Annotated in this window: 92 protein-coding genes, 7 tRNA genes, 3 rRNA genes, 1 riboswitch and 1 other annotated feature (2 of these 104 running past the window's edge); of the genes, 88 read left to right on the plus strand and 14 right to left on the minus strand. The window is 44.8% G+C overall.

The window, feature by feature from the left end; all coding sequences use genetic code 11:
• The 12 genes from rsmA to LP667_RS01965 form a co-directional block, all read left to right on the plus strand.
• Nucleotides 1-297, plus strand: partial view of a 16S rRNA (adenine(1518)-N(6)/adenine(1519)-N(6))-dimethyltransferase RsmA gene (rsmA, locus tag LP667_RS01910; protein ID WP_033609513.1) — the 3' end only. It extends 594 nt beyond the left edge of the window; 297 of the gene's 891 nt are visible here — the last part of the coding sequence; its start codon lies off the left edge, out of view; the stop codon is at nt 295-297.
• A gap of 104 nt (nt 298-401) precedes the next feature.
• Nucleotides 402-653, plus strand: coding sequence for a Veg family protein (locus tag LP667_RS01915; RefSeq protein WP_003642020.1), 252 nt, complete (start codon nt 402-404; stop codon nt 651-653).
• A 130-nt stretch (nt 654-783) separates the two neighbouring features.
• Complete coding sequence (gene ispE, locus LP667_RS01920; RefSeq protein ID WP_021731889.1) at nt 784-1,650, plus strand: 4-(cytidine 5'-diphospho)-2-C-methyl-D-erythritol kinase; 867 nt, start codon at nt 784-786, stop codon at nt 1,648-1,650.
• A gap of 299 nt (nt 1,651-1,949) precedes the next feature.
• Complete coding sequence (locus LP667_RS01925) at nt 1,950-2,894, plus strand: alpha/beta hydrolase (protein ID WP_021731888.1); 945 nt, start codon at nt 1,950-1,952, stop codon at nt 2,892-2,894.
• A gap of 292 nt (nt 2,895-3,186) precedes the next feature.
• Nucleotides 3,187-3,885 (plus strand): metal ABC transporter ATP-binding protein, encoded by a 699-nt coding sequence (locus tag LP667_RS01930; RefSeq protein ID WP_021731887.1) that lies wholly within the window; start codon nt 3,187-3,189, stop codon nt 3,883-3,885.
• On the plus strand, nt 3,878-4,675 hold the full coding sequence (locus LP667_RS01935) for a metal ABC transporter permease (RefSeq protein WP_033609531.1): 798 nt from the start codon (nt 3,878-3,880) through the stop codon (nt 4,673-4,675). Before LP667_RS01930 ends, LP667_RS01935 begins: the two co-directional genes overlap by 8 nt.
• A gap of 476 nt (nt 4,676-5,151) precedes the next feature.
• On the plus strand, nt 5,152-5,988 hold the full coding sequence (purR, locus tag LP667_RS01940) for a pur operon repressor (protein WP_021731884.1): 837 nt from the start codon (nt 5,152-5,154) through the stop codon (nt 5,986-5,988).
• 68 nt (nt 5,989-6,056) lie between these two features.
• Nucleotides 6,057-7,439, plus strand: coding sequence for a bifunctional UDP-N-acetylglucosamine diphosphorylase/glucosamine-1-phosphate N-acetyltransferase GlmU (gene glmU / locus LP667_RS01945; protein WP_021731883.1), 1,383 nt, complete (start codon nt 6,057-6,059; stop codon nt 7,437-7,439).
• A 169-nt stretch (nt 7,440-7,608) separates the two neighbouring features.
• Nucleotides 7,609-8,433: a serine hydrolase gene (locus LP667_RS01950; protein ID WP_021731882.1), complete on the plus strand. Its 825-nt coding sequence runs from the start codon at nt 7,609-7,611 to the stop codon at nt 8,431-8,433.
• Nucleotides 8,434-8,822: 389 nt separating this feature from the next.
• On the plus strand, nt 8,823-9,803 hold the full coding sequence (locus tag LP667_RS01955; protein ID WP_003643830.1) for a ribose-phosphate diphosphokinase: 981 nt from the start codon (nt 8,823-8,825) through the stop codon (nt 9,801-9,803).
• A 289-nt stretch (nt 9,804-10,092) separates the two neighbouring features.
• Nucleotides 10,093-11,115 carry a YdcF family protein gene (locus tag LP667_RS01960; RefSeq protein WP_021731881.1) on the plus strand — a complete coding sequence of 341 codons (1,023 nt, stop codon included), beginning with the start codon at nt 10,093-10,095 and terminating at the stop codon, nt 11,113-11,115.
• A 52-nt stretch (nt 11,116-11,167) separates the two neighbouring features.
• Nucleotides 11,168-12,184: a hypothetical protein gene (locus LP667_RS01965; RefSeq protein WP_244282797.1), complete on the plus strand. Its 1,017-nt coding sequence runs from the start codon at nt 11,168-11,170 to the stop codon at nt 12,182-12,184.
• 382 nt (nt 12,185-12,566) lie between these two features.
• Here LP667_RS01965 and yidA read toward each other — a convergent pair whose 3' ends face one another.
• Genes yidA through LP667_RS01980 form a run of 3 tightly spaced genes read right to left on the minus strand, consistent with a single transcriptional unit; the run spans nt 12,567 to nt 15,573 of the window.
• The gene (gene yidA / locus LP667_RS01970; protein WP_021731878.1) at nt 12,567-13,376 is read right to left on the minus strand and encodes a sugar-phosphatase; all 810 of its coding nucleotides are present in this window, start codon (nt 13,374-13,376) and stop codon (nt 12,567-12,569) included.
• A 20-nt stretch (nt 13,377-13,396) separates the two neighbouring features.
• Nucleotides 13,397-14,749 carry an HD domain-containing protein gene (locus tag LP667_RS01975; protein WP_021731877.1) on the minus strand — a complete coding sequence of 451 codons (1,353 nt, stop codon included), beginning with the start codon at nt 14,747-14,749 and terminating at the stop codon, nt 13,397-13,399.
• 14 nt (nt 14,750-14,763) lie between these two features.
• Entirely contained in the window at nt 14,764-15,573 is an 810-nt protein-coding gene (locus LP667_RS01980) for a lipoate--protein ligase family protein (RefSeq protein ID WP_021731876.1), read from the minus strand.
• Nucleotides 15,574-16,046: 473 nt separating this feature from the next.
• On the opposite strand from LP667_RS01980, the gene LP667_RS01985 reads away from it, so the two are divergent.
• The 12 genes from LP667_RS01985 (at nt 16,047) to LP667_RS02055 (ending at nt 30,571) form a co-directional block, all read left to right on the plus strand.
• The gene (locus LP667_RS01985; RefSeq protein ID WP_021731874.1) at nt 16,047-16,487 is read left to right on the plus strand and encodes a YwiB family protein; all 441 of its coding nucleotides are present in this window, start codon (nt 16,047-16,049) and stop codon (nt 16,485-16,487) included.
• A 44-nt stretch (nt 16,488-16,531) separates the two neighbouring features.
• On the plus strand, nt 16,532-17,140 hold the full coding sequence (gene rpoE, locus LP667_RS01990) for a DNA-directed RNA polymerase subunit delta (RefSeq protein WP_021731873.1): 609 nt from the start codon (nt 16,532-16,534) through the stop codon (nt 17,138-17,140).
• 173 nt (nt 17,141-17,313) lie between these two features.
• A complete protein-coding gene (locus tag LP667_RS01995; protein WP_021731872.1) occupies nt 17,314-18,927 on the plus strand; it encodes a CTP synthase in 1,614 nt (537 codons plus the stop codon).
• A gap of 479 nt (nt 18,928-19,406) precedes the next feature.
• Complete coding sequence (serS, locus tag LP667_RS02000; RefSeq protein WP_021731871.1) at nt 19,407-20,678, plus strand: serine--tRNA ligase; 1,272 nt, start codon at nt 19,407-19,409, stop codon at nt 20,676-20,678.
• 351 nt (nt 20,679-21,029) lie between these two features.
• Entirely contained in the window at nt 21,030-22,310 is a 1,281-nt protein-coding gene (locus LP667_RS02005; protein WP_021731870.1) for an aromatic amino acid transport family protein, read from the plus strand.
• 351 nt (nt 22,311-22,661) lie between these two features.
• Nucleotides 22,662-23,315: an L-serine ammonia-lyase, iron-sulfur-dependent subunit beta gene (sdaAB, locus tag LP667_RS02015; RefSeq protein ID WP_021731869.1), complete on the plus strand. Its 654-nt coding sequence runs from the start codon at nt 22,662-22,664 to the stop codon at nt 23,313-23,315.
• Between the two features lie 19 nt (nt 23,316-23,334).
• A complete protein-coding gene (gene sdaAA / locus LP667_RS02020; protein ID WP_021731868.1) occupies nt 23,335-24,234 on the plus strand; it encodes an L-serine ammonia-lyase, iron-sulfur-dependent, subunit alpha in 900 nt (299 codons plus the stop codon).
• 150 nt (nt 24,235-24,384) lie between these two features.
• Nucleotides 24,385-25,113: a helix-turn-helix transcriptional regulator gene (locus tag LP667_RS02025; RefSeq protein ID WP_021731867.1), complete on the plus strand. Its 729-nt coding sequence runs from the start codon at nt 24,385-24,387 to the stop codon at nt 25,111-25,113.
• A gap of 831 nt (nt 25,114-25,944) precedes the next feature.
• Complete coding sequence (locus tag LP667_RS02030; protein ID WP_021731865.1) at nt 25,945-26,139, plus strand: hypothetical protein; 195 nt, start codon at nt 25,945-25,947, stop codon at nt 26,137-26,139.
• A gap of 1,457 nt (nt 26,140-27,596) precedes the next feature.
• Nucleotides 27,597-28,877 carry a UDP-N-acetylglucosamine 1-carboxyvinyltransferase gene (locus tag LP667_RS02045; protein ID WP_003642050.1) on the plus strand — a complete coding sequence of 427 codons (1,281 nt, stop codon included), beginning with the start codon at nt 27,597-27,599 and terminating at the stop codon, nt 28,875-28,877.
• A 29-nt stretch (nt 28,878-28,906) separates the two neighbouring features.
• Nucleotides 28,907-30,199 carry a transcription termination factor Rho gene (gene rho, locus LP667_RS02050; protein ID WP_021731863.1) on the plus strand — a complete coding sequence of 431 codons (1,293 nt, stop codon included), beginning with the start codon at nt 28,907-28,909 and terminating at the stop codon, nt 30,197-30,199.
• 126 nt (nt 30,200-30,325) lie between these two features.
• Complete coding sequence (locus LP667_RS02055) at nt 30,326-30,571, plus strand: type B 50S ribosomal protein L31 (protein ID WP_003637671.1); 246 nt, start codon at nt 30,326-30,328, stop codon at nt 30,569-30,571.
• A 133-nt stretch (nt 30,572-30,704) separates the two neighbouring features.
• Here the strand turns inward: LP667_RS02055 and LP667_RS02060 are convergent, their stop codons facing one another.
• Nucleotides 30,705-32,003: an ISL3 family transposase gene (locus LP667_RS02060; protein WP_056988586.1), complete on the minus strand. Its 1,299-nt coding sequence runs from the start codon at nt 32,001-32,003 to the stop codon at nt 30,705-30,707.
• A 275-nt stretch (nt 32,004-32,278) separates the two neighbouring features.
• On the opposite strand from LP667_RS02060, the gene LP667_RS02065 reads away from it, so the two are divergent.
• The 6 genes from LP667_RS02065 to LP667_RS02090 all read left to right on the plus strand — a co-directional run bounded on the left by LP667_RS02065 (nt 32,279) and on the right by LP667_RS02090 (nt 36,406).
• On the plus strand, nt 32,279-32,704 hold the full coding sequence (locus LP667_RS02065; protein ID WP_033609512.1) for a DUF2712 domain-containing protein: 426 nt from the start codon (nt 32,279-32,281) through the stop codon (nt 32,702-32,704).
• A 299-nt stretch (nt 32,705-33,003) separates the two neighbouring features.
• Nucleotides 33,004-33,762, plus strand: coding sequence for a hypothetical protein (locus LP667_RS02070; protein ID WP_021731860.1), 759 nt, complete (start codon nt 33,004-33,006; stop codon nt 33,760-33,762).
• Nucleotides 33,752-34,456, plus strand: a complete 705-nt coding sequence (locus LP667_RS02075) for a hypothetical protein (RefSeq protein ID WP_021731859.1) — start codon at nt 33,752-33,754, stop codon at nt 34,454-34,456. Before LP667_RS02070 ends, LP667_RS02075 begins: the two co-directional genes overlap by 11 nt.
• Nucleotides 34,453-35,127, plus strand: a complete 675-nt coding sequence (locus tag LP667_RS02080) for a DUF2705 family protein (protein WP_021731858.1) — start codon at nt 34,453-34,455, stop codon at nt 35,125-35,127. Before LP667_RS02075 ends, LP667_RS02080 begins: the two co-directional genes overlap by 4 nt.
• Nucleotides 35,128-35,136: 9 nt before the next feature.
• The gene (locus tag LP667_RS02085; RefSeq protein WP_021731857.1) at nt 35,137-35,781 is read left to right on the plus strand and encodes an ATP-binding cassette domain-containing protein; all 645 of its coding nucleotides are present in this window, start codon (nt 35,137-35,139) and stop codon (nt 35,779-35,781) included.
• Nucleotides 35,756-36,406 (plus strand): hypothetical protein, encoded by a 651-nt coding sequence (locus LP667_RS02090; protein WP_021731856.1) that lies wholly within the window; start codon nt 35,756-35,758, stop codon nt 36,404-36,406. Before LP667_RS02085 ends, LP667_RS02090 begins: the two co-directional genes overlap by 26 nt.
• Before the next feature lie 175 nt (nt 36,407-36,581).
• Here the strand turns inward: LP667_RS02090 and LP667_RS02095 are convergent, their stop codons facing one another.
• Complete coding sequence (locus tag LP667_RS02095; protein WP_021731855.1) at nt 36,582-37,715, minus strand: baeRF6 domain-containing protein; 1,134 nt, start codon at nt 37,713-37,715, stop codon at nt 36,582-36,584.
• A gap of 198 nt (nt 37,716-37,913) precedes the next feature.
• On the opposite strand from LP667_RS02095, the gene LP667_RS02100 reads away from it, so the two are divergent.
• The 6 genes from LP667_RS02100 (at nt 37,914) to cshA (ending at nt 44,501) form a co-directional block, all read left to right on the plus strand.
• On the plus strand, nt 37,914-38,618 hold the full coding sequence (locus tag LP667_RS02100) for a class A sortase (RefSeq protein ID WP_056988587.1): 705 nt from the start codon (nt 37,914-37,916) through the stop codon (nt 38,616-38,618).
• A 100-nt stretch (nt 38,619-38,718) separates the two neighbouring features.
• Nucleotides 38,719-39,279, plus strand: coding sequence for a LemA family protein (locus LP667_RS02105; protein ID WP_021731853.1), 561 nt, complete (start codon nt 38,719-38,721; stop codon nt 39,277-39,279).
• An 11-nt stretch (nt 39,280-39,290) separates the two neighbouring features.
• On the plus strand, nt 39,291-40,190 hold the full coding sequence (gene htpX / locus LP667_RS02110) for a zinc metalloprotease HtpX (RefSeq protein ID WP_021731852.1): 900 nt from the start codon (nt 39,291-39,293) through the stop codon (nt 40,188-40,190).
• A gap of 60 nt (nt 40,191-40,250) precedes the next feature.
• Nucleotides 40,251-41,039, plus strand: a complete 789-nt coding sequence (locus tag LP667_RS02115) for a hypothetical protein (RefSeq protein WP_050584276.1) — start codon at nt 40,251-40,253, stop codon at nt 41,037-41,039.
• 222 nt (nt 41,040-41,261) lie between these two features.
• Nucleotides 41,262-42,650, plus strand: coding sequence for a UDP-N-acetylmuramoyl-tripeptide--D-alanyl-D-alanine ligase (locus LP667_RS02120; RefSeq protein ID WP_021731850.1), 1,389 nt, complete (start codon nt 41,262-41,264; stop codon nt 42,648-42,650).
• Nucleotides 42,651-42,905: 255 nt separating this feature from the next.
• Complete coding sequence (cshA, locus tag LP667_RS02125) at nt 42,906-44,501, plus strand: degradosome RNA helicase CshA (protein WP_021731849.1); 1,596 nt, start codon at nt 42,906-42,908, stop codon at nt 44,499-44,501.
• Between the two features lie 144 nt (nt 44,502-44,645).
• Here the strand turns inward: cshA and LP667_RS02130 are convergent, their stop codons facing one another.
• Nucleotides 44,646-45,611 (minus strand): IS30 family transposase, encoded by a 966-nt coding sequence (locus LP667_RS02130; protein WP_121018923.1) that lies wholly within the window; start codon nt 45,609-45,611, stop codon nt 44,646-44,648.
• Between the two features lie 1,084 nt (nt 45,612-46,695).
• On the opposite strand from LP667_RS02130, the gene acpS reads away from it, so the two are divergent.
• The 7 genes from acpS to LP667_RS02165 all read left to right on the plus strand — a co-directional run bounded on the left by acpS (nt 46,696) and on the right by LP667_RS02165 (nt 54,691).
• The gene (acpS, locus tag LP667_RS02135; RefSeq protein WP_021732334.1) at nt 46,696-47,058 is read left to right on the plus strand and encodes a holo-ACP synthase; all 363 of its coding nucleotides are present in this window, start codon (nt 46,696-46,698) and stop codon (nt 47,056-47,058) included.
• The gene (gene alr, locus LP667_RS02140; RefSeq protein WP_021732333.1) at nt 47,058-48,185 is read left to right on the plus strand and encodes an alanine racemase; all 1,128 of its coding nucleotides are present in this window, start codon (nt 47,058-47,060) and stop codon (nt 48,183-48,185) included. Before acpS ends, alr begins: the two co-directional genes overlap by 1 nt.
• A 418-nt stretch (nt 48,186-48,603) precedes the next feature.
• The gene (locus tag LP667_RS02145) at nt 48,604-48,996 is read left to right on the plus strand and encodes a type II toxin-antitoxin system PemK/MazF family toxin (RefSeq protein WP_021732332.1); all 393 of its coding nucleotides are present in this window, start codon (nt 48,604-48,606) and stop codon (nt 48,994-48,996) included.
• Nucleotides 48,997-49,280: 284 nt separating this feature from the next.
• Nucleotides 49,281-51,275 (plus strand): KUP/HAK/KT family potassium transporter, encoded by a 1,995-nt coding sequence (locus LP667_RS02150; protein WP_021732331.1) that lies wholly within the window; start codon nt 49,281-49,283, stop codon nt 51,273-51,275.
• 241 nt (nt 51,276-51,516) lie between these two features.
• Nucleotides 51,517-51,763 (plus strand) — a binding site (T-box leader).
• Nucleotides 51,764-51,819: 56 nt separating this feature from the next.
• Nucleotides 51,820-52,872, plus strand: a complete 1,053-nt coding sequence (locus LP667_RS02155) for an ABC transporter substrate-binding protein (protein WP_021732330.1) — start codon at nt 51,820-51,822, stop codon at nt 52,870-52,872.
• A gap of 20 nt (nt 52,873-52,892) precedes the next feature.
• A complete protein-coding gene (locus LP667_RS02160; protein WP_021732329.1) occupies nt 52,893-53,906 on the plus strand; it encodes an ABC transporter permease in 1,014 nt (337 codons plus the stop codon).
• Between the two features lie 14 nt (nt 53,907-53,920).
• The gene (locus tag LP667_RS02165) at nt 53,921-54,691 is read left to right on the plus strand and encodes an ABC transporter ATP-binding protein (protein ID WP_021732328.1); all 771 of its coding nucleotides are present in this window, start codon (nt 53,921-53,923) and stop codon (nt 54,689-54,691) included.
• 151 nt (nt 54,692-54,842) lie between these two features.
• Here the strand turns inward: LP667_RS02165 and carB are convergent, their stop codons facing one another.
• Together carB and LP667_RS02175 are read right to left on the minus strand one after the other, a co-directional pair.
• Nucleotides 54,843-57,905 (minus strand): carbamoyl-phosphate synthase large subunit, encoded by a 3,063-nt coding sequence (gene carB, locus LP667_RS02170; protein WP_021732327.1) that lies wholly within the window; start codon nt 57,903-57,905, stop codon nt 54,843-54,845.
• The gene (locus LP667_RS02175) at nt 57,898-58,965 is read right to left on the minus strand and encodes a carbamoyl phosphate synthase small subunit (protein WP_021732326.1); all 1,068 of its coding nucleotides are present in this window, start codon (nt 58,963-58,965) and stop codon (nt 57,898-57,900) included. The genes carB and LP667_RS02175 overlap by 8 nt, the downstream gene beginning before the upstream one ends.
• Nucleotides 58,966-59,232: 267 nt before the next feature.
• Between LP667_RS02175 and argC the strand changes: the two genes are divergently transcribed.
• From argC to LP667_RS02205, 6 genes are all read left to right on the plus strand, one after another.
• A complete protein-coding gene (argC, locus tag LP667_RS02180; protein ID WP_021732325.1) occupies nt 59,233-60,258 on the plus strand; it encodes an N-acetyl-gamma-glutamyl-phosphate reductase in 1,026 nt (341 codons plus the stop codon).
• A 38-nt stretch (nt 60,259-60,296) separates the two neighbouring features.
• Nucleotides 60,297-61,505, plus strand: coding sequence for a bifunctional glutamate N-acetyltransferase/amino-acid acetyltransferase ArgJ (gene argJ, locus LP667_RS02185; protein ID WP_021732324.1), 1,209 nt, complete (start codon nt 60,297-60,299; stop codon nt 61,503-61,505).
• Nucleotides 61,506-61,520: 15 nt separating this feature from the next.
• Nucleotides 61,521-62,267: an acetylglutamate kinase gene (argB, locus tag LP667_RS02190; RefSeq protein ID WP_021732323.1), complete on the plus strand. Its 747-nt coding sequence runs from the start codon at nt 61,521-61,523 to the stop codon at nt 62,265-62,267.
• Nucleotides 62,264-63,433, plus strand: coding sequence for an acetylornithine transaminase (locus LP667_RS02195; RefSeq protein WP_056988547.1), 1,170 nt, complete (start codon nt 62,264-62,266; stop codon nt 63,431-63,433). The genes argB and LP667_RS02195 overlap by 4 nt, the downstream gene beginning before the upstream one ends.
• A complete protein-coding gene (gene argF / locus LP667_RS02200) occupies nt 63,426-64,448 on the plus strand; it encodes an ornithine carbamoyltransferase (RefSeq protein WP_021732321.1) in 1,023 nt (340 codons plus the stop codon). Before LP667_RS02195 ends, argF begins: the two co-directional genes overlap by 8 nt.
• Before the next feature lie 55 nt (nt 64,449-64,503).
• A riboswitch (PreQ1 riboswitch) is annotated at nt 64,504-64,548 on the plus strand.
• Nucleotides 64,549-64,556: 8 nt separating this feature from the next.
• Nucleotides 64,557-65,063, plus strand: a complete 507-nt coding sequence (locus LP667_RS02205) for a QueT transporter family protein (protein WP_021732320.1) — start codon at nt 64,557-64,559, stop codon at nt 65,061-65,063.
• A gap of 488 nt (nt 65,064-65,551) precedes the next feature.
• On the opposite strand, the gene cbpA is transcribed toward LP667_RS02205, so the two are convergent.
• From cbpA to LP667_RS02220, 3 genes are all read right to left on the minus strand, one after another.
• A complete protein-coding gene (gene cbpA / locus LP667_RS02210) occupies nt 65,552-66,190 on the minus strand; it encodes a cyclic di-AMP binding protein CbpA (protein WP_003643849.1) in 639 nt (212 codons plus the stop codon).
• A gap of 154 nt (nt 66,191-66,344) precedes the next feature.
• Entirely contained in the window at nt 66,345-67,739 is a 1,395-nt protein-coding gene (locus tag LP667_RS02215) for a L,D-transpeptidase family protein (RefSeq protein WP_021732319.1), read from the minus strand.
• A gap of 222 nt (nt 67,740-67,961) precedes the next feature.
• On the minus strand, nt 67,962-68,924 hold the full coding sequence (locus LP667_RS02220) for an L-lactate dehydrogenase (RefSeq protein ID WP_003642078.1): 963 nt from the start codon (nt 68,922-68,924) through the stop codon (nt 67,962-67,964).
• Between the two features lie 322 nt (nt 68,925-69,246).
• On the opposite strand from LP667_RS02220, the gene pth reads away from it, so the two are divergent.
• The 26 genes from pth to LP667_RS02360 all read left to right on the plus strand — a co-directional run bounded on the left by pth (nt 69,247) and on the right by LP667_RS02360 (nt 96,786).
• The gene (gene pth / locus LP667_RS02225) at nt 69,247-69,804 is read left to right on the plus strand and encodes an aminoacyl-tRNA hydrolase (protein WP_021732318.1); all 558 of its coding nucleotides are present in this window, start codon (nt 69,247-69,249) and stop codon (nt 69,802-69,804) included.
• Nucleotides 69,805-69,823: 19 nt separating this feature from the next.
• Entirely contained in the window at nt 69,824-73,351 is a 3,528-nt protein-coding gene (gene mfd, locus LP667_RS02230; RefSeq protein WP_021732317.1) for a transcription-repair coupling factor, read from the plus strand.
• A 159-nt stretch (nt 73,352-73,510) separates the two neighbouring features.
• The gene (locus LP667_RS02235; RefSeq protein WP_021732316.1) at nt 73,511-75,115 is read left to right on the plus strand and encodes a putative polysaccharide biosynthesis protein; all 1,605 of its coding nucleotides are present in this window, start codon (nt 73,511-73,513) and stop codon (nt 75,113-75,115) included.
• Between the two features lie 2 nt (nt 75,116-75,117).
• Nucleotides 75,118-75,399: an RNA-binding S4 domain-containing protein gene (locus LP667_RS02240; protein ID WP_033609598.1), complete on the plus strand. Its 282-nt coding sequence runs from the start codon at nt 75,118-75,120 to the stop codon at nt 75,397-75,399.
• Nucleotides 75,400-75,519: 120 nt separating this feature from the next.
• Complete coding sequence (locus LP667_RS02245) at nt 75,520-75,918, plus strand: FtsB family cell division protein (protein ID WP_021732314.1); 399 nt, start codon at nt 75,520-75,522, stop codon at nt 75,916-75,918.
• 124 nt (nt 75,919-76,042) lie between these two features.
• The gene (locus LP667_RS02250) at nt 76,043-76,585 is read left to right on the plus strand and encodes a S1 domain-containing RNA-binding protein (protein ID WP_021732313.1); all 543 of its coding nucleotides are present in this window, start codon (nt 76,043-76,045) and stop codon (nt 76,583-76,585) included.
• A gap of 1,002 nt (nt 76,586-77,587) precedes the next feature.
• On the plus strand, nt 77,588-78,934 hold the full coding sequence (gene tilS, locus LP667_RS02265) for a tRNA lysidine(34) synthetase TilS (RefSeq protein ID WP_021732312.1): 1,347 nt from the start codon (nt 77,588-77,590) through the stop codon (nt 78,932-78,934).
• Between the two features lie 19 nt (nt 78,935-78,953).
• On the plus strand, nt 78,954-79,496 hold the full coding sequence (hpt, locus tag LP667_RS02270; RefSeq protein WP_003637712.1) for a hypoxanthine phosphoribosyltransferase: 543 nt from the start codon (nt 78,954-78,956) through the stop codon (nt 79,494-79,496).
• An 80-nt stretch (nt 79,497-79,576) separates the two neighbouring features.
• On the plus strand, nt 79,577-81,814 hold the full coding sequence (gene ftsH / locus LP667_RS02275; protein WP_021732311.1) for an ATP-dependent zinc metalloprotease FtsH: 2,238 nt from the start codon (nt 79,577-79,579) through the stop codon (nt 81,812-81,814).
• 147 nt (nt 81,815-81,961) lie between these two features.
• Entirely contained in the window at nt 81,962-82,849 is an 888-nt protein-coding gene (gene hslO, locus LP667_RS02280; protein ID WP_021732310.1) for an Hsp33 family molecular chaperone HslO, read from the plus strand.
• Nucleotides 82,849-83,856 (plus strand): tRNA dihydrouridine synthase DusB, encoded by a 1,008-nt coding sequence (dusB, locus tag LP667_RS02285; protein WP_021732309.1) that lies wholly within the window; start codon nt 82,849-82,851, stop codon nt 83,854-83,856. The genes hslO and dusB overlap by 1 nt, the downstream gene beginning before the upstream one ends.
• A gap of 103 nt (nt 83,857-83,959) precedes the next feature.
• Nucleotides 83,960-85,459: a lysine--tRNA ligase gene (lysS, locus tag LP667_RS02290; RefSeq protein ID WP_021732308.1), complete on the plus strand. Its 1,500-nt coding sequence runs from the start codon at nt 83,960-83,962 to the stop codon at nt 85,457-85,459.
• Between the two features lie 584 nt (nt 85,460-86,043).
• Nucleotides 86,044-87,610: ribosomal RNA gene (locus tag LP667_RS02295) — 16S ribosomal RNA — on the plus strand.
• A gap of 86 nt (nt 87,611-87,696) precedes the next feature.
• Nucleotides 87,697-87,771: transfer RNA gene (locus LP667_RS02300), tRNA-Ile, on the plus strand.
• A 42-nt stretch (nt 87,772-87,813) separates the two neighbouring features.
• Nucleotides 87,814-87,886: transfer RNA gene (locus tag LP667_RS02305), tRNA-Ala, on the plus strand.
• Nucleotides 87,887-88,045: 159 nt separating this feature from the next.
• Nucleotides 88,046-90,966, plus strand: a 23S ribosomal RNA gene (locus LP667_RS02310).
• Nucleotides 90,967-91,037: 71 nt separating this feature from the next.
• Nucleotides 91,038-91,154, plus strand: a 5S ribosomal RNA gene (gene rrf, locus LP667_RS02315).
• The 16S, 23S and 5S rRNA genes sit together here with 4 tRNA genes alongside, the layout of an rRNA operon.
• A gap of 6 nt (nt 91,155-91,160) precedes the next feature.
• Nucleotides 91,161-91,233, plus strand: a tRNA-Asn gene (locus LP667_RS02320).
• A gap of 45 nt (nt 91,234-91,278) precedes the next feature.
• Nucleotides 91,279-91,351 (plus strand) — tRNA-Thr (locus tag LP667_RS02325).
• 917 nt (nt 91,352-92,268) lie between these two features.
• Complete coding sequence (locus LP667_RS02330; RefSeq protein ID WP_021730901.1) at nt 92,269-93,741, plus strand: peptide MFS transporter; 1,473 nt, start codon at nt 92,269-92,271, stop codon at nt 93,739-93,741.
• A gap of 54 nt (nt 93,742-93,795) precedes the next feature.
• On the plus strand, nt 93,796-94,638 hold the full coding sequence (locus tag LP667_RS02335) for a metallophosphoesterase (RefSeq protein WP_050584253.1): 843 nt from the start codon (nt 93,796-93,798) through the stop codon (nt 94,636-94,638).
• 75 nt (nt 94,639-94,713) lie between these two features.
• A tRNA-Tyr gene (locus LP667_RS02340) sits at nt 94,714-94,796 on the plus strand.
• 9 nt (nt 94,797-94,805) lie between these two features.
• Nucleotides 94,806-94,877 (plus strand) — tRNA-Gln (locus tag LP667_RS02345).
• A 348-nt stretch (nt 94,878-95,225) separates the two neighbouring features.
• Nucleotides 95,226-95,543, plus strand: a complete 318-nt coding sequence (locus tag LP667_RS02350; protein WP_021730903.1) for a cupin domain-containing protein — start codon at nt 95,226-95,228, stop codon at nt 95,541-95,543.
• Between the two features lie 30 nt (nt 95,544-95,573).
• Nucleotides 95,574-95,909, plus strand: coding sequence for a cupin domain-containing protein (locus tag LP667_RS02355; protein ID WP_021730904.1), 336 nt, complete (start codon nt 95,574-95,576; stop codon nt 95,907-95,909).
• A 34-nt stretch (nt 95,910-95,943) separates the two neighbouring features.
• Entirely contained in the window at nt 95,944-96,786 is an 843-nt protein-coding gene (locus tag LP667_RS02360) for a metallophosphoesterase (protein ID WP_021730905.1), read from the plus strand.
• Between the two features lie 149 nt (nt 96,787-96,935).
• Here the strand turns inward: LP667_RS02360 and LP667_RS02365 are convergent, their stop codons facing one another.
• Both LP667_RS02365 and pnuC read right to left on the minus strand, forming a co-directional pair.
• A complete protein-coding gene (locus tag LP667_RS02365) occupies nt 96,936-98,042 on the minus strand; it encodes an SLC13 family permease (RefSeq protein ID WP_056988359.1) in 1,107 nt (368 codons plus the stop codon).
• A 206-nt stretch (nt 98,043-98,248) separates the two neighbouring features.
• Nucleotides 98,249-99,058 carry a nicotinamide riboside transporter PnuC gene (gene pnuC / locus LP667_RS02370; protein ID WP_021730993.1) on the minus strand — a complete coding sequence of 270 codons (810 nt, stop codon included), beginning with the start codon at nt 99,056-99,058 and terminating at the stop codon, nt 98,249-98,251.
• A 359-nt stretch (nt 99,059-99,417) separates the two neighbouring features.
• On the opposite strand from pnuC, the gene proC reads away from it, so the two are divergent.
• From proC to LP667_RS02385, 3 genes are all read left to right on the plus strand, one after another.
• The gene (gene proC, locus LP667_RS02375) at nt 99,418-100,209 is read left to right on the plus strand and encodes a pyrroline-5-carboxylate reductase (protein ID WP_021730992.1); all 792 of its coding nucleotides are present in this window, start codon (nt 99,418-99,420) and stop codon (nt 100,207-100,209) included.
• Nucleotides 100,210-100,287: 78 nt separating this feature from the next.
• Nucleotides 100,288-101,424, plus strand: coding sequence for an N-acetylglucosamine-6-phosphate deacetylase (gene nagA / locus LP667_RS02380; protein WP_021730991.1), 1,137 nt, complete (start codon nt 100,288-100,290; stop codon nt 101,422-101,424).
• A 23-nt stretch (nt 101,425-101,447) separates the two neighbouring features.
• On the plus strand, nt 101,448-102,149 hold the full coding sequence (locus tag LP667_RS02385; RefSeq protein ID WP_021730990.1) for a GntR family transcriptional regulator: 702 nt from the start codon (nt 101,448-101,450) through the stop codon (nt 102,147-102,149).
• Nucleotides 102,150-102,321: 172 nt separating this feature from the next.
• On the opposite strand, the gene LP667_RS02390 is transcribed toward LP667_RS02385, so the two are convergent.
• Nucleotides 102,322-103,059 (minus strand): WecB/TagA/CpsF family glycosyltransferase, encoded by a 738-nt coding sequence (locus tag LP667_RS02390; RefSeq protein ID WP_021730989.1) that lies wholly within the window; start codon nt 103,057-103,059, stop codon nt 102,322-102,324.
• Between the two features lie 156 nt (nt 103,060-103,215).
• Between LP667_RS02390 and LP667_RS02395 the strand changes: the two genes are divergently transcribed.
• The 10 genes from LP667_RS02395 to LP667_RS02440 form a co-directional block, all read left to right on the plus strand.
• Nucleotides 103,216-104,694, plus strand: a complete 1,479-nt coding sequence (locus LP667_RS02395; RefSeq protein ID WP_003640899.1) for a nicotinate phosphoribosyltransferase — start codon at nt 103,216-103,218, stop codon at nt 104,692-104,694.
• Nucleotides 104,694-105,521 (plus strand): ammonia-dependent NAD(+) synthetase, encoded by an 828-nt coding sequence (gene nadE / locus LP667_RS02400; protein WP_003640900.1) that lies wholly within the window; start codon nt 104,694-104,696, stop codon nt 105,519-105,521. The genes LP667_RS02395 and nadE overlap by 1 nt, the downstream gene beginning before the upstream one ends.
• 455 nt (nt 105,522-105,976) lie before the next feature.
• Nucleotides 105,977-108,631 (plus strand): cation-translocating P-type ATPase, encoded by a 2,655-nt coding sequence (locus LP667_RS02405; RefSeq protein ID WP_033609356.1) that lies wholly within the window; start codon nt 105,977-105,979, stop codon nt 108,629-108,631.
• 54 nt (nt 108,632-108,685) lie between these two features.
• Nucleotides 108,686-109,120, plus strand: coding sequence for a hypothetical protein (locus tag LP667_RS02410; RefSeq protein ID WP_021730987.1), 435 nt, complete (start codon nt 108,686-108,688; stop codon nt 109,118-109,120).
• Nucleotides 109,121-109,399: 279 nt separating this feature from the next.
• Entirely contained in the window at nt 109,400-111,571 is a 2,172-nt protein-coding gene (locus LP667_RS02415) for a Tex family protein (RefSeq protein WP_021730986.1), read from the plus strand.
• On the plus strand, nt 111,571-112,017 hold the full coding sequence (locus LP667_RS02420; protein WP_021730985.1) for a SprT family protein: 447 nt from the start codon (nt 111,571-111,573) through the stop codon (nt 112,015-112,017). Before LP667_RS02415 ends, LP667_RS02420 begins: the two co-directional genes overlap by 1 nt.
• Before the next feature lie 65 nt (nt 112,018-112,082).
• Nucleotides 112,083-113,369: a homoserine dehydrogenase gene (locus LP667_RS02425; RefSeq protein WP_021730984.1), complete on the plus strand. Its 1,287-nt coding sequence runs from the start codon at nt 112,083-112,085 to the stop codon at nt 113,367-113,369.
• A gap of 12 nt (nt 113,370-113,381) precedes the next feature.
• Nucleotides 113,382-114,257 (plus strand): homoserine kinase, encoded by an 876-nt coding sequence (thrB, locus tag LP667_RS02430; protein WP_056988358.1) that lies wholly within the window; start codon nt 113,382-113,384, stop codon nt 114,255-114,257.
• 55 nt (nt 114,258-114,312) lie between these two features.
• Nucleotides 114,313-114,397 (plus strand) — tRNA-Leu (locus tag LP667_RS02435).
• Between the two features lie 230 nt (nt 114,398-114,627).
• Nucleotides 114,628-115,343 carry the 5' portion of a C39 family peptidase gene (locus tag LP667_RS02440; protein WP_033609412.1) on the plus strand. It continues 136 nt past the right edge of the window, so only the first 716 of its 852 coding nucleotides appear in the window; it begins with the start codon at nt 114,628-114,630; its stop codon lies off the right edge, out of view.

Raw genomic sequence — 115,343 nt, forward strand, 5'->3', positions numbered from 1 at the left:
GTGCCGTCGCCGAATGTCGATTCTGCCATCGTGAAGTTGACCGCCTTGCCACCACGGACCCACGTGCCGTTTGACGAAGCAGCTTTTTTCAAGGTCGTTAAAGCGGGCTTTGCGCACCGCCGGAAAAATCTGTGGAATAATTTACAAAGCTTATTTGGCAAGCAACCTGAAACTAAGACTGCAATTCAACAAGCTTTAGATGATGCTGAAATTGATCCTAAAATTCGGGCTGAACGTTTGACAGTTGATGAGTTTATTACACTGACGGATGCGTTACATCAAGCCAACTTACTTTAGGTCAACCTTGTCTATAAAATGGTTGCACATTAGAAAACCTTGTGATATAATATTGACTTTTTTGTGAAAAGCTAGTATAGTGTCTTTCATGAGGAGGATTCTCAATGCCAATTTCACTAGCTGCAATTAAAGATAAACTTGACTCACGGATCGGCCAGCGTATGAAGGTCGTTGCCCAGGCTGGCCGTAAGAAAACGACTGAACGCCATGGTATCTTGAAAGAAACTTACCGTTCGGTGTTCGTTGTGGATTTAGATCAACAAGAAAACGCATTTGAACGGGTCTCCTACAGTTATACTGATGTTCTGACAAAGAACGTTCAAATCGCTTTTGATGATGAAACAACTGAAGCTTAATTCGCGTCTCGTGAATTCTCAATATTAAGACCCCAGCAAGGTCTTTTTATTTTGCCTTGATATTAGTATAATTGTATCAAAGTAAGTCAGCGACCCCGGGTAATCGCGGTCATGGAAGAGGGTGAGACGCGTGCAGATCGTTGAAAAAGCACCGGCCAAGATCAATTTAGGACTGGATACCTTGTTTGAACATCCAAATGGTGATAAAGAGTGGGATATGGTCATGACGTCGGTTGATTTAGCCGATTACGTGATGCTGGAATCACTGCATACGAACCGAATCGAAGTAGTCACTGATAGTGGCTTTTTACCGAATGATCGCCGTAACTTAGCTTTTCAAGCGGTGAGCGTGTTAAAACGGTATTGCCATATTGATCGGGGCGTCCGCATTAAAATCAGAAAGGCGATTCCGGTAGCAGCTGGTCTCGGTGGCGGCTCATCCGATGCTGCCGCTGTTTTACGGGGCTTGAATCGGATGTGGGACCTTCACTTGGACTTAGCCACGTTAGCGCGGCTGGGGTTGCAAGTCGATTCGGATGTACCGTACTGTGTCTATAGTCAGACGGCCCATGTAACGGGAAAAGGCGATGTGGTGACACCGCTACCCAAGCTGCCGCCGATGTGGATTATTCTAGCCAAGCCCAAAGTGAGTGTCTCGACACCGAATATTTTGCGGCAGGTCAACTACGAGCGCATCGACCAGCATCCCCAGATTGACGCGTTGTTGGCGGGAATTCAGCAACAAGATTTTGCAGAAATTTTTGCGAATATGGGCAATGTTTTAGAGCCGATTACAGCTAAACGCTATCCCGAAATTCTACAAATCAAGCGGCAACTGCTAACGTTTGGAGCAGATGCGGCGCAGATGAGTGGTACTGGCCCAACCGTTTTTGGGGTGTGTCGAAAGCAGTCACGGGCGCAACGGGTATATAATTCTCTGAAGGGTTTTTGTCGAGAGGTGTACCTTGTACGGCCAGTTAATTTGAATGAACATTAGACTGTAGTGGTCCGCCGTGGTGGTGGACTTTTTTAATAATCTGAGTGAGTTCGAGTGGATGGGGTTACAGTAATGGCGCTGTTAAACGGGTAGAGTAGTTCAGTTGATGGTCGACAAGGTCAACATGTTTGTCAACGTCGCGTTAACGAGTGGGTTTTCGTTGGTGGAAATCCTGGCAATAGGGGATGCCAACGTAATAGTGGTGCGCGTAAAGTAAGCAAGCGGGAGCGCGCCGTTCTCTTTTTATAAGCATTTTGTGCTCGTTTATGCTTAAATAGGGGTAACGGAGGTGTGTTCGGATGAAGCAGTCGACAAAATTGGGATTGAAATTAGCGGGCGTCGTTGGCGCTGCAACCTATGTGGGAACGCTACTTGGCGGATTAGCAGCGTATCAAATTGCCATGCACGTGAGTGACGCACAAAAGCAGCGTGGTCAGGAACGTTCGCGAGCAGAAAACACTGAAATTGAAAATTTTTGGTATTTAAAACAGCCTAAGCAACAGTGGATGATTCAGTCCTTTGATGGGCTAAACTTGGTAGCGACGTATATTCCTAATCCGAAGACGGTGGGCCGATTAGCGATTTTAGCCCATGGATTGGGGCATTCGCGTGAACAGATGATTCCGTACGCGCGCATCTTCATGAGTTTGGGATATGATGTCTTAATGCCAGATGCCCGGGCATTTGGTGACAGTCAAGGTCATACGATTGGCTATGGTTGGTTAGATCGGTTAGATTATGAACGTTGGATTACGATGGCACTCGATCAACTCGGACTAGACATTGATATTGTGTTGATGGGTATCTCGATGGGGGCTGCTACGGTCATGGCGACTAGTGGTGAGCCGTTACCAGATAATGTCAAAGCGATTGTGGAAGACAGTGGTTACGCGGATCTGTATGATGAAGCTAAGTTTCGGCTGACCCATAAATTTCATCTGCCGGCTTATCCAATTATGCCAGTGGCTAACCGGTTAGCGCATGTTCGAGCTGGTTATGGCTTTAAGGATGGCCGGATTCTGCAACGGGTGATGGCTGGCGGACTGCCAATCTTGATGATTCATGGTTCCAAGGATCAGACAGTTCCCGTACGTAACGCCCACACCTTGTATGACCAACTGCCGCAACAAAAGGGCCTGTATATCGATCCTGATGCTCGTCACGTAGAAGCAATTCGGACACATCCAGACCGTTATCAAGAAGTGCTGGACGAATTTTTGCACGAACAGGTTGGTTTGGATTAATGCCTCGGTGAGGCCTATCAAAATTAATGGACTAGATTTTGTCGTCTTGATGGCAAAACTGGTCTTTTTTTCTTGGATATTTAATGTAGTGGTGGGTTGAAACATTGGTGTAATGCGATGACAACCTGATCATCATACAAAGTGGGCAACGGTGAACGAGGCTGATTAATATTGTGCGGACTAATTGGTGGCGCGGGCTTTTTAAAGCGGCTATTGACAAATCAGCGCATTCAGGTAAACTAAAATAGTAATCATTACGATTTACTTTAATTTAGAAAGTTGGGGTAGTGCTATGACGGAACCGTTAATTGCCGTCCAACACCTTGGAATTGGTTTTCCAAACAATCAGGTGTTTGAAGATTTGAATTTTACGATTGAGCAGGGTGACTTTCTGACCGTAATTGGTGAGAACGGAGTGGGGAAGACTACTTTGATTCGAGCCTTGCTTGGCATGCTGAAGCCAACGGCCGGACAAATTAAGTATTATCCGAATAAGAAAGCCATTAAAATTGGCTACGTACCACAATTTCGCAACTTAGACCAGGAGTATCCTTTAACGATTGAAGATTTTGTGGGGCTTAATTTGAAGGGGTGGCAGCCTTGGTTATCTAAGGCTGAACATCGTCAAGTTGCGACGGCACTAGCCGTAACGAATTTAAAAAAAATACGTCAACGCCCACTCGGTATGGCTTCTGGTGGTGAAAAGCAGCGGGCTTACCTGGCACAAGCCATTGTTCAAGCACCCCAGTTATTGATCCTCGATGAATCGACGGCTAGTCTGGACAATGAGATGAAGTATGAGTTATTGGATCTTGTTCAGAACTTGAACCAAACTAGTAACATTACCGTCTTCTTTGTGACACACGATTTACCATTAGCTAAGCAATATGCTAAGCATTATCTGGCCTTAAAGCCCGGACAACAACAATTTGGTAATATTGACGAGATGTCGGTCGAGCAGTTAAAGGAGGTCACTAATGTCAATGTTTAGTTTAGTATTTATGCAGAATGCTTACTTGGCGGGAACCTTCATTGCGATTATTTGTGGGACCATTGGTGTCTTTGTCATTGCCCGTAATTTGTCATTCTTGACACATACGTTATCTGAAATCGGCTTTGCCGGTGCAGCTTTTGGGATTTTTATGGGGTGGACGGCATTAAGTGGTATGTTGATCTTTACCGTTATTAGTTCGGTGATTGTTGGGCAGATGAGTGTCAAGCAATCCCGACGCGAAGCTTCAATCTCGGCGATTTCCGCGTTATTTATTGGATTAGGGATTTTGTTCCTGTCGCTCTCCAACCAGACTTCTAGTTATGCAACGAGTATTCTGTTTGGGAGTGTAATTGGAATCGCCAGTGCGGATGTGATCCGAGTGGCGGTCTTATCCGCAATCGTATTGCTAGTGATGCTCATGTTATATCGACCATTAAAGTTTGATTCGTTTGATGCGATTGGTGCCCGAGTCAGTGGTCTGTGGACGACGGGGATTTCTGTTGTATTCTTAGTGTTAGTTGCGATGAGTGTTAGTGTGGCTGCTCAAATCGTGGGATCGTTATTGATTTTTATTTTACTTACATTACCAGCGGCCGCGGCTCGGTATTTTGTACACACGGTTAGCAAGATGATTTTTCTTGCGATTGGCTTTGCGCTGATTGGCGTTTGGCTGGGGCTGTACTTGAGTTATGTGACTAATCTACCAGTCAGCTTTTTCATTGCGGCCATTGAGTGCATTTTTTATTTTGTAGCTTTAGGTTATCAACGGCTACATGTTGGTAGTTAAACTGATTGCACTAATTTAGTGTGTCATCGAGTATTTAGCTCAGTGTTTTTGAAAAGAGAGTGGAACAAGCAACCTTTTGGCGCACGTTTCGAAATATTGGCAGAAAAATTGTGTTCGGTTTCTTGAGAAGAAGTTTTTTCTTAAGAGACTGAACACTTTTAGTTTTGTCTCAACCTTTTGGCATCAATAGCATTGGTGTCAAAAGTGTTGAATCACCGCGTGGTCAATGACTTAGATTTGATAGCAGCTGGATGTTTTCGGCAATTGGAAGTCATGGCTACGGTTTGGTTGGTCGTGCTAGTTTATTGTTCTTGAATTCCTCATTAATTCTGCAACCTACTCGAAATATTGGCAACTTCATTAAGAAATTCCGATAGTTTCGTAAAAAGATGTGAAAAAGTTGGCTTATTTCCGAACGTTTGTGTTATCATTTTGCATAGACTTTAAAAATGATGATTTAGGTTGAGGTGGAAGTTATGAAAGTACGTAGAAGCGAACGTTTAATAGATATGACGCGCTATTTGTTAGAACGTCCCCATACATTAGTTTCATTGACATACTTTGCGGAACGGTACGCATCCGCAAAGTCGTCAATTAGTGAGGATTTAACGATCTTGAAGAAAGTTTTTCAAGCCCGGGGAACAGGAATCTTGGAAACCATTCCCGGTGCGGCTGGCGGGGCCCGGTTCATTCCTTATATCTTGAAGGAAGAAGCCCAAGAATTTATTGACGAGATGACGACCAAGGTGGCTGATAAGAGTCGGGTCTTACCTGGTGGCTACGTTTACTTATCCGATATTCTAGGGCAACCTGATATTTTACGCCAAGTTGGTCGGGTGATTGCGACTCAGTACTTAAATCAAAAAATTGACGCTGTCATGACGGTTGCCACTAAGGGGATTCCGATTGCTCAAAGTGTTGCGACTTATTTAAACGTGCCGTTTGTCATCGTTCGGAATGATTCCAAAATTACGGAAGGTTCAACGGTTAGTGTGAACTACGTCTCGGGATCATCAGAACGAATCAAAAAAATGGAACTCTCTAAACGTAGCTTAACAGAAGGTGCTAATGTCCTTATCGTGGATGACTTCATGAAGGGCGGCGGGACGATTAACGGAATGAAAACGTTGATTGAAGAATTTGATGCTAATTTAATTGGCATCACTGTTTTTGCGGAAGCCAGTTTTGTTGGCAATCGTTTAATTGACGACTATACCTCGTTGCTACGAGTAACTAACATCAGTGATAGTGATAAGGCGATTAAAGTCGTTGCTGGTAACTACTTAGAGAAGGTTTTCGGTGCAGAAGCTTAGGTGAGTATGTTAACCAGACCAATTTTTTGATATGATGGACTTATCTGAGGACTAAGGAGTAATTTGTAATGACAACCAAAAATGCAATCATCATGGCCGCTGGTAAAGGGACCCGGATGAAATCCAAGCTAGTCAAAGTATTACATCAGGTCTGTGGCAAGTCGATGGTCGACCACGTCTTGACACAGGTGGAAGCTACACACATGGCGAATATCGTGACCATTGTTGGTCATGGTGCCAAAGATGTGGAAGCAGCGCTGGGCGATCGGACTAAGTATGCTGTTCAAACAGAGCAACTTGGTACTGGTCATGCGGTTTTGCAAGCTGAGCCACTCTTAACGGATGCGGACGGGATGACGCTGATCGTTAGTGGTGATACGCCACTATTTAAAGCTGAAACTTTTGAAGAGTTATTTGAATATCATCAGGCTAAGGGTGCGGCTGGAACGATTTTAACGTCCAAAGCACCTAATCCTCAAGGCTATGGCCGAGTTGTTCGCAATCATTTAGGCATTGTTGAAAAGATTGTTGAACAAAAGGATGCTACTAAAGAGGAACAAGAAATTCACGAAATCAACACTGGCGTTTACTGCTTTGATAATCAGAAATTATTCGCTGCCTTACATGAAGTCACTAATGACAATGCACAGGGTGAATACTATCTGACTGATGTTATTCAGATTATGAAAAATCAGGGTGACGTGGTGGCTGCATATCAAATGGATGATTTTGATGAATCGATGGGGGTCAATACCCGTGCAGCACTTGCCCAAGCAACTAAGGTCATGCAACAGCGTATTAACGCTCAACATATGGAGAATGGGGTTTCAATCATTAACCCTGAAGATACTTACATTGATGCGGGTGTTAAGATTGGTGCGGACACGATTGTTGAACCAGGGGTGCTTATTAAAGGCCAGACCACGATTGGTGAAGATTGCTTTATTGGGGCTCATTCTGAAATCCACAATATGGTGATTGAAGACCGGGTTCGCGTGACGGCGTCCTTCTTGGAGGATTCTATTATGCATGCTGATAGTAATATTGGTCCGTATAGCCATTTACGGCCACAAGCAGAAATCGGTGAACACGTGCATTTAGGAAACTTCGTGGAAGTCAAGAAAGCTAAGATTGGTAATCGGACCAAGGTCGGCCACTTAACTTATGTGGGTGATGCAACGTTAGGTCAAGATATTAACGTTGGCTGTGGCGTCGTCTTCGTCAATTATGACGGGGTTAACAAACACCATACGAACGTTGGCGATTCGGCCTTTATTGGAAGTAACTCTAACATTGTTGCGCCTGTCGAAGTAGCTGATCATTCGTTTATCGCGGCTGGTTCCACGATTACTGACGATGTTAACTTCCATGACATGGCAATTGCTCGGGCTCGTCAGACTAATAAGCCAGATTTTTGGGGTCGCTTGCCCCATGAACCAGAAAATATGTAAGCAGTACAATTAATTGTTGAATTCAGAGACTATCCAAGTGAGTAATTGCTTGGATAGTCTTTTTGATTATAAGTTAACGATAGTGTTCAATGGATGATTTAATTCAAACTGTGAAATTGGTATAATTGGCGAGGAGTTCACGGATGGGGAGAAACTTGGAGGTGTTTGAATGCAAACGAAGCGGTGGGTGCGTGGCGTTATTTGTGGTCTGGCATTGTTTAGCAGTTTTCGTTGGGCAGCACCAGTGCATGCCACTAGTATTAAAAATGAACAGACGGCGGTCAAAAAAATAGTACGCCGTGATTTGAAATCGCTAGGTGGTCGTTGGTCGGTCAAGGTGACTCGGTTAGGTAAGCGCAAGTTAACAGTTCAAACGGGGAATCAGCATGTTACCCGACAGCGCTCAGCTAGTACGATCAAAGTTTATGTTATGCTAACAATTTATCGGCGCGTACAGCAGCGAAAGCTACGGCTGACGAACCAGGATCAAAGTGATTTAAAGTTAATGATTCACAATTCTGATAATAGTGCAACTAATCGGTTAATCAAGCGTGCCGGGGGCTTCAAGACGATTAACGCAACTATCAAGCATTATCGATTCAAACAAACAGTTTTACAACGCTATATGCTTGATACGAACGCTTTGCGTCATGGCCGCGATAATTACACTTCAGTGGCTGATCTGACAAGCTTCTTGACGTTGACCTATCGACATAAATTGTTAGGTAGGTCATATGATAATAAGATGTTGACCTTACTCAAAGGATGTCGCAATCATAGTAAGTTACCGTACCTCGTCAAGCACGCTACGGTTTATAATAAGACTGGCGAATACCCAGATAAAGGCGTACAAAATGATGCGGCAATTTTTAAAACTAAGCAAGGATCATATAGTATTGTTGTCATGGCTCAAAGTGGGCACCAGTATCAACAATATCAAGGGATGAATCGCTTGGGCCGTGACGTGGTGAATTATCTGAATCAGCATCATTGAAATATAGTGGTCAGGCATGAATGGATTATTCACAGCGGTGAAGACAAGGTATAGCTATCGACAGGTATTTGTGCGGTGCCAGCAAATTGGAAGTTAGCTAGGTAATGTAAGCAGTATTCAGATAACTGAATAACCGTATCGTTATTATTCTAAGCTAGTTATCAATATTAATTACAACTGATAGCGGTATCATTAGTTGAGTTTGTTATACGGTAGCCAGGTTAACTGACCTCACGAAACTTTAATCTTTATTCGTGAAGGGGCTTAGATTGCCGAAAGTCGTGCTTCCAGCCCAGTCTTACGCAATTTTGCCTTGTTGTTGGGGCTTGATTTTCACTAGCAAAATGCCTATTATTTAGTAAGTAATAAATTTTCGAATGGAGGAAATTATGTCAGAACAGTATTTTGATCCAAAGTTAAAAATCTTTGCTTTGAATTCAAATAAACCATTGGCAGAAAAAATCGCGGACGCCGTTGGAGTTAAGTTAGGTAAGACTTCGGTCGATCGCTTTAGCGATGGCGAAATTCGCATTAACATTGAGGAAAGTATTCGTGGTGACCAAGTTTATATCATTCAATCAACTTCCGCTCCCGTTAATGATAATTTGATGGAGCTATTGATTATGATTGACGCCTTACGTCGCGCCAGTGCCAAGACCATTAATGTGGTTATTCCTTATTATGGGTATGCACGACAAGATCGTAAAGCACGTTCTCGCGAACCAATTACCGCTAAGTTAGTTGCAAACATGTTGGAAACAGCTGGTGCAACGCGGATTTTGGCACTTGATCTTCATGCTGCCCAAATTCAAGGCTTCTTCGATATCCCATTGGATCACTTAATGGGTGCGCCACTGTTAGCTGACTACTTCCTGAACCACCACTTGGATGAAAATGCTGTGGTTGTTTCACCTGACCACGGTGGTGTGACTCGGGCACGTAAATTAGCTGAATTCTTGAAGGCCCCCATTGCAATCATTGATAAGCGCCGGCCACGTGCTAACGTTGCTGAAGTGATGAATATTATTGGTGATGTTAAGGGCAAACGGGCCATCATGATTGATGATATGATTGATACGGCCGGAACGATTACTTTAGGAGCCCAGGCATTGGTTGATGCGGGGGCAACGGAAGTTTATGCCAGTTGTACGCATCCAGTTCTGTCAGGTCCTGCCATCGAACGGATTGAAAAGTCGCCAATTAAGAAATTAGTTGTGACGGATTCAATCGAATTACCAGCTGCTAAGCGAATCGATAAGATCGAACAAGTTTCAGTTGGCCAATTAATGGGTCAAGCCATCAAGTTTATTCACGAGAATAAACCAGTTAGTCCATTATTTAAAAACCGTTTTCATAACGAAGAAAATTAATTAACGAAGTGTCAAATTAGCAATTGCTGATTTGGCGCTTTTTAGGTTGCAGTAATAGGCAAAAGTGGTAAAGTAAAAGTGTTATCTAGTGCGGATTGGCACCTAATTAAGAGTGGACTGGACGCCGTATATCAACGAATTTTTCGTTTTGGTGCGTTTCACTAGGCATTAGGTGATAGTACGGAACGGATAATGCAAGCCGACGTCGGGTTACCGACGCTTTTTTTATTCATGAATGACTAGCATGAATCTTGAAAATGATTAAAATATAAGTTAAGGGGGTGTTGCCATGACACCATTTTATTGGGGGAGCTTGGCCATGGTTAGTGGGTTGACCTTACAATTGACGGATCGACGCCACTGGCTAACTGGACATCTGTTTTTAATTGCAATCATTGGCTTTTTGTTAAGCGCTTACTATCGTTTCAGTTCCCAAGCAAGCCCCACGTGGCAGTTTATGTTGGTCGGTGCGAAAATCGCAGCATACACGTTATTACCTATTGTAATCTTAGTTGTGGGTATTAGTTTTGTCCGGTATAGTTATCGGTTAATTCGCAAAGAAGGCTGGGCGTTTCATTACAGTTTATTAGCAATCGTGGGTGGCTTGCTAGTTGTGATGCTGACTTTATCAGGCATTAACTTGCTGCTGTGGAATTCGCGTCGACTGTGGCAATTGTTGGGCTTAGCATTGTTATTAACGGCTTATTTTACGTTTAGCTTTATAGCGTACTTATTGGCGTGTGTCACGACTAGGCTAGGGCGTCGTCGACAGATTGATCATATTATCGTGTTGGGGGCGGGGTTAATGCCTAACGGGCAGCCAACCCGCACACTGGCATATCGGCTTCAAGCGGCGGCCAAGTACTACTATCATCAGCGCGCCCGCTATCATCAGCCCGTCACGATCATTGTTTCTGGTGGGCAGGGAGCCGATGAGGTTATGGCGGAAAGTACCGCCATGCGTCAGTACCTGATCGATCATGGAGTACCACGGGATACGATTCAAGAAGAAAATCAATCAACCTCAACGATTGAGAATTTGCAATTTTCACATACCTTGATTGTGCGGCAACAACCCTTTTATCGGGCGGTAATTGTCACTAGCGGGTACCACGTGCTCCGTGCTAATATTTTTGCACGCCAACTGCACCTTGATTTGATAGGAATTGGGGCACGAACGCCCCTCTACTACTTGCCGTTTGCCATGTTTCGGGAATACTTGGCTTTAATTGTGATGTATCGGTGGGCCAACTTAGCGGTTGTTATTAGCTTAGCAGTTTGTTATGTGGCGGCGTTGGTTCGGTTAATTTAGTAAGGTCATCACTCAGAGCTTTGAAAAAAACGCAATCACGATTAATGGTATAATGGGGGATGATAAAAAGGAGGGGTTTGCCGTGGATCATGCCTATCGAGCATCTTGGCCGCTGATTGTGATTGTCCTGCTAGGATTACTCACACTCTCAGGTTGCGCCAAAAATACCGGAGGCGTAACCGCAAGTTCGGCCACGACCGCTACTAATAACAGTACAACGGCCGTCATAACCAAAGCTGATCAGCAAATTTCGCAACAAAAAATTGCCGCTGCTCGGAAGACACTAGCGCGGGCTTCCGAATCGAATGCAGCAGTCAAAACATTAGCGACTGGGTTGAAATACTATCAAGAAGCCGAAGAAGCGCTTGAAAATAATCAACTGAGTCTCGCTAAGGGTTATTTTGATACGTTAAGTAGCTATGACGGTACGACCGACGCCAGCTTTATTGCTGCCCGGAAAAACTTGATTAAACAGTATCAGGCGGTTAAGTTAGCCAATGGTTACTATAACGCTGCCCGTGATGAATTAAGCATTCATGATTTGGCCGCTGCGAAGGCCAATATTGATAAGTTAGATAGTGTGCAAGCAACACATCCAGTTATCAAGGAATTACAAAAGAAAGCTTTGGCCATGAAACAAGCCATTATGAATTATGAGGCGTCACAATCAACGAGTTCTGGTAGTGATAGCTCAACGGTGGTTAGCTCTAGTACGGTAACTAGTTCTAGTGATAATAGTGCGACTTCCAGTAGTACTGATAGCACTAGCGCTGACACTTCAACAATGACGAGTTCGTCGAATAGTAGCAAGTCTGCCAGCAGCAGTTCTTCGGAACTGACGACTTCAGCGATTATTAAACAGTTCCAAGATGCGTCTGGCGTTACATTTGCTACAGACACTGAATTTAATATTACTAAGGAGACGAGCACTTACTATCAAATTACCGCAATTTATGCGGCGGATGCGGCTAGTTCTTCGGCTTCTAAGACGGTAACGGATACCTATCGTTACTATCCTGATAGTGGTAATGTCACTAAGGAAAATAGTGCGACTGGTAGCTTTGAATAACAGGAATGATAAAGTGCGTCGGACAAAAAGTGGTTGGCTTGCACGCATTAACATAAATTCGGCGATTATTCCTGAGCTTGGAAGTTTGGAATAGTTGCTGGATTAGGGTAAGTGGAGTAAACAACCCTGTGGCGCATGTTGCGACAATATTGATAGAAAAATTATGCCCAGTTTCTTGAGAAGAAGTCTTTTCTTAAGAAACTGAGCATAATTTGTTTTGTCTCAGGTACTTTTGATGGGTTACTGAATTATTTATAATTAGCCAGTGGTTAGCGTAATTGATGGTTCTAAAAGTATGTGGTTAACAATGTAAAAAGCAGCGCCAATTGCTTGTTTTTTAACGAGCAATTGGCGCTGCTTCAAAATTTTGAATCGTGCTAAATTATGATAATGCCCACGTTTCAATGGCATGTGCGACGCCATCGTCAATATTAGTCTTAGTCTCGTAACGGGCAATTTGCTTAGCTTCATCAATTGCGTTACCCATTGCAACACTATTAGTAGCGTAGCGCAGCATGCTCAAATCATTGCCCTGATCACCAATGGCCATGACTTCATCAGCAGTTAAATGTAGATGATTGGCTAAGGTTTTTAAGGCATTACCTTTGCTTGCGGCCGGATTCATGAATTCTAGGAAGTATGCTTCAGAGCGAACAATGGTGAAGCGTTCTGAAAAGGCTGTTGGTAATTGTTCAATGGCAGCAGTTAGCAACGGACCATGATCGATGAACATGCACTTGACGATTGGCAAATCGGGGCGCATTTCTTCCGGGGTTCGAAAACGAATCGGCATGTTTACTAAAGCACTTTCACCAACCGTGTAAGGACTGATATTGCGATTAGCGGTATAAATATGATCCTCACTTTCAACGTGGCAATGGACATTGAGCTTGCGACTGAGTGTTTCGATGTCGATGTAATCGTTATGTGACAAGGTGAGGCCAGTAATAATATTACCGGTAATCGTTTGCACCATTGAGCCGTTAAACGTGATGACGTAATTATCTTCACCAGTGAGGCCTAATTGTTTCAGGAAGGGAGTAACACCACTTAATGGTCGTCCGGTACAAATCACCACTTTGATTCCTTGAGCGTTGGCATCGTGGACTGCCTGAATAGTTGCGGGATTTAGTTCACTGTGTTCATTGAGTAAGGTACCATCCATATCGATGGCGATAAGCTTGACTGACATGATTGTAATTCCTCCAAAAATTAGTGTGGGACGACTAGACGATCGTTCAAAATATACTGTTGAAATTCTTGATAGATTGGCTTAAATAGGTCGCTTTCAGCGTTCTCGCTGAGCATCTCTTTCGGGAAAAAGAAACGCTGATCACCGGAGACCTTCCCGGTAATGGCACGTACTAGGTCACTGACAGTTGATAGTTCTAATAATGAGCCGTCTTTTTGCTGGAGTTCGATTTGGGTACGGGGTTTCTTCATCTTGGGATCATAGGCATCATAAGGTAAATCGTAACTATCATTGGTGTCGGTGTAGTAGTGCGCATCAAAACCAGCTTGTTCAATTAATTTTTGCAATGCTGGAATTAATGGCTGAGTCGTCTCATCAACTCGAGCCGACTTTAGTGGACGGCGATCTAAGAAACGGGTGGCCAGGTCGGCGAGAATTTGATCACGGCTGTCGCGCCAATGGCTGAAATAAGTATTTAAGACGCCGTCGTCTAACCGCAAATAATCGTGCAACGTAAAGTCGTTGTTGAAAAATGGTAATAGCATTACCGGGGTAGCTTCAGCATCGACCGCGTGACTTTGATAAAGGTCATTGGCACGTTCAAGTAGGCGGTCCAGAATAACTTCCATGGAGCGTGATACTGGATGGAAATAGACTTGCATGTACATCTGAAACCGGCTGACGATGTAGTCTTCCACGGCATGCATACCTTCCATGGCAAATGTAATCCCACCCTGATATGGTTTCATGACGCGTAAAATGCGTGTCAGGTCAAAATTACCGTAGTTAGTGCCAGTAAAGTAGGAATCCCGCAAGAGGTAATCCATACGGTCAGCGTCAATTTGGCTCGAAATCATCTGGACGACTTGGGGATTTGGATATGTTTTCTGAATAACAGCTGCAACCTGGGCAGGGAAGTCTGGCGAGACCTGTTGTAAAACTTGATTAACTTCAGTTTCAGGTGACGTCAAGATTTGAACAGTTAGGGCCTCATGGTCGGTGTGAAAAATATGCTCGAACGTGTGTGAGTAAGGTCCATGACCGATATCGTGTAATAGTGCGGCACATAACGCTACTAGCCGTTCATGATCGTCCCAACCACCGTCGCCAGGAGCCTGGGTCGGATAGTTACGTTCGAAATTATCACAGATTCGGCGAGTGATTTCGTAAACGCCAAGACAATGACCAAAACGGGAGTGTTCCGCTCCGTGAAAGGTCAACGAGGTTGTTCCAAGTTGTTTAATGCGGCGTAACCGTTGAAATTCAGAAGTATTGATCAAATCAAGAATGACTTGGTGTTGAATATAAATATAATCATGAACCGGGTCGCGAAAGACCTTTTCCATGGGCAATAATTGCTGGCGATAAGCCAAATTAATTCCTTCTTTCAGTGATGCAGGCGTTGTTGACGCCGCTGCATTTGTTGATAGGCTTGATTTAAGTGTGCTTGAAATTCAGGTTCTTCGGTGACTAACGGCAAACTCGTTGTGTCAACCAGACCATACTGCGCCAAAACGGTCATGAAACGATGCTGTGCTTCGGCGACACCATAAGACGTTGCTAGCTGATCAGCAACCGTCGTCATGACTCGTGGATCAACGTCTGGAAAACGTTTGTCATGCTGACCTGCTAAGCTAACTTGATAAAAGTGTTGGATAAGTTGACTCCGGAATGTTTGGTCACCGTCAACGCTTACGTAAAGCATGATAACTAGTGCGTTGGCAGTCCGGCGTTGCGACATCCCAGCAATTTTTCGGCCAGCGATACTTAAATCATAATCACCAGGGCAGTATGAGCGCGTAATTTCACCAGTAACGATGCTTAATTGCGGCCAGACTGCTTGAACGTAGTTGACCATTAACTGATAAGCTGCTGTAATAGAATAGCGCTCACGCGTTGCTGGTAAGAATAACGAGACGTTGAGCACGCCAGGATCAGCAACGACAGCTAATCCACCAGAATTACGAAGCATGATCTGATGGTTAGCAGCCCGTAATTGTGCTAATCCGGTGGCAAGCTGTGGTAGTCGTTGATCTAGTAAGCCAAGGATAACGGTCGGTTGTAATTGCCAAAAATGCACGATGGGTTGCTGACGCACTGCTGTGAGCCAGAGCAAGGCATTGGTGTAGGCAAAACTGTCCAGCATAGCTGCTGGTTCATATTTCTGGCTTAAAGTTGCGATGGTTGGTTCCGTCAAAATGTCACCCCGTTATCCGATATTACCGAACATGGGGCCAGTAAGAATGATGAAACCGCCACCGTTGTCCGTATCATCACTAATTATACTAGAAAAGTGCGACCGTTGCATTGAGGTGGTTAAATTGACTGAATAAGCGTTATGCGAGTGGTTTTGCCATTATTAATCATTGTTACATTGAAGGTAATCCCGACCGGAAGATGTTTGGAACGTGAACTTTGGCTTAAGTCGGTGTCATCATGTTGCTGACAATGGGCTGCAGCGGTCAGTTGATTTCCAGGATGCTTTTAGTCCTATTTTTAGTTATTTCAGCATGAATGGCTTATAATTAAACAGAAAGTTTGACGATGGGTGTGCGATGGTACGCGAAATCGTGAACGTTGAAAAGATAATAGTAAAATAGCTAGTGTGGTACACGATGATTGCAGACGGGCAATTCAGCGTGTGATTTTGAATGATTAGGAGGTCCAAATATGGATGATTTAACAACTGGTGTTCCGGTGGCGATTCACTTAGAAACGCGGGCACGGCAAGATGGTGATACGGCGAACTATGCATTGGATGTCGATGGCCAATTAGTTCAGATGGGTGACGCATTTTACTTGCGGTATAAAGAGGTTAATGACGATGCGCCAGAACCTATCCCAGTGACGATCAAGTTGGCAGCCAATGGGGATGTTGTATTAACTCGAAGTGCGGAAAATCGGCTGCGCTTGCACTTTTCAAATGGTAAACGGGTGCGCGCACACTATCAGACGCCAATGGGGATGTTGCCAGTCGAAACGGTGACACCGATGTTGCGGGTACGGTTACGAGAACGGCCGTTTTCGGGTGAAGTGAATGTCGATTATGATTTATATGCGGGTGAACAGTTACTTGGTAACTACAAGTTGCGATTGCAATTCACGGCTTAATTTGGTATTATGTACTATAAACTGTGGAAAGGACGTGCACCAGTTTGGAACTAAAACAATTTGATGGACAAAAAAAGTCCGAATTATCTTTAATCGAGGTTGCTCACGCGATCTTATCACAACATGGTGATGTGATGGCTTTTGCCGACTTGACCAACGCTGTGCAATCATATTTAGGTAAAAGCGACGAAGAAATTCGGGAGCGTTTATCACAATTTTATACCGATCTTAATATCGACGGTAGTTTCATTTCGCTCGGTGACAATATGTGGGGCCTGCGTGCATGGTACCCATTTGAATCCATTGACGAAGCCGTAATCCATACGGACGATGACGAAGATGAGGATCGGCCAAAGCGCAAGAAGCGTAAGAAGGTTAACGCCTTCTTGGCTGATGCTGGGGATGATGATGACGTTATCGATTACGATGACGATGATCCCGAAGATGATGATAACTTTGATGACGATGACGACACGGATGACGACGATACTGATGATTCAGCAAGCAGCAAGTATGATGAACTTGCCGGTGTTGATGATACGGACGACGTTGCCGATGAAACATTGCCGGACGGTATCGAAGGTCAATTATCAGAGTTAAATGATGACGATGATGATGATGACTACGATGACGAGGAAGACGAATCGAAATAAGTTTTTCAAGATTTTTCCTTGACGAAAAGGGAATCTCCTTGTATTATCTTATTTGGGCTCTCTGGTAGTAATACCCGAGACAAACGATCGTAATTAGCTCCCTATTTCTGCTGAAATAGGGAGCTTTCTTTATTTATACCACCCCACGAAATAAATCTTTAAGGAGTTATCACATGACCAAATATATTTTTGTAACTGGTGGCGTTGTGTCATCCATTGGTAAAGGTATCGTCGCTGCTTCGCTAGGGCGTTTATTAAAGAACCGGGGCTTAAAAGTCACGATTCAAAAGTTTGATCCCTATATCAACGTTGATCCTGGTACGATGAGTCCTTATCAACACGGTGAAGTCTTTGTTACTGATGATGGGACCGAAACTGACTTGGACCTTGGGCATTATGAACGTTTCATTGATATTAACCTTAATAAATATTCAAATGTTACCACCGGTAAGATTTATTCAGAAGTTCTGCAAAAGGAACGGCGGGGTGATTATTTAGGTGCTACGGTGCAAGTAATTCCACATATCACGAATGCGATTAAGGAAAAAATCATGCGCGCCGGTACCACGACAGATTCAGATATTGTCATCACTGAAATTGGTGGGACGGTTGGTGATATCGAATCCTTACCATTTATTGAAGCTTTACGCCAAATGAAGAGTGACTTGGGTTCCGATAACGTCTTTTATATTCATACGACGCTGATTCCATATTTACGAGCAGCCGGTGAAATGAAGACGAAGCCAACGCAACATTCTGTTAAGGAATTGCGGAGTTATGGGATTCAGCCGAACATGTTAGTTGTCCGGACTGAACAACCGATTACGCGGGAAATGCGGAATAAGATTGCATCTTTCTGTGACGTTGAACCGGAAGCAGTCATTGAATCCTTAGACGTTAAGACGATCTATTCAATTCCGTTGAATGTTCAGAAACAAAATATGGACCAAATCGTATTGGATCATTTTGGTGTACAGGCACCTAAGGCCGACATGAGTGAATGGGTCGATCTGGAACACCACGTTCAAAACTTATCACGGACAATTAAGATTGCGCTAGTTGGTAAGTACGTGGCGTTACAAGACGCCTACATCTCAGTGACTGAAGCGCTGAAGCATGCTGGTTACACGGACGATGCTGAGATTGAGTTGAAGAAGATCTCAGCAGAAGATGTCACACCAGAAAATGTTGAAGATCTACTGGGTGATGCTGACGGCATCTTAGTTCCTGGTGGTTTTGGTGATCGTGGGATTGAAGGCAAGATTACCGCTATTAAGTATGCTCGTGAAAACGACGTCCCATTCTTAGGGATCTGCCTTGGTATGCAGATGGCTAGCGTTGAATTTGCACGCAATGTGCTTGGTTTGAAAGATGCTAATTCAGCTGAAATCGATCCAAATACGCCAGATAATATCATTGATTTGATGGCAGACCAAGAAGATGTTGAAGACATGGGTGGCACGCAACGTTTAGGTGCTTACCCTTGCAAGCTGAAGCCAGGAACGGTTGCGGCTAAGGCTTACCATAACGAAGAAGTTGTCATGGAACGGCACCGTCATCGTTATGAATTCAATAATAAGTATCGTGAAGCGATGACTGCTAAAGGCATGGTCTTCTCAGGAACTTCACCTGACAACCGATTAGTTGAAGTGATTGAATTACCTAAGAAGCGTTTCTTCGTAGCCTCACAATACCATCCAGAATTCTTATCACGGCCTAACCGTCCGGAAGGGTTATTCAAGGCATTCATCGATGCCGCTAACCAAACTGGTAAGGCTAAGGCATAAAAGTTTACGACCAAAATGTGAGCACGCTGGCTAACGTTAGCGTGCTTTTTTAGTCGCTGATAATTAGTGATGGTCAAGCGCTTGATTTGATCAGCAATATCCACGGCTATTCGTGGTGCTAATTATGGATAATAATGAGTTGGCAACAATAAATGATTATTTTAATAATAGAAAAACAAAATGATAATAAAAAACTATTGACAACTATCGGTAGGAGGTCTAAATTATAGGTGTAAATTGAAAACGCAAACATAATGGGCTAGTAGTTAATCTGGTTATTTAGAAAGCCAACGGTTGCTGAAAGTTGGTTGATTGGACTGATGAATCCGCCATTTAGCGTCTGACCTCGTTTTTAAGAGGTCACGGTGAGACGATATACTCGTAGAGCAGTAAATTGGGTGGTACCACGTTGATAGAAACGTCCCATAGTCTTTCAGACAAAGACTATGGGACGTTTTAATTTTAAGGAGGTTTTTCGTATGTTAAATCCAAAGTTTGTTCGTAATAACCCAGAACTGGTTAAGGCTAAGCTTCAGTCACGGAAAGTTGATCCGGCTGAGGTCGATGAATATCTACAGTTAGACCAACAAAACCGCGATGCAATTACTAAGGTTGAAGGCTTGAAGAAGAAGAAGAATAAGTTGACGGAACAAATTGGCCAAAGTGATCCGCAATCAGAGACGGGGCAAGCATTGATTCAACAAGTCAAACAGCTGAACGGTGATATTAAGAGTACGGAAGCCGCCCAGACGGAAGTTAACGATCGGCTTCATTACTTAGCCATTCGTTTCCCGAACCTCCCAGCCGATGATGTACCAGTCGGTCCTGACGAAGATAGTAACGTTGAGATGCGTAAGCATGGCAACATTCCAACCTTTGATTTTAAGCCTAAGGCGCACTGGGAATTAGGTGAAAGCTTAGGAATCTTGGATTTTGACCGGGCAGCGAAAGTCTCAGGCGCACGCTTCGTCTACTATAAGGACGCTGGCGCACTGTTAGAACGGGCAGTTTACAGTTTTATGCTGGATCTGCACACGCAAAAGCAAGGGTATCACGAAATCATTCCACCATACTTGGTGAACGCCCAGACGATGTATGGGACTGGCCAATTTCCTAAGTTCAAAGAAGACGTCTACACGGTTGAATCTTCAGGAATGACGTTGATTCCAACGGCTGAAGTACCGCTGACCAATTACTACGCGAATGAAATCTTATCTGAAGATCAATTACCAACGTACTTCACGGCGATGACGCCCTGTTATCGGTCCGAAGCGGGGAGTGCTGGTCGTGATACTCGGGGCTTGATTCGCATGCACCAATTTCACAAAGTCGAGATGGTTAAGTACTGTAAACCAGAGAATTCATACGATGAGCTCGAAAAATTAACGGATAATGCCGAAGAAGTGTTACGCGAATTAGGGCTTGCATACCATGTTATCAAGCTTTCAACGGGTGATACTGGTTTCTCATCGGCAAAGACCTACGATGTTGAAGTGTGGATGCCAGAACAAGGCGTTTATCGGGAAATCAGTTCATGCTCTAATTGCTTAGATTTCCAAGCGCGTCGGGCGATGATTCGTTACCGGAAAGCTGATGGGACGGTCGATTACGTTCATACACTAAATGGTTCCGGGCTAGCTGTTGGTCGGACGGTGGCGGCAATTTTGGAAAATTGCCAACAAGCCGATGGGACCGTTAAGATTCCCACAGTATTACAACCATACATGCATGGGATGACTGAAATAAAATAAAATTATCATGAGAATAAATTATTATTCAAATAATTTAATTGAGTGTTAAACTTAATATCACTAGGATTGAGATGGGTGCAGGCTAGAACTGTTATGATAATCTCAGTCCTTTTTAATTTAACATCGGAAATATTTAATCTTGCTAATTGGGCTCACATGAACGATAATTGTCACCGTGATAATATTTTATCGTAAAGAAAGGGTTTTCACGACTCTAAAGTGATATTTATCACAAAGCGACGCTTTACAGCGAGTCGAGACGTTAAATCTAATAGGAGGGTTATTCATGCAGGTTATGTTAGCACATTCTCTGGTGTGACCAGAACAACGTTATAAAAAGGAGACTTAAAAATGACAAATATATTTAAGGGTTGGAGAAAAAATGATACCTTTTGGATGCTGAGTTTGTTCGGAACCGCGATTGGGGCTGGCGTGTTATTCTTGCCTATTGGGGTTGGTACGGCTGGTATTCTTGGTATCATCATGATACTTATTTTAGCTCTGCCAACCACGTTTTTTGCTCACAGGGGCCTGAGTAGGTTTGTCCTGTCGGCTAAAAATGATGGTGATGACATTACTGATGTTGTTGAACAACATTTTGGCTTTAAGATTGGATTGCTTTTTACCATTATTTATTTCTTCTCCATTTATCCAATTTTATTAGTTTATTCTGTTTCTATTACGAATACGGTATCGAAATTTATTACCGACCAAATGCACATGCAAACACCACCTCGTTGGCTGTTGTCGTTAGTACTTGTTGGGATCCTCATTGGAATTGCACGCTTTGGTACCTCTTTGATTACCAAAGTTATGAGCGGTCTGGCCTTTCCATTTATTATTGTAATCGTTCTATTTTCCTTTTATCTTATTCCACATTGGAATGGCGCAATTCTCTCAACATTTTCCAGTTCCGTATCTGGGGGACACTTGGTTGGAACTTTAGGAAACTTGTGGTTACTTATTCCTGTTATGATCTTTTCATTTAACCATTCGCCGATCATCTCTTCGTTTTCCGTTGCCGAACGTAAAGAATATAGTGGGGATGGTAAGGACAAAGTCGATAAGAAGATTTCGACAATTCTATTTTCAGCTGAAACATTGATGTTCGTTGTTGCGATGTTTTTTGTTATTAGTTGTACCTTGGCGTTGACCCCGGACCAAATTCTTGAAGCTAAGAATGAAAATGTCTCAATCCTTGATTACGTTGCGACTGCTTTTAATAGTCCAATTATTAAATATGTCTCTCCCGTGATTGCCTTTATTGCAATCGCCAAGTCCTTTTTAGGGCATTACCTAGGAACGAGTGAAGGCTTACGTGGGATTATTCGTAAGATGGAAGAAAAATCCGACAAGACGCTTCCAAGTCGAACTGTTTCTACAATTGTTGACCTTGTTCTGCTACTAAGTGCCTGGATAGTTGCCTGGATCAATCCTTCCATTATGGGAATGATTGAAACCATCATTGGACCAATCATTGCGTTTATCTTGTTCTTGATGCCAATGTATGCCATTCATAAAAGTCCTAAGTTACAGCAATATGCCGGCAAACACAGTAATGTCTTTGTTGTGGTAATTGGCTTAATCGCAGTTAGTGGTATCCTGTTCAATATCATCAAATTGTTTGTTTAGTAATCTGACTAAAATACGGGATGAATTCACATTGGTTAATATTATTGAAGCCAATTTTGTCATAAATCTCGTTACTAGTGTTATTGACGAGATTCTCATGACGGTGTTGGGGTTCGTGAGGGTCGCGAATCGAATGGCCATACTGGAGGCTAGATTAATTCAGAAATGAAAGTTTTGATTACAACGGCTTTGTGCTTTCTCATCAGTATAATTTTGGTGCTTGCTTGTGCCGTAATTTCAAGATTCATAAAGTTTAGAAATGGTGTACTGACGATGAATGCGCAAAGAAGTGCTAGTTGCCCGTGCCAAAGCTTAATTTAACGTGATGATTCAAATAGGAGGATGACTAAAATGACGGTGAACTATAAGAGTGTTTTTGATATTATTGGCCCGATTATGATTGGGCCTTCCAGTTCCCATACTGCGGGGGCGTGTGCGATTGGTCGAGCAGCGAATAGCATTTTTCGGGAGAAACCGACAGATATTGTCATTCATTACTATGAATCATTTGCTCAAACCCATAAGGGCCACGGAACGGACTACGCGATTATTAGTGGTATTCTTGGCTTTGATCCTGATGATAGCCGGGTCCCATATGCCATTGGTTTGGCCCGGGATCAGGGGATGAATATTACCTTTATCGAAGAGCCTGACGATAGCCCAATCAACCACCCGAACACCGCCATCATTGACTTAAAGAATGATGATAAGCAAGTGACGGTCGCTGGATGCTCAATCGGTGGTGGGACCATCGAAATTCGTGAAATTAAGATGGATGGTTTTGACGTTAAACCGAAAGGGCCACTTCCTATCTTGTTAGTTCAGGGTGGCGAGAATGACCATCAGCACGTGACCAAACAGTTGGCTGACCTAACTAAAGTAAACGACCAACAGCATTATAAGACGGACCGGGGTAATTTATATGAATATGACTTGGATCGCCGTCTCAAACAGGATGAAATCAAAAAATTAGCGCAGGGACACGCAAATTTAGTTTACTTATAATCAGGGGAGGTCAGTTATTATGTATATGAGCGTAGCAGAACTAGTAACAGCAGCCAAGGAAACTAAGAAGCCAATCTACGAATTAATGATTGAACAAGAGATGGAAACATCGCAAACAAGCCGCGAAGAAATCTGGCACACGATGGGGCGGAATCTAGACGTCATGGAAGCTGCTGTTAATAAGGGGGCTGCTGGCGACGGGGTCTATTCAACGACTGGTTTGACTGGTGGTGAAGCTGTTCTCTTGAAAAAGTATCGTCAAAAAGGGCACAGCTTATCAGGAGATACGATGATGCAAGCTGTTCAGAACGCGATTTCAACTAATGAAGTTAACGCTTCGATGGGAGTCGTCTGTGCGACACCAACGGCTGGATCAACGGGGACGCTACCTGGTGTGATCTTCACGTTGAAAGACCGAATGAACCTCAACCGTGATCAGATGATCCAGTTCCTATTTACAGCTGGCGCCTTTGGGATGGTCATTGCTAATAATGCTGGAATTGCTGGTGCGACTGGCGGTTGCCAAGCTGAAGTTGGTAGTGCGTCGGCGATGGGCGCGGCAGCCGCAGTTGAAGTGGCTGGTGGGACGCCCGAACAAAGCGCCGAAGCTTTGGCCATGGCTATTAGTAACTTGCTAGGATTGGTCTGTGATCCCGTTGCTGGGTTAGTTGAATTACCGTGTGTTAAGCGGAATGCGATTGGGGTCGGTAATGCGCTGATTGCGGCTGACATGGCTTTGGCTGGTTGCACGAACAAGATTCCAGCGGATGAAGTCATTGCTGCGATGGATAAAGTCGGTAAGGGCTTGCCAAAGGCGCTTCGAGAAACTGGTTTGGGTGGTCTAGCAGCGACACCAACCGGTATTCGGATGAAAGAAAAGATTTTTGGGCGATCGACTAATTCACAAGTTCATGCATAAAAGTGTCGCGAAAAGATGATGAGCTTACTAAAAGCGAGATCATCTTTTTTAATTAGATGTTTATACAGTTACATGTATTAACATTTTATCAGTGTGATAAAATAATATTAAGTCATAACGTTGTAAAAAAATAGTGAGGTGAGTGCCGTTATGCAAAAACCATTAACAGCTGAGCAAGAATATGTACGCGAGTTTATTCCGTTTGTTGATTTTTTAGCAGATATCCTAGGCCCAAGTAGTGAAGTTGTCTTGAACGACTTGTTGGATTTGAATCACTCCGTTGTGGCGATTCGCAATTCCCACATATCGCATCGGCAAGTGGGTGATCCTGCAACTGACTTAGCACTGCGGACGATGAAGGCTGGTAAAGCTGAAAAGCGGGATTATTTAGCTAACTATAAGGGTGTTTCGCAAGGTAAGCACTCACTACGGTCATCGACTTACTTTTTGCGATTGGATGGTGAGATCGTTGGGATGATTTGTATCAACACGGATGATAGCGCCTTAGATGATTTGCAGGAACAAGTGTTGAAGGTCATGGCAAGCTACAAGCATTTGAACTCACCGACGATTCATCAACTTAAAGGTACCCCGGCTAGGGAAACGATCCATGACACGCCCGTCGCACCGGAGCATCTGACAACTTCCATCACTGATTTGGCGCGGGAAGTGACCCAAGTAGTTTGTGCCAAGTATGGGGTCTCTGTGGAATATTTAAAGCAAAATGAAAAGTTAGAAATTGTGCGTAGCTTATATCATCAAGGTTACTTCCTATTGAAGGATTCAGTTAGCGAGGCCGCTAAAGTACTGAAAGTTTCTGATCCGAGTGTTTACCGTTATTTGCAGACCGTCAAAGATGAAGATCTACAGCAGAATTGAACGACGTAATTGTAAGCGATTAATTAAATCGTAGGCTCACCATTATTGAATTTACGTGATGGTGACAAGGCTTTACAGAGGCAAAGTAGAAATTGCTACAGCCACAAATCGTCATAATTATTGGAAAATGCGTCAGCCAACACGGGATATTAGTGTGTTGGCTGACGCATTTTAAATCAGTTTTGTTTTTTCGAACTGGGCGGCCCCAATTAACGCAGTCTTCAGTCGTGGCCGGTCAATTCTCCATTCGTAGAGCCAGTAATGCTAATAAGCCATAGCGAGCTAGTGGCTGAGAAATGGCATATCAGCGAACGCCGCTAAAATTGCGATTAAGCGCTTGATAACGACTCGGTAGCTAATTGTGAAGGGGCATGTCGTGAGGACTGAAATCTACTTGAATCCTAAGGTGCATACTACAGATAAACAATCGTGGCAATCAGGCAGAGGCCAACAGTTTATTCATTAGTGTTTTCCTACCATAGCATTTAAAATTAGTCATATATTTTCATGGGATTCAGGTTTGGAAAGCAGCCGGTTTTTATGAAAGTTTGTTTAGAATGATATTTCTGAGGATTACGGTGGAAATTTTCTGTGTGTTATTAAGAATTATCAGAACAGGGCTGTTAATGGCTTTATCGATTTGGTAATCAACTGATTATTATCATGATAAATCTCATGCAATTTTCATTAGCTAAAATCAAGTTGAAAGGCTGGTGTAGTGGGGATCAATTACTATTTTTGTCAGTTATCAAAGATTATCAAATCGTATCATATACCGTTGAGCGGCATATTATATGGTATTATGATGAATAATAAATGGAGGTGATGCCAATGTTGACACCGAACGAAATTCGACGCCGGTTACGACGCGATTTGTTTACAATTGCCGAAGCTTATCAGATTGGTTTTGAGAGTCGCTTGTATACGGAAACCGAATATGAAAACTTAAAGCAGACGTTATTGCAGTTGCGCGAACTTAATATGAAGCCCCAACATATTAAACAGCTGCTTGCGATTAACGGGTAACAGGTCGTTATTAATTAAATAAGGAAGTGATTAGTGATGAATGCTGATAGTCCATCAGGTTCAATTCAGTCCAGAGAGTGCTAATGCCAGTGATATTCATCACACGCATTAGCACTCTTCTATTTTTTATAATACATATGCGTTGTGCTAGTTAGTCTGTCATGAATCATGGTTAAAACGTGCCAAACAGTTAAGATCAAAAACAGCCAGCTTAGGCCCGCTGGAAAAAGTGCGAGTTAGCGTAAACATGCTTTGCTAGTTCGTTCTAAGCCGACTTCCAGGCATTTCTGCCAATTGCTGGAACGCGGTGGACACAGATTTAAGCCGAAAACCACGTCTTAAATACTGGTCTTCCACGCCCCAATGCAATATTGTCGAAATGTGTTCGGGTCAGACTGAGACTTCCGGTTAGCTACGCTATGCCGCCAAGCGGAAATTCACCGCTTAACGTCATAGCTAGGCTAATCCTCAGTCTCACCCCGTCTGAACCTCACACTCTGGAACCGCTGAGCATTGGCCGAAACGCCTTCCAGTCGGGATAGTATTCGAATGGCAGACATCGACGTACCCAATTTTTTAATGAACTAGTCGTTGCTTTTCACGATCAGTAATTTTGTCATTCAACTGTCAAACTGATAATGCTATTGTGATAGTTTATCTGATTCTAAATCACGATACTAGTATTAAAAAATAGTCAATGATAGCTTAGTGTTTAATTGAAGTTCCAATATCAGAATATACAACGAGCAATTGTACCAAGTTAAGTGGCCGTTTATCTGCCATTCGAGCGGCTTACCGGCCGTAGGGGCTGGGTGACAATGCTCAGTAGCCAAATTATTCTTAGTCGGAAGTGAACTGCTTCCGGCTTAGAATAAGACTCGTATTTGAGATGACGCGGGTTGGGCGTTAGCTCAAATCGACGTCGGCTGCGTTCCAGCAATTGGCACCCAGCCCCGGAGGTCGGCATAGGACGCACACGTGCTGATGAACAACAAACCACCTAACCAGCATGTTTTAATCATGATTTATCCCAAACAGTAACTAGTGCAACGCGTATTACAGTGTTCTAGTTAGCATTTGTCATTTGAACACGATTAAGATGTGCCGCTTAGTTGGATCTTTGTTAGTCAGTACAACACATACGGAGGGATACATAGTATTATAATAGTGAAATAGGTGGCCGATAATGGCGTTATTCATGTAATAGTTCTAACTGTTGTCATCAGGACAAGCTGCACTGCGTCGTAACTTTGGACGGCACCTTAAATTGTGTGAATTTACCTTAATTATCTTACCAAATCATTTACGAAAGCGCTTAAATTAGTCGAGTTGATGATTTTATTGCGTAAAAAGATTACAGTTTCCTGATATTGGTTGTATTTTTGACAGAGATTCTTTATTATGGTTAATGATTGTATGATACAGTGTGACACTTATTTAGCGAGGAAAGTTATGTTATGAAAAAAATGATAATCCATGGCGGAAAACGACTTTCTGGGGAATTAACGATCGGTGGCGCAAAAAATAGTACCGTCGCACTGATTCCTGCTGCGATTCTTGCAGACACTCCGGTCCAATTCGATACGGTTCCGCACATCTTAGACGTTCACAACTTGCGACTCATCTTAGAGTCGATGAACGTCCATTCCACTTTTGAAAACGATGTTCTAACAATTGATCCAACAAATATTGAAGAATCTGAATTACCGAGTCACGCGATTAAAAGTTTGCGGGCTTCTTACTACTTTATGGGCGCTTTACTTGGGCGCTTTAACCGGGCCACGGTGACGTTTCCTGGTGGTGATAATATTGGTCCACGGCCAATTGATCAACATATTAAGGGGTTTAAGGCCCTTGGTGCTAATGTTGTGGAAGAAAATGATTCTGTATTCATTTCAACTGGTACGGAAGGTCTTCACGGCGCGCGCATCTTTTTGGACGTGGTTTCCGTTGGTGCCACGATTAATATTATTTTGGCTGCTGTTAAGGCCCATGGGACGACGACGATTGAAAATGCGGCTAAGGAACCCGAAATCATTGATTTGGCAACCTTTTTGAACAATATGGGTGCTAAGATTCGGGGTGCTGGGACGGACGTTATTCGCATCGAAGGCGTACCGGCTTTACATTCACGGGCAACGCACACGATTATTCCTGATCGAATCGAAACGGGGACGTATTTGTCATTAGCCGCGTCGATTGGTGATGGCATTTTGCTGAAAAATGTGATTCCAGAACATATGGAGTCCTTTACCGCCAAATTAGTTGAGATGGGCGTTGATCTTCAAATCAATGAAGACAGTATTTACGTTCCACGGTCCAATGATTTGGACCCAATTCGGGTTAAGACGATGACTTACCCTGGCTTTGCAACTGACTTACAACAACCGATTACGCCATTATTATTACGAGCTAATGGTAGTAGTGTGGTCATTGACACCATCTACCCGCAGCGAACGCAACATGTTGAACAATTACGTAAGATGGGCGCAGACATTCGGGTTCAAGATAATCTTATCGTAGTTGGTCATTCGTCACACTTGCAAGGCGCACACGTTGAGGCTGGTGAGATTCGGTCTGGAGCAGCACTGATGATCGCAGGCTTAGCAGCTAGCGGTGTTACGGAGATTAGTCGTGCTGATAATATTTTGCGAGGTTATGACCGGGTCATTGATAAGTTGCATACACTAGGTGCGGATGTTGAAATTGCAGCCGATGAGGAAGTGCCAGAAAACTAACGATTGACAGCTAAGAAAGAACAGTGGTTATGGAAAAAATTTTAACAATGCACGATCTCGAGCAAAAGACGTTAAAAGAAATTTATAACTATGCTCGTGAGTATAAGATTTCTTATTATTCACAGATGAATAAGAAGGAGCTCTCGTTAGCCGTTCTCCGTGAACAGGATAAAAAACGTGGTTTTGTGCAAATGGAAGGCGTCTTGGAAATTATTACCCAAGAGGGCTATGGTTTTTTGCGGCCGATTAACTACGGGCCTTCACAGGAAGATATTTATATTTCTCAGTCGCAAATTCATCGCTTTGGGCTTCGTAATGGTGATTACGTGGCGGGACAAGCTCGGCCACCACGACCTAATGAACGGTATTATGGCTTGATGCGAGTTGGAACGGTCAATGGCAAGGATCCTAATGAGGCCAAGCAACGCCCTCATTTTCCAGCATTAACACCGCTCTATCCACAAAAACAGATCAAATTATCCACGACGGCATCAATCTTAGCGACTCGTCTGATTGATACCTTTGTCCCGATTGGCTTTGGCCAACGGGGCTTAATTGTCGCCCCTCCAAAGGCTGGAAAGACGACTTTATTAAAGAATATTGCGAATGGAATTGTGGCTAACTATCCGGAAGCGAAGTTGATTATGTTACTGATTGATGAGCGACCAGAAGAAGTGACTGACTTAGAACGGTCGATCAAGGGAGAAGTGGTTAGTTCCACCTTTGATCAGCAACCGCAAAATCACGTTCGCGTTGCAGAATTGGTACTTGAACGCGCGCGGCGGTTAGTCGAAGACAAACAGGATGTGATTATCTTGTTAGATTCGATTACCCGCCTAACGCGAGCTTATAATTTGGTGATTCCGTCTAGTGGGCGGACATTATCTGGTGGGGTTGACCCAACGGCGTTTTATAAGCCCAAACGGTTCTTCGGTTCAGCCCGGAATATCGAGGAAGGTGGTAGTCTAACGATTTTAGGCACCGCGTTAGTTGATACGGGTAGCCGGATGGACGACATGATTTACGAAGAATTCAAAGGAACCGGAAATTCAGAATTACAACTATCCCGTGAATTAGCTGAACGGCGGGTCTTCCCAGCGCTAGATTTGAAACAATCCAGCACACGTAAAGAAGAATTATTGGTTAGTCGTAAGAATTTGGAACCGGTCTGGCAGATTCGGCGGTCAATGACTGGCAATGCGTTAGAGTACACCGAACAGCTCTTACAATTCTTGAAACACACGAAGACCAACACTGAGTTTGTTCGTGATTTGGCTAGCTTAAAGTTTACTGGTCAATCAACCCGGCGACCGCGTCGTTAATACTGACAGTTAGGCTACTTTGTAGGTTGACGAGAAGCTGTGATTCGTGATAACATGTTTATCGTTGGTTAAAACTATGATAATCTCTGTTTCAGCAAATGATTCAGGGCAAAGGAGCGAAATACAATGCAAAAAGGAATTCATCCAGATTACCACTTAGTTGTGTTCCAGGACTCAACTACTGGCTTTAAGTTCATCTCTGGTTCAACAGCAACTTCAGCAGAAACTGTTGAATGGGAAGATGGTAACACTTACCCATTGATCCGTGTTGAAATTACGTCAGATTCACATCCATTCTACACTGGTAAGCAAAAGTTTACCAAGGCCGATGGTGCGGTCGATCGTTTCAACAAGAAATACGGTCTCAAATAAGCATATCAATAAACGGCGTTCCGGCTTTGGCTGGGACGTCTTTTTTTGTGGCAATGGTGCTGCTAAGAATTAGGGTGAAATTGGCGGCTCTTCGTCAAGTGAAGTTGATGGAATTATTATGAAGTACCTGGACTTAAATTGGTCTAGGTACTTTTATATTTCTCACAGTTTGTCGTACTGGATGGAGCCATTGAAGTTGAATCTTGATGCGGTTGATATAATTAAGCCAATTACGAAAACCAAAGGCGGCGTTCTTAATCTTCTTAATGCGGCCAATAGTGCCCCCTAAATAACCGTTTGAATATGGTGATTCAACGGCATTTAGAACTTGTTGACGATACTTTTTAAAACTTTTAATTGTTGTATCCATTGGGTTATCAAGCTGGTGGTAAGCGCGTAAGGTCTGATCAAATAGTGCCATATTATGGGTACGCAGAGCCGTCATAATATCTTGATAGGTTTCATAAGCCGTTTCAAAATTATGATTCAATGCGAGTCCCTCGGTGACGAGGTTAAGGTCTGTCTCATAATAATCAACACTCTTGTGATACTGTGGCAAGACTTTCTCTAATTTTCCCATGGGTCGTAGGAATTGTTTCCATTCGTGTTTCATGAATTTATATTTTTTATCAGTCTTATCTAGGGTCTTCATCACCTGAATCCGAATTTGATTTAAGGAGCGATTTGCCATTTGTACAATGTGGAAACGGTCCACCACAACTTTAGCATTGGAAAAGAGTTCGGTAACCAAATTAATATAACCGGCATTCAAGTCTAAGGTGATGGTTTCGACATTCATACGTGCTTTTAGTGAGAAGCCGCAAAAGTACGCTTTGATATACCGACTAGTTCGATAAGCTAGAATCTCGCCGATGGTGTGGCGGTCAGAATCACACCAAATAAAGCTCATTTTTTTATCTACTGAGGCAAACTCGTCAAATGCCAGGTGCTTGGGTAGTTGATCTTTGGCGTATTGTTGGTGTTGGCTAGCTTCCTCGTCAATAATTCTTTGAACTGTTTTGTCGGAGACATGATAGCGTTGGGCGATGTCTTTATTTGACTGATTTCGAGCGGTTTCACTAAGAATTAGTTGGCGAACTGGTTGCGAAATCTGATAGTTTTGCCAAATATAATTGGTTTGCGCGTCAAAAGTTGTGTGGCATTCTCGACAAAGAAACCGCTGGCGCTTTAAAGCCAGATAGGTTGGTCGATGGACCAATGATGGCACAATGATCATATTAGTGTTAAAGCCGTTTTTTACGAGGTTGTCGAAGCCACAATTGATACAACGTGGCGGTAAATAAGTCAAAACGGCCGGGATAATCAAAGCTTCGCATCCATCAACAGTTTTCAGGTAAGAATCTTCGTGAAATTTAATGTTTAAGTCTTTTATTTCGAGCACATTTCGGATAGACTGACTAGTAAGGGGCATTATCGATACATCCTTTCTAAACTTTTACTGTGGTAGGTTGAGGTAGCGAACTGGACAATGATAATGTCCTGTTTTTGCGTTCTCAAGAACTAAACAAATCAAATGGTATAGAAAAAAGAGCCTCAAGGCAAATTGCCTATCAACTCCAAATAGTGTAGCGCCAAATTGGCTCGGTCGAATGATAACTATAATATAAAATTATTATTGACTTAGTATAAAAATAATTATAAAATTACAATGAATGGAAGCGACAATACTTTTTGGAGGACGACAAAATGAAAGCGCTTAAACTTAAAATGGTTGCCGTTTGTTTGTTAAGTATCGTAACTTTTGGAGCAGTCGGCGCGAACACTGCGCTTGCTTCGAATGACAATTGGGGATTCAACTTTACTATTCAACCCCACCAAGCCAATTCGCGAAGTGGTCCGCGCTATCGCCAGACCACTAATGTGAATAATAAGTGGAAAGTGAACATGCAGAGTTCTGGAGAAGGGGCTCGTACGGTCACTACTTACTGGTTAGAAAATGCGGGTGGGACCAATGTATCACCATCGCTAAACGTAAAGCAAGGCAATGGCTCGTACTATTCATCAGCATATTCAAACGCTTCGAAGAAGAACGTGTATTTAACTGCACAGAATAATAACTATAATAGTAGTCGTTATCGTGTATCTGGTTTCTGGGACGAGGAAACGAATTAGGAATGCAATAATATTTTTTGATATCAAGACTAATGCTTCCATTCAGTTCACGGGACTAGATGAAGACATTTAGAACTCGTTAGTAATAGTTCGGCGTTACTGGTTAATGATTGCTTCGGTGGTCATTGTCACTAACGCCGATTTGCTTCTCAATCGTTAAATCAATAGACTTGTTCTGACTTATTGGTAATGCTTATCGTGAATATGTTGACAGCAGCTTGTGATTGCAGCAGCCATTGTGCTTTGATAGGCGCTGTCAATTGATCAACATGCGAAATGTTGATAGGGGGGAGGATCAGATGAAGTATTTCAAGACACGTTTGATAATGGATAAACGCTATTGGCTCATGACGTTACTCTTCGTGGTTGTGATTAATATAGATTTATTACTAATCGTTAAGGAAAGGGAACCTTTTTCGGGACAGTTTTTGACGTTTTTATCAGGGAGTTCATTTGGGCACTATCCGCAAATGGCACTGCTGTGGTTGCTACCAGCATACTTACTACTTGGCCCCGGTCGATGGTATTTACAAGATGTTAAGGTTGGTCAGATTAATCTACTCATAACACGGATACGAAAGCCTCAGTACTTGCATCAATTGTTACGAACGTCATTTATTAGTGTTGCGGCAAGTGCCTTATTAGCGTTGTTGTTAAATTATGGATTAGCGTTATTGCTTTTTCAAAATGGTAGCGGTAATAGTTATCGGATGAGTGATTTTCAAGATGGTACTGACCAATACTTATATTGGCAATTGTTACATCCAGTACTGGCTAACTTACTCACAATCTTGTTAACAGCGTTACTTTTAGGGTTGTTTGCGATGGCAATTATTGCATTGAGTTTTATGTTCAAGAAAGTTAGCTATGTTTTTGCGCTGAGCATGGTGGCGTGGTTTATCCCAATTTCCACGAAATACTCGATATTGGCAGTGATTCAGCCGTTCCAAGAGACAACATTGACTGCACAGCTGATGATACTTCTCGTGTATGTCATCGTTTTATTAGGTATTATCTGTGTTGGTTATGGGACTGAGGTGCATCGTGATGAGCTTTGAACGGGCCGAGAAGCGCTATTTTCCGCACTTACTAATTATTATATTTTTTATGTGTACATGGTTCATAAAAGAACTACAGTTACTAATAAATACTGATACGTTAGGGCTGTACTTGCTTGAGACGAATAAATCCGCCTTTAATTATTTTGATAATTTAACGTTTGCCTTTATGTATTTGCCGCTATATTTGCTGTTCGAGTATATGTTGTGGCACGAAAATTCTCAGATTGTGGTTCGCTTTGGCTCCCGAGTCCGTTATTTACGCGCACAGACAATTGGTTTGATTAGGAGTACTTTGCTGTTTTGGCTGGTTTTCGCGTTCTTCGGCGCATTGCCGTTAGTTTCGTTACCAGGATCAGATGGGGGAACATTTATTTATCTCTATGTGGTTCAAACGCTAGCGTATTTCTTGATTAGTTTAGAATTTGGAATTGTGTTGTTTTGGTTCTTTCAGTTATTGCCTAAATTGCATTTAGTGCCTTTCCTTTTGCTCGCAGTACTTCCTATCATTTATTATAGTTTCCCAATCAGGCCGATGAACCTGTTTCAAAAAATTGATTTGCTCAAACGATATTATTATATGCAGGATTTAACGGCATTACCGGTGCCAACCTTAATCATACTTGTTGCCGTTCCGATTATGACGCTGTGCATGCGAGTGTTGTGGATTCAGCATGAGGAGTTTTGGCAATGAAAAGACGACTTCAATACGGCGTACTATTACTAATTGCGCTAGTACCGGTGGTGTATTACGCACATTTTTTTGAAGGGCTCCACCCCGGTACGGTGTATTTCTATACCGATGGCTTACCACCGCTTGCGAATCCCTACTTGGTGCGCATTTGGTTTTTTCCAATTATTGCTTTGCTGGCCGTGAATTTCAATTTCGTGCATCATCAGTTACACGGGCCGTTTATCCAAACGGTTGTCAGAACTCAGACGCGCAGTCAGCTTTTTGGCCGCTTGTATGCGACTAAAATCGGGCGTCAAATGGGTGTTTTAATGGGTGGACTGGTTGTTTATTTACTGTGCCGAATGATTTCTGGCTATGCTGTATGGTGGCCTAACTGGACGCACATGGGCCTTTCGTTATTAGCATTTTTACTGCTATTCTCTATTCAATTTGTGGGTGATTTGTTTGTTGAACCGCTGATTGTTTATATTGTTCTTAATGTATACGTCTTTGTCAGTGTTTCCTTGCCAGCCGTTAACATGAATAGTGTGATGGGACTGGTACTGTTTCCGAACGCGTTAATGGCCTGTCGAGTACCGCATGTTGGCCTTTATTACGGCGGTTTGCTGGTCATGGGACTACTATTTATCTTAATTGGAAGGTACAGATTCAGCCGAATGGATCTGTTATAGGTGAGTACGATGATTGAATTGAACGATGTGACTAAGTCATTGAATGGGCACTTGGTTTTGGATCATATCAGTCGAACGTTCATGGATGGGCGGATCTATGGGTTGCGTGGTAAGAATGGTGCGGGGAAGACAATGCTGCTACGCGCCATTGCCGGATTAATTAACATTGAGTCTGGAAAAATTATGATTAATGGCACACAGTTACACGATGGGATGGACTTTCCGCCCAGCCTAGGGATTTTGATTGAAAATAACAACTTAATGCCAGAATACACGGCACGTAAGAACTTGCAATTATTGGCTAAAATTAAAAAGGTCGCGAGCGATGCTGACATTGATGCGACCATTACGCGAGTTGGCTTGGATCCGGATGACAAGCGAACGGTCAAACAATTTTCCTTGGGAATGCGGCAACGCTTGGCAATCGCGCAGGCTCTCTTTGAACGGCCGGCCTTGATCTTATTAGATGAACCGACCAACGCGATTGATACTGACGGGGTTAATCAGGTTCGGACGATTCTACTTGAAGAAAAAGCACGCGGCGCAACCATTATTATTGCTAGTCATACGGCTGAGGATCTGGTTGTGTTGGCGGATGAAATCTATGATATGGCTGAGGGAAAAATCTATGAATCAGCAGACACGCAAGACTAGATATTTATTTATTGGGATTTTTTCAATCCTATGTGTGATTCTAATCGGGGTGATGATCCATAAGTACCGGGTTGCGCACAGCGATATTCGCTTACATTCTACAAAGACGAATACTGCCAAAACTTTTCGCTACTCAGTCCAAAAAGAGATGACGGCAGATCAGGCTGGTCAGGATTTTCAACCGGGGTATTATGACGTCCACGTTACTAATGGCAAGGTATACGTGAGTGGCTTTCTAGGGAGCGGCCAGACGATTCAGAACATGCTGTATGTCAGTGGCAATCATCTTAACTTTACGGGGCATGGTGAGACCAAGTTGACCCCGTCTCACTTTAAGCCGTTGCAGTTTAAGTCACGACGGGCGGTACTTGAGAATACCTTTGGTAACTACACGGCTGGTCGTGAAATTCCAGCTGGTAAGTATCAAATCTCCTGGTCAACGCCGACAAAGCGTCAGGCGAACTTGGTCATTAGTATTCAAAAAGGCACAAAGGTTCAGCGTTCGATTGACCTAAGGGCTGATAAAATGGTGACGTTCAAGTTAGCCAAGGCGGAGGTATTAGCCATTAACCCGCCAGTAACGACCAAGGTTGTACCACTACGCATTACCATCACTAAGAAATAGTCGTCTTAGGTGTAATGCTAGTGGCTGACTGGAAGTTCTAGCTAGTTGCCAGAAAATTAATATCAAATGGATGGCTAAAAATGATAGGTTGCTCAAATTGTTAGTTTTAGCTCTAAAACAGCCCACCTCGGTTCGTTAGTAGAACCGAGGTGGGCTGTTATGGTCGTCTTTACACTTAGTAGCGCATGATAGCCAAAGCGGCGGTCTCAACTGGCATCCGGTCGGCGGGAATAATCCGAATTTGGCCATTCATTGCCATGACCACGTCGACGAGGTCATCAATCAGGTTGTCAGGAGCGGCAATGGGATCGTCTAATTGAACGTCGGCTGTCGGCAGAGTACCCGCAACGTTTGCATCCGCTGCTACAATCAAGGTATCGATGCGACCACTTAATGCGGGCTTGATCATGTCAAATGGGTCGGCTAGAGCCAATTGACGAGATTTAGCCTGATCATAACGTTCTAGTAAAATATCGGCTAGTTGCGTATGCCACTTAGTCTGAACGGGTTCAGTCGCTGTTTGCATTGCGCCGACTGTTAAGTTCTTGGGTGACTTGTCGATCATCAAATGCTGTGACAAGTATGGGTTCTTATTAACAGCGCGGAAGACCGCCTGATTATGGGGAAGTCCCATTAAGATTAACGGTCGCTGAGTCTTTTGCGAATGTGACTGGACGTATTGTGCGACTTGAAGATAATAATTACGCTGGTCAATGTCACGTTCTTCTGCCTTGGCATTGTGGCCGTGATAGTTAATACCGTGGGGGCCAGCGTTATAATTCAAATCGCCACCGCGTTTTTCGGTTCCCAACGCTTCTGTCAAAGTACGTGGGGCTTCGGATGGCAAGTCAAGTTCGACAAAGCTGCCATCACGCTGGGCATAGAGGGCCATACTATCTTCATTTAGTGCCAACAAGTCAAAGTCGAATTGATGTTGGCGGTCAGCTAGTACTGGGCGAATCGCTGGCATACTATTGACACTGACTTGATTATCAGTGGGATATTGTAAATCAAAGATATGCAACTCGCGGCTGTTAGTTATAATGCCGGTTTGAGGGCCAGTGTGTTGAAGCCAAAAAGCGTTATCATTAATCAGTTGCTCTAATTGGGTGGCATAAGGAGTAAAATCGGTCTTGGGAAAGTGGTGGGCCATCTGGGTTTCGGCTTCATTAACTAATTGTTTGAATTGTAAGCGGCGGCGATTGAGGTCATTGAGTACAACGGCCGTGTTGAGATAAATTGCAATATATGGGCCAGCTTCACGTTGTTGCATCAGTTGATTGAGATCGTTTTTAACCATAGTTTCCATAGGTCCAACCTGCTTTCTGTTTTTGATAGTTTTAGCATAACAAGAAGTTGATTAGAGACGCAAATATAATGATTATAATAAGCTATACATAATTAAATCGAACTTAACGAATTCGGGGCTTTATTATGCGAACTAATTAAGGTATATTTACCGTAGTGCCTTTGATAAAGGGCATAAACAAATTAGGAGGCGGGATTAATGAAGTCCAAACAACATCCCGGGTTAAAATGGTTAGGTCGGGTCGTCTTTGTCCTGCTAGTATTAGTATCATTGGCGCTGATTTTTAATGAACAAATCAAGAGTTGGTTGGTGAGTTCGTACTCGCCAACCGTTACAACTAAGACAGTCAAACAAAATGCTAAGAAAAAAAGTGACTTTAACTTTTCCAAGGTCAAATCACTCGATTTTCAGACGGTAGCAAAGGCGCGGATGAATAAGAACGCCATTAATGTGATCGGTTCAATTGCCATTCCATCGGTAGACTTATACTTGCCAATTGGTAACGGGGTCAGCAACGAGACGTTGGCCTTGGCTGCTGGGACGATGAAAGCTGATCAAAAGATGGGGCAGGGGAATTATGCCTTAGCTGGTCATCACATGATTAAGCACGGGGCCTTGTTTAGCCCACTTTATTACAAGAGTAAGGTTGGTCAGATGATCTATATCAGCGATGCCAAAAAGATTTATGCGTATAAGACGAGTCAACGAACATTTATTAAGGCAACCGATGTTCAAGTGATTGATGATGTTCCTGGTCAGAAGCTAATCACTTTAATTACTTGCGATAAAACTGGGGCTGGACGGTTAATGATTCGTGGTAAATATGTCCAGCAATGGGCGTTCAAGACGGCCCCAGATCATGTTCAGAAGGCCTTCACAAGTCATTTTAATAACAAATATTAACAATTATTACATTCGGGTGGTAAGGATACCGTCCAGACGTGATTCACGGTACAATAGAAGCAGGATTTGAAGTTTAACATAATTTAGAGGGGGTCTATTGATGATAGCTTTAATTATTGTTGCGGTCGTATTAGTATTGATCGCAATTTACGTTGTAATTTATAACGGCTTAGTCAAGTCACGGATGTATACGCAGGAAGCATGGAGCCAAATTGATGTTCAACTAAAACGGCGGACTGATTTGATTCCTAACTTGGTCAATACAGTTAAGGGTTACGCTAAGCATGAAAAGAGTACGTTAGCGGAAGTGATTTCGCTACGGAACCAATTAACACAAGTACCAAGTGGTGATCACCAACAGGCCATGGCGGTCTCAGATCAACTGACAAATTCATTGAAGAGTATTTTTGCTTTAGCTGAAAGTTACCCAGATTTGAAAGCCAACCAAGAATTCGGCAAGTTGATGGAAGAATTGACTAATACGGAAAATAAGATTGCTTATTCACGGCAATTGTTCAATTCAAGTGCGGCGAGCTATAACATGAAATTACAACAGTTCCCGTCCAATATTATTGCTGGGATTCATCGCTTTAAGAACGTTGAATTCTTAACAGTTCCTGAAGCAGAAAAAGCAGCACCCACGGTTTCATTTGAAGATTAGAGGTTATGCCCATGTTATTTGAGCAAATTGCCCGCAACAAGCGGCACACGGTATACGTGATGGCCGCTTTTGTCATATTACTTGCAGTTATTGGCCTGGCAGTCGGGTACGTGTTCTTTAATAGTTCGCTTGCCGGCTTGTTAGTGGCATTAATTGCAGCGGCATTTTATATGGTATTAATGATTAGTCAGTCGACCGATATTGTCATGAATATGAATCATGCCCGTGAACTTCATCAGGCCGATGATGACCCAGAGCTTTGGCATATCGTAGAAGATATGGCGCTGGTCGCCAAAGTCCCTATGCCGCGTGTTTTTATTATTGATGATGAGAGTCCCAATGCGTTTGCCACTGGCAATAGTCCTGAACAGGCTGCGGTTGCTGTTACGACTGGTATTCAAGCACGACTAAATCGCGAAGAAATGGAAGGCGTCATTGGCCATGAAATGAGTCATGTGCGTAACTATGATATTCGGTTACAGACTATTGCGCTGGCGTTGACGGCTGCCATCAGTTTGCTGGTTAACTGGGGAATGAATGCATTTTGGTGGGGCGGTGGCCGGCGTAGTCGGGATAATGACCGCGATGGTAACGGTGCCCAAATCTTATTGATGGTTCTCGCAATCGTTGTTATTATTTTAGCGCCGTTAGCAGCCAGCTTAGTGCAGATGGCACTGTCTCGTAATCGCGAGTACTTAGCGGATGCTGGCAGTGTTGAGCTGACTCGTAATCCACTTGGATTAATTAGTGCGCTTGAAAAGATCGATGATAGTCAGCCGATGCAACAGGCGGATCCAAGCAGTGCGGCGCTATACATTTCTGATCCATTTAAAGCTAAGAAGTCGTGGACCCATTTATTCGATACCCATCCACCGATGGCCGATCGTATCAGTCGGTTAAAAAATATGTAATAAAAAAATGCGCTTAGGTTAATAACGGATTATAATGAAATTAAATAGAAAGTTGAAAGAGTGAGACGGTTGCAACGCAAATATATTTACGCCAATTTGGAAAAACTGGATAACCTCGTCTTTGCCTACGGGATCGATCAGAGCGATTTTGTGCATGGTATCAAGCGCTTACCGGCTAATTTGGTCTCGTTAGTCGGCGTTGATGATAACGAGCATGCAGTGAATGCCCACACGGGTTTAAACGTCATTAATGATGAAAATGAAATTCGCCGATACTTGTTACAGAGTCACACGTTACCCGTTAAGTGGCTTGATTATGATGAAGTTGGCGATCTAGATTTCTTAACCGCTACTGAAATTGCTGAGTTGCTATATCTCGGGCATATGGATCGTCCGATTCGATCACCGTTTAATTATAAGTTGCGTAATCACTACGTATTCTTAGAACAGCGTAATGGTGGCATCAAGTTGTATTTCTATTATATTTCTGCCTTTAGTCATATCTTAAGTGCCGCCATTGTTCGGCATACGTTAGCGGCTTATCGTGGGCGTCGCATGTTTATGCGATCGCTTAGCGTTCCACGAGTACCAGAAGCAATTCTAAAACAACTCGTTAAGCTGATGCCCGATGGCTTGTTTATTTACTTTGATCAGTCAATGGTTCGGCAGCGACAGCTATTAGTGCCGGTGCACACGGAAACTACTGGTAATGAAATCGAAGTTTTTGATCCAGCACGTGGTGGCGAGAACCGTCGGACCCATCATGTCGCAACGTTGACTTTTAATTTGAATTCAGGCGTGTGGGACCTGCAAGTGCAGGACCAAACGGCCTTTGAAGAACATTTATAGTAAGTTCTAATTTAATGTCTAGCCGTTAATTCGGCGGGCATTTTTTAGTGGTTACGGAGTGCACAGCGGTACTTAAATCGGGCCAACCATAGAGTACCAGTGGTCAAAGTGGTATAATTTTTATGCGCGTAGCTTGAATTAGGCTACGATTCGAGAAAGTGGAACCTTAGTCAGAAATTGGTTGACCAGTACTGGTCGCCATGAATGGAGAGTTTAATCGATATGAAGATGCAAGTTGCCGAAATTGCCAAGGCCGTTCAAGCGGTCAATGCCGAACAGGCGTGGCCCGATGTTAATGTAACGGGAGTGGCGTTTGATAGCCGGAAGCTTCAAGCGGGTGATTTATTTATTCCGCTGATGGGTGCCAATGATGGCCATCAATATATTCAAAGTGCAATCGAGCACGGGGCCGTGGCCACCTTATGGGCTAGCGACCATGCTGATAATGTTCCAGAGAATTTACCTGTCATTATGGTTGCCGATACATTGACCGCGTTACAGCAGTTGGGACAATATTACTTACAAAAAATCAATCCAAAGGTAGTGGCTGTTACTGGTAGTAATGGTAAGACGACCACTAAGGATATGATTGCCAGCGTCTTAAGCACGCAGTTTAATGTGACTAAGACCCATGCTAACTTCAATAACCAAATTGGTGTACCGATAACGCTGCTTAGTATGGAACCTAATACAGAGGTAGTAGTTGTTGAAATGGGAATGGATCATTTTGGTGAGCTAGATTTTCTTAGCCGCCTTGTCCAGCCCGATGTTGCGGTAATCACCATGATTGGTGAAGCTCATATTGAGTTCTTCGGTACGCGGGATCGAATTGCTGACGCTAAGATGGAAATTGTTCACGGCTTGAAGGAAGATGGCACGTTTATCTTTAATGGCGATGAACCGCTATTACAAGAACGGGCTGAGAAAGTTAGTCAGCATCAACGAACCTTTGGGCTAGACGCAGCGAATACGTTAGCAGGCAGTGAGATTACGACTAGCCGGTCCCAGACACGGTTTAAAACGAGCTTGTGGCCAGATTCGACGTATACGATTCCAATGATGGGTGCCTATAACGTTAATAATGCATTGGCGGCCCTACTAGTTGCTGATACGTTCCATATTCGGCCCGCGGCAGCCCAACAAGCAATTGCCAGCTTTGTGCCAACTGAAAACCGAACTGAATGGTTAACGGGAAATCGTGGCGAAGCCATCTTAAGTGATGTTTATAACTCTAATCCGACGGCAGCACGACGGGTCTTAGCGGCTTTTTCAGCGGTACCTACGAAGGGTCAACGAATTGCTGTACTCGGCGACATGCTTGAATTGGGTGACCAGTCGGATGCGCTGCACATGAGCTTGGCTAGTGAACTAGATCCAGCTACGATTACGAGTGTCTACTTAAATGGTGAACACATGCACGCACTTGCTGAAGTCTTACAGGAAAAGTATCCGGCCGGGACCGTGCATTATTACCCGACAGATCAACAACCACAGCTGATTGAAGCATTAATAGCAACGGTTAGTGCGGATGATCAGGTCTTGTTAAAGGGGAGTCATGGAATTCACCTTGAAAAGGTTCTGACGGCGCTAGAAGCTGATCCTGAAAAATAAAATTTAAATCGTTCGATTAAGCAAGGCCCCTCGCAATGACTGGGTAATGGTGACGCTAACATTAGGTTAGGCCTGTCACGTCATACCTACCATTGCCAGGGGTCTTGCTTGCTTATTTAGAATAACCGGTGTATGATAATTCAGTTGTACCATTTGAAAGTCAGACCGTTGGCTTATATGATAGCGTCCCACGGGAAACGGATTTTTTTCTAGCTGTCAGTAATCCCATGGTGTCATCCTTAGGAGGAAACATATTTGAAGTTTACAGAACTAGGCTTATCCGATAGCCTACTTAAAGCAGTTAATCGGGCCGGTTACGAAGAAGCGACCCCGATTCAGGCCGAAACCATTCCAATGGTTCTAGAAGGCAAAGATGTGATTGGTCAAGCACAAACCGGTACTGGGAAGACCGCCGCGTTTGCATTACCAATCTTACAACGCTTGGATTTTGACAATCATAATATTCAAGCATTAGTTGTTTCACCAACGCGTGAATTAGCTATCCAAACTCAGGAAGAAATCTTCCGTTTGGGTAAAGACGAACGGGCTAAAGTCCAAGTCGTTTACGGTGGTGCTGATATTCGGCGCCAAATTAGAAATCTGAAGCAAAATCCTCAAGTTATCGTAGGGACACCTGGTCGACTACTCGATCACATTCGTCGTGGCACGGTTAAATTAGACCACGTCCAGATGTTAGTTCTTGACGAAGCTGACGAAATGTTAAACATGGGTTTCTTAGAAGACATCGAATCAATTATCAAACAAGTGCCGGATGAACGCCAAACTATGTTGTTCTCCGCAACGATGCCACCCGAAATCAAACGAATTGGTGTGCAGTTCATGAAGGAACCGCACCACGTTAAGATTAAATCAAAAGAAATGACTGCCGATACGGTTGATCAATATTACGTTAAGGCAAAAGAATTTGAAAAGTTCGATATTATGACACGGTTATTCGATGTTCAGGCACCTGAACTCACCATCGTGTTTGGTCGGACAAAGCGCCGGGTTGACGAATTATCTAAGGGACTTGAAGCTCGTGGCTATAATGCTGCCGGTATTCATGGTGACCTGAGCCAACAACGTCGGACGCAAATTATGCGTCAATTTAAAGCCGGTAAGTTGGATATCTTAGTTGCAACCGATGTGGCTGCCCGGGGACTTGATGTTTCTGGTGTGACTCATGTCTACAATTACGATATTCCACAGGATCCGGATAGTTATGTTCACCGGATTGGCCGTACTGGCCGTGCCGGGCACAAAGGGGTTTCCTTAACTTTTGTGACACCGAACGAAATGGAATATTTGCGGGTCATTGAAAAGCTGACTAAGAAGCGGATGTTACCATTGAAGCCACCAACTGAATCTGAAGCTTTTGCTGGCCAATTAGCTGCCGCAGAAGCCAATGTTGATTCATTAGTTGCTAAGACCGCTACTGAAAAGTATGCTGATCAAGCTGCTGAACTCTTAGAAAAGTACGACGCAACTGACTTGGTTGCGGCCTTGTTAAATGATTTAACTAAGGATGACTCGTCAGCCGTACCTGTTAAGATTACGCCAGAACGCCCATTACCTCGTCACAAGGGTGGCGGCGGTAATAACCGGCGTGGTGGTGGTTACCGTGGTGGTAATCGTAACCGTAATAATAGTCATGGTAATGGCCGTGGCGGTTATTCACACAATGGCCGTAGTCGTGACCGCGATCGTGATCGTAACGGTGGTCGTGGTGATCATAAGAGCAATGGTTATAAGGGTCGCAGTCGCGATGATAACCGGAGTAGCAATCGTAACCATGATGAAGGTCGTAAGCAAAGCAGTAAGCGGAGCTACACGATTCGGACCAACGATTAAGGTTAACGCACAAATTAAGTTGAATTAAAGTAATTTTGCGTCAAAAGTCGAGCGTATGCTCGGCTTTTTTTATGGCCTACAATGCTAAAATATGAATAGCTGGCAAATATTAGCAGTTATTATTGCCCGAATTGTCAAATTAAGTTAGAAATTTTTTAACTGTTCATCTGTAATCTGCCTGATGAATGCTTCCAGAGGTGTCTGGTAACCCAAACTTTTTCGTGGGATGTGGTTTCGTCGACTGGCAACTGCTTGAACAAATCCATCTGATAGCTGGTCCATAATAAGATTGTGACGTAAACCATCTTTACGCAGCAGACCATTGGTGTTCTCATTTAAACCACGTTGATTGGGTGCTCCGACAGCGGCAAAGTAAATATTTAAATCAAATTGGTTAGCAATGGTTCGCCAACCGGCGAACTCCTTACCATTGTCAAACGTAATTGACTTAAATAGGTGTCGTGGCAGCTTCGAAAGCCATCCTGCTAAACTACGATTGACATCGTGTGCCGACTTGGTATGCGAATTCAGCACAATTGCGACCTTAGTTTGTCGTTCAACCAGCGTGGTTACCGCACCCTGATGGTTTTTACCTTGAACCGTGTCACCTTCTAAATGGCCGAATTCTTGATTAAAATTAGGATAGTCCTGATAACGATTCTTTAAATCCCTGCCCAATTGACCCGCTTTCCCACGGCGTTCAATGTAACCATTAGGGTGCCGTTTGCCGTGCATCGGTAAATCTTTGGTCGACAACCCCAAAACACCGCGTTTGAAAAGGCGGTAAAGGGTTCGAACCTCACAGCTGAAAGCCCGTTCTTGGCGATTAATAATGGTATCTGGTTGCCAACCAGCTTGAGTTTTGGCTTGAATATAGGCCAGTTCATCAGGGCGTAGTTGAATTGGTTCACGCCCACAATGTTGTTTATGCTTTCGATAGTGGCATTGGTAATCAATAATCGTACCGCCAGCGTCAAGAAACCGATAAATACGATACACAGTTTCAGCACTCCGATGGAGCGCTGGGGCCACTAGATAAGCCTTTTTACCGAGTTTCCAAAAAGAATAAATTGTGGCAAGTTCGTCTATAGTAAGATGAGTATAGGTCATTTGTGATCAGCCTTTCTTTTGATTTTGACACTCAAAAGTCTATCACAAATGGCTTTTTAAATTTCTAACTTAATTTTACAAACCGGGTTGTTAAAACGTTCCAAACGCGTCAAGTCAAAGTCGGCCAGCTTAGGCCCGCTGGAAAAAGTCGAGTGAGCGTAAACATGTTTGGTTAGCGCGTCTTAACACCGACCTCCAGGCATTTCTGCCAATTGCTGGAACGCGGTGGACACAGATTTAAGCCGCAACCCACGTCTTAAATACTGGTCTTCCACGGCTTAATGCCATATTGGTGAAACGTGTTCGGGTCAGACTGAGACTTCCGGTTAGCTACGCTATGACGCCAAGCGGAAATTCACCGCTTAACCGCCCTAGCTAGGCTAATCCTCAGTCTCAACCCGTCTGAACCTCACACTCTTGCAATGCTGAGCATTGGGCGAAACGCCTTCCAGTCGGGACAGTATTCGAATGGCGGACGAAGATGTACCCAACTTTTGATGAATTTGTCATTGTTCTTCATAAACAGTAATTTTGTTAATCAACTGTTAGGTCGAAAAGATATTGGGATAGCTCGCTATTTCGGAATTACTATAGTAATAATAGAACACCTCAACAAAGTGGTTAGGGTAACCCTAACGTCTCGTTTAAAGTTCCGGTATCAAAATAGCCAACGGACAAATGCCCAAACCGCATTAATCCGTTGGCTAGACAATGCTCGGCTTCAACCCGTGGCTTGAGACTGGAGGGGCTGGGTGACAATGCTCAGTAGCCAAATTATTCTTAGTCGGAAGTGATTTCCTTCCGGCTTAGAATAAGACTCGTATTTGAGATGACGCGGGTTATGCGTTAGCTCAAATCGATGTCGGCTGCGTTCCAGCAATTGTCACCCAGCCCCGGAGGTCGGCATAGGACGAACAAGTGCTGACGAGCAACAAACCAATTAAACTGGAACGTTTTAACAATAATTCATGCTGACATGAAAAGATTGCGTGTTTGGGCCCTTTTATCGCGGCAGTAGCTGTGGTAAATTGGAAACATCAACCTAAGTTAACATGATAATAATGAGATAAAGGGGGGGAGCAGCGTGATATATGGAACCGGCATTGATTTAACTGAGCTGAGTCGGATTGAGATGATTCTAGCGAAAGGACTGCGATTACCTGAAAAGGTTTTAACACCGGCTGAGTTAGCGGTGTTTTCACGTTACCCGGTTAAACGCCAGATTGAGTTTATGGCAGGGCGTTTTTCAGCTAAGGAAGCATATAGTAAGGCATATGGTACGGGAATCGGTGCGGCAGTTGGATTTCAAGACATCGAGATTTTAGATAACGCCCAGGGTAAACCGGAAGTCACGCGCCACCCGTTTGATGGTTCCGCGTGGATTTCGATTTCACATACAGATACGTTAGTAATGACACAAGTTATATTGGAAAGAGGCAATTTGTGATGGTTGTAATTGGGGAGCACCGCCACACACAAGTCACAGTCGACTTGCAGGCAATTAAGACGAATATCAGTAATGAAATGGCCCAAAAGGATGAGTTAACCGAATTGTGGGCAGTTGTTAAGGCCAATGGCTATGGACACGGAATTATCCAGGTTGCCCAGGCTGCTAAAGAAGCTGGCGCAACGGGCTTTTGTGTTGCAATCTTAGATGAAGCTTTGGCGTTGCGCGCTGCTGGTTTTGCGGAACCCATCCTAGTACTTGGAATTACGGAACCGGAATACGCCCCACTGGTAGCTGAAAAGGATATTTCACTAGCCGTTGGAACGCAGGATTGGTTGACCACGGCCGCAGATATTTTAGCAGCTAACCAAGTGACAGCGCCGTTGCACGTTCATCTTGCGTTGGATACTGGCATGGGACGCATCGGATTTCAAACGCCTGAAGAATTGGCAGCTGCGGTTGCAACTTTGCGTCGGTCTCAATCACCATTTGATTTTGAGGGGATCTTTACGCACTTTGCAACTGCCGACCAAGCCGATGATACGTACTTCACCCATCAGTTAAACAATTGGAAAAGGTTGATTGCGGCCGTGGACGAGCTACCACGTTATGTCCACGTGTCGAATTCGGCCACTAGTTTATGGCACCAAGCTTGCAATGGTAACATGATCCGCTTCGGGGTCGCACTTTATGGCCTGAATCCTTCTGGTCGTGAGCTCAGTGCTCCGTATCCGTTGCAACCGGCCTTATCATTAACGGCGCGCCTGACATTTGTTAAACGTTTGGCTCGGGGTAAATCGGTCAGTTATGGTGCGACGTATACGGCTGCTCAAGATGAGTGGATTGGGACGGTTCCTATTGGTTACGCAGATGGCTATGAACGCCGGTTACAAGGATTCCACGTGCTTGTTGACGGTGAGTTTTGTGAAATCGTGGGGCGGGTTTGCATGGATCAATTGATGGTACGATTGCCACGTGAAATGTCAGTGGGCGCGAAGGTCACTTTGGTGGGAACGGACGGCGAACATACTATTACACTACAAGATGTTGCTGACTACTGTGGGACGATTCATTATGAGATTGCTTGTGGGTTAGCACCACGAGTTCCTAGAGTGTATATCGATTAAGGACGACTAAGTAGTTGAGGTTAATTAGGTTATAAACTACCGGTGTGCGTATATCGGACTGCTGCTAATGTTGAAAATTAGAAATGGGTGCTAGAAAAAATACTAGCACTCATTTTTATTTTGATGTTATTTGCTTTGATAAGAGGATCGGGTTAGCGGATGGTGCGTTGTTAGCTTAGACATGGTTTGCCATCGGTGAATATAAGTTCATTTATTTTTAAGTGAGTGGGGAGGTCCGGATGCGATTCTTAGTTAACGAGCCAGAAGTATTAGTTTTATCAGTACTTAGCGATTAGTTCATTGGATTAAATTGGTAAACGGTTGCTAAAAGTGAATGGTTCATGCTATTATGAATAGCAAGATAGTTATATTGGGGTACTATCGTTACACAGGGTATCGAATAAAGGGAGATGAGGCGATGGCCGCAGCTGACATTAAGCGTGGTGACATCTTTTATGCAGATTTATCACCAGTCGTAGGCTCCGAACAAGGAGGCATGCGTCCTGTACTAATCGTGCAAAATAATGTCGGTAACCATTACAGTCCCACGGTAATTGTCGCGGCAATTACTGCCAAGGTTCAAAAAGCGAAGATGCCGACACATGTGAACATTAACGCTGCCCATACGGGGATTGAAAAAAATTCGGTTGTGTTGTTAGAACAGGTGCGAACGATTGATAAGCAACGACTTAAAGATCGCGTGACACATTTGGATGAGCAAACGATGCGCCGAGTTGACAATGCGTTACAAATTAGTATCGGATTAGCTGATCGAACACGACGACGGCCACAACGCACGTTCCAATCATAGTCAATCAATGGGGATAAATTGTTTACATAATTGAGCTATTTCGGTGCGATGACCGAGTATGACTACCAATTCAGTAATTTGAATTGGTGGTCTTTTTTTGTGTCAGCTTCTCGATCAATTAATATTGGTTGGTGCACGCGGAGCCTATTAATGACATCGGTTGTGAGATCGGTGTGCATTATCATTGTCTTTCTATGAGTGTTTAGGTAAACTAATTGAACCCATTATACAGGATGATATTGGCTGGCTGTCAGTGTTAGATGTGGTCGAAAGGATGACACACGATGAGTAATCAGTCTAAGTTTAATAAACGCCGTGCGGCTGGTCTCTTAGTTGCAATGGGCGTGGTATACGGCGATATTGGTACTAGTCCCTTATACGTGATGAAAGCAATTGTCACTGGTCAAGGGGGCTTGCAAGCCATCGATGAACATTTTATGTTTGGGGCCGTTTCCTTAGTCTTTTGGACGATGACGTTGTTGACAACAATCAAGTACGTTCTCATTGCGTTGAATGCTGATAATCATGGCGAGGGTGGTATCTTTTCCCTCTTTGCATTAGTGCGCCACCGCGCACGCTGGTTAGTCATTCCGGCCATGATTGGTGGCGCAGCGTTACTAGCAGATGGCGCATTGACGCCTGCAGTGACGGTGACAACAGCCATCGAAGGTTTGCGCGATGTTCCAGCCTATGTACAACTATTCGGGACCAGTCAAAGAACCATTATTTTAATAACACTTGGTATCATCACATTACTATTTATGTTACAGCGTTTTGGGACTAATACGATTGGTAAATTATTCGGTCCAATCATGTTAGGGTGGTTTACGTTCCTGGGTATCAGTGGCCTTGTGAATTTGTCGCAAGATTGGACGATATTGCGCGCACTGAATCCTTACTATGCTTGGTTACTTTTGATCAGTCCAGCGAATAAGATGGGAATTTTGATTTTAGGAAGTGTCTTTCTAGCGACTACTGGGGCCGAGGCGTTATATAGCGATCTTGGCCACGTTGGTAAAACCAATATTCGCTTGAGCTGGCCGTATGTCAAGCTTTGTCTACTGCTCAGTTATTTTGGTCAGGCCGCCTGGATTCTGGGTCCCGGCCAGAAATTTCAAGGCGCGGTCAATCCATTCTTTGCCATGTTACCGGCTAACTTAACGATGGCGGCGGTTGTTTTTGCGACCTTAGCCGCAATTATTGCGTCACAATCGTTAATCAGTGGCTCGTTTACGTTAGTTAGCGAGGCGATTCGACTCAAACTATTCCCACGACTACTGACGACCTATCCAGGTAAAGCCGTTGGCCAAATGTATTTGCCGGTCATTAACTGGGGGTTGTGGGGCGTGACTAGTATTCTTGTCATCTTCTTTCAAACTAGTGAAAGGATGGAGGCCGCGTACGGATTAGCAATCACATTGACGATGCTCATGACGACGACTTTGATTTACGCGTTTATGCGACAAAAGCGAGTACCCGTGCTGGGGGCTGGATTGCTAACCGGATTTTTTGCAATGATCGAATTAATCTTCTTAATTGCCAGTGCAGCTAAGTTCTGGCACGGTGGTTACGTGGCAGTAGGGCTAGCATTAGTGATTTTTGTAGTGATGGTGGTGTGGTATCGCGGAGAACAAATTGTGAAACAACATAATCAGCCGCTTAGTTTGCGACAATATCAAGATCAACTAGCTAAATTACGCGACGATCAGACGGTTGATAAGTTTCAAACCAACGTTGTCTTCTTGACGAGCCGGATGAACGGTGATCAAGTCGAACGCAAGGTGTTGTATTCGATCCTAGATAAATGGCCCAAGCGTGCAGATGTTTACTGGTTTGTTAACGTCACAATTACAGATGAGCCATACACTGCTGAATACACGGTTGATACATTGGCGACGGATTATCTGGTAACGGTTAAACTATATTTGGGCTTCCGCGTCCGACAAGATATTAACCGTTATCTACGGACCATTGTGCGGGACTTGATGGCTACGGGCCGGTTAGCCTCACAACGGCAGACGTATTCGGTCACACCTGGTCGAGACGTCGGGGACTTTCGCTTTGTCATTATCGAAGAAAAATTAGAAAATGGTAGTCAATTATCCCGACTGGATCGGTTAGTGATTGAGACGAAGTTGGCGATTAAAAAATATGCGACAACACCGGCCAAATGGTTTGGTTTAGAGTTCTCTGAGGTGACCGTTGAGACTGTGCCGATATTGTTTAATGGAATTCCGGCATTACCAATCACTGAAAAAAAGTGCACGGGTGCTGATTAGGTTGATTTTAAGGGGCAACAGGTCGATAACTAGTGAGCATTAACTAAAAACTCATCTTGTTTTAATTTTTAGGGTGAGTGATAGTTGGGTGCTAAATTAATTTAGTGGTCTGTAAGTACTTTAATATTAGCGGCTTTGCGAATAAACACAATTGCTTAAAGTTATAGATCAGTCTGATAATAATAAAATTCATGTTGACAAGTGTGAACTTAGAACTATAATCTAATTATATTCTAATTATTCGCATGCCGTGATAAGATAAGTAAACTGATTGTGGAGTTCACAGAGAGCCGGGCAAGGTGTAAGCCGGTATCTCCATATAGTTGAAAATGGTCTTGGAGCATTCAGTACCGAATGATTAAGTACTGACGGTGGTCCCCGATAACGGACAAGGGTATCTCAATTCGGTGAGGTTGACGTACCTGATGAGGGTTATTTTGCGAGGAATAGCCAAATTAAAGGTGGTAACACGAGTAATCGTCCTTCTGTCATAACGACAGCGGGGCGATTTTTTTGTTTCATAATTTTTTGGGAGGTTGCACATATGCGAAAAAAGGGAATTGTTTTTGGGTTATTGAGTTTTATTGCACTGGGGACGGTGTTAGCGGGTTGTGGTAGCAGTAGCGCCAGCAGTAAAGGGACGTCTAAGACTTATAAGTATGGTGAAGTGACGATACCAGCAAAGGATGGCTCTATCTGTAATGCGCCCAATTATATTGCATATGAGAAGGGCTTCTTTAAGAAAAACGGACTTAAAGCTAAGTTGGTAGCTAACCCACGTGATATTAGTGACCTAGAAGCGGGTTTTGCGAGTGGTAAATACGACGCTCAAAATGGTGATTTTCAATATTTACCTGCGATTCAAAATGGTGCCCAAATCAAGGCTGTGGGTGGGATTCATCAGGGATGTATCAAGTTGTTAGTCCCTAAAAATTCGAGCATTAAGCGTGTTAAGGATTTAAAGGGTAAGACGATTGGCATTCCGGCGCAAGGGTCGACACCGCAATATGTGACGTCCATTGCACTCCAGCATGCAGGCATTGACCCGAAGACGGGCGTGACCTGGAAAGTCTACAGTACGGATTTATTAGCTAAAGCCGCTGAAAAGGGTCAAGTTGATGCAATTGGGACGGTGGACCCATACGCTTATCAAGCCCAACAAGAATCAGGCTTTAAGACTATTATCGATAATAATAACAATAGTGGCAACGCCAAGATGGCTGCGATGGGCATGAAATCGAAAGGTGCTTGCTGCTACTTGTACGTTTCTAGCAAGTTAGTCAAAGAGAATTCCGCAAAGGCTAAAGCCATTGTGCGCTCATATAAGCAAGCCGCCGCTTGGATTAATAAGCACCCTGAGGAGACCGCTAAGATTGAATTGAATAAGGGCTATGTTTCTAAGACGAAGTTTATCAACGTCAAGAATGTGACTCAGATCTTAAAGGATGAACACTTTGAATTAAATCTCAAAACAGGTAAGGAAGATTTAAGTTATTATATCAAGCAATTGAAGCAAGCGGGCTATTTGAAGAAGAATACGAATAACAAACAATTATTGAAACAAGCCTATTGGTATCCAGACTTGTCTAAGAACTAAATTCAAGGAGGCGGAACTGTATGCAAATAACAGCAGTCCAATTGAGTCGAAAGAAGGCTGCGCAGGCAGCCAAGACAACCGGTAGATACTGGAAGCCCTGGCACCTGACCTGGAATATTGTCAGCTTAGTAGTATTAGCAATCGCATATTTTGAGAATCAATGGGTCGCATCACAAGAGACTGTTAATAATCAGACTTATCATTGGTTTTTAGGTGGCTACTTTGCCTATTTATTGATTGTTACAATCGTTGGGGCAGTGACACATGGCCGAATTCGTCGCTATAATGGTCACTTTGCTCAGTTGAATACCTCATTAGGGGGGCTACTGATTGTCCAAGACCTTCTGACTGAGAAATTTGCGATTCTAGAACAACCATTTTTTGTCAGTTTTGCGCAAATCCTTGATCAGATGCGCGAAAATGCAGCGTTACTCTGGGCTTCCACCGTGTCATCATTAGCTTTGTGGTTAATTAGTTTTATTATTGGAACCCTCCTGGGGATTTTGCTGGGTCTGGGAATGGGCCGCTATCGGCAATTTAACTACTGGGCGTTCCCGTACTTAAAGGTTATTGGGATTATTCCCGCAGCCGCTTGGATGCCACTGACAATGGTCATCTTTCCAACTAGTTACATGGCCGAGGTTTTCTTGATTGCTTTTTCAGTCTGGTTTCCAGTAGCTTTCATGACGATTGGTGGTGTTCAAGGAATTAGTAAGGAATACTTCGAATCGGCGAAGACTTTGGGCTTTAGTGAATGGCAGATTGTTCGCAAAATTGTTCTTCCCGGTGCGTTACCGAGTATCTTTACGGGGGTTTATACGGCTATGGGCTTGTCATTTACGATGCTTGTGATTTCAGAAATGATTGGTGCGAAGGTCGGTCTTGGTTGGTTCATCAACTGGGCGAAGGGTACCGGCAATTATACGCAAGTTTATGCCGCCATCGTGATTATGGCTATTCTATTCTCAGTGTTGTTTGCAGTGTTTACCAAGGTTCAGGATTATTGTCTGCGTTGGCGTGATGGGGCACACTAGAAAGGAACTTATAGATGGGATTACTAACAGTTAAACATGTCAATCAGCGGCTGCAAGACAATGCTGGCCACCAGATCGATGTGTTAGATGACATCGATTTTACCGTCAACCCTGGCGAGTTTGTTGCAATTATCGGACCATCTGGTTGCGGCAAGACCACCTTGCTACGGTTGATTTCTGGTTTGGATCATCCAGCCAGCGGCCAACTAACAATTGATGACCAGCAAATTAGGCAGCCGGACTATTCTCGTGGCTATGTCTTTCAACATGGTAGCCTCTTTCCGTGGGCAACAATCAAGGAGAATATTAGTGTCGGCTTAAAAGTGACGCGGGGGCGACATTATGATCGCCAATTAGTCGATCACTATATTGAACTAATGGGGCTAACCGGTTTTGAAAATGCTTATCCCCATCAGGTTTCTGGTGGGATGGCACAGCGGGCGGCCCTCGCACGGTCAATTATCATGAATCCAGAAATCTTACTCTTGGATGAACCGATGGGCGCGCTCGATGCCTTTACACGTGCGGATATTCAAAATGTCATTGAGCGTGTCTGGCAACAGACCCAAACAACTATGATTTTAGTGACGCATGATATCGATGAGGCCGTTTACTTGAGTGATCGAATTATTGTAATGACACCACGTCCCGGGAGGATCAAAGAAATTGTAACGAATCCACTACCGCATCCACGGTCACGCGTCAGTGCAGATTTTGCGACTTTTCGGCATCAAATTCAGGATAAATTAAATTTTGGTGCGCGTGATGAACAGGCTGCACGGTAACCACTAAAAATGCTTATCAAGACTATTGGCAGAGATGCCAGTTCTTGATAAGCATTTTTTAGTGGTTGGTAATGTGAGTATAAAGACCGTTGCCGCTATGGTTCGTGGCTGAAAGTCTGCTGAGTCGTAGTATGAGGAAGTGCATGAACAACTAGTGACTCACGTTTGCCGGCATGTTTGCTAGTAAGGTTCGAAGCGTGTCTAGGGCCGTAATTAATGGCTGTCCATGGTTCAATGCAGCGGTGGCAACCGGATTATCAGGGTGGTCATTGAGTGTGAAGCCGAGTGCCTTGGTCGTGGCGGGCCAATCGGCAATGTGAGTGATTGTTGTTACCAAAAGATGGTTGGCTTGGCACAGGGCCTGAACTTCGGGTTGGTCAAAGGTCGTAGCATCAGTGATAATACCATCTGTAACTTGCCAATTGTTAAGGTGATAACTGTCAGCCATCGCCGCGTGCCAAGCGGTTGCAAACGTTGGACCGACTCCTAGCGTTTCGCCGGTTGATTTCATCTCCGGACTTAAGATCACCGGCGCTGCTGGCAGTTTGCTGAAGGAGAAGACCGGGGCTTTGATAGCGACTTGTTGCGGGGCGGGCGTCAAGAGTCCGGGGCGCAAGTTGAGCGATGCTAAACTTTGACCAAGAATCAACTGGGTTGCTAGTTGCGCTAGTGGCAAATGGGTAACCTTGCTCATATATGGAACTGTTCGACTAGCCCGTGGATTGACGTCAATCACGTAGACATCGTCGGTGACGACAAATTGAATATTCATCATGCCAATGCATTGTAAGTGCTGTGCTAATTTGGTGGCAATCGTGACAATCTTGTGTTGGATCGCTGGACTGAGCTGTTGCGGTGGATAGACGGTAATTGAATCACCCGAATGAACGCCAGCGCCTTCAATGTGCTCCATGATTCCCGGAATGAAACAAGCGGTACCATCGGATAGCACATCCACTTCGCATTCAATGCCAGCTAGATACTGATCCATTAAGATTGGCGCACCGTGTCCCGCAGCGACGGCTGATTTGATGACTGGTATCAATTCTTGATCATTATGCACGATGGCCATCGCACGACCACCCAAGACAAAGCTAGGACGAACGAGTAGGGGATAACCAATGGCATGAGCAGCAGGTAACGCTGCACTTAAATTAGTGATGGTCGTACCAGTGGCCTGGTTGATAGTCAACTGATGAAGACAGTCAGCAAAAGCGTGTCGATCTTCAGTTAGATTAGTGGCCGCTACGCTGGTTCCAAGAACCCGGATACCTAATGCGGTCAGCTGTTGAGCCAAATTGATGGCCGTTTGTCCCCCAAATTGTACAATCACGCCAACTGGTTGTTCAAGTTCAATAATTGGCAGCAAGCGTTCAATTGTCAGTGGTTCGAAATAGAGTTTATCCGAGGTTGAAAAGTCCGTTGAAACTGTTTCAGGGTTGTTATTGACAACGATAGCGTGGTAGCCAGCTTGCTGAATTGCTTTGACACAGTGAACGGTCGTGTAGTCGAATTCAATGCCTTGGCCAATTCGGATGGGACCTGATCCGAGTACCAGAATGCTGTGTCCTAGTGGCTGACTCTCGTTAGTTTGACCAAAGGCGGTACTGTAAAAATAAGGTGTAACACTAGTAAATTCACCAGCACACGTGTCGACCATTTTGTAAACGAATGGTAAATCAGCTGTCATAGCAGCGATACTTGTTAGTGAATATTGCGTATAGTGGGCCATTGTTGCCAGGCTCAAACCATATTTTTTAGCCGTTAAAAGGTGCTTAATCGTAGGGGCTTGTTTGATATCACGAATTAGTTGGGTAATATGTTGTAGTTTACTCAAGAAAAATGGCGTGATTTGAGTTAATGTGGCTAACTTTGCTAATGGCCAGCCCGCTTGAAGTGCTGCTAATAGATAGAAGAGACGTTGATCCGTCGGGTGGATTAATTGATCTTCATATTCAGCGGTCGTGATGGGGTGGTCAGGTACTAAAGTTGCTTGGATGCTAGGACTGATTTCAAGGGACGCAATCGCTTTGAGCGTGGCTTCTTCGATTGTCGAACCGATCGCCATCACTTCGCCGGTCGCCTTCATCTGTGTTCCTAAATGGGCGTCAGCCGTTGGAAACTTATCAAAAGCAAAGCGGGGAATTTTGGCGACGACATAGTCTAAGGCGGGTTCAAAAGCAGCGTAGGTTGTTTGTGTCACGGGATTTTTGATTTCCGCTAGATTTAGACCAATCGCGATGTCGGCGGCAATTTTGGCAATCGGATAGCCAGTCGCTTTGGAGGCCAGTGCGGATGAACGGCTGACCCGTGGGTTCACTTCGATGACATAGTATTGCCGACTTTGTGGATCCTGAGCGAGCTGAACGTTACAGCCGCCTTTAATATCGAGCGCCTCGACAATGGTTAACGCCGCCGTCCGTAACTGTTGATATTCGGTGTCGGTCAAAGTCTGAACTGGTGCGTAAACGATGGAGTCACCAGTATGAACGCCGACCGGATCAAAATTCTCCATTGAGCAGACAACAATCTTAGTACCCTGATTATCGCGCATGACTTCGAATTCAATTTCTTTGAAGCCTGCAATACTTTGTTCAATCAGGCATTCGGTGACGGGTGACATGGTTAGTCCTCGTTGTAACGTTTGGGTTAATTCGGCGGCATTATTGGCGATGCCGCCGCCAGATCCTCCGAGCGTAAAGGCTGGACGAACAATGACTGGATAGCCGATCTTTTCAGCAAATATCAATGCATTAGCAATATCGTGAACGGTAGTGCTTGCCGGGATTGGCTGCTGAAGTTGATTCATAAGCGCTTTGAAGGCTGCCCGATCCTCAGCTTGATTAATGGTGGCGAGTGACGTGCCTAATAATTGAATTTTTAAATCACTAAGGACTCCAGCTTGATCTAGGGCCATTGCTAAGTTCAAGCCTGTCTGACCGCCGAGGGTTGGTAGCAAGGCATCGGGACGGGTCGCTTGCAAGATTTTGGTGACACTATTTAAAGTTAGGGGTTCTAAGTAGACTTCATCGGCGGTAGTCGTATCAGTCATAATGGTTGCTGGGTTCGAGTTGATCAAAATAACGTGATAGCCGGCTGCTTTAAGACTCAGACAGGCTTGGGTACCAGCGTAGTCGAATTCAGCGGCTTGCCCAATCTTAATTGGACCGGAGCCAATGACAGCAATCGTATGAATCGTTGTATTTTTAGGCATTAATTACCGCCTCCTTTTGAATGGTTAGTAAGAAATTATCGAAAAATTGACCGGCTTCTTTGGGGCCTGGATGTGCTTCAGGATGAAACTGTACTGACATGACCGCTTGGTGGGGTAACCGCAGTCCTTCGATACTACCATCATTTAGTTCAGTATGGGTGACAATTAGTGGTGTAGCTTTGATTGAGGCTGGATCGACCGCGTAATCGTGATTTTGTGAAGTCATCATAATGCTACCGTCGACACAAGCCTGAACGGGATGATTCAGTCCATGGTGACCAAATGGAAGCTGGTAAGTCCGAGCACCATACGCAAGTGCAATCAGTTGATGACCTAAGCAAATACCGGCAAGCGGATAACGATGTGCCAACTGGCGGATGGTTGCTAAGCAGTCCCCATAATCAGTGGGGTCACCAGGACCATTGGATAGCAGAATACCGTCAGGATGGTAGGCAGCAATGGCCTTGATGCTAGTTGTTGGTGGTAGAACAATAACATCAGCCCCACGTGCCTGCAATTCAGCACTGATTGCTGCTTTTTCACCAAAGTTGAGGATGGCGATACGGGGCTGCTTGGTAGTTGTAACGGCGGGAAGTGGTGTGGCTACTAAGGCCTGTGAAGTTAAAGTAGCGAGCTTGGACTTAAAGTTAGTGACGGGATGATTAGTTAAAATTGCCATCTGGGAGCCTGCTTCTCGGATATGGATCGTTAGGTCACGAGTATCAATCCCTTCGATGCCAGCAACGTGGTGTGTCGTTAGAAAATTGGCAAGTGACTGGCGGCTAGTGTAGTGGTCAGTGAAGGTAGCCAGTTCGTGAACAATAATGGCTTGAGCGCCAACCGTTGGGGCCTGTGAAACGGTCGGATCGATTCCATAATTACCGATTAGTGGGTAGGTAAAGGCAATCATTTGGTTTAAATATGATGGATCAGTCAGCGTTTCCTGATAACCGCTCATTCCTGTATTAAAGACGACGCGTCCCGCGGCCTCTAGTTGGCGCTCTCCGATTGCCGTTCCACTCCATTGTGTGCCATCTGCTAATGTTAAGTACTTGTTCATCCCAATCGCATCCTTTCTGATGATTTGATTAAAATTTCGACTTGCTAATGGAATAAGTAAACAGCAATTTTTGATGGATGTCAATTAAAAATACATAGTTTTTGTATAAAACACTGAATAAAGCTATTTTTATTCAAAAATAAGAATAAAAATGAATATTTTACCAATAAAGCTTGCATTTTTAAAACGATGAGAATATAGTGTGAAACATGTTCGTTGCATGAATATGCGGTTAAGACACTATTTTTGAATATTTGAGGTGATTATATGCAAGTCGCACTAGTTGGCGTTACGGGCTACAGTGGCATGGTACTATACCAGCTTTTAAAACAACATCCACAAGTTGATGGTATTCACTTGTACGGACATGCAGATGCCCCTGCCGTTCCATTAAAGACGGTGGCGACCATGTACCAGAAGGAAACGGCAGTCATTCGACCGTTCGATGCGGCTGCCATTATGCACGATAATGCGATGGTCTTTTTCGCGACATCAGCTGGAATTACGTGCCAACTGGCCTTACCATTCATTGCTGCCCATTTTCCAGTCATTGATTTATCTGGTGACTTTCGTTTACGCGATCCGCAACAGTATCAGCACTGGTATCAGCGCACTCCGGCACCAGTTACCGCCTTAGCACAGGCTAGTTACGGTTTGGCTGATATGCCATCACCGTTGACGACTTACATTGCTAATCCTGGGTGTTATGCAACTGCTACATTATTAGGATTAGCCCCACTTGTGCAGCAACAATTGATTGAGCCAACTTCGATTGTAGTCGATGCCAAGTCCGGGTTATCTGGTGCTGGCAAGCGTGCAACGACTGCTAGTCATTACGTCACTGTCAATGACAATGTGAGCTTATATAAATTGAATCAGCATCAACATATTCCTGAAATGATGCAACAGTTACAACAATGGTGGCCAACCATTCCCGCAATCGAATTTACAACAACGTTGATTCCGGTAACACGAGGGATCATGGCAACGATTTACGCCAAAGCAAAGCAACCACTGACGACAGCACAGGTCCGGGATGCATTTATGACAACCTATCACGAGCAACCGTTTGTGCAAGTGCTACCGACGGGAATGCCAACGATCAAAGATGTCATCGGGTCTAACAACTGTGCGCTCGGGGTAAATTACAATCCAGTCACGAATACCGTTGTGGTTGTGAGCGTGATTGATAACTTAATGAAGGGGGCTGCGGGACAGGCAATCCAGAATTTCAATCGCTATTTTGATTTTGCTGTTACGACCGGATTGCCAACGTTACCTGTATTTCCATGAATCGTGAATATGGTGTGATAAGAGAGGAAGTTATGTAGATGCAAGTTTTAACGAATACGAAATTTGAAACGGTTGCCTTTCAGTGGCCAGCGGGGTTTTATAGTGATGGTATTCATATTGGTCTGCGCCGTCACAAGAAAGACTTTGGCTGGTTGTTTTCAAAGGTGCCTGCCAGTGCAGCTGGAACTTATACGACGAATCAGTTTCAAGCAGCGCCGACTAAGCTAACTAAACTAATGATTGATCAGAATCATCAACTACAAGGTCTGTTATTGAATAGTGCGATCGCCAATTCTTGTACCGGTGAACAAGGGTGGCAGAATGCCCTACAGGAGCAAGCTTGGCTAGCTAATAAGTTAAACGTTACTCCTGATTTGATTGGTTTGGCTTCAACGGGATTGATTGGTGCCCAGTTACCGATGGACAAGATTGAAAATGGCCTGCCACAATTGACGCCAACTAAGAGTGACGCGGTGACCTATGCGGTGTTAACTACGGATCAACATCCGAAAACCGTCTGTGTGCAATGTGAACTTAGCGGCCATTTGGTTACTTTGACGGGTTTTGCCAAGGGTTCTGGTATGATTCATCCCAAGATGGCAACGATGCTCGGTTTTGTAACAACCGATGCGCAAGTTGATGGGGACGTCTTACAAGCGATGCTAAGCGCCAATGTTGATCAGACGTTTAATCAGATTACGGTCGATGGGGACACGTCTACTAATGATATGGTAGTCACGTTAGCGAATGGTTTGGCGGATAATCCTAGCTTACAAGCCGGTACCGCAGACTACGATATTTTTAATCAAGCATTGCACTATGTCTTAGGCCAACTTGCCAAGCAAATTGCGGCTGACGGTGAAGGTGCGACTAAGTTAGTTGAGTGCAATGTGACCCACGCAGCTACGACGGTTGATGGTCAACAAATTGCTAAGGCAATCGTTGGCTCAAATCTTGTCAAGGCAGCCATTTTTGGAGAAGACCCGAACTGGGGCCGTATTATTAGTACGATTGGTGCTACTGATGCGGACATCGACGTAGCAACGGTCGATATTGAAATGAACGGCATCTTACTCGTGCAGCAGAGCTTGGCTGTCGACTTTGATTTGGCGGCGGTGCAAGCAACCTTGCATGATCAGCAGATTATTATCGATGTCGATTTGCACCATGGAACAGCGAGTGGTCAAGCGTGGGGCTGTGATCTAACTTACAACTACGTCAAAATTAACGCGAGCTATCATACTTAAGCGGAGGTGGCGAAAATGACAAAACTAATTGTAATTAAAATTGGGGGCCAAGCGATCAGCCAGTTGAGCGCTGCTTTCTTTGAGCAGATCGCACAGTGGTATCAACAGCACTACCAGATTCTGATCGTACACGGTGGTGGGCCAATGATCAATCGGTTGATGACGCAGTGTGCCGTCCCCGTCCACAAGGTTAATGGTTTGCGGGTGACGGATGCGGCGACTTTGTCGTTAACTAAATTAGCACTGCTGGGCGATGCGCAACCGGCGTTACTCGCACAATTGACACAGCATCAATTACCAGTGTTAGGGCTCAACGCGGCGGATAACCAGTTATTGACTGGCGAGCTGATCGATTATCAACAACTGGGATATGTTGGCCGACTCACTAGTGTCAATCGCGTGCAATTAATACAATTGTTGACGCAACGTATCGGTGTCTTAGCCCCCTTAGCGTTAACGGCCACAGGACAGTGGCTCAATGTCAATGCGGATATGGCAGCGACCGTCCTGGCACAGCAGCTACATGCTGAGAAGTTAGTGTTGCTGACCGATGTTCCAGGCATTATGCATCACGGCAATGTGATGACGTCACTATCGCCACAACAGGCCCAGCAACTGATTAGGACGGCCGTGATTACTGCGGGCATGCAGCCTAAAGTACAAGCTGCCATTGCAGCTATTCAGACGGGGGTCAAGCAGGCTGTGATTACAAATGCGATTGATCAACCAGGAACTGCAATTATTCAGGAGGTGGCCGTATGACCATGCAACACGTCTTTCCAACCTATCAGCGTTTTCCATTTGCCATCACGGATGGTCAGGGGGTTCATTTGACCGATAACCATGGTAAGAGCTACTTAGATTTTACGGCGGGGATCGGGGTGTGCAACTTTGGTTACCAACAATCTCAAATTCAAACCGCTGTCACCCAACAGTTGAAGCACATTTGGCACACGTCAAATTTATACGAAAATGAGTTACAAGATACCGTTGCGGGCCTGTTAGTAAACGGTGAGGACCGCCTCGTATACTTTTCCAATTCGGGAACTGAAGCCAATGAAGCAGCGTTGAAGCTAGCGCGGAAGTACACGGGTAAGACTGGGATTTTAGCGTTTCAGCATTCATTTCATGGTCGGACCTATGGCGCCATGTCAATGACGGGCAATTCCCATATTCAGGCCGGTTATGCGCCATTAGTACCAGGCATTACGTTTGCAACTTATAACGATGACGCGGCCTTGGACAAAATTACGCCGGATTTGGCGGCCGTGATTTTAGAAGTGGTCCAAGGTGAAGGCGGCGTTTTTGCTGGTAAGCGAGCATGGTTGCAAGCTGTGAATACCAAGTGTCAGGCGATGGGCGTTTTATTAATCATCGATGAAGTACAGACGGGAATCGGTCGGACTGGCTACCGGATGGCCTATGAGGGTTATGGACTGGATCCCGATATTTATACGGTCGCTAAAGGTCTGGCAAATGGTCTACCAGTGGGCGCCATGGTCGGTCGGCGACAATTAGCAACAGCCTTTGGTCCGGGTAGCCATGGCTCGACGTTCGCCGGTAATGCCGTTGCCATGGCCGCAGCGAAGTGTGTGTTGGCACAATTAACACCAGCTTTGTTAACGACTGTTCGGGCCCATGCCGAGCTTGTTTGGCAAGCCCTAACGACCCAGGTTGAGCCGTTACCAGTAGTTAAACGCGTCACGGGTAAGGGGCTGATGATTGGGATCCACTTAGATGAACGAGTTCCAGTTAACCAGGTCATCACCCAGTTGCAAGCAGAGGGCTTATTGACATTATCGGCCGGCGATAATACGTTGCGCTTGTTACCCCCAATTGTGATGCAACCAGCCGATCTATTAGCGGGTATTGCCCAGATTGCACAAGTGCTGACAGCTTTGACGACGGAGGTTACGACGAATGAATAATCAATTTGAAGGTCGGTCATTTTTAAAGGAGATTGACTTCACACCAGCTGAATTAACGTATTTAATTGACTTTGCTAGTCATTTGAAGACCCTTAAAGCACACCATATTCCACACCCGTATTTACAAGGGAAAAATATTGCGTTGTTATTTGAAAAGACGTCAACGCGGACGCGCTCCGCATTTACTGTGGCGGCCAATGATCTGGGCGCAAATCCAGAGTTTCTAGGTAAGGACGACATTCAATTTGGAACGAAGGAATCAGTTGTTGACACCGCGAAAGTGCTAGGGTCAATGTATGATGGTATTGAGTTTCGGGGATTTAAGCAAAGCACGGTGGAGGACTTGGCGACCTATAGCGGTGTTCCAGTCTGGAACGGGTTGACCGATGAGTGGCACCCCACACAGATTTTAGCGGATTTTTTAACGTTGAAGGAACACTTTGGTCATTTGAAAGGACTGACGCTGGCGTACGTTGGTGATGGCCGCAATAATATGGCAAATAGTTTACTTGTAGCGGGTGCGATGCTCGGAATCAATATGGCTATCGGGGCCCCGGCAGCGTTACAACCAGCACCAGCAGTTGTCGCGTTGGCTCAGCAGTATGCGCAGACAGCTGGTAGTACGGTTGTGATCACGGCAGATCCTCAGCAAGCCGTGGCCCACGCCGATGCACTGTATACGGATGTCTGGGTCTCGATGGGCGAGCAGGTCGACTATGGCACTCGGATCAAACAATTATTGCCGTTTCAGATCAACGCTGCGCTACTTGCAGCAACCGGTAAGACATCAACAATCGTCATGCACTGTTTGCCAGCACTACACGATGTGAAGACGAAGATTGGGGCTCAACTAGGTGAACAATATGGGATGACGGCGTTTGAAATTACGGATGATGTTTTTCAAAGTCCGCAGGCGGTCGTTTTTGAAGAAGCCGCGAACCGAATGCCAGCAATCAAGGCTATTATGGCCGCAACTTTAGGCAACTTATTTATTCCGACCAGCATTTTCGACTAGCTGTGCTTGCGGGAACAGCGCGAGCGTGCTACGATTATATTCGCTTTGTTTCAATCAATACGTGGTTCGTAACCATCCCACGTTAAAAAACTAGGAGGAATTAAGCGAATGACACAATCGAAAATTCGGCCATGGATCATCAATGCTTTGGTCGCTGCAATGTATGTTGTATTATGCCTAGGCCCTGCAGCATTTAGCCTGGCATCGGGCGCAATTCAATTCCGCGTTTCTGAAGGATTGAATCACTTAGCTGTGTTCAATCGTAAGTATATCTGGGGGATTGTTGCCGGCGTTATTTTGTTTGACGCCTTTGGTCCGGGGGCGAGTCTCCTTAACGTCCTCTTCGGTGGTGGGCAATCATTGCTAGCACTACTAGTATTGACGTGGTTGGCCCCCAAGTTAAAGACGGTTTGGCAGCGGATGCTACTAAACATCGTGTTGTTCACGGTTTCGATGTTTATGATTGCGCTGATGATTACCATGATGAGTAGTGGTGTCGCTTTCTGGCCGACGTATTTAACGACCGCTTTATCAGAGTTGATTATCATGAGCATCACCGCACCAATTATGTACAGCCTTGATCGGGTCTTACACTTTAGTGACCGGATTCAATAGGGTGTAACTGAATTTAATATTAATAACGACCGGCGTAGTATGTGAAGAAGGTTTCTTCGCATACTACGCCGGTCTCTTACTTGTTCATTTAATGAAATGAAAGGTGGCCGCTTTGATTTTTTGTTGACTATTTTGATACTGGAACTTTAAGTGAAATATCAGAGGGCATTCTCTACTTTGTCGAAACGTTCAATTATGACTACGGTCATTCAGAAATAGTAAGTTATCACAATATCTTTTTCGACCTGACAGTTGATTGACAAAATTACGGTTTATGCAAAATAATGATAAGTCCAGTAAAAGTTGAGCACTTCAATCCCACCACGTTCCGTCAATTGACAGAAATGCCTGGAGGTCGGTGGTAGGACGCTCCAGCCAGACATGTTTATGCTAACTCGACTTTTTTTCAGCGGGCCTAAACTGGCCGCTGTTGATCTGAGAATGCAGCGCATTAAAAAAGCCCCAAGGCAACCTCGGGGCAACTATGATTATTCAGCTTGTAAATCTTCCACTTCGATGACTTTGAATTGTTTGCGATTCAAGTTGTCGATAATCCGTTTGAGCTTTTCACTGTCGACATTTTCTGGTAGGGTGAAGAGCGTCCGGTAACCCAGAGTACCGTTTTGAACGTCTAAAGTCAGACAGCCAGCGATTGAAGTATACTTCGTAATAATCTTAGCCATGGCTGCCAAGTCACCACGTTCACCAACGGATACGACCGTCAATACATAACTGCCAACATTGACGTTCCAAGATTGTGATAGCATGTCGAGTAAGCGTGTATGAGTTAGGATACCGTAGAAATAACCATGTTCATCGAGCACTGCGATATATGGCAAATCTTTGATGGAGAAGAAGATATTGTAAAACGCGGAGTCAACTTGAATCGTTTTCGTGGCATTTTTAAGCAAGGTTGTCACGGGAAGCGACATGTCGCCGCCCCGGGACTTGTGACGGTAAATGTGCATCTTATAGATGTTACCACGGAAGATATGACCAGTTTCATCTAAAATTGGAATACAGCGGAAGCCGGAATCTTCTAAGACTTTCAAGGCGTCTTCTAAAGTTGCGTCCGCCGTAATGGTGACGAGGCGTTCTTTAGGCTTAACGAGTGTTTTTAATAGCATAGCAGTTGGTCCCCCAGATTTATTAGTTTGTTTTAATAAATAATACCATAAAACGGCTAGTGACACGTATTATTATGAAGCTGCATAACGCTAAAATGGGATTAAAAAGCCGGCCTGAATAGTATCAGGCCGGCTCAATTAAATTAAATTTAAATTAGAAAACGATGACTGGCGTGCCAACTGGTACAGCGGCAAAAACTTTTTTCATGACAGAAGGGGGCGTATTCACACAACCATGCGAGCCGTGCTTCTTGTACCAAGTACCACCATATTGAGTTTGCCATGAAGAATCGTGAATTCCTTCGCCGGTATCATCGAACGGCATCCAGTAAGAGACTGGTTGGGAATAACTTGAGCCGTCGTCATTATCACCTTTAAGGGTCGCGTTCTTTTCCTTATTCCAGATGTACCAAACGCCCGTTGTTGTGGCGTGTTTACCAGGCTTTCCAGTAACGATGTCCGTTGAAACTTTGAGTTTACCATCGACGTAGACGTACATATGTTGATTTTCTTTATCAACTTCAACGTAAGTGTTACCAATGTCGGTGCCTTTGTTATTGTATCCGGAGCCGCTGGTGATTGGTGAGCGGGTAAAGTCTTTACCCTTCAAGATTTCAGCAGCGAGGGCCTTTGCTTCCGCTTCGGTCTTAATGGTCCAGCCATAAAAGCCGCCACTGACGGATACGGTTCCACGCGCCGTACTCTTGAACTGACGCGTCGTATGATAGGTATGATACTTATCATTCAATTGTTTTACGTAAGTCAAGACAGCACTTTGGTCCAAACTAACTTTGCCCTGCTTATCAACTTTAATCCAACTGAGAATTAAGTCGTGGGGAATCGTGAACTTGTGGCCGTTGATGTTATAAGTGGCTGTTTCAGCGGCGTATTTAGCTGATTTGGCCTTAGCCGTCTTTAAGCTGGTACTCGTGCTTGTGACGGTTGGCGCGACATAAGCCGCTTTAAGGGCGATGTGACTGTCACCATTACTGATGGCCTTAGTCACAACGCGCTTGAGTTTGGCTTGATCCAGCTCAGTTCCCTGAACTTCCTTCTTAATTTCAACTTGGTCATGTCGATAAACTAACTTGGCATTTTCAGTTTTAGTGCGGTTAGTTTGATTAGCGGTTGTAGTGATCTTTTGTAGTAAATTTTTCAGATCAGTGTGATTGATTGTTAGCTGTCCAACTGCTGCACTATCATCAGCCTGAGCGGATTGCAACAGTGCGAGGGGCCAACGCCAATAGTTTTGCTTGGCTGCTAGCTTAGTTAGGTCTTTTTTAGTATTGATCGTAATTCCGGCTGATTTACTGGTGAATGAATATTTTGTCTGACCACTTTCAATAATCCGATAAGTGCGATGCTCTAAAGCCCGGTTAACTTTCGGTGCGGCCTGAGTTGCAGTTTTGCCGCTGACATCAACGCCGGCAATGGAAGTGTTAGTGAGGAACGTTTGTTGGTGTTGCCAGATTAAACTGGTGGCAACATACCCGATGACTAGGAGACCGAGGAGACTGCCCCCAATCATTAGTCCACGTTTATGTTTCATAATTAAGTTGGTCCTCCATATATTTGTAATATTCTCACCTTATAACAGAAGTTACATGAGTGCAAACTTCAGGGCCGGTAATCGTGATAAGAAAGTTTTAAAAATAGTATTTAAATTAGGAAAGTGTAATCACAATGGGCTGCTAGTTTATCCGCAATTAAGCACAAAAAACGCCCGTCTATTATAGGCGAGCGCTCATCATATATTTAATTAGATAAAAGTTTATTTATTTTCTAATTCAGCTAATCCGTCATTAAGCACTTTTTTCAAAGTTGCGGCGGAATCTTGCATCTTCTTGAGTTCGTCAGCTGAAAGTGGTGATTCGATGATTTGTTTCAAACCAGTGCCACCGATCACAGCCGGTGTCCCGATGTAAATGTCGTTTAAGCCGTATTGGCCGTCCATGTAGGCCCCTACTGGTAAAACAGCATTTTCATCACGTAAAATGGCTTTGGAAATCCGCATTAAAGCAGTCCCAATACCGTAGAACGTGGCACCCTTCAAGTTGATGATGTCGTAAGCTTTGTTACGAACACCATCTTCTAGTTTGGCTAAATCTTCGTCAGAAACGCCTTGTTCCTTAGCGACATCACGAACTGGGCGTGTGCCGATGGTGGCAGTTGAGTATGCCGCAAATTCAGAATCACCGTGTTCACCCATGATGTAAGCATCAACGGAACGTGGATCAACATTGAATTGTTTGCCTAACGCAACGCGTAAACGTGAAGAGTCTAAGGAAGTCCCTGAACCAATGACGCGGTCCTTTGGAAAACCAGAGAATTTCCAAGTAGCGTAAGTTAAGATGTCAACTGGGTTAGCAGCAACTAAGAAGATGCCGTCAAAGCCGGAGTCAACCACTGGCTTAACAATGGATGATAGGATATTTAAATTCTTGTTAACTAAGTCTAAACGTGATTCACCTGGCTTTTGAGGTGCACCGGCTGTAATAACAACTAAGTCAGCGTCCTTGCAATCTGAATATTCGCCTGAGTAAATCTTCTTGGGAGCGGTGAATGCTTGGGCGTCTTCAAGATCAAGGGCGTCACCCTTTGTCCGATCTTTAACAACATCGACAATTACAAATTCTTCAGCAATTCCTTGTTGTGCCATGGCAAAAGCGTAACTAGAACCAACGGCGCCGTCGCCGACTAACACAACTTTTTGATGATTTGGCATGCTTGACAAAATAAGTCATCCTCTCGTAGTGAAAATTTAGTTTTACAAGTGAAGTATACCATGTTTGTGCAAAATAAGTGCTAAATTGAACATGCTTTTAATGTAATTATTAACAATGTCCTTAAAACTCTTTGACGGGCGTCGATAAGCCCTTTGTGGTATACTTACTGCACTTAATATACGCTAACTTTTAAACACGTGACTGGCATAGTAGTCGATCACCTGTGAGCAGCGTGGCTGGTCAGTTCGTCACGTTACGCAAAGTTGCCGAATCGGGTCAATACCGGTTCGGCCTGTTTTGGTATGCAAAGTAATAGGAGAAGATAAGTTTATGAAAATGATTGTTGGATTGGGAAACATTGGGCGACAATACGCACAGACGCGGCACAACGTTGGTTTTATGATTGTTGATGAATTAGCTAACAACCTTAACACTACGTTTCAAACGAGTAAGTTTGAAGCGCAGGTTGCAACGGCCTTTCAGGGTGGTGAGAAGGTCTTGCTTGTTAAACCTTCTACTTATATGAATGATTCTGGACGGGCAGTGGGACCGTTGATGAGTTATTACAATGTTGATCCCACGGATTTACTCGTCATCCATGATGACTTGGACTTACCATTAGGCAAAGTGCGATTAAAACAAAAAGGTTCAGCGGGTGGTCATAATGGTATTAAGAGCATTATTAATCATGTTGGCGATCAGCACTTCAAGCGGGTCAAAGTTGGGATTGACCATCCCCAGAAGATGAGTGTTGTTGATTATGTATTGGGTAAATTTACGCCGGCTGAAGTAACTGAATTCAATGATGCGAAGATAACAGCATTGGCAGCGATTGAAGCTTGGTTAGCAAATGATGATTTTGCGGCAGTTATGAATCAATATAACTAGCCCGGGAGGAAACAACAGAATGGATATTGAAACGATTGTTGAGCAAACGCCTGACTTTCAAACGATTTTGGCGGGAATTAGTCCGCATAGTCGGCAATTGATCACGGGATTAAACGGTTCGGCCCGAACAGTTTATTTAAGTGCGTTATTTCATCAATTAACGCATTCGTTACTGATCGTAACTGATAATGGATTTCACGCGAGCCAATTAGTTGATGATTTGACTAGTCTTTTAGACGAAGAACAAGTCTTTTTGTTTCCAGCTGAAGAGATGATTGCGACGGAGGTGGCAACTAGTTCACCGGAATCACGGGCACAACGCGTTCAAGCATTAAACGCGTTATTGAGTGATAGTCCGGCAGTAGTTGTCACTTCGGTCGCTGGCGCGCGGCGCTTTTTACCCCCTGTCGCGCAATTTCAAGCAGCGACGTTATCACTAGCAGTTGGTGCAGATATTGATCTGGAAGTCTTACAACGGCAGCTGCATGACATGGGTTATGTTAAGGAAAAGTTGGTTGCTCGTCCTGGTGATTTTGCTGTGCGGGGATCAATCGTTGATATCTATCCGTTAGATGCAGATTATCCGTTGCGACTAGACTTCTTCGATACTGAAATCGATACACTGAAGTATTTCGATCCGGAGACACAACGATCGGTGGAAAATCTGGATGGCTATACGATTTTACCGGCAACGGATTTTATTTTGACAGCGGATATGTTGCAGGCGGGGGCCAAACGTCTGAAGACGGCGATGACGGCCGAGAGTAAGCAACTCAAACCAGCGGAGCGTCAGACCTTAGCCGATAATTTAGCCCAACCGATTGCTGATATGGAAAAGGGTATTATCGGTAACGATTTACTATTATATGGTGAGTATTTATATGATCGTAAGACAAGTATTTTTGACTATATGAGTGCTGATGGTCTCGTGGTCTTTGAAGAATATTCCCGCCTACTCGATAGTGAACAACAATTGTTAACACAAGAAGCCGACTGGGTTACTGACCAATTAGCACATCATCGCGTGCTGGCGAGTGCGAGTTATGGTAATGATATCCGTGATTTATTACGTGATGATCATCATGCACAACTATTGATCTCACTGTTTCAAAAGGGAATTGGTAATGTCAAGCTATCTCAGGTGACGAATGTCCGAACCCGACCGATGCAGGAGTTCTTCGGCCAATTACCGACCTTGAAGACGGAACTAGATCGTTGGCACAAGTTACAACAGACAGTGGTCTTAATGGTGTCAGAAGCTGAACGGTTGACCAAAGTCAGCAATACGCTTGATGATTTTGAAATCGAAGCGGTGATGACCAAGGCTACTAATCTACAACCGGGTGCGGTTCAAATCGTACAGGGCAGTTTGCAAAATGGTTTTGAATTTCCTGATGGTAAGTTAGTTATTGTGACGGAACAGGAAATGTTCAAAAAGGTTGCTAAGAAGCGACCGCGTCGTCAGACCTTAGCTAATGCCGAACGGTTGAAGAGCTATACGGATTTAAAGCCAGGTGATTACGTGGTGCACGTCAATCATGGGATCGGGAAGTACGTTGGCATGGAGACGTTAGAAGTTGATGGCGTTCATCAAGATTACATCACCATTGCTTATCAGAATAATGCCAAGATTTTTATTCCGGTGACTCAGTTGAATTTGGTCCAGAAGTACGTTTCTTCAGAATCCAAAACCCCGCATATTAATAAGCTGGGTGGTACGGAATGGACTAAGGCCAAGCGCAAAGTCGCGGCTAAGATTGAAGATATTGCGGATGAACTAGTTGATCTGTATGCCAAGCGGGAAGCGGAGAAGGGGTATGCCTTTCCGCCAGATGACAGTTATCAAGATGACTTTGATAACGACTTTCCTTATCCGGAGACACCGGATCAGATTCGTAGTATTAATGAAATCAAGCATGACATGGAACGGCCAAAACCAATGGATCGTTTATTAGTCGGTGATGTTGGTTACGGCAAGACTGAAGTTGCCTTGCGAGCCGCATTTAAGGCAATCGAGGCCGGTAAACAAGTTGCATTTCTAGTGCCAACCACCATTTTGGCACAGCAACATTATGAGACGATGCTGAATCGGTTTGAAGGGTATCCGATCAATGTCGGCATGCTGTCACGGTTCCGAACGACTAAGGAAATGAAGGAGACCGTCCAACAGTTGAAGAATGGTGAGATTGACATCGTTGTGGGGACTCACCGGTTGCTGTCCAAGGATGTCGCTTTTGCCGACCTAGGACTACTGATTATTGATGAGGAACAGCGGTTTGGCGTCAAACACAAGGAACGACTAAAAGCACTGAAAGCAAGCGTCGACGTCTTGACCTTAACAGCGACGCCGATTCCGCGAACACTACACATGTCGATGTTAGGCGTTCGGGACCTATCAGTGATTGAGACCCCACCAACAAACCGGTATCCAATTCAAACGTACGTCATGGAACAGAATTTTGGCGTCATTAAAGAAGGTATTGAACGGGAAATGCAACGCAATGGTCAGGTCTTTTACTTGCACAACCGGGTGCATGATATTGACAAGGTAGTCGCGCAGATTAAAGATTTAGTCCCAGATGCGGCGGTTGCCCATATTGATGGTCAAATGCCGGAGTCACAACTAGAGGGTATCCTCTATGATTTTATTCGTGGCGAGTACGATGTGTTAGTGACCACGACAATCATTGAGACCGGGGTTGATATTCCAAACGTTAACACCTTATTTGTGGAGAATGCTGACCGGATGGGCTTGTCACAGTTATACCAGTTACGTGGGCGCATTGGTCGTAGCAGTCGGGTGGCCTATGCATACTTTACTTACCAGCAAAATAAAGTTTTGACGGAAGTTGGTGAGAAGCGGTTACAGGCAATCAAAGACTTCACAGAACTCGGATCCGGATTCAAAATTGCAATGCGTGATTTATCGATTCGGGGTGCTGGGAATTTATTAGGTAAACAACAACACGGCTTTATTGATTCGGTTGGGTACGACCTATATACTCAGATGCTGTCAGAAGCGGTGGCGAAGAAACGTGGTCAGGCGGCCAAGGTTAAGACGGACGCGACTGTTGAGTTAGGTATTGAGGCGTACTTGCCGACTACCTATATTGAAGATGAACGGCAAAAAATCGAAATTTACAAACGAATTCGTCAGTTGGAAAATAATGATCAGTACATGGAAGTTCAAGATGATTTAATGGATCGTTTCGGTGACTATCCGGTAGAAGTTGCTGGATTATTAGCGGTAGGTAAGTTGAAACTGTTGGCGGATGATGCACTGATAGAAAAAATCCAACGCGATGATAGTGATTTACACTTAACGCTATCTAAACAGGGGACGGCTAAGCTAGATACTAAAGATATCTTTAAAGCCTTGGCAAAAACTAAATTAAAAGCGACAGTTGGAATTGATGATGATAAAATGAAGGTTAAATTAGTCATTCAGCCAAAAATGGAGCAGGATGAGTGGCTGGCACAACTGACCCAGTTTGTCGAACAGTTAAGTTTGATCTTGGCAGAAGACGACGTGGTCAGTGCGTCCTAGATTAGTGCTTGTCGTTGCTTTGAGTGCTCATAGGACGGCTGGTCGAACAGTTGCTAAGTAAATCGCATGACCAGATCGAGTTAATTCGGTCAGGTTGGTGGACTAAGTGAAAAGTAATTTAGGATAAAACACCGAGTTGGTCGGTAGAAGGGATTTGTTATGCCAAAGGATCACTTGAACACCATGTTCAAAGGTGCATTAATTTTATCGATATCATCATTGGTCGCTAAGATTTTAAGCGCGGTATACCGAATTCCCTTACAGAACATGGTTGGTAATACGGGGTTTTACGTTTATCAGCAGATTTATCCGCTTTATGGTATTGGCATGACTTTTGCATTAAATGGATTTCCAAACTTCATTTCTAAGTTAGTTGCTGAACAGCCGGATGAAACTAGCAAGTCACTGATTGCACGCCGAGCGTTTCATATTCTATCAGGATTATCATTAGTCGTCTTTTTCGGTTTGCAACTCGGTGCAACGTGGATTGCGGCCCATATGGGGGACGTTAATCTAGCTCCCATTATTAGTGCCGTGGCGTGGATGTTTGTTTTCATGCCGTGGCTGGCCACGGGCCGGGGCTACTACCAAGGTAAGTTTTTGATGGGACCGACTGCGATTTCTCAGTTGATTGAACAAGTTGTACGCGTCGCAATTATTATTATGGCTGCTTACTTCAGTGTGCGACTCGGCTGGGATAATTATCGGATGGGTACGTGGGCGATGAGCTCAGCCCCACTAGCCGCGATTTGCTCATCATTGATTTTTACCGCTTTTGGATTGAAGTATTTATTAGCGCCGGCTCCGGAACCAACCCACACGTTGCCTAGCTATCGGAAGTTGACAAAGCGATTCGTGGTTGAAGGTGGCACGTTATGTCTGGTAGCCGCCGTGGTTATTTTGTTACAACTAGTGGACTCGTTCACGGTGATGCGCGGGTTAGTACGACAAGGTCAACTGCCAGAAGTCGCCAAAGCACTTAAGGGGGTCTATGACCGTGGTCAGCCCTTGGTTCAGTTAGGGTTAGTGGTGGCAACTGCCTTTTCGGCAACATTATTACCAGCTTTGACGGATGCCTTAGCCAAGCGTCAACCGATTGAATTTAAGCGTCAGACACAGGCAATGGTTCACGTTAGCTTGGCGTTATCAATGGCCGCAACGGTCGGGTTAGTTGCGTTGATGCCGCAGATCAACCGCTTATTATTTGGTTCACTAGAAGGGACAACTGCTTTACGAATTTACATTGTTAGTATTTTGTTTGCAGCGTTGATTACAACGTATACGAGCGTTTTGCAAAGCTTGAATCAATACACCGCGATGATTATAGGTATTGTTGCGGGGTTGGCGACTAAAGTATTGGCTAACTATCTCTTTGTAGTTCATTATGGGATTAATGGTGCTAGTGCGGTGACGGTGTTGAGTCTGGCCGTAATGTTTGCCGTGATGTGGTTAGGTTCGCCAGAAGATTTGCAGCAAGTATTGCTAGAAAGTGGTTATTTAATAAAATTGCTCGCAATCAGTGCGGTGATGGGACTCGTGGTTATCCTTAGTTGTCATCAAATGACCGCTTTGGTTGGGCCAGTACTAGCGCATACGCGTGGAATGGCTGGAATCGTGACAGTGATTGGGGTCATTCTTGGCGTGCTGGTGTTTGTTGCCGGGGCCGTGTATGCCCGGCTGTTCACGATTCGCGAGTGGTTAGTATTGCCATATGGAAAACGGCTAATTAAGGCCGTTGCAAAAGGAAAGGAACATCATTCATGAGTATGCGTTTAGATAAGTTTTTAAAAGTTTCACGAATTATTAAGCGGCGTTCTGTCGCGAAGGAAATCGCCGACAAGGGCCGGATTCAAATTAACGGTAAAGTGGCGAAATCTTCTAGCAACGTGAGTGTCGACGATGATCTGATTATTAGTTTTGGTAATAAGACATTGACGGTCAAAGTGACGAAGTTGTTGGAAACGACTAAGAAAAATGATGCTGAATTAATGTATGACATTATCAGTGAAGATTACAAAACGGATTACCGCCAACCATTCAGCGACTAGTTAGGTGTCTCCGTTCATTGAAATGGTCGTAAACGTTGACTTAATCAGTATGATGTCGTTTACACCGGCCGATGAAGTTGTTATAATTTAGGCAACCCAATTTGAAAGGACTGGACCAGCATGACGAACGGGTCACGTAGTAAGATCAAACAGTTAGATAATGATTATATTCGTCAAGTTGCAACCGACGAGCATGGGCAAGCCCAACGCGTCGCGCAAGTACGGCGACGACGGTTTATTTTGATTGTTGCGGTGTTCGGGGCATTGATACTATTTTTTGGTTTTCAATTGATTAATACGCGGTCAAATCTGCACCAGGTGAATCGTCAAGTTGCGACCAGTCAAGTTAAATTAAAAAAGGTACAACAAAAAAATGATCAACTGGAAGGTCAGATCAAACAGCTGAATAATAAGGATTACTTACAAAAGTTATTACGTTCAAAGTATGATTATACGAAGAGTGGCGAAACAGTCTACAGCTTACCAAATGATAATGCTGCGGATGTAACTGCCAATTAGTCGGGATTGTGGTCTGCTTTAAATAAGTAGACCACTTTTTATAGATTGCTTAAATGTATAACTCAATATTTCACAAAGTATGCTATACTAAAACCATTATTTCATAGGAGGAACAACTTTTTTTATGGCAATTGAAGTAGGTACAAAAGTCACTGGTAAGGTATCTGGGATTACTAATTTTGGTGCATTTGTAAGCTTGGGTAATAATCAAACGGGGCTAGTACACATCAGTGAAGTTTCCGATGGATTCGTAAAGGACATTCATGATGTCTTAAGCGTGGGTGATGATGTTACGGTCAAAGTGTTATCCGTTGGAAATGATGGTAAGATTGGTCTGTCAATCCGCAAAGCGGTTGACAAACCGCAGGGTGAACATGAACATCATGGCAATCATCAAGGTGGTAACCGACCAAGTAATAACCATCAAGGTAACAATCACGCCCATGGTGAACACCAGAGTAATGGTAGTCATCATGAGCGTTCGAATAATTTCCATAGCCGGGGTGGCAATGGCGGTGGCCGTTTCCAATCGCGGCAGCATGAGCCTAAGAAGCAAGACTTTGATTCATTGATGTCTGGCTTCTTAAAGGATAGTGAGGATCGGCTAGCGACCTTAAAGCGTAATACTGAAGGTAAACGTGGTGGTCGCGGTGGTCGTCGTAGCTAAACTTAGTGACTTGCCATTAATCTAGTTAAATTTAGAAGCACGGTGCGGCTATCAGAGTCACGACCGTGCTTTTTTTGTGGGACGGCGCCCTTTAAAAGCAGTTTATTCTTAGGACGTTAGCTAATCGACAAGTTCTAACCATAGATAAAGCCAATGTATGCGCGTTATGCATTAGCATGGATCATGATTAAAACGTGCCGTTTGTTCAAAGCTTAAAAGCGGCCAGCTTAGACCCGCTGGAAAAAGTTCGATTTAGCGTAGAACTTTTTGATTTGCACGTCCTACGCCGACTTCCAGGCATTTCAGCCAATTGCTGGAACGCGGTGGACACAGATTTAAGCCGCAACCCACGTCTTAAATACTGGTCTTCCACTAACCAAGCAAAGGACGCTTGCTAAGTGGAATTTCACCGCTGAGCATTGGCCGAAACGCCTTCCAGTCGGGACAATATTCGAATGGCCGACATGTGCGTACCCAACTTTTGCTGGATTTGTCATTGTTTTTCATAAACGATAATTTTGTTAATCAACTGTCAGACTGAAAATGATATTGAGCCAGCTCACTAATCCTGAATCGATGTAGTAAGATTTAATCTCTCGACAAAGTACTAATGCACCTAACGCTTTGTTTAAAGTTTCAGTATCAAAATAGCCAACGATAAGTTATACAAAGTTAAGTGGCCGTTCATCTGCCATTCGAGTGGCTTCCCGACTGGAGGGGCTGGGTGACAATGCTCAGTAGCCAAATTATTCTTAGCTGGAAGTGATTTCCTTCCGGCTTAGAATAAGACTCGTATTTGAGATGACGCGGGTTGGGCGTTAGCTCAAATCGACGTCGGCTGCGTTCCAGCAATTGGCACCCAGCCCCGGAGGTCGGCATAGGACGTTCCCGTGCTGACGAACAGTAATCCAACTTAAACGGCACGTTTTAATCATGATCCATGCCAACGTAACTAAGACAACGAGTAATCGATTAATAATGAAGGTTAGATGGGAGGTTCAGATGACACCAATTCAAAAGTTTCACCGTCAATTAGCGGCGGCCAAGCTATTATCGCCACAGCAGACAGTCGTAGTGGCTGTGTCAACGGGGGTCGATTCGATGGTGTTGTTGCATTTGCTGCAGCAATTACCAATGACGGAACGACCACAACTAGTAGTGGCCCACGTTAATCATCATTTGCGAGACCAGAGTCAAGCAGAAGCAGATTACTTACGACGATATTGCCAACAGCAACATTTGAAATTAGTGTTGGCAGATTGGGTGACTGCGGAGCACCCTCAGAGTGGAATTGAAGCGGCGGGACGGCAATTTCGGTACCAGTTTTTCGCTAATGTCATGCATGATAATCAAGCAGCAGCTGTATTAACGGCCCATCATGCTAATGATCAAGTAGAAACATATATCATGAAGCTTGCTCGTGGTGGCGATATTGCACAATTGACTGGTATTGCGGCTAGTCGACCATTTGCAACGGGCCAGTTAGTACGACCGTTGTTAACGTGGTCGAAAGCCCAATTACGAGATTACGCCACCGAACAGCATGTCGTTTATTTTGAAGATGTGACTAATCAAGATGTACAGTTAACTCGCAATCGCATTCGTCAGCGGGTCGTGCCTGAGCTCATGACGGTTAACCCGCAGCTATTGAACCATGTTGCCGATTATCAGCAACAGTTGGCGACGTTGTTAGCGGCTAAGGCGCAAATGGTCACGGTACTGCTATCACAGGTCATAACGTCGACAGGTGCTTTGCTTGTTAGTCAATGGTCGACATTGCCGAGCCAGTGGCAATTAGCCGTCTTCTCGACCTGGTTAGAAAAGCAAACCCACCAATTATTTACCGAGTCGAAGTTACAGCCGTTGGTATCGTGGGGACAAAGACAGCAACCAGCCGCTAGTAGACTAACATTAAATGCGACTTGGGAGTTGCATCGTAACGCTGGTATCATTGAAGCTTTGCCAATAAAAAAAAGGGTTAAAAAGTTAATGCCCCATGAAAAAATTATGGTAGACTTAAATCAATGGCAGAAAATTACGACAACCCAAACGGTGGGAATCTTTACACAAGCGCCCAATGTAACTAGTCAGCCGTTTTGGTTAACAACAACCGATTGGCCGCTCATGTGGCGACCGTGGCAAGCTGGTGACCGCATCGCTCTCAAGGGTGGTGGTCATCAGACGGTGCGCCGACTGTTGATTAATCAGAAGGTTCCGGTTGAGTTACGTGGACAGGTACTGGTGTTAGTGAATGCTCAAGGGAACGTCTTATGGGTGGTCGGTCATAAATTTAGTTATCGAACGGCTGGCACCCAGACAGTATTTTTAGCCTTAAAACACGAGAGTTGAAAGGAGTACATCTGAAACGATGAACAACGACATTGAACGAGTACTTTATAGTCGCGAGGATATCCATCAGGTTGCACAAAAATTAGGAAAAGAACTGACAACTGCATATGCTGGTAAGAACCCATTAATTATTTGTGTACTCAAGGGTGCCGTCTTATTTACCACTGACATTATCCGTGAGATGGATATTTACGCGGATCTTGATTTCATTAACTTATCAAGTTATGGTAACGAAACGATTTCTAGTGGTGAGGTTCAGCTAACCAAGGACTTGGATGCGGACGTTACAGGGCGTGATGTGCTAGTTATTGAAGACATCATTGATACTGGTCGGACATTAAAGTTTTTGGTCGACTTGTTGAAACGGCGCGATGTGAACTCGGTGAAGGTCTGCACGCTTTTGGATAAGCCAGCTGGTCGACTCGTTGATATTAAGGCGGATTATATTGGTTTTGAAGTTCCTAATGAATTTGTGGTTGGCTATGGCCTTGACTATGCAGAACGCTATCGGAACTTACCGTACGTTGGGATTTTAAAACCTGCAATTTACGAGCATAAATAATTGGTCAATGATAGTCAAATGTGCTATTATTTAGACTATCGAAGTAACTGTATATAAAAGTTTCGATGAAGGAGGCACATATGAACAATCGACGCAATGGACTCTTTCGTAATAGCTTATTTTACATTTTGATGTTCTTGAGCTTGATGGGAATTATCTACTTTTTCTTTGGCGGTAATTCTAGCTCACAGACGCAAAATATTCGTTATAGCGAATTTGTCAAACAATTAGATAAGAATAACGTTAAAAACGTTAGTATCCAGCCTAGTGGCGGCGTCTACAAGGTAACTGGTTCATACCGGAAAGCACGGACGACTTCTTCTGCAAACGCCCTTGGTATCAAGAGCGCATCGACAAAGACGACGTCGTTTTCAACAACGATGTTAGAAAACAACTCCACGGTTGATCAAGTTTCCAAGTTGGCGGCTAAGCATGACGTTAAGGTGACGGCGAAAGCCGAAGAATCTAGCGGTATCTGGGTCACGTTATTAATGTACATCGCGCCAGTCATCCTAATGTTGTTCCTCTTCTATATGATGATGGGACAAGCAGGACAAGGCGGCGGAAACAACCGGGTGATGAACTTTGGTAAAACGAAGGCTAAACCAGCTGACAGTAAGCAAAACAAAGTTCGTTTCTCAGATGTTGCCGGTGAAGAAGAGGAAAAACAAGAATTGGTCGAAGTTGTCGAATTCTTGAAAGATCCGCGGAAGTTTGTGTCATTAGGCGCACGAATCCCATCTGGGGTACTTCTTGAGGGGCCTCCTGGTACTGGTAAAACGTTGCTTGCTAAGGCGGTTGCCGGTGAAGCTGGTGTGCCATTCTTCTCGATTTCTGGTTCTGACTTCGTCGAAATGTTCGTCGGGGTTGGTGCTAGCCGGGTGCGGGACTTATTTGAACAAGCTAAGAAGAACGCCCCATCCATCATCTTTATTGATGAAATTGATGCGGTTGGTCGGCAACGTGGCAATGGTATGGGCGGCGGTCACGATGAACGTGAACAAACCCTGAACCAATTGTTAGTTGAAATGGATGGTTTTACAGGTAATGAAGGGGTCATCGTCATGGCGGCGACAAACCGTTCTGATGTGCTTGATCCTGCCTTACTGCGGCCAGGCCGTTTCGACCGGAAGATCTTAGTTGGTCGTCCGGACGTCAAGGGTCGGGAAGCCATCTTAAAAGTCCATGCTAAGAATAAGCCGTTAGCAGCTGACGTTGATCTGAAGGAAATTGCTAAGCAAACACCTGGGTTCGTGGGTGCCGATTTGGAAAACTTATTGAACGAAGCGGCGCTGTTAGCTGCTCGTCGTAATAAGAAACAAGTTGACGCTGCGGATCTCGATGAAGCTGAAGATCGGGTCATTGCTGGTCCAGCTAAGCATGATCGGGTCGTGAACAAGCATGAACGGGAAACCGTGGCTTATCACGAAGCTGGTCATACGATTGTTGGGTTGGTCTTGAATGATGCGCGGGTCGTGCATAAAGTCACGATTGTGCCACGGGGTCGTGCTGGCGGTTATGCCATCATGTTACCGCGTGAAGATCAGATGCTGATGTCGAAACGTGATGCGAAGGAACAAATGGCTGGTTTAATGGGTGGTCGTGCTGCTGAAGAAATTATCTTTGGGGCTCAATCATCAGGTGCTTCTAATGACTTTGAACAGGCAACGCAAATTGCCCGGGCAATGGTTACTCAGTATGGGATGAGTGAAAAGCTTGGTCCCGTTGAGTTAGAAAATGCCAACCAACAAGCAGCTTACCAACAAGGTATGGGTGCGAGTGCCTTTTCACAACATACGGCACAATTGATCGATGATGAAGTCCGGCGTTTGAGCCAAGAAGCGCATCAAACTGCTACGGATATTATCGAATCACACCGTGAACAGCATAAGTTGATTGCGGAAGCGCTACTGAAGTACGAAACGTTGGATGAAAAGCAGATTCTCAGTTTATTTAAGACTGGTAAGATGCCTGAAAAGGATCGTAATGAATTTCCAAGTGAAAAAGCGGCGACCTTTGAAGAATCCAAACGTGAATTGGAACGACGCGAAGCTGAAAAGCACGCGCAAAACCAAAGTGCGGATGATCAGCAAGTTGATTCAGCCGATACGACGACTGATGCCAGTGTTGCTGAACCAAGTTTCCCAAGTGAATCGAATGCTAGTTCAGAAGTTAGTGCTGACAGTAGTGTCAATTCAACGGCTAATTCAGCCACTGAATCAGCTACCGACAGTGATGTCGCAACTTCAGCCACTGGTTTACCAAATGCTGAAAGTGCTACACCATCATCGCAGGATGATACTAATTCGCAAGCGTAGTATTGAATAAAGTAAAATGAAGGAGCTGGGACTTTGTCTCGGCTCCTTTTATGCGTTATGATATTTCAGGAAAATAAATCAATTGCGGTAATTCGGTTATGAGCGTCGGTCGCAATTAAAGACGGATTGAGATAGGAGTATGATTAAATGGCAGATTATTTAGTAAAAAGCGTCGCGGGTAACGAGATGTTTCGAGCGTACGCAGTTAGTGCAACGGGCGTGGTTGCTGAAGCCCAACGCCGGCATGATACCTGGAGTGCGGCATCAGCAGCGTTAGGCCGCAGTTTGGTCGGCACGTTATTATTAGCATCATCAGTTTTAAAGGGTGAGGAGCAGATGACCGTTAAGATCAATGGTAATGGTCCTGTTGGTGGTATCGTTGTTGATGGCAATGCTAATGGTACGGTCAAGGGGTACTTACAACATCCCCATGTGCATTTGCCTTTGAATGATCAACATAAGATCGATGTGAAGGCGGCTGTTGGTACTGACGGCTTCTTATCAGTTACTAAGGATCAAGGCGTTGGGGATCCATTCACTGGAACGGTGGCGTTAGTTTCTGGTGAATTGGGCGAGGACTTCACGTATTACCTAGCACAGTCCGAACAGATTCCATCAGCAGTTGGGTTATCGGTGTTTGTGAATGATGATAATTCGATTGGAGTTGCCGGGGGCTTTTTGGTGCAAGTATTGCCAAATGCGACGGATGAAGCCATCAGCTCGCTAGAAAATAAGCTCAAAGACATGCCATTAGTTTCCCAATTGATGCGTGATGGCAAGTCACCAGAAGATATTTTGGACTTGTTGTTTGATGGCGACGTTAAAGTGTTAGATAAGATGCCGGTCAAGTTTGAATGTGATTGTTCTAAAGAGCGGTTTGCCGAAGCACTAATGGCTTTGCCAAAACATGAAGTCCAAGCCATGATTGATGAAGATCATGGTGCCATGGCAGTTTGTCATTTTTGTGGGGACCAGTATCAGTTCAGTGAACGCGAACTAGAAGCAGTGCTCTCACGGTCTAAGGGTGACGCTTAATGAATCGGGAGTGGCAGATTGGTGACGTGACGATTCCTAATCGGGTCGTGGTGGCGCCGATGGCTGGTGTGACTAACGCGGCCTTTCGAGTGATCTGCAAGGATTTTGGTGCGGGGTTAGTCGTTTGCGAGATGATTTCCGATCGCGGTATTATGTATCAGAATCGCAAAACTTTAGAGATGATGTTCGTTGATCCGAAAGAACACCCGATGAGTATTCAAATTTTTGGCGGTTCGAAAGCGACATTAGTTCAAGCTGCCCAGTTTGTTGACCAGCAGACCAATGCTGATATTATTGATATTAATATGGGCTGTCCGGTGAATAAGGTCGTTAAGACTGATGCGGGCGCTAAGTGGCTTTTAAGTCCAGATAAAGTCTACGAGATGGTCGCAGCCGTGACTGCTGCGGTTAATAAACCGGTGACGGTCAAGATGCGAACTGGTTGGGACGCAGAGCACGTATATGCCGTTGAGAATGCGCGGGCTGCCGAACGGGCTGGTGCAGCTGCCATTGCAATGCATGGACGAACTCGTAAGCAGATGTATCAAGGCCATGCAGATTGGGACGTGTTAAAACGGGTGGCGGACGCCCTCACGATTCCATTGATGGGTAATGGTGACGTTCAGACACCTCAAGATGCTGCGCGGATGCTCAGTGAGGTTGGTGCAGATGCGGTCATGATTGGTCGGGCAGTTGAAGGGAATCCTTGGATGCTCACCCAAACTGTGCACTACTTGGCAACCGGAGAATTACTGACCCCACCGACACCGATGACTAAGATGCAAACAGCGATGGAACATTTACAGCGGTTAGTGGCGTTAAAAGGTGAGCGAGGTGGTTGTCACGAGTTTCGCGAACAAGCACCGTACTATTTAAAAGGGATTCCGAGGTCGGCCCGAACCAAAGTGGCGTTAATGGAAGCTGAGTCGCAGGCAGAAATGATACGCATTTTAACGCAGTTTCAGGAGCAAACGGCAACTTATTTAGCTAGTCACGTGGTAAAGTGAATAATTAACTTGCATTTTGGCGGCGTGATTGTCAAAATTAACATGTAGTGATTGTTTAGGTATGGATGAATTCTGTACGCTAACTAGAAATGGAGGAACACTAGTGGCACGACAAGAACAGACGATGAACGACCAACTGAAGGTTCGTCGCGAAAAAATGGATGAACTGCGTGAAGAGGGGATTGATCCCTTTGGTCACCGGTTCGAACGGACTGATTTAGCCCAAGACTTGCAAGACAAGTATGGGGAGATGGATAAGGACGAGCTAGACGCTAAACAAGTGGTGGCAACCATTGCTGGACGGATGCTAGCTAAGCGTGGTAAGGGGAAAGTCGGCTTTGCTGATATCTGGGATCGCTCAGGTAAGATGCAGTTATACATTCGTAAAGATGTTGTCGGCGAAGATACTTACCATATCTTCAAGCGTTCTGACATTGGTGATTTCCTTGGAATTACCGGCCAAGTCTTTAAGACGGACTTTGGCGAATTAACGATTAAAGTGACTGGTTTGACGTTCTTATCAAAGGCGTTACGGCCATTACCAGATAAGTTCCATGGGTTACAAAATGTGGAACAGATCTATCGCCAACGGTATTTGGATTTGATCTCTAACCGCGATAGCTTTGACCGTTTCTTGAAGCGGACGAAGATCATTTCAGCGATTCGGCATCATTTAGACGATCAAGGCTTCACAGAAGTTGAGACACCAATGTTGCATAATCAGGCTGGTGGTGCGGCAGCACGGCCATTTGTGACTCATCACAATGCTTTGAACATTGACCTCTACTTACGAATTGCGCTGGAACTACATTTAAAGCGATTGATTGTTGGTGGCATGGAAAAGGTCTATGAAATTGGTCGGGTCTTCCGTAATGAAGGGATGGACCGTGAACATAATCCTGAATTTACCATGATGGAAACCTACGTTGCCTATTTCGACTTCCATGATGTGATGGCTGAGACGGAAGGCATTTTTAAAGCAGCTGCTCAGGCAGTTTCTGATGATGGCATTGTCACTTATCATGATCAAAAAGTTGATTTCAATCAACCATTCAAACAAATTCACATGGTTGATGCAATCAAGGAAAAGACTGGGATTGATTTTTGGCAACCGATGTCGGTTGAAGATGCTCAAAAATTGGCAGATGAACATCACGTGAAGTATGAACCATATTGGAAAGTTGGTCATATCATTAATGCGTTCTTTGAAGAATTTGTTGAAGACACGTTGAATGAACCAACCTTTGTTTATGGTCATCCAGTTGAGATTTCACCATTGGCTAAGAAAAATGAGGAAGATCCACGATTTACGGATCGTTTCGAACTCTTCATCTTAGGTAATGAATATGCCAATGCGTTCAGTGAATTGAATGATCCAATCGACCAACGGCAACGTTTCGAAGCCCAGGCTGCGGAACGAACTGCTGGTAACGATGAAGCTGAACATATTGATGAAGACTTTGTTGAGGCGTTGGAATACGGTATGCCGCCTACTGGTGGGTTAGGTATCGGGATTGATCGGTTAGTCATGTTAATGACGGATGCGGATTCAATTCGTGACGTTTTACTATTCCCAACGATGCGTCCAGAAGAAGATAAATAAATTTAAAACGGTATTTAGCCTGATTTAGTTAGGCTAGATACCGTTTTTGTTTGCAGCTATCATATAACTTAACTTCAGAAAGCGGTTCATTCAAAAAAAGTTGAATTATTTTTATCCGAACATTATAGCTTTCTTTTAGTCTAAAATTAGAATTCTGTTTAAATATTCAAGCGTGTTCAAATTAAAAATGGCTATATGAAACTTAAATACCGTACATTGATAAAATAAATTAAATGACATGATATTATTGACTGGTTATTTTTGCATTTTAGGGCTTGCAATTTATCTGGATAATTGGTAAATTAGTATACGTTGTTGAGGCGCACAAAGCGGTTAGCCACTTGCTTCCAACGGAAATTAATTATAAAAAGTTGTTGACAAGATATTGATAACTTGATATGATGATTAAGTTGCGTTGAGGTAATCAACGAACGATTTAGACCTTTGAAAACTGAACAAAGTTTCGACGAATCAAATGTGTAGGGTCTCTTGATTTTGAATCAAGAGCAAAAACATTTGCGAAGTCAATTCGCTAGCAAATAAATTTTAGTACAACTTTAAATGAGCTTTTTAGAACTCATCATTAATTTGAGAGTTTGATCCTGGCTCAGGACGAACGCTGGCGGCGTGCCTAATACATGCAAGTCGAACGAACTCTGGTAATGATTGGTGCTTGCATCATGAATTACATTTGAGTGAGTGGCGAACTGGTGAGTAACACGTGGGAAACCTGCCCAGAAGCGGGGGATAACACCTGGAAACAGATGCTAATACCGCATAACAACTTGGACCGCATGGTCCGAGTTTGAAAGATGGCTTCGGCTATCACTTTTGGATGGTCCCGCGGCGTATTAGCTAGATGGTGAGGTAACGGCTCACCATGGCAATGATACGTAGCCGACCTGAGAGGGTAATCGGCCACATTGGGACTGAGACACGGCCCAAACTCCTACGGGAGGCAGCAGTAGGGAATCTTCCACAATGGACGAAAGTCTGATGGAGCAACGCCGCGTGAGTGAAGAAGGGTTTCGGCTCGTAAAACTCTGTTGTTAAAGAAGAACATATCTGAGAGTAACTGTTCAGGTATTGACGGTATTTAACCAGAAAGCCACGGCTAACTACGTGCCAGCAGCCGCGGTAATACGTAGGTGGCAAGCGTTGTCCGGATTTATTGGGCGTAAAGCGAGCGCAGGCGGTTTTTTAAGTCTGATGTGAAAGCCTTCGGCTCAACCGAAGAAGTGCATCGGAAACTGGGAAACTTGAGTGCAGAAGAGGACAGTGGAACTCCATGTGTAGCGGTGAAATGCGTAGATATATGGAAGAACACCAGTGGCGAAGGCGGCTGTCTGGTCTGTAACTGACGCTGAGGCTCGAAAGTATGGGTAGCAAACAGGATTAGATACCCTGGTAGTCCATACCGTAAACGATGAATGCTAAGTGTTGGAGGGTTTCCGCCCTTCAGTGCTGCAGCTAACGCATTAAGCATTCCGCCTGGGGAGTACGGCCGCAAGGCTGAAACTCAAAGGAATTGACGGGGGCCCGCACAAGCGGTGGAGCATGTGGTTTAATTCGAAGCTACGCGAAGAACCTTACCAGGTCTTGACATACTATGCAAATCTAAGAGATTAGACGTTCCCTTCGGGGACATGGATACAGGTGGTGCATGGTTGTCGTCAGCTCGTGTCGTGAGATGTTGGGTTAAGTCCCGCAACGAGCGCAACCCTTATTATCAGTTGCCAGCATTAAGTTGGGCACTCTGGTGAGACTGCCGGTGACAAACCGGAGGAAGGTGGGGATGACGTCAAATCATCATGCCCCTTATGACCTGGGCTACACACGTGCTACAATGGATGGTACAACGAGTTGCGAACTCGCGAGAGTAAGCTAATCTCTTAAAGCCATTCTCAGTTCGGATTGTAGGCTGCAACTCGCCTACATGAAGTCGGAATCGCTAGTAATCGCGGATCAGCATGCCGCGGTGAATACGTTCCCGGGCCTTGTACACACCGCCCGTCACACCATGAGAGTTTGTAACACCCAAAGTCGGTGGGGTAACCTTTTAGGAACCAGCCGCCTAAGGTGGGACAGATGATTAGGGTGAAGTCGTAACAAGGTAGCCGTAGGAGAACCTGCGGCTGGATCACCTCCTTTCTAAGGAATATTACGGAAACCTACACACACGTCGAAACTTTGTTTAGTTTTGAGAGGTCTAACTCTCAATTTAATAAGCGTTTTTTGGGCCTATAGCTCAGCTGGTTTAGAGCGCACGCCTGATAAGCGTGAGGTCGATGGTTCAAGTCCATTTAGGCCCATTGGAACCGAACCAGTTGGTTCCAATAAGTTGAATACCTCATGGGGAATTAGCTCAGCTGGGAGAGCACCTGCTTTGCAAGCAGGGGGTCAGCGGTTCGATCCCGCTATTCTCCATTGACGACGTTGGTCGTCATTGAAACTTGTTCTTTGAAAACTAGATAATATCAAATATATTTTTTCATAATGAAACCGAGAACACCGCGTTTTTTGAGTTTTTTATTGAAGTTTAATTATCGCTAAACTCATTAATCGCATTTACCGTTAGGTAAATGAGGTTAAGTTAACAAGGGCGCATGGTGAATGCCTTGGCACTAGGAGCCGATGAAGGACGGGACTAACACCGATATGCTTCGGGGAGCTGTACGTAAGCTATGATCCGGAGATTTCCGAATGGGGCAACCCAGCAGTTTTAATCAACTGTTACCACTAGATGAATTCATAGTCTAGTTGGAGGTAAACGCTGTGAACTGAAACATCTCATTAGCAGCAGGAATATAAAGAAATTTCGATTCCCTAAGTAGCGGCGAGCGAACGGGGAACAGCCCAAACCAAAGTGCTTGCACTTTGGGGTTGTAGGACTGAACATTTGAGTTACCAAAGAATTTGATAGTCGAAGGATTTGGGAAAATCCGCCATAGATGGTGATAGCCCAGTAGATTAAATCAAGTTCTCTCAGTTCAGGATCCTGAGTACGGCGGAACACGTGAAATTCCGTCGGAATCCGGGAGGACCATCTCCCAAGGCTAAATACTACCTAGTGACCGATAGTGAACCAGTACCGTGAGGGAAAGGTGAAAAGCACCCCGGAAGGGGAGTGAAATAGTTCCTGAAACCATGTGCCTACAATAAGTCAGAGCGCGTTAATGCGTGATGGCGTGCCTTTTGTAGAATGAACCGGCGAGTTATGATCCCGTGCAAGGTTAAGACTAAAAAGTCGGAGCCGTAGCGAAAGCGAGTCTGAAATGGGCGTTTTGAGTACGAGGTTGTAGACCCGAAACCAGGTGACCTATCCATGTCCAGGTTGAAGGTGCGGTAAAACGCACTGGAGGACCGAACCCGTGTAAGTTGAAAATTGCTGGGATGAGGTGTGGATAGCGGTGAAATTCCAAACGAACTTGGAGATAGCTGGTTCTCTCCGAAATAGCTTTAGGGCTAGCCTCGGAATTAGGATCATGGAGGTAGAGCACTATTTGGACTAGGGGCCCGTCTTGGGTTACTGAATTCAGATAAACTCCGAATGCCATTGATTCATATCCGGGAGTCAGACGATGAGTGATAAGATCCACCGTCGAAAGGGGAACAGCCCAGACCATCAGTTAAGGTCCCTAAATGTATGCTAAGTGGAAAAGGATGTGGAGTTGCATAGACAACTAGGATGTTGGCTCAGAAGCAGCCACCATTTAAAGAGTGCGTAATAGCTCACTAGTCGAGTGATTCTGCGCCGAAAATGTACCGGGGCTAAGCATACTACCGAAACCATGGATGCGACCATTAGGTCGCGTGATAGGAGAGCGTTCTAAGGGCGGTGAAGCAAGATCGTGAGGACTTGTGGAGCGCTTAGAAGTGAGAATGCCGGTATGAGTAGCGAAAGATAGGTGAGAATCCTATCCACCGAATGACTAAGGTTTCCTGGGGAAGGCTCGTCCTCCCAGGGTTAGTCGGGACCTAAGTCGAGGCCGAGAGGCGTAGACGATGGATAACAGGTTGAGATTCCTGTACTAGTTAAGTGCGTTTGAGCAATGGAGGGACGCAGGAGGCTAAGATGTGCATTCTGTTGGATTAGAATGTCCAAGCAGTAAGTCTTGTGAAGAGTCAAATGCTTTTCACTTTAAGGACAAGCTGTGATGGGGAGCGAAATTTAGTAGCGAAGCGTCTGATGTCACACTGCCGAGAAAAGCTTCTAGTGAGTACTTAACTACCCGTACCGCAAACCGACACAGGTAGTCGAGGAGAGAATCCTAAGGTGAGCGAGTGAACTCTCGTTAAGGAACTCGGCAAAATGACCCCGTAACTTCGGGAGAAGGGGTGCTGATCGCAAGATCAGCCGCAGTGAATAGGCCCAGGCGACTGTTTATCAAAAACACAGGTCTCTGCAAAATCGTAAGATGACGTATAGGGGCTGACGCCTGCCCGGTGCTGGAAGGTTAAAAGGATGGGTTAGCTTCGGCGAAGCTCAGAATTGAAGCCCCAGTAAACGGCGGCCGTAACTATAACGGTCCTAAGGTAGCGAAATTCCTTGTCGGGTAAGTTCCGACCCGCACGAAAGGCGTAACGATCTGGGCACTGTCTCAACGAGAGACTCGGTGAAATTATATTGTCCGTGAAGATGCGGACTACCCGCGACAGGACGGAAAGACCCCATGGAGCTTTACTGTAGCTTGATATTGAGTGTTTGTACAGCTTGTACAGGATAGGTAGGAGCCATAGAAACCGGAACGCTAGTTTCGGTGGAGGCGTTGGTGGGATACTACCCTCGCTGTATGACCACTCTAACCCGCACCACTAATCGTGGTGGGAGACAGTGTCAGGTGGGCAGTTTGACTGGGGCGGTCGCCTCCTAAAAAGTAACGGAGGCGCCCAAAGGTTCCCTCAGAATGGTTGGAAATCATTCGCAGAGTGTAAAGGCACAAGGAAGCTTGACTGCGAGACAGACAGGTCGAGCAGGGACGAAAGTCGGGCTTAGTGATCCGGTGGTACCGTATGGAAGGGCCATCGCTCAACGGATAAAAGCTACCCTGGGGATAACAGGCTTATCTCCCCCAAGAGTCCACATCGACGGGGAGGTTTGGCACCTCGATGTCGGCTCATCGCATCCTGGGGCTGTAGTCGGTCCCAAGGGTTGGGCTGTTCGCCCATTAAAGCGGTACGCGAGCTGGGTTCAGAACGTCGTGAGACAGTTCGGTCCCTATCCGTCGCGGGCGTAGGAAATTTGAGAGGACCTGTCCTTAGTACGAGAGGACCGGGATGGACATACCTCTGGTGTACCAGTTGTGCCGCCAGGCGCATCGCTGGGTAGCTACGTATGGATGTGATAAACGCTGAAAGCATCTAAGTGTGAAACACACCTCGAGATGAGATTTCCCATTCCTTTATGGAAGTAAGACCCCTGAAAGATGATCAGGTAGATAGGTTAGAAGTGGCAGTGCGGTGACGCATGAAGCGGACTAATACTAATCGGTCGAGGACTTAACCAAGTAATTGGTGTTCCGGTTCATATGAAAATATTTGATATTAGCTAGTTTTGAGAGCACAAGTTTCTCAATAGTGTGGTGACGATGGCGAGAAGGATACACCTGTTCCCATGTCGAACACAGAAGTTAAGCTTCTTAGCGCCGAGAGTAGTTGGGGGATCGCTCCCTGCGAGGGTAGGACGTTGCCATGCGATTATTCCGACATAGCTCAGTTGGTAGAGCGCTTGACTGTTAATCAAGATGTCGACGGTTCGAGCCCGCCTGTCGGAGTGACATAGATGTTGGCGATTGTGTTAACATCTATTTTTATATCATGCCGGCTTAGCTCAGTTGGTAGAGCATCGGTATCGTAAACCGAGGGTCATCAGTTCGACTCTGGTAGCCGGCACTTGTGAGGCGGGACGTGGTTCTCGTCTTTTTATTTTTAGTGAATCATATTATTGAAATTAAGTAGCAGGCTTGCATAATTGTGCAAGCCTGCTTTTTTAGATAATGTGCGCCTGAGTTGATAACTAAGCAACTTACAGTCTGCCATGGTCCGTCGCAGAGTAAACACCCAATAATCCGCTACCGATTTGCGCATTCATTTTTCCAATCTGCTTTGCATATCGATTAACGGAAGTGTTTAAGTACATGGTCGAATTGTTCCGATATCGCGTAACCCTAAGTTTGAATTCTATGACCACGCCTAAAGCCGTACTAGTTATTAGTTGTTTTACCTAGTTGTTGTCAATATGTTGGGATATCGGTTAGCAGCGGCTTTCTAAGATAGAAGGTAACTAAAACAGTACATGTGTTCTAAGTACAAATCAAAGATCAATGATAGTTACTATGTTTTTGGGGGGACTGACAATAATAGCTACCTCACTAGTTCTTGCAATCGGTAATTTAATGGTGCTTTACCGGCTAGTCTGATAAATCGTGAAGGAACAAGGATATTGTTTTTGAGACTGATAATCATCGTTTAACGTTTTGTTTAATTAGATTTTTTATGTTAATGGCGATCGTTTTCCATTTGAACACTATTAATTATTTTATATTAAATTAGAATTTGATGTCAATTCTAAGTCGTAACAAGTCGCACTAAATGTCTTAGTAAACACTTTTGAGCGGCACAATGGGGTTTTGAACTATCTGATGATTTTGGATAAGCATACGCTTGATGGTTATTAGATTAGAAAGTGATTAGTGCTATTGTTGATTAAGATTAAGGCTAGTATAATAGTTATTATGTTTAATTAAGAAACAAAACTTGTTACTTTTAAACGAAGTACAAACTGGTTAAGAAGTTTGGAGGAATCTCTATTGGATAAGGAACAAAAACTGGATCGGTCGTTCTTTGGCCAACCCCGTGGTTTACGGACGTTGTTCTTCACTGAAATGTGGGAACGATTCAGTTACTATGGGATGCGTGCGTTACTGATCTATTACATGTACTACAGTGTGGCAAAGGGTGGCCTTGGGTTCGACCAGGTTACTGCCGCATCCATCATGTCAATTTACTCGGCCTTAGTTTACGTTTCCAGTGTTCTTGGTGGCTTTTTGAGCGACCGGGTCTGGGGTAGTCGTAAGACGGTCTTTATTGGTGGGGTCTTCATTATGTTGGGGCACATCGTGTTATCGACACCGTTTGGGGTTGGTGCATTATTTGTCTCGATCGCACTGATTGTTATTGGGACTGGGCTACTAAAGCCTAATGTATCTGATATGGTTGGTCAATTATATACTGCAGAAGATACCCGTCGTGATGCTGGCTTCAGTATCTTCGTTTTCGGGATCAACTTGGGGTCCTTAGTTGCACCTGCCTTGGTTGGCCGGATTGGCTTAAATGTTAACTTCCATTTAGGTTTCTCCTTGGCTGCCATTGGGATGTTCTTCGGTTTATTGCAATACTACTTTGATGGTAAAAAGAATTTGAGTTCTGCTAGTCTGTATCCAACTGATCCGTTGGAACCTGGTGACTTGAAGAAGATTATTCGCCGCACGATTTTGGGTATCATCGGAATTGGTCTGATTTTACTCCTAATGCAACTGATGAACGCGTTAACGTTAGCCAATGTAATCAGCTTAATTAGTATTTTAGTTATTTTGACACCGATTGTTTACTTTATCTTGATGTTAACGTCTGAGAAAACTGATGCAACTGAACGTTCACGGGTACGGGCCTATATTCCGTTATTTATCGCTGCTGCACTGTTCTGGGCGATTGAGGAACAAGGATCGGCCGTATTAGCGTTATTTGCAGCTAATCGTGTTAATTTGGATCTTGGTTTTATTCACTTAGCAGCATCTGATTTTCAAATGTTAAACCCATTGTTCATCATGATCTACACAACGCCGTTCGTATGGTTGTGGACGAAATGGGGTAAGAAGCAACCTAGCTCACCAGCCAAGTTTGCGGTTGGGTTAGTCTTTGCAGGGGCGTCATACTTAATCATGGCATTGCCAGGGGCCCTCTTTGGGACGGCTGGTAAAGTTAGCCCATGGTGGTTAGTGGCTAGTTGGGCCGTCGTTGAAATTGCGGAAATGTTGATTTCACCAATCGGTTTGTCGGTTACGACTAAGTTGGCACCAAAAGCGTTCGCATCACAAATGATGAGTATGTGGTTCTTGACTGATTCTGTAGGTAGTGCGATTAACGCACAAATCGTACGCTTCTATTCAACTCAAACTGAAGTCCCATACTTCGCGATTATCGGGATCGTGAGTGTACTGCTTGGTCTTCTTCTCTTCATGATGGTGCCAATGATTAAGCGTTCAATGCAAGGCATTCGTTAAATTGAATATTTACTCGAAGATATGTTATCTTAGTGATAGCATATCTTTTTTATTTTGGAGGGGTTGATCATCGTGCGGCTGGCTTTTAGTAGTGATAATCATTTTGATGTTAACCGAGTGGATGCGACCGCCATGATGCGTGCCCAGGCAACTTATTTATTGCAAAATGGGGTCCAGTTATATTTAATTGCTGGCGACCTCTTCAACGATTTTCAACGTAGTCAACAATTTGTTGTTGATTTACAGGCACTATTGGGCGCACAGACGCGTGTTTATTGGATCGCAGGTAATCATGACATGGTACATGGTATTTCGTTTGACGAGCTTGAAACTGGGCATTTTGATGGCTACCTTCATAATCGGTATGTCGACATTCCTGGTACGGATTGGCGCGTGATTGGACATAATGGGTGGTATGACTATCAATATGCTGCGCAAGTCCCAGATACGACTACGGCTGACTTCTTACACTGGAAGAATGCGTTTTGGATTGACCGGGCTATTAAGCAGCCAATGAGTGATGCGGAGCGTACGGATCTGATGTTAAATCAAGTTACAGCACAGCTTAACTTAGCCGCTACTGAAAACAAACAGGTCGTGTTTATGACTCACTTTGTTCCTCGGGTTGATTACTTGCGCTTTTCTGATGATAATCGGTTCTGGAATATGGCTAATGCCTTAATGGGGACCCCGCGGTTAGGACGACTGTTGGAACAGTTTAACGTGGCCCACGTTTTATTTGGTCATCTGCACGTCCACCCACAACCACGGGTGTTTGGTCAGACAACCTATTATGACCAAGCGGTAGGGTATGGACTTAAGCGTATCAACGAATGGCGTGCTAATAATTTCATGGCTGAGTGGTATCAGGATACGCAATTTCTGGATTTGAAATAAAAACTGAAAAAACTTTGAAAAAAGTCTTGATTTTTTATTCAAAATTATGTATTCTAATATAGTTGAATGATTTACGGAGGGGTAGCGAAGTCTGGCTAAACGCGGCGGACTGTAAATCCGCTCCTTCGGGTTCGGTGGTTCGAATCCACTCCCCTCCATTTCATTATTGGGCTATAGCCAAGTGGTAAGGCAACGGGTTTTGATCCCGTGATGCGCTGGTTCGAACCCAGCTAGCCCAATTGTTACGCCTTTCGTCGTTAATCAGGTCTTATGACCTTGATATAACGACTTTTTTATTGGTTTAAAACTGTATTAATGACAGTGGGGGTACCACTTCGAGAGCAATGTGCGACGAGCTCTTGAAGTGGTACTTTTTGTGTTATTTCTGTACGTGTTGAAGCACGCTCGATTATCAATTACGATGCGGTGGTTAAGGCTGTAATTACTCATTCAATTATTCGGAATTATGAAGTGTTTATTCAAATGAGACTCGAATATTGTAACTGTTAGCGTTAAGCTTAATTCAAGTATTAATGCTAATGATGTGTATCGTAGGATACCATAATGATGACTAGGGAGGATTTGAAATGGCTGTAACTAAAATTGATCTAAAAACCACGATGACCTACCGCGAGCACGCTATTACTAGTAAATCATTTGCCAGGAAATTAGGCATTGAACTGCCATTTGCGATGTACGCAATGGCTGCTGGTGAGAGCATTAGCGCTGAACAATCTACATTGACCAGATTATTTGAGGTTATTGACGGTACTTTGATCGTTCGCTTAGCGGATGAGGTTGACCAAGAAGTCCATGCGGGTGAGATGTTAGTGGTGCCAGCTAATACCGTACATACATTAGTGGCTGAGCATCCGTGCCAATTTATTCAACTCGAAACGAAATAAGTCTTGATAACTAGAGACGGAGGAATTCAAATGAGCTTAATTAATAAAATTGATCATGCCAAGGTCCTTAATTTGACTGAGCAGATTCCATTAGATGATGATCAAGTTAACAGTCGGACACTGGTTCAACGTGATGATCTGAGTATGACGTTATTTTCAATTGCGACTGATCAGGAGATTGGCGGGCATTCTGCTCAGGGCGATGCGATGGTTAATATTTTAAGTGGTGAAGCGGAGATTACGATTGAAGGGACTGTTTATCATTTGACCGCGGGACAATCAATCGTGATTCCTAAAGATGCACGGCATTCTTTATATGCCATTCGGGGCTTTCAGATGCTACTGGTGGTCGTCAAGCCAGACTAAAACATCCTGTTGTTCACGAGGTGGAGGTGCTGATATGCCGTTGTATACGTTTATTGGTGATATTCATAGTGCGGCGGATGATCTAGCGGTTTTGTTAGCCAATCCTGAGATTGCCGCCACCCGGTTGATTTTTTTAGGTGATTATATTGATGGTACGGCTGCGCGGTATTTTGGTCACTACACTGAGTCGGCTTCCTTGGCACCGCTAAAAGTGCTGGCAATGATTAGTGAACGGGTACGGCAAGCTGGCGATGTGGCCTTGCTTGGTAATCATGACGCGTTCTGGCTACGTACGGCTCATGGTGATGACAGTGCCACCGCAACCTGGGTGTTGAATGGTGGTCACCGGACTTGGCGTAAATTAGGCATTTACTCGTCTAATTCTGAGCATGTCCGGCGAGCGCTAAATGGTGTGTTGTTGAAGCCATACACTGATTTTTTAGCACACTTGCCGCTTATGTGGCAGCAGGGCCGGCTACTCGCCATGCACGCGGGTGTTAACTGTCAATACCCATTAACACAACAATCACCGGATGACTTACTGTGGATTCGGGATAATTATTATGATGACTTCACAACTGTGGGTCACCGTTGGCATCGGAACTTATTCAACAAAGTTATGGTCACCGGTCATACGCCGGTACAGACATTTGCTGGCTCACACCTGGGTTATTTAAAGATGCAGGCTGATGCGCAAGATGTTCCACGTTACTTGATTGATGCTGGGAGTCGCTCAGGTCGTTTTGATGGGGGCATTGGTGCGTTAACATTGACCGCTGAGGGTGAATTTGTCAGGACGAAACGCGTGATCAAGAGCCACGTCTATGATGGCCAGCAAGTCGTCACCCCAGCCATGATCATGGATAACGAGCATTAGTGCTACGATTCAGGTTAGCAATAGTTGTTAAAAGGGAGCGGGTGTTGAGCCCGTTCTTTTTGTGATGTTGAGGTGGTTATGGCTATTCCAAGATTATTAGGTCGCTAAAGTCAAATTGATTCAGTGTTCGGGTTAACTCATTTGTACAATTATAGTAGGAGATAGAACCAGCCGCCAAGTCCCAAGATAAGCAGGCCCAATCCATTGAGGGCTGTAAATACAAGTAAAAAATGGCGAAGTGGTTGTTGATCGTCAAAGGGCAACAATTGTTTTAAGGCAAGCAGATTTGCTAGTGAGGCCACCAATGAGCCCAGGCCGCCAATATTAACGCCTAAAAATAGCGCCGGTAAGTGTGATGTGAAATTAGCCAGTAAGATAGCAGCTGGAACGTTGCTGATGACTTGGCTCGTGATTAGACCAGTAATATAGACGCTGGGAGCTGTCTGGGTCAATTGCCTGAGCCAATGCGTTATTGTTGGATTATGGCTGATGGCGCTAACGAAGATAAAGAAGCAGATAAAGGTTAAGAGTAGCGCGTAATCGACGTACTGAAAGACGCGCCGGTTAATGATGAAACTGACAACAACCGTTCCAATAATGACTAGTAAGATGGGCACTAGATTGAAAATGCCAAGCATAATGAAGCTGAGTAGGCCAGCTGCAACTCCAATCTGATTATGGGAGATTGGTTTTGATTTAGCGGGTGTTACCGTTAACGGCGACCGCGGTAGCCACCAACTTAAGGCAATTAACAAAGCGAGACTAGCCAGCATTAACGGGGTCGATAATTTGAAAAACGTGAGTAGATTGACGTGATAGAAGGTGACCAAAAATAAATTTTGGGGATTACCGATGGGGGTAAATGCACTGCCAAGATTGGCCGCCATGATAATTAAAGTCGTTGGGTAAGCAATGGCCAGTTGTTGCCGCCGTGCGAGGGCGATAAAAATCGGAATTAACGTTAAGATTGCAACGTCATTAGTTAAAACCATTGAGCCGCCAAAGGCTAACAGGATAAACAACTGACACATTTGACGGGTATCGTGTGATTTAACTAAGAGCCAGTCTCTTAAAGTATCAAGTAGATGCATGGCTCGTAGTAATTGGACACTGATCATGAGTGCTAATAAGGTGCCAATCGTGGTCCAATTAATTTCTGCCAGCCGGGGTGTACCAATAAATAAACTTAAACTTGCGCAAATTAGCGCGATGATAAAAATTTTGTCATGCAGGGTGCGATGAATGATTGCCGCCATGATAAACGTCCCCCTCGATAGTCAGTTAATTAGCTTTAACTTAAGCAAACTCGCCGGTGAATGTAAATTGATATACATTGTTCAGGTAACGGTGCAGTCACCCGAACAGCAAACCAAATAAAAAACCGCTTCAAAGTTACGCGGCGAACTTTGAAACGATTAGCGATTGAGTTTGATAGTTAGTTAGCCATCTTCGTTAATATGGGCTAGTGTTCTTGATGAGTGCTTTGGCCAAAGAACCACAAGTAGGCCCCGTATAGTGCGTTAGCAAGCATCACGAGTTGCAGTGCTAACATCGAGGCGGCTGCGGGACTAAAGCCTTTTAACTGGTTGAACCAGATAATAACGTTAAGCACATCGAGCGTGATCCAGGCGATCCACTGGGAACGATAGCCATTGACCATGAGGACGCTACCGACAATTCCAAGTGGTAACAAGGTGGCGTCCAGGTAGATTTGGTTACCGTGAAGTTGTTTACTGAAGTGTAAGACAATGATGTAGACGAGTACGGCTAACGCGAACCAGGCACAACCGGCTAATTTGCTCAATTTACGACCAGTCAGTTCGCTGGTATCGGGTTGTGCTGCCATTTTACGATGCCAGACGGTGATGCCGACAAATTGCATGACGAGGTAAAACGATTGTGACGCAATATCGCCAATTAGCCGATTGGTGATAGCCGTAGTAAGCCAAGCCGCACAAGCAATAATACCCCAGCTATAGTTCGTTAGTCGCCCTTGATCAACCAGAATTAAGTTAATGACCACCGTTATTCCAGTCAATAGGCCAATCCAGCCATGTAGGCTGTAATCGCGGCCCAGAATAAAGCCAATGATGGTGACGATTAGCATCGTGCTCATCATCAACTTAGTGGTGCGGCGAAGCGTCTTTAATTCATTAAGTCCCCGTTGCCAGCTGAAGACGGCACGCATGGTTGTGGGCAGACTGGTGATGTCTTGTTGCCATTGTTGCGTCAGGGTGGTTAAGGTGAGTCTGAAACGTTTACTCTGATTCATAGTGAAATACTCCTTAGTTGTTTTTAGACAGCCGTGTTCGGAAGCAACGCTGTGTTTGATGCTGTTTACATTAGCTTGTTCAGGTGAGCCTGTCAATGAGATTAGTCCACGCTGAAAACCGGTTATTAATAAATTAATCAGCTGTTCATAGTATTGGTAAGCAACCGGCTCAAAAGGATGACTTATGATATTTATTTGTTGATAGTGAAAGTTGGTCTTGAAAAGGTGATTAATTACCCACAGTTTCACAAATATTGGTATAGTAGAAGAGTAAGCGGGAATGTTTGTTTAATCCTGCCTAGCCGTTAATCGGTTAGTAGTTAATGATATAAATTATAAGTCAGAGGAGCGTTTTACGGATGAAAATCGGATTCATTGGTGCCGGTAACATGGGCCGTGCGATTATTGATGGGTGGTTAAAACAACAAGCGGTCGTCCCAGCAGATATTTATATTCACAGTGCCCATGCTGCGAGTTATCAACCTTATGCGCAAGCAAATGGGCTACAGGCCTGTGACACTAATTTGGCCGTGGCACAAGCTGCTGACGTTATCGTTTTGGCAGTTAAGCCGAACATTGCGTTGGCCGCATTAAAAGAAGTTCAAGCAGCCTTAACGGGCAAGTGGGTCATTACAATGGTATCAGGGTTGAGTTTGGCCGATTATGCCACAGTTGTCCCTGATCTACCCGTTCTGAGAATCATGCCGAATGTGAACGTGGCGATTGGTGCCGGGATGACGGCGTTGGTTGGTAATGATGCCTTGACACCAGAGCAATATGCGGCTGGGCAACAATTATTTGATGCGATTGGTGCCACGAGTGCCATCGCTGAGAAAGATTTTCCAACTTTTTCAGCCTTAGCAGGTAGTTCGCCGGCCTACATCTATTTCTTTATTGACGCGATGGCCCGCGCAGGCGTCAAGCACGGTTTGAGCAAGGATGCAGCGACTAAGATTGCGGCGCAGGCCACGCTTGGCAGTGCTCAGAATGTGTTAGCTTCTGATAAAATTCCGTTTGACCTGATCGATCAAGTTTCTTCACCTGGTGGTACGACGGTTGCTGGGTTGCTGGCGATGGAAGAGGCCGGTTTTATGACGGCTGTCGTGAAGGGCATCGACGCGACGATCGCGAAGGAACTCGGCAAATCTTAAATAACTTGGTGCTGGTGGTTGCAAGTTTGGTCTATACCGATTATAATTAAACCAGATAAATCCAAGGAGGAATTGTTCATGAGCAAAGTGTTAAAACATGCCATCATTTATACTGGTCTAGAAAAGATTGATGACGGCTACATTCGTTTCGGTAAGGAAATTGAAGCGGTTGGTCCAATGGATGACTACGTGGCCCAACCCGATGATGATATCGAATTTGTGAGTGGCAAAACGATTGTACCGGGCTTCATTGATGTTCATAGCCATGGTGGTTATAGTTTTGATTCAATGGACGGGAATCCAGCTGAAATTAACGAAATGGTTAATGATATGGTGGCCCGTGAAGGTATTACGTCATACTTCTGTACGACCATGACGCAGTCCAACGAAAACTTAGATCATTCGATGGCTGGTATTAACAAAGCCGCCGACGAAAATCCGGTTATCCAAGGGGTTCATTTGGAAGGGCCATTCATTTCGGCAACCTTCAAAGGTGCTCAACCTGAAAAGTACATTAAGAATCCTAACGTTGAGTTATTAGACAACTGGAACAAGTTGTCTGGTGGTCGAGTTAAGTTGATTACTTACGCGCCAGAAGATCCTGGTTCGCGTGAATTTGAAAAATATTGCTTGGAAAATGGCATCGTACCTTCAGTGGGTCACAGTAACGCCACTCGTGAACAATTATTAGCAAGTAAAGCAACTCACGTGACGCATTTATACAACGCGCAACGTGAATTCAAGCACCGTGAACCAGGTGTTACTGGGCATGCCATGCTTGAAAACAACATGTACTGTGAATTGATCTGTGATGGGTTCCATATCGTACCTGACATGATCAAGTTAGCGTATGAACAAAAAGGCGTTGATCGGATCGAATTAGTGACTGATTCAATGCGTGCCAAGGGTGAACCTGATGGTGTTAGTGAATTAGGTGGTCAGAAAGTGATCGTTAAGGATGGTCAAGCGCGCCTTGAAGAAGGTAACTTAGCCGGTTCCGTCTTGACATTCATCAACGCTTTCAAGAACATTCAGAAGTTCACTGGCTGTGGGATTGCTGAAGCAGTTAAGATGGCTTCCGTCAACCAAGCACGTGAATTTGGGTTGACTAAGAAGGGCACGTTGGAAGCTGGCAAAGATGCCGATATTAACATCTTAGACGGTAACCAAGATCTAGTTGCAACTTATAGCTACGGTAAAAAAGCAGCTAAATAAATTAGAAGTAAGGGATGAGTACCATGAGTTCGCCAATTTATATTCAAATCCACAACCAAATTAAGCAGGCGATTGAAGCTGGTCGGTGGGCCGTTGGTGACCGGATTCCGTCCGAACGGGAGCTGGCTACGCAGTTCGATGTTAGTCGGATGACCCTTCGACAAGCAATCCAGACATTGGTTGACGAAGGAATATTAGAGCGGCGAGTCGGTGCCGGCACGTTTGTCGCGAATCAAAAGGTCCAAGAAAAAATGTCCGGTGTCACCAGTTTTACTGATCTAATGCTGGCCCAGGGTAAGGTCCCATCAAGTAAGACGATTTCATATCACGTGACGAGTCCATCGTTATCTGAGAGTGAAAAATTAGCATTGAAAGCCAATGAACAAGTGCTGCGGATGGAACGAATTCGCTACGGTGATGACGTCCCGATTTGCTTTGAAGTCGCAACGGTTCCGGAACGGCTCGTCAAGCAGTTTACCAAGGACGAAATTACGAGTTCGTTGTATCGGACGTTGGAAGAAAAGGCTAGCCTAGTGCCTGGCAAGGCTCAACAGACTGTTTCGGCGATGTCCGCTTCTGAGCGTATCGCGGAATACTTGTCAGTCCGGCGTGGCGATGCGTTGCTACGGCTACGGCAGATTTCGTATTTGCAAACCGGTGAACCGTTTGAATACGTGCGGACCCAGTACGTTGGTAATCGGTTTGAATTCTATCTTGAAAAATAAGCCGTTGGTCGGGTGCTGGGCACTTGACTAGATTGGCGATACAACAATAGCTCACCTAGAATGGTAAAATTCTAGGTGAGCTATTTTTTGAATTTACGACTGAAAACCGGTTGCGCGTGCAAAAGCAGTTGCAATCATAATGACTCGTCTCATGACTGGTAATAATTGCCAGCTATCGTGCTTGTTGGCGCGCCATTTTTTTAACCAATCGCAAGTAGCGGGGGAGCACGAGCATCCGCTTGAAGCGGCTCGGTTCTTGAATTAGCCGGTAGAGCCATTCAACGTGATGTTTTTGCCAAAATAACGGCGCCCGCTTGACCGCGCCTGCAATTACGTCGAAGCTACCCCCAACACCCATCCAGAGTGCATCGAGGCGTTGGCGGTGTTCGGCGATGAAGAATTCCTGTTTAGGAAAACCGGTGGCTACGAAGACCATATCGGGCTTCGCCGCCACGATCTGGTCGACAATGGTTTGTTCGTCGTCATAATAGCCATCACGGGCACCCACGACAACGATGCCGGGATAATCGTGTTGGACGATCGCGGTCACTTGTTTTAATACGGCGGGCTTGGCACCTAACAAGAAGATCCGTTGGTGCTGTTGGCTACCCCATTCTAGTAGTGTTAAAAGGGTATCATAGCCCGTAATCCGTTCGGGGAGTGGCGTGCCAAGAATCTGAGCGCCCTGAATAACGCCGATACCGTCCGGCGTAATATAATCTGCCTGAGTTAACACCTGTTGGTAATCGGGGTGTTCACGGGCGTACATTAAAATCTCGGGGTTAGCGGTCACCACAAAGCGATTGCGATGTGCGAGAATATCGATTTGAAGTTGCTGAACAAAGCCAGCGTTAGTTGTCTTGATAAACGGCACGTTTAAGATGTTAACCCTGTCAAAAGGGACTGACATAAGCGACCTCACTTTCTAATCATAATTAAAGTATAGGTAAATCAAGGAATTCTGCAACTTTTTGGATGCTTAAGCGCATTCTTTTATAAAAAATGCTAAAATAAGCTTAACTTACTGTAAACACGGTTATTACCTACGAAATGGAGAATTATACTCATGACGCAAATCTATCCGGATGATAGTTTTACCTTGCATACGGATGCTTATCAAATTAACATGATCCAAACCTACTGGGAACAAGGTATTCATAATAAACATGCGGTGTTTGAAGTGTTCTTCCGTAAGATGCCGTTCCAAAATGGGTACGCGGTATTTGCGGGTCTGGAACGAGTAGTTAATTATATCAATCATTTACATTTTACGGCAACCGACATCGCGTATTTACGTGAACTTGGCGGTTATTCTGACGGCTTTTTAGACTATTTGGCTAATTTTAAATTTGACGCGACAATTCGTGCCGTTCGCGAAGGCGATTTGGTCTTTAATAATGAACCGTTGTTGCAGGTCGAAGGACCATTAGCAACTTGTCAGTTAATTGAAACGGCGCTGTTAAATATTATTAATTATCAAACGTTGATTGCAACCAAGGCAGCGCGCATCAAATCGGTCGTTGGCGAAGATGGCTTGTTAGAATTCGGTACGCGACGGGCCCAAGAGTTTGACGCGGCTATCTGGGGGACCCGGGCAGCTTATATTGGTGGCTTTGACGCGACGAGTAATGTGCGGGCTGGCAAAATTTTTGGAATCCCAATCAGCGGGACCCATGCGCATGCGCTCGTGCAGACTTATCGAAACGACTATCAGGCTTTTAAAGCCTACGCGGAAACCCATCATGACTGTGTCTTTTTGGTCGATACGTACGATACGTTGCGTAGCGGAGTACCGAGTGCGATTCGAGTGGCTAAGGAAATGGGTGATAAGATCAATTTCCAAGGAGTCCGTATCGATAGCGGTGATATGGCTTACTTGTCAAAACGGGTGCGTGAACAGCTAGACGAAGCTGGTTTCCCGGATGCCAAGATTTATGCATCAAATGATTTGGACGAAAAAACCATCCAAAACTTGAAGATGCAAGGGGCCAAAATCAGTGTGTGGGGCGTTGGGACGAAGCTCATCACCGCCTTTGACCAACCTGCATTAGGAGCCGTGTATAAGATGGTTTCAATTGAAAACGATCATCATCAAATGGTTGATACGATTAAGTTATCGAATAACGCGGAAAAGGTTTCGACACCTGGTCAAAAACAAGTTTGGCGGATTACGAAGCGTGCGGATGGCAAGTCAGAAGGTGACTATGTGACGTTGTACGATGAAGATCCGCGCAACGAAGAATCAATTTACATGTTCCATCCAAGCTATACGTATATTAATAAGACGGTCAGCGATTTTGATGCGCGACCACTATTGGTTCCCATCTATGACCGCGGTCAACAAGTTTATACTTTACCAACGTTAGATGAAATCAAGGAGTATTCATTTGAAAGTCTAGATGCACTTTGGGACGAATACAAGCGGGATTTAAACCCTCAGGATTACCCGGTCGACTTGTCACAAAAACTTTATGATCATAAAATGAATATTATTAACACGGTCAGAGACCACGTTAACCATAAAGATGAGGAGGAAGCTTACTAATGCGGCCATTACAAGCTGAGATTATTAAAGCGTTACACGTTGCACCAACCATTGATCCAGAAGTTGAGATTCGTCGAAGTATTGATTTTTTGAAGGCTTATTTAACTAAAAATACCTTTTTGAAGACCTATGTGCTTGGCATCTCTGGCGGTCAGGATTCGACGTTAGCTGGAAAATTGACGGAGATGGCGATTACCGAAATGCGGCAAGAAACTGGTGATGATCGCTATCAATTCATCGCAGTCCGGTTACCATATGGCAATCAAGCGGATGAAGCGGATGCGATGGCAGCGATTGATTTTATGCAAGCCGACGTGACGGATCGGGTGGATATTCAACCGGCTACGGATGCCATGGTAACTGCATTGGAAGCTAACCAATTGACGATTCATGATTTCAACAAGGGCAATATTAAAGCGCGCCAACGCATGATCGTGCAATATGGAATCGCCGGTGAAATGCACGGCGCTGTCGTGGGAACCGACCATGCAGCCGAAGCTGTTACTGGTTTTTATACCAAGTACGGTGACGGTGGTGCGGATATTGTGCCACTATGGCGATTGAACAAACGTCAAGGTAAACAGATGCTGGCCGCTTTGGATGCGCCCAAGCATTTGTATGACAAAGTCCCGACCGCTGACTTGGAAGAAGATCGGCCAGCATTACCTGATGAAGTCGCGTTAGGTGTTCGTTACGACGACATCGACGATTACTTGGAAGGCCGGACGGTCAGCGATGCTGCGGCCGAAAAGATTGAGGCGTGGTACTTAAAGACTGCCCACAAACGCCACGCGGCCATCACTGTGTTTGATGATTTTTGGAAATAAGCTAGTTAGCTGATAATCGATTAGGATTACGGCTAACCTAATTAAAAAGGCGACTTGAAGATTATTCAGCTTCAGGTCGCCTTTTTGCATAGTCACATAATTTTATGGTGACTACCGTAATATTGGTGGGATTGGTGGAAAAGCGGTAGAATGGTTTAAAATATGTAAACGCTTAATGTGAGAATATCCGAGTGCTGTGGCGAATGCAGAGGTAGTCAAAGCGATTATTTTGCTAGACAGCCCTCATGGAATCTGGTATTCTTACGTTACAATCATAAGGGAGTAACTAGCAGAAATATTCTGCGGCAATATCGTCAGCAAGAAGCCAATCCGGTATTGTCTTAAATAGTGAGACTTATGTATGTTCACACAATTTTGCGTGCATACATGAGTCTCATTTTCTATCTGGAGAACAGTTAGGGAGTGAGGCTCGGATGCCAGAAAAGGAGCTTACGATGAGTACAAAACCAAAGTACCAACAAGCGTTACCCGCGATTTATGAGGAATTAGGAACTGATGAACATGGCTTGCAACAAACTGATGCAGCCCAGCGGCTAGAACAATATGGTCCGAATGCGCTAAATCAGCAGAAGACGACCTCATTGCTACAAAAATTCATTGCACAGTTCAAGGATTTCATGATTATTGTCTTACTGGTGGCCGCCTTGATTGCCGCCTTTACTGGGGAAGCCGTTGATGCCGTTATCATCTTATTGGTGGTCGTGCTAAATGCGATTTTTGGGGTCTTCCAAGAATCGAAGGCGGAAGAAGCCATCAACGCGTTGAAGGAAATGTCGGCGCCGGACGCGACCGTTTTACGAGATGGTCAGCTGCAAACGGTCAAGAGTGACGCGTTGGTTCCCGGGGATGTTGTGTCACTAGAGGCTGGGGATATCGTTCCCGCAGATTTACGATTAATTGAGAGTGCGTCATTAAAGGTTGAAGAATCGGCGCTGACGGGTGAATCTGTCCCAGTTGAGAAGCAGGCGGAGATGATTGCCGATGGGGAATTACCAATCGGGGACCGGCTGAACATGGCTTACATGAATAGTAACGTGACGTATGGTCGGGCCACCGGGATCGTAGTGGCGACCGGAATGCAGACTGAAGTTGGTCGAATCGCTGGTATGATTGAAGCGGCCGATGAGACGACCACGCCACTGCAAGCGAACTTGACACAGTTAGGTAAGTCGCTAACAATTTTAATCTTAGTGATTGCTGCCGTGGTATTTGGTATCGGGATGTTACGTGGTCAAGAGAGCCTGATCAACATGCTATTGACGGCAATTTCGTTAGCCGTGGCCGCAATTCCAGAAGGTTTGCCGGCAATCGTCACGATTACGCTAGCGTTAGGAACTCAGCGGATGGCCAAACGCCACGCGCTAGTGCGGAAATTACCCGCGGTTGAGACGCTGGGAAGTACCGATATTATTGCTTCCGATAAGACCGGGACGTTGACGCAAAATAAGATGACCGTTGAAAAGCTGGTCGTTAACCAGGAACTCGTGGATGCACGCGCCACTGAATTGCCACTGGATAGCCATTTAGCCCAAGTGATGATTTTAAGTAATGATACGAAGATCATGACGGATGGGTTAGCAGGTGACCCAACGGAAACGGCGTTGATTCAATATAATTTGGATCAAGGTTACCCAGTTGATCAGTTATTGGCAGACCGCCCCCGAGTGACGGAAGTGCCATTCGATTCAGAACGGAAATTGATGTCAACGGTGCATCCTTTGGAAGACGGCCGCTTCTTAGTAGCCGTTAAGGGAGCGCCCGATGAATTACTCAAACGGGTCACTCAGATTGAAAGTAATGGTGACGTCCAACCGTTAACGAAGACTAGTCGTGATCAGATTTTAAGTGTCAATCATGAGTTGGCAACGCAAGCTTTACGAGTTTTGGCGTTTGCTTACAAGATTATTACTACGGTTCCGACAACCGTCAATACGGAGACGTTAGAAAACGACCTGGTCTTTGCCGGGATGGTCGGCATGATTGATCCGGAACGGCCAGAAGTTGAACAAGCCGTTGTGGAAGCTAAGTCAGCTGGTATTCGACCGCTGATGATCACGGGTGACCACCGGGATACTGCCGAAGCGATTGCCGTACGTCTTGGAATTATCGATGCGGGTGAAGACGATGCTGTGATTACCGGTGCCGAATTAGATGCGATGAGTGATGCAGAATTCGGCAAAAAGGTCGGCGATTACTCAGTCTATGCCCGGGTGGCGCCTGAACACAAAGTTCGAATCGTGAACGCATGGCAAAAGCGTGGTAAGGTCGTTGCTATGACTGGTGATGGGGTCAATGATGCGCCAGCTCTGAAAGCCGCTGATATTGGGATCGGGATGGGTATCACGGGAACGGAAGTATCTAAGGGCGCTAGCGATATGGTTCTAGCCGATGACAACTTCGCCACGATCGTGGTTGCTGTCGAAGAAGGCCGGAAAGTGTTCGCCAATATTCAAAAGGCGATTCAGTACCTCTTATCAGCGAACTTAGGGGAAGTCTTGACGTTGTTCGTGATGACAATGCTCGGTTGGCAGATTTTAGCGCCAGTGCATATCTTATGGATCAACTTAGTGACTGACACCTTACCAGCGATTGCGCTAGGGGTCGAACCGACTGAAAAGAATATCATGCAACATAAACCGCGTGGTCGTAATTCGAACTTCTTCTCAGGTGGGGTCTTCAGTAGCATTATTTACCAAGGGTTACTGGAAGGTGGCATTACGCTGCTAGTGTACTGGTTAGCTTTGACGTATCCAGTTCACGCAACGGCTTCACTAGCCCATGCGGATGCGTTAACAATGGCCTTCGCAACCCTTGGCTTGATTCAGTTGTTCCATGCGTTTAACTCGAAATCAATTCATGAGTCGTTATTCACAGTTGGCCTGTTCCGCAACAAATTCTTCAACTGGGCGATTCTAATTGCGTTTGTGATGCTCGCGATGACGATCGTTGTTCCAGGTCTGAACGGCTTATTCCACGTGAGTCACTTGGATGCTTACCAATGGGGCATCGTGGCCTTAGCTTCCTTATCGATGGTCGTGATTGTTGAAATTGTTAAGTTCTTCCAACGTCGGCACATGCGGCGCGCATAACCTCGTTATTAGGGGTAAAATAAGACTAACTAATTTAAAGAAAAGAGTTCTCACATGAAAAAAGCAACGGTTCAAACGTATATGCCGGTACTATCTAAAGTCATCGAAAGTACTGAAAAGATGGGGGAAGAATTGAACCCATCGTTTGAAAAATTGCGTCAGGCGATTGATAATGACGCGGTTGCGCAAATGGTTCCGGCCGAATTCAATGATATTCAGATGGAATTCAGCGATGGTACTGACCAGTATCAACAAAATTTAGCGCAGTTGAAAAAAGTCTCGGTACCTGCCCGGCTAATGGGACGACATCGTAATTTGTTGGCAGCTTACGAGGCTTATACGAATGCCTGTGCTGCAATGACGGCCAGCATGAATATCGATGATCAAACGATTGACGTCGCTGCTTTTAATCAAGCTGAGACTGATCAAGAAACTGAAATGGGTCGCATTTCAAATAATGTGCAACGAATTATGACGACTGTGATGTAAGACGCTGGCTAAGCTTGATTGTCCTGGATCACTAATGAAGCGCTCGGTAACGTTTACGCGTTACGGGGCGCTTTATTGTCAGGTGCGAATTGCCGATTGCTAAGATTTGGTCGTAAGCTAGTTGTTGTAACTGAGTTATCAGTGGATCGAACCGGCGCTGGCGATGCTACTAGGTTAAGTTGGCGCGGTCAGTGTAATTTTTCAATAGTGGTTCAACACGGAAACTAGGTTAAAACGCGTATAATGTAATGTAACGAGATTAAAAGATTGGGTGAAATAATGGATAATCAGATTTTAACGTTAGTTGATCAAGCCCTGACGAAGTTTAAACCGCAACAGATTAAAGCGGTGCTTGGACTCATGGACGAAGGTAACACGGTGCCGTTTATCGCACGGTATCGAAAGGAACGTACCGGTAACTTAGATGAAGTTGAAATTCGCGAAATCAAAGATAACTATGATCGGCTTGCGAGTCTAGAGAGTCGTAAGGCGGATGTGATGAAGTTGATTGCTGAACAGGACCACTTGACGCCGGCTTTAAAGCAAGCCATTGAACAAGCTGAGAAGTTACAAGACGTTGAAGACTTATATTTGCCGTACAAACAAAAGCGGCGGACGAAGGCAACGATTGCTAAGGACGCTGGCTTGGAACCGTTGGCGGCCTGGCTATTGCGTTTTCCAGCAAGTGGTATTCAGGAACACGCAACTCAATTTATTAATGAAGAACAGGACATCACTAACACGGACGCGGCATTAGCTGGCGCACATGAAATCTTGGCCGAGGCTTTTGGTGATAATGCTGGTTTACGGAATTGGGTCCGGAATTATACTCGCGACCGGGGCTTACTAGTCGCAAAAGTTAAACCCAAGGGTAAAGTAGCCGATGAACAAGGTGTTTATCAACAATATTATGATTTTAATAGTCCCATCAAGCAGATGGTGCCGTACCGGGTACTGGCCATCAACCGTGGGGAAACCGAAAAAGTATTGAAAGTCAGCATTGATGTTGATCGTGCGGGAATTGACCGGTATTGTCATTTTCGCTTTATTGGTCAACACCACGGCCCGGCGGTTGAACTAGTAGAAGCCGCTTATCAGGATGCCTACAAACGCTTTATTGGCCCAGCTATCGAACGCGAACTTCGCAACGAGTTGAGTGCGGCTGCCAATGAACAGGCCATCAGAGTCTTTGGCGATAATTTGTACCACTTGTTGATGCAGGCGCCATTAAAGGGCCGCGTGGTCTTAGGGTTTGACCCTGCTTACCGGACGGGGTGTAAATTAGCCGTGATGGACGCGAATGGTAAGTTCTTAGATAAGCTTGTGATTTATCCACACAAACCAGCCTCAACCGCCAAACGGGAAGCTGCTGCGGGTGAGTTTAAAGCCTTTTTGGAGAAGTATCATGTTGAAATGATTGCGATTGGTAACGGGACGGCTTCCCGGGAGTCTGAGGAGTTTGTGGCACAGGTGTTGAAGACGATGAGTCGGCCAGTGTATTATGTCATCGTGAACGAAGCTGGGGCTTCCGTGTACTCTGCTAGTGCTAAGGCGCGCGCTGAATTTCCTGAGCTACACGTTGAACAACGTAGTGCGATCAGCATCGGCCGGCGACTACAAGACCCACTGGCAGAATTGATCAAAATCGATCCGAAGTCAGTCGGAGTCGGGCAATATCAACACGATGTTCCTCAAAAAGAACTGACGACGCAGCTGGATACGGTGATTGAGACCGCGGTTAACCAAGTTGGGGTCAATTTGAATACCGCTAGTTCGGAGCTATTGACGCATATTTCGGGGCTATCCAGCACGATTGCCCAAAATGTGATTACTTATCGGGATGAAAATGGCGAGTTCACGAGCCGACCACAATTGAAAAAAGTGCCGCGGTTGGGACCGAAAGCTTATGAACAAGCGGTCGGCTTCCTGCGAATCATTGACGGCAAGAATGTTTTTGATAACACGGATATTCATCCAGAAAGTTATCCCGCAGCCAAAGCGTTATTGGCAGCGGCTGGATTAAAGACGGCGGACGTTGGGACGACTAAAGCCCAACAGTTGAATCAATTAGATTTAGCGCAACTTGCGACCAGCACCGGTGTCGGTGAACTGACCTTAAAGGATATTATTAGTAGTTTGCAAAAGCCCGGGCGTGATGTTCGTGATACGATGCCCGCACCGTTACTCCGGCAAGACGTTTTAAAGATGAGTGATCTAAAACCAGGAATGCAGCTGCAAGGAACCGTACGCAACGTGGTCGACTTTGGGGCGTTTGTGGATATTGGCGTCAAGCAAGACGGCCTCGTGCACGTCTCCAAACTAACGGATAAATTCTTGAAAGATCCGCGTCAGGCGGTGGCCGTTGGCGACATCGTGACGGTGTGGGTCGAAGAAGTTGATGAACAGCGGCAGCGCATCGCCTTAACGATGATTGCACCGGCTGAAGCATAATGACTGATTTAGAGTTACAGCAGCTCGTTGCGACCATTTCCATGCGTGATTTTCACCGTCCATTCCAGCACCGCGCTTATTTTAATGCCCGGTTACGAACGACGGGTGGTCGTTATCAGTTGGCCTCGCATGATATTGATATCAATCCGAAGATGCTGACTGATTTTGATGAGGCCACCTTGATTGGCGTCATCAAGCATGAATTGTGTCATTATCATTTACATTTGACTAAGCGGGGTTATCGACATCGTGATGTGGAATTTAAACGGTTACTCGCTCAGGTGGGCGGTTCGCGCTATGCCCCGGCACCTAAGCACCCGGCGACTTCAGCTTACCGGTATATATACGAATGCCAACAGTGTGGGCAGCGTTATTATCGCAAGCGGCGAATGGATACGCAGCGCTATTCTTGTGGCCGCTGCCGGGGACCAATTAAGTTAGTCTGAAAAGGTTTGCTAAAGTGGGACGCTTCCGATAGAATTAGCTTAACTATTGATATGGAGGGATTAAGATGGAAACGATTAAAATTGGTGTGGTCGGACTAGGCACAGTCGGGACCGGCGTTGTTAAAATGCTTCAAGCGCATCAGGAAAAGATTTCAGAAATTACCGGTCGTAAGTTGGAACTAGCCTGCGTAGTTGTCCACAACTTGAAAAAGCACGAACAAGTTGATTTGGGGGACGTTCAGATGACCGACCAAATCGCGACCCTGCTTGATGATCCGTCCATTCAAATTATGGTCGAAGTGATGGGGTCGATTCATCCGGCGAAGGAATATATTACGCAAGCCTTGAAAGCTGGCAAACACGTGGTGACGGCCAATAAGGACTTGATTGCGCAATATGGCCGGGAGTTGGTTCAGATTGCGCGTGAAAATCATCGCGACCTGTTCTATGAAGCGAGTGTTGCTGGTGGGATTCCAATCTTACGGACGATTGATAATAGTTTCGCTGCTGACCGGATTCAACGGGTCATGGGAATCGTCAACGGGACCACTAATTACATCATGACGCAGATGCTGACTAAGCATTGGTCGTATGACCAGGCCTTGAGTTCAGCACAAGACTTGGGGTTTGCCGAAAGTGATCCCACTAATGATGTCGAAGGTCTTGATGCGGCGTTCAAGATGATTATCTTAACGCAGTTTGCCTTTGGGATGAGTCTGTCCCTCGACCACGTTCAAGTGCAGGGAATTACAAAAATCAGCCCAGAGGATATCGCGGAAGCTCACCAGCTTGGGTATACGATTAAATTACTCGGGATTGCGGAAGAAATTGATGATCGCATTGCGGTATCGGTGGGTCCCGTGCTCGTCTCTGATCAACACCCACTTGCTACGGTGCAAAATGAAAATAATGCCGTGATGGTGACTGGAACGGCTGTGGGGAACACGATGTTTTACGGTCCCGGCGCTGGGGAACTCCCAACTGCTAACAGTGTGCTGAGTGATATTACAACGGTTGCAAAAAATATTGCGCTGAATACGACTGGCAATACGTTTAACTCTTATCGCCAGGAGACAGTCTTAGCAACACCTGAAGATGTCGTGTATCCTCACTTTATTGCCTTGAGGATGCGGGATGTCCCAGGGATGATGATGAAATTGACAGCAATTATGACGCGCGCAGAAGTTTCGTTCAGCCGGATTATTCAAAACCAATTAGGTGACGGCAACGCGCGTGTTGTGATCATTACCCATGCTATGAATGATCAACAGTTAGCCGACATCACTCGTGAAATCGGTGAGCAAGAGAATATGCAACTATTAGCGAGTTATAAAGTTTTGAAGAATGCGTAGGTGAGGTAAGTCATGCTAACAATCTCAGTTCCCGCAACTTCCGCCAACCTTGGCCCTGGATTTGACTCAATCGGTCTAGCACTAGATATGCAATTGACGTTACAAGTCTTACAACCTAGTGACCATTGGCAGATTGACCATCCCTTTGGGGCGGATGTGCCGACGGATGAACGCAATTTAATTATTAAAACGGCGTTACATTTGGTACCAGATTTACATCCACAGCATCTACAGATGGCTTCTAAAATTCCATTGGCGCGCGGATTGGGTAGTAGCTCGACGGCCATCGTAGCCGGCTTAGTGCTGGCTAACGAATTGACCGGCGCACCGCGCTCTTCTGCTGAGCTACTGGAAGTTGCTACTCAATTGGAGGGGCACCCAGATAATGTGGCACCGGCTTTGTTAGGTGGTTTGGTCGTGGCGACGTACACTGACGAACGCGTCCGCGCGGTGAAGTTACCGCTACCGACGCTTTTTGCAAGTGTCTACGTACCGAACGAGCCATTATTAACGGTGGCTAGCCGCCAAGCGTTGCCAACTGAATTGACGTATCACCAAGCCATTACTGGCAGTAGTGTGGCTAATACGTTAGTAGCCGCTTTAGCGACTCAAAATTGGGACGTGGCGTTACCGCTGTTGGAACAGGACCAGTTCCATGAACAGTATCGGGCTAAGTTAGTGCCAGCACTACAAACGGTTAGAGACCATGCCCACGCCCTGGGATTAACGGGGACTTATTTGAGTGGTGCTGGGCCGACGGTGATTACGTTGGGTGATTACGGTCAACTCGCTACGTTGCAAGCACAATTAGGCCAAGATACAACACTCAACGGCCAATTATTCCTATTGCCAATGGATGCAACTGGGGTAAAAGTACAAAAATCTTAAAATAAGCTTGTCAGACTCGCAAAATTTTGTTATGATGTTTTTTGTGAGTTGTGATGCGGCCATGGCGGAATTGGCAGACGCGCAAGATTAAGGATCTTGTCGGGGTTAACCCGGTGGAAGTTCGAATCTTCTTGGCCGCACTAACGAATGTAAGAATCGATCCGATAGGCCTAAGCCTTGATGGATCGATTCTTTTTTTGCTATGGTAAATTCGACTGACTATATTATTCCAGACTTGCTTTTTTGCAACTACTTCAACTATGTTCACCAAATTTGCCGGACCTTATTGTTTAATCTCACGATTACCAGCATTATAATGAAAACGGTTAATCGACTGATTACGATATTAAGAGAAGGTGAGGATCAATCATTGATTAGAATGAGTAGATGGTGGGGTATCTTAGTGGGCGGATTGCTTGTTAGTGGGTTGGTTTACCCCGCACAAGCGGCCGTAACGACTTATCCGATTACAGGAATTCAGGTGGTGCAGCCACGGGTCTATCAGACGAATAGTCAGAACGGTGTCGGTTACCATTTAACCGTCGTGCGTCATCAGCGTGCCCAATTGCGTGTTAATTTACATTTAAAGTATCACCAGCATACACAGTGGACGCGTACTGAGCAGGCTGATATTTATCGCAACGTGCGTCGTCAGCGCTTTTACTACGTGCATAATGGTCGTCAGCAGAGTGGCTGGATAGCCGCTAGTCAGCTAAGACCAGCCAATACGGCGTCGGTTCAGCTGAGGGTGCCACTGATTGACCAGCTACCGGAGTTACCAACGGGATGTGAGATGACAGCGACCACCATGATGTTACAGTATGCCGGTGTTAACATTAGTAAGGAACAGTTTGCCAGCCAAGTGCCTCGCAGTTCGAATCCTAATACTGGTTTTGTTGGTAATCCTGCTTCGGCTGATGGTATTGGGCTTTACATCTACCCCCAAGGCTTGTTACCAACGATCCGCCACTATTTGCCATCTGCTGAAGATTTCAGTGGAGTGAGTCTGCAACGACTTAAAGTGCAGCTCGCTAAAGGCCATCCGGTAGTTGCTTGGGTTCAGGGACTAGATGGCTTTGCGAGTCA

It is taken from the genome of Lactiplantibacillus paraplantarum, from assembly GCF_003641145.1.
Taxonomy (GTDB): domain Bacteria; phylum Bacillota; class Bacilli; order Lactobacillales; family Lactobacillaceae; genus Lactiplantibacillus; species Lactiplantibacillus paraplantarum.

Coding starts and splice junctions, on each gene's coding strand:
- LP667_RS01915 (WP_003642020.1), top strand. CDS start 402: ATGCCAATTTCACTAGCTGCAATTAAAGATAAACTTGACTCACGGATC.
- LP667_RS01925 (WP_021731888.1), top strand. CDS start 1,950: ATGAAGCAGTCGACAAAATTGGGATTGAAATTAGCGGGCGTCGTTGGC.
- LP667_RS01930 (WP_021731887.1), top strand. CDS start 3,187: ATGACGGAACCGTTAATTGCCGTCCAACACCTTGGAATTGGTTTTCCA.
- LP667_RS01935 (WP_033609531.1), top strand. CDS start 3,878: ATGTTTAGTTTAGTATTTATGCAGAATGCTTACTTGGCGGGAACCTTC.
- purR (WP_021731884.1), top strand. CDS start 5,152: ATGAAAGTACGTAGAAGCGAACGTTTAATAGATATGACGCGCTATTTG.
- glmU (WP_021731883.1), top strand. CDS start 6,057: ATGACAACCAAAAATGCAATCATCATGGCCGCTGGTAAAGGGACCCGG.
- LP667_RS01950 (WP_021731882.1), top strand. CDS start 7,609: ATGCAAACGAAGCGGTGGGTGCGTGGCGTTATTTGTGGTCTGGCATTG.
- LP667_RS01955 (WP_003643830.1), top strand. CDS start 8,823: ATGTCAGAACAGTATTTTGATCCAAAGTTAAAAATCTTTGCTTTGAAT.
- LP667_RS01960 (WP_021731881.1), top strand. CDS start 10,093: ATGACACCATTTTATTGGGGGAGCTTGGCCATGGTTAGTGGGTTGACC.
- LP667_RS01965 (WP_244282797.1), top strand. CDS start 11,168: ATGGGGGATGATAAAAAGGAGGGGTTTGCCGTGGATCATGCCTATCGA.
- yidA (WP_021731878.1), bottom strand. CDS start 13,376: ATGTCAGTCAAGCTTATCGCCATCGATATGGATGGTACCTTACTCAAT.
- LP667_RS01985 (WP_021731874.1), top strand. CDS start 16,047: ATGGATGATTTAACAACTGGTGTTCCGGTGGCGATTCACTTAGAAACG.
- LP667_RS01995 (WP_021731872.1), top strand. CDS start 17,314: ATGACCAAATATATTTTTGTAACTGGTGGCGTTGTGTCATCCATTGGT.
- serS (WP_021731871.1), top strand. CDS start 19,407: ATGTTAAATCCAAAGTTTGTTCGTAATAACCCAGAACTGGTTAAGGCT.
- LP667_RS02005 (WP_021731870.1), top strand. CDS start 21,030: ATGACAAATATATTTAAGGGTTGGAGAAAAAATGATACCTTTTGGATG.
- sdaAB (WP_021731869.1), top strand. CDS start 22,662: ATGACGGTGAACTATAAGAGTGTTTTTGATATTATTGGCCCGATTATG.
- sdaAA (WP_021731868.1), top strand. CDS start 23,335: ATGTATATGAGCGTAGCAGAACTAGTAACAGCAGCCAAGGAAACTAAG.
- LP667_RS02025 (WP_021731867.1), top strand. CDS start 24,385: ATGCAAAAACCATTAACAGCTGAGCAAGAATATGTACGCGAGTTTATT.
- LP667_RS02030 (WP_021731865.1), top strand. CDS start 25,945: ATGTTGACACCGAACGAAATTCGACGCCGGTTACGACGCGATTTGTTT.
- LP667_RS02045 (WP_003642050.1), top strand. CDS start 27,597: ATGAAAAAAATGATAATCCATGGCGGAAAACGACTTTCTGGGGAATTA.
- rho (WP_021731863.1), top strand. CDS start 28,907: ATGGAAAAAATTTTAACAATGCACGATCTCGAGCAAAAGACGTTAAAA.
- LP667_RS02055 (WP_003637671.1), top strand. CDS start 30,326: ATGCAAAAAGGAATTCATCCAGATTACCACTTAGTTGTGTTCCAGGAC.
- LP667_RS02060 (WP_056988586.1), bottom strand. CDS start 32,003: ATGCCCCTTACTAGTCAGTCTATCCGAAATGTGCTCGAAATAAAAGAC.
- LP667_RS02065 (WP_033609512.1), top strand. CDS start 32,279: ATGAAAGCGCTTAAACTTAAAATGGTTGCCGTTTGTTTGTTAAGTATC.
- LP667_RS02070 (WP_021731860.1), top strand. CDS start 33,004: ATGAAGTATTTCAAGACACGTTTGATAATGGATAAACGCTATTGGCTC.
- LP667_RS02075 (WP_021731859.1), top strand. CDS start 33,752: ATGAGCTTTGAACGGGCCGAGAAGCGCTATTTTCCGCACTTACTAATT.
- LP667_RS02080 (WP_021731858.1), top strand. CDS start 34,453: ATGAAAAGACGACTTCAATACGGCGTACTATTACTAATTGCGCTAGTA.
- LP667_RS02085 (WP_021731857.1), top strand. CDS start 35,137: ATGATTGAATTGAACGATGTGACTAAGTCATTGAATGGGCACTTGGTT.
- LP667_RS02090 (WP_021731856.1), top strand. CDS start 35,756: ATGAATCAGCAGACACGCAAGACTAGATATTTATTTATTGGGATTTTT.
- LP667_RS02095 (WP_021731855.1), bottom strand. CDS start 37,715: ATGGAAACTATGGTTAAAAACGATCTCAATCAACTGATGCAACAACGT.
- LP667_RS02100 (WP_056988587.1), top strand. CDS start 37,914: ATGAAGTCCAAACAACATCCCGGGTTAAAATGGTTAGGTCGGGTCGTC.
- LP667_RS02105 (WP_021731853.1), top strand. CDS start 38,719: ATGATAGCTTTAATTATTGTTGCGGTCGTATTAGTATTGATCGCAATT.
- htpX (WP_021731852.1), top strand. CDS start 39,291: ATGTTATTTGAGCAAATTGCCCGCAACAAGCGGCACACGGTATACGTG.
- LP667_RS02120 (WP_021731850.1), top strand. CDS start 41,262: ATGAAGATGCAAGTTGCCGAAATTGCCAAGGCCGTTCAAGCGGTCAAT.
- LP667_RS02130 (WP_121018923.1), bottom strand. CDS start 45,611: ATGACCTATACTCATCTTACTATAGACGAACTTGCCACAATTTATTCT.
- alr (WP_021732333.1), top strand. CDS start 47,058: ATGGTTGTAATTGGGGAGCACCGCCACACACAAGTCACAGTCGACTTG.
- LP667_RS02145 (WP_021732332.1), top strand. CDS start 48,604: ATGGCCGCAGCTGACATTAAGCGTGGTGACATCTTTTATGCAGATTTA.
- LP667_RS02150 (WP_021732331.1), top strand. CDS start 49,281: ATGAGTAATCAGTCTAAGTTTAATAAACGCCGTGCGGCTGGTCTCTTA.
- LP667_RS02155 (WP_021732330.1), top strand. CDS start 51,820: ATGCGAAAAAAGGGAATTGTTTTTGGGTTATTGAGTTTTATTGCACTG.
- LP667_RS02160 (WP_021732329.1), top strand. CDS start 52,893: ATGCAAATAACAGCAGTCCAATTGAGTCGAAAGAAGGCTGCGCAGGCA.
- LP667_RS02165 (WP_021732328.1), top strand. CDS start 53,921: ATGGGATTACTAACAGTTAAACATGTCAATCAGCGGCTGCAAGACAAT.
- carB (WP_021732327.1), bottom strand. CDS start 57,905: ATGCCTAAAAATACAACGATTCATACGATTGCTGTCATTGGCTCCGGT.
- LP667_RS02175 (WP_021732326.1), bottom strand. CDS start 58,965: ATGAACAAGTACTTAACATTAGCAGATGGCACACAATGGAGTGGAACG.
- argC (WP_021732325.1), top strand. CDS start 59,233: ATGCAAGTCGCACTAGTTGGCGTTACGGGCTACAGTGGCATGGTACTA.
- argJ (WP_021732324.1), top strand. CDS start 60,297: ATGCAAGTTTTAACGAATACGAAATTTGAAACGGTTGCCTTTCAGTGG.
- argB (WP_021732323.1), top strand. CDS start 61,521: ATGACAAAACTAATTGTAATTAAAATTGGGGGCCAAGCGATCAGCCAG.
- LP667_RS02195 (WP_056988547.1), top strand. CDS start 62,264: ATGACCATGCAACACGTCTTTCCAACCTATCAGCGTTTTCCATTTGCC.
- argF (WP_021732321.1), top strand. CDS start 63,426: ATGAATAATCAATTTGAAGGTCGGTCATTTTTAAAGGAGATTGACTTC.
- LP667_RS02205 (WP_021732320.1), top strand. CDS start 64,557: ATGACACAATCGAAAATTCGGCCATGGATCATCAATGCTTTGGTCGCT.
- cbpA (WP_003643849.1), bottom strand. CDS start 66,190: ATGCTATTAAAAACACTCGTTAAGCCTAAAGAACGCCTCGTCACCATT.
- LP667_RS02215 (WP_021732319.1), bottom strand. CDS start 67,739: ATGAAACATAAACGTGGACTAATGATTGGGGGCAGTCTCCTCGGTCTC.
- pth (WP_021732318.1), top strand. CDS start 69,247: ATGAAAATGATTGTTGGATTGGGAAACATTGGGCGACAATACGCACAG.
- mfd (WP_021732317.1), top strand. CDS start 69,824: ATGGATATTGAAACGATTGTTGAGCAAACGCCTGACTTTCAAACGATT.
- LP667_RS02235 (WP_021732316.1), top strand. CDS start 73,511: ATGCCAAAGGATCACTTGAACACCATGTTCAAAGGTGCATTAATTTTA.
- LP667_RS02240 (WP_033609598.1), top strand. CDS start 75,118: ATGCGTTTAGATAAGTTTTTAAAAGTTTCACGAATTATTAAGCGGCGT.
- LP667_RS02245 (WP_021732314.1), top strand. CDS start 75,520: ATGACGAACGGGTCACGTAGTAAGATCAAACAGTTAGATAATGATTAT.
- LP667_RS02250 (WP_021732313.1), top strand. CDS start 76,043: ATGGCAATTGAAGTAGGTACAAAAGTCACTGGTAAGGTATCTGGGATT.
- tilS (WP_021732312.1), top strand. CDS start 77,588: ATGACACCAATTCAAAAGTTTCACCGTCAATTAGCGGCGGCCAAGCTA.
- hpt (WP_003637712.1), top strand. CDS start 78,954: ATGAACAACGACATTGAACGAGTACTTTATAGTCGCGAGGATATCCAT.
- ftsH (WP_021732311.1), top strand. CDS start 79,577: ATGAACAATCGACGCAATGGACTCTTTCGTAATAGCTTATTTTACATT.
- hslO (WP_021732310.1), top strand. CDS start 81,962: ATGGCAGATTATTTAGTAAAAAGCGTCGCGGGTAACGAGATGTTTCGA.
- dusB (WP_021732309.1), top strand. CDS start 82,849: ATGAATCGGGAGTGGCAGATTGGTGACGTGACGATTCCTAATCGGGTC.
- LP667_RS02350 (WP_021730903.1), top strand. CDS start 95,226: ATGGCTGTAACTAAAATTGATCTAAAAACCACGATGACCTACCGCGAG.
- LP667_RS02355 (WP_021730904.1), top strand. CDS start 95,574: ATGAGCTTAATTAATAAAATTGATCATGCCAAGGTCCTTAATTTGACT.
- LP667_RS02360 (WP_021730905.1), top strand. CDS start 95,944: ATGCCGTTGTATACGTTTATTGGTGATATTCATAGTGCGGCGGATGAT.
- LP667_RS02365 (WP_056988359.1), bottom strand. CDS start 98,042: ATGGCGGCAATCATTCATCGCACCCTGCATGACAAAATTTTTATCATC.
- pnuC (WP_021730993.1), bottom strand. CDS start 99,058: ATGAATCAGAGTAAACGTTTCAGACTCACCTTAACCACCCTGACGCAA.
- proC (WP_021730992.1), top strand. CDS start 99,418: ATGAAAATCGGATTCATTGGTGCCGGTAACATGGGCCGTGCGATTATT.
- nagA (WP_021730991.1), top strand. CDS start 100,288: ATGAGCAAAGTGTTAAAACATGCCATCATTTATACTGGTCTAGAAAAG.
- LP667_RS02385 (WP_021730990.1), top strand. CDS start 101,448: ATGAGTTCGCCAATTTATATTCAAATCCACAACCAAATTAAGCAGGCG.
- LP667_RS02390 (WP_021730989.1), bottom strand. CDS start 103,059: ATGTCAGTCCCTTTTGACAGGGTTAACATCTTAAACGTGCCGTTTATC.
- LP667_RS02395 (WP_003640899.1), top strand. CDS start 103,216: ATGACGCAAATCTATCCGGATGATAGTTTTACCTTGCATACGGATGCT.
- nadE (WP_003640900.1), top strand. CDS start 104,694: ATGCGGCCATTACAAGCTGAGATTATTAAAGCGTTACACGTTGCACCA.
- LP667_RS02405 (WP_033609356.1), top strand. CDS start 105,977: ATGAGTACAAAACCAAAGTACCAACAAGCGTTACCCGCGATTTATGAG.
- LP667_RS02410 (WP_021730987.1), top strand. CDS start 108,686: ATGAAAAAAGCAACGGTTCAAACGTATATGCCGGTACTATCTAAAGTC.
- LP667_RS02415 (WP_021730986.1), top strand. CDS start 109,400: ATGGATAATCAGATTTTAACGTTAGTTGATCAAGCCCTGACGAAGTTT.
- LP667_RS02420 (WP_021730985.1), top strand. CDS start 111,571: ATGACTGATTTAGAGTTACAGCAGCTCGTTGCGACCATTTCCATGCGT.
- LP667_RS02425 (WP_021730984.1), top strand. CDS start 112,083: ATGGAAACGATTAAAATTGGTGTGGTCGGACTAGGCACAGTCGGGACC.
- thrB (WP_056988358.1), top strand. CDS start 113,382: ATGCTAACAATCTCAGTTCCCGCAACTTCCGCCAACCTTGGCCCTGGA.